The sequence below is a fragment of the Mesorhizobium sp. M1322 genome, assembly GCF_040318085.1.
Lineage (GTDB): Bacteria > Pseudomonadota > Alphaproteobacteria > Rhizobiales > Rhizobiaceae > Mesorhizobium.
The window spans coordinates 1-84,483 of record NZ_JAMYLP010000019.1 but is presented as its reverse complement, the minus strand read 5'-3'; the positions used below and the strand labels follow the sequence as shown (position 1 = coordinate 84,483).

The following is an 84,483-nucleotide window of genomic DNA, read 5'->3' as shown; positions in this document are numbered from 1 at the left end:
ACGCCGAACCGCGCCGCCGCTTGCCGCGCCGACATCCCCTCGTCCGAAGCCTTCAAAACCCGCGATCGAAGATCCCCGCTCAATGCTCTTCCCATCGTCCACCTCCATCGAGGTGGATGTTGAATCAGCACAAGACGCAGCTGTCACATCACAATCGATTCATCGATCACAGGACTTGCTCTAGGTCGCGGACGAGGCTTGACGCTTTGCGCCTCTGCTGCCATTTCAGCACGATGGAACCCATCCAATCGAAAGCTGCCCAGGGCCGCGTCGCCGATGCGCCGAGCGGCCACTGGGTCTACCGCATTCTGCCGCGCTGGCTGTGGCCCTATGCGCAGCTTGCCCGGTGGGACCGGCCGATCGGCTGGCAGTTGCTGTTGTGGCCGTGCTGGTGGTCGGCAGCCCTTGCCGCAAGCGCCTATCCGCGCCCGACTGATCCACTGCTCACGCTGCTGCCGACGCCTTTGTACCTGCTGCTGTTCCTGATCGGCGCAATCGCCATGCGCGGCGCCGGCTGCACCTATAACGATCTGGTCGACCAGGACATCGACAACCAGGTGGAACGTACGCGCTCGCGGCCGCTGCCGGCGGGAAAGGTCACGCGCCTTCAGGCCTGGGCGTTTCTCGTTATCCAGGCATTGATTGGACTCGCTGTGCTTCTGCAGTTCAACAGCTTTGCCATCCTGCTCGGCATCTGCTCGCTCGCTGTCGTCGCCATCTACCCATTCATGAAGCGGTACACCAACTGGCCGCAACTGGTTCTCGGCCTTGCGTTTTCCTGGGGTGCGTTGATGGGATGGGCGGTCGAATTCGGCGATCTCGATGGCCCGCCCGTCATGCTCTATATCGGCTCGATCCTGTGGGTGATCGGCTATGATACGATTTATGCGCATCAGGACAAGGAGGACGACGCCATCGTCGGCGTGCGCTCGACCGCACGCCTGTTCGGCGACAACACCAAGACCTGGCTCGTCGGGCTTTATGGCGGGGCGCTGGTTTGCTTCGCCATCGCCTTCGCGTCGGCGCAGGCGCCCGTGCCGGCGCTGGCCGGACTGATCGCGGCCGGCGCCCATATGGCGCGGCAAATCGCAGTGCTGGACATCGACGATCCCGACCAGTGCATGCTTTTGTTCAGGTCGAACAACCAGGTCGGCTGGCTGATCTTCCTTGGCCTGATCGGCGGTGCGCTGTGGGTGGCGTTGAAGCCGCTGGTGTAGCTATTCGCGCGAAATGATCTCCTGGCCGCCAATCACCAGCCTGAGGCCGAGATCGCCGGCCCTGCGACGGGCGAGGAAGCGCGGGCGGCGCGTCGTCGAAACCCTACCCTTGCGGCGGTTCTGCGCCGGCAATGTCTTGATGGCAGCGCCAAGCGATTCCTCCAGCGTGCGGGCGACGCCGTCCGATTCGATCAGAAGCATCGGCAGACGGTAGGCATCGGCCCAGGCGCGCCAGTCGGCGGCGACATCCTCGAGATCGTCGGCCACCAGCAGCGGCACCGACAGCATCGGATCATTGTGCAGAAGCTCCAGCGTCACCGTGACATTGCCATCCGGATCCTCCATCGCGCGGGCGGCCACGCCACGAAACGCGTTGGCGGGCAGAGCGATGAATGCCGGCACGCCGCTCATCTCCAGCATGCGGCGAATGACGGCGCCACGGTGGTCGATGGTGAAGGTAACGTCGCCATAATCGTCGCGCGTGGCGTAGCTCACCACCTGCGGCAGGCGGAATGGGTCGAGGCGCATGTTGCGCCCGGCCCAGACTGGCTTCAGTCCAGTGTTCATATTGTGCCTTTCCTGTCTCTCCTGAGAGCCGGTCTTCCGGTTCTCCGGGCCGGTTTTTCCAGCCTCGTTGTGGGGAAACGTTAGCGCGGGCTTCTTATCGCAGCGCTTAAGAAAGTCGGTTAAATTTTGCTGATCTCAAGGGGATGGTTATCGGAATGCGACCATTCACAAGTCATCGAAAGGATCAGATAACCTTACCGGGATTCATGATGCCGGCCGGGTCGAAGGCCGTCTTCACCCTGCGCATCAATTCGATCGCCATCGGCGGCGCCGTCGCGATCAATTCATCGCGCTTCAGCTGGCCAATGCCGTGCTCGGCCGAAATCGAGCCGTGGAAGCTGCGCACGACATCGTGCACGGCCTTGTTCATGGCGTGATAGAGCCCGAGAAACGCTTCATCATCGCCATCGACCGGCCGGGAGATATTGTAGTGGAGATTGCCGTCGCCCATGTGGCCGAAACAGACCTCGCGCGCACCGGGGCTGACCGATTGCACGGCGCCGGCTGCCTTTTCGATGAATTGCGGGATGGCCGCCATCGGCACCGAGATGTCGTGCTTGATCGAGGCGCCTTCGGGCTTCTGCGCCTCGGGCAGCACCTCGCGGAAATTCCAGAAGGCATCGCCCTGCGCGATGGTCGCCGCAATCACCGCATCGCCGACGATCTCCTGCTCGAGGCCGGCTGAGAGCACCTCTTCGATCAGGGCCCTCGCATCCTCCGCCGAGCGGGCCGAAGAGATTTGCATCAGCACATACCACGGCCAATCGCCGGACAGCGGCCGCACGACGCCTGGCGTGTGCAGAAGCGTAAAGTCGTAGGGCCTCTGGCCGATCAGTTCGAACGCAGTGAGCGCGGCACCGGCGCGATCCATCGCCAGGCTGAACAGGGACAGTGCCGCCTCAGGTGACGACAGGCCGGCAAAGGCCACTTCGCGCCCTTTGGGTTTGGGGAAAAGCTTGAGCACGGCGGCGGTGATGACGCCGAGCGTGCCTTCAGCGCCGACAAACAGGTTCTTCAGATCGTAGCCGGTGTTGTCCTTTTTCAACTTGCGCAGATCGTCGAACACCTCGCCGGTCGGCAGCACCACTTCGACGCCGAGACAGAGCTCGCGCGCATTGCCATAGGCAAGCACGCCGGTGCCGCCGGCATTGGAAGAGAGATTGCCGCCGATCTGGCAGGAGCCTTGCGCGGCAAGCGACAGCGGAAACAGCCGGTCGGCGGCGTCGGCCGCTTCCTGCAGCGTCTGCAGGATGACGCCGGCCTCGACGGTGACCGTGTTGGACAGGACATCGATCTCGCGGATGCGGTTCAGCCGCGACAGCGACAGCACGATCTCGCGGCCGGACATATCCGGCACCTGCGCGCCGACCAGCCCGGTGTTGCCGCTTTGCGGCACGACCGGGGTTCCCGTCTCGGTCGCCCCCCCCCGGGTGGGGGGGGCCCGGGGAAAGCGGGGCCCCCGCCCCCCCCCCCCCCCCCCGCCCCCGGGCCCCCCACCCCCGGCCCGCGGCCCCCCCCCCCGGGGGGGGGGCCGGCGCGCCCCCACGACCGGGGTTCCCGTCTCGGTCGCCAGCCGCATGATGCGGCTGACCTCGTCAACGCTGCCCGGCCTCAGCACCAGCGCCGTTCGGCCATGCCAAAGGCCGCGTCTTTCGGTAAGATAAGGCGCGATGTCCTGCTGGTCGCGAAGCGCATATTTGTCGCCGACAATGGCCGCAAAGCGGTCGATGAGGGCAGGGTCGATATCCCGGGATATGTCGTTCATGGATTGAAACTATGGTGCTCAATCAATCTTGTCACGCGGGGCGGCGGCGCGCGAAAGTCGGTCGTTGATCGCCTCGCCCAGCCCGTCGAAAGGGATCGGCTCGACCGCGATTGTCTTGGCGCCGCTGCGATCGAGATCCTGCATGTGGGCAAAGAGGTTGGCCGCGGCCTCGCGCAGGTCGCCGGTCTCGGACAGGTTGCGCAAGGCGGCAGCGCCTTGCCAGCCTTCGGCGCGGCGGGGGCCGAACGCCAGCAAGGCTTCGCCCTTTGCGACTTTTGCGGCGTTGACCCGCACCGCGGCACCCGGCGCGTAGTGCGAGGCGAGCATGCCCGGCGCCTCGATGCCCCCCGTACCACGCAGCAGCGTCGTGCCGGCGGCCGCTTCGATCTCCTCGGCGGCAATGCCTCCCGGTCGCAGCAGCCGCAGCTTTCCGCCCTCGATCTTGACGATCGTCGATTCGAGCCCGACCGACGTCGCGCCGCCATCGACCACCAGCTTGATTTTTGCACCGAGATCCGCCGCCACGGCCTCGGCCGTCGTTGCACTGATCCTGCCTGAGGAATTGGCGCTGGGGGCTGCAAGCGGGCGGCCGAGCCTGGCGATCAGTTCGCCGCCAAAGCCTTTCGGCATGCGCAGCGCGATCGTATCGAGCCCGGCGGTGACCAGCGGATGAATGCCGTTGCCAGGCCGCTGCGGCAGCACCAGCGTCAGCGGTCCCGGCCAGAATGTCTGCGCCAGTCTTTTCGACAGCGGATCGAACAGCGCGAGGCGCTCGGCCATCGCCAGATCGGCGACATGGGCGATCAGCGGGTTGAAGCGCGGCCGGCCCTTGACCTCGAAGATGCGCGCCACGCCAGCGTCATTGGTGGCGTCGGCGGCCAGCCCGTAGACGGTTTCCGTCGGAATGGCGACGACATCGCCGCCTTCGAGTAGCGTCAGCGCCCGCTCCATCGCCTCGCCGGCGGCAACTATCTCAGCCACTCTCATCACCTGACAGATGCGGGACCTCACAGATGTGGTGCGTAGTACGGTGACGTTCACGGGGCAAGTCCGGGCGCTGGCGAATTACCAAATCGCTAAAATGCCAGCTTTCCTCGCAAGCCCGCATCAATTCCCGCATGATATGGTGCCGGCTTGTTGGGCAAGGGGAACTATCATGGTCTGGGTGCGTATCCTGGGAGCGCTTGGTCTCACTCTGGCGACGGGCACAGCACAGGCTTCGTCCTTCGCTGTGCTCGGTGCACCATCCTCGACGCCGTCCATCGTCAGGCTCAGAGCGCCTGAACCGGTGAAGGAGGCTGGGAACTCCTCGACGCCATCGATCGTGGCGCTCGGCGAACCAGTGCCTGATGTTACCTATGAAAAAGTTTCTGCGATCCCGAGCCAGCCCAAGCCCAAGCATGATTTCATGCAAAGCCCGATGATCATTCGCGGCGGCATCGTCGGCGACGCCTTCGCAAAGCCGGCTCCCAGCGCCGCACCTGCCGCGACAACCGCTGCCGCAGCACCTGGGGCGGCCACTAGATCCGACAAAAAGATAACGGCAACGAGCAGCCCGCCTGAGCCCGCAACGCCACAGCCAACGCCCATTCCCGAGATCGAACAGGCCAGATAGCCGTTCAAGGTCAGGACGGCGCTCGCCTAATTTGCCAAGCCTCAGCCGGCGATTTTCGAGAAATCCGCAACCTGGTCGGTCGCTGCCCGGATGCGTGCCAACAGTGCGAGGCGGTTAGCACGCACGGCCTGGTCCTCATCATTCACGAGAACGCGTTCAAAGAATGAATCAACCGGTTCACGCAACGCGCTAAGCGCCAGCATGGCGGCGGAAAAGTCTTCGTTGTGAATCGCTTGGCTGGCTTCCTTCTCGGACTGATTCACCGCGGCAAACAGTGATTTCTCGGCCTCTTCCCGGAATAGAGCCGGCTCAACACGTTCGGCGATCGTCGTTTTCTTCTTCTCTTCGGCGGCCAGGATGTTGGCCGCACGCTTGGTGCCGGCCAGCAGGTTTTTACCATCCTCGGTGTCGAGGAAGGAGCCGAGTGCTCCGACACGGCGGACGATTTGCAGGAGATCGTCGTTCGGCGATTGGCCAATCTCCCCCCTTGAGGGGGAGATGCCCGGCAGGGCAGAGGGGGGCATCGTAGAGCGCCCTTCCCCGACAGAATTTTGAGACACCGGCGGGACAGCGCCCCCCTCTGTCGGCTTCGCCGACATCTCCCCCTCTAGGGGGGAGATTGGGCGCGAGCCCGCCGACAACACCGCATCTATCAAATCATGCCGCGCGCCTTGGTCGCGGAGATAGACCTTCAGGCGGTCGTGGAAGAAGACGAGGAGATCGACGCTAAAGGGCCGTCCGGACGCGAGATAATTCGCCATCTGGTAAGCGCGGTCGAAGAGAGATGTCAGCGCAAGCCGGACACGATTCTCAACCAAAATCCTAATCACTCCCAGCGCTGCCCGGCGCAGTGCATAGGGGTCCTTTGACCCAGTCGGCTTTTCGTCGATCGCCCAGAACCCGACCAGCGTATCCAGCTTGTCGGCGAGCGCGACGGCAATCGAAACCGGATCGGTCGGCACGCGGTCTGACGGGCCTTGCGGCTTGTAGTGTTCCTCGATGGCGGCGGCGACGGAAGGATGCTCGCCTTGCAGCAACGCATATTTGCGGCCCATGGCGCCCTGCAGTTCCGGGAACTCGCCGACCACCTCGGTGGTAAGATCGGCCTTGGCCAGAACGGCAGCGCGACGTGCGAGTGCGCTAATCTCCCCCCTTGAGGGGGAGACGTCGCCGACGGCCAAAGAGGGGGTCGGCACGTCCTGACGCGACGCCCTATTATGGACAAAGGATGCCGGCGCATCACGCGCAGCGACCCCCTCTGGCCTACCGGCCATCTCCCCCTCAAGGGGGGAGATTGCGCTCGCCACGATCGGCGCCAACTCCTCGGCAAGCCTCCTGATCCGCTCCACCCGCTCACCCTGCGTGCCAAGCTTGGCGTGGAAGGTGACGCCGAGATGGTCGAGGCGGGCCATGCGCTGGTCGAGCGGCTTTTTGAGATCGAGCCCGAACTTTTCGGCCGATGCCTGCAACTGGTCGAGATCAGGGAGGTCGCCCTGGTCGGTCTTCCAGAAATAGAGCGCGTCGGAGAGGCGGGCGCGCACCACCTTGCCGTTGCCGTGGGCGATCTCCTTGCCGCCATCCCTGGCCTCGATGTTGGCGGTCAGGATGAAGCGGTTGGAAAGCGCTTCACCGACGTCCTGCGGCCGCGTCACAAAGCACTTCTGGTTGGCGCGGATGGTCAGCCGGATCACCTCGGCCGGAATGGCGAGAAAGTCCTGCTCGAATTCGCCCATCAGCACGACAGGCCATTCGACAAGGCCAGACACTTCCTCGAGCAGGCCCTCGTCCTCGACCAGATCGAGCCCGTTGGCGAAAGCGAGATTCCTTGCGTCGGAAAGGATGATCTCCTTGCGCCGATCGGCGTCGAGCACGACCTTCGCCGCCTCCAGCTTGGCGGCATAGTCGTCGAAGCGGCGCACGGTGATCGCGCCCGGCGCATGAAAACGGTGTCCGTAGGTGACGTTGCCCGAGCGGATGCCGTCGATCTCGAAATCGACGACCACCGGCTCCTCGGTCTCCGGGCCGAAGGTACAGAGGATGGATTGCAGCGGCCGCACCCAGCGCAACGATCCGGGTTTCGCCGAGGCCGGCCCCCAGCGCATCGATTTCGGCCATGGAAAGCCGCGGATGATGCCCGGCACCAGCTCGGCGATGATTTCTTCAGCCGCCCTGCCCGGCTTCGCGATGTGGGCGACATAGAAATCGCCCTTCTTCGGATCGGCATGGACATGCGCCTCGGCGATCGAGGAGAGACCGGCCTTGCGCAGAAAACCCTGGACCGCCTGTTCGGGCGCCTTGGTCGAGGGTCCCTTGATCTCCTCGCTGATGTCCTTCGAGCGCGCGGTCACGCCGCGAATGTCGAGCGCCAACCGGCGCGGCGTCCAATATTCGCGCGCCGCCTCATACGTCAGCCCGGCGTCGACCAGACCGTCGGTCATCATCTTCTTCAGGTCGCCCGCCGCCTTGCGCTGCATACGCGCGGGAATCTCTTCCGAACGGAGTTCTAAAAGCAGGTCGGGCATTGATTGTGCTCACGCGGCAAAATGGTCCGGCGGGGCATAGCAACTCGGCTGGCCGCTGTCACCCTTCCCCATGCAATCGGCGCATCTACCGACGATTTCCAAAAACATTCCGCTGCCTGTCGGGTCGAAGCGGCGTCATCCGTCCTTGGGTCAAAGATTTCCATGAACCGAACGCAGCGCTGAAGCGACCGACGCTCAGGCAGAGAACTATTGGCTGAACGACCATGAAGAAGGCATCGACATTCCTGCAGATCCTCGCGCTCAGCGCCTGTTTCGCGGCGCAGGCTCATGGCACGTTCACGATGCCTGGCGTTAGACAAGCGCTGCGGACAATGGCTGGCTCCAGCGGCCAAGGCGTATTGCCAATCAGCGCTTCGGTCGAAATCGCAAATAGCCTCTAAGCCGCCAGCCCGCCAGCCTGCGTCAGCAAAAACGCCTCGCCGCAGGCTTTGGCCAGATTGCGTACCCGCAAGATGTAGCTCTGCCGCTCGGTGACGGAAATTACGCCACGCGCATCGAGCAGGTTGAAGACGTGGCTAGCCTTGATGCACTGGTCGTAGGCCGGGAATACCATCCGGTGGTATCCCTCCCCCTTGAGGGGAGGGTGGCCAGACAAAGTCTGGCCGGGAGGGGTCGCTCGGACAGTGCTCGACGTCCTACTTGCGGTGCCTTCTGAGGCAACCCCCTCTGCCCGCTTCGCGGGCATCTCCCCCTCGAGGGCGGAGAAGGGCGCGCCGGCGTTGAGCAGCGCCTTGCACTCGGCTTCGGCGTCCTCGAAATGCCGAAGCAGCATCGCGGTGTTGGCGAATTCGAAATTGTGGCGCGAATATTCCTGCTCGGCCTGCAGGAAGACGTCGCCATAGTTCACCTTGTCGGCGCCCTCGCGGCCGTTGAAGTTGAGGTCGTAGACATTGTCGACGCCCTGCACATACATGGCCAGCCGCTCCAGCCCGTAGGTGAGCTCGCCCGCCACCGGCGCGCATTCGATGCCGCAGACCTGCTGGAAATAAGTGAACTGCGACACTTCCATGCCGTCGCACCAGCACTCCCAGCCCAGCCCCCAGGCGCCGAGCGTCGGGCTTTCCCAGTCGTCCTCGACGAAGCGGATGTCATGCAGAAGTGGATCGACGCCAATGGCCGACAGCGAGCCGAGATAAAGCTCCTGCAGATTAGCCGGGTTCGGCTTCAGGATCACTTGGTACTGGTAATAGTGCTGAAGCCGGTTCGGGTTCTCGCCGTAGCGCCCGTCCTTGGGCCGGCGCGAAGGCTGCACATAGGCCGCGTTCCAGCGCTTTGGCCCGAGCGCGCGCAGCGTCGTCGCCGGATGGAACGTGCCGGCGCCAACTTCCATGTCGTAGGGCTGGAGAACGATGCAGCCATAGTCAGCCCAGTAGTTATGCAAGGTCAGGATCAGCCCCTGGAACGAGCGGCTGGGATGCATATGGGCTGGGATATCAACAGTCACGGCGGCCTCGACGGGAAAGGCGGGAATGCGGCACCTGTTGGATCAGGCCGCATGGTCTTGTCCCGAAAAGTCTGCAACTTTTTGCTGCGCTGACCTTCGGTTCGGGATCAGGCTCTAGAGCGCCGCCCGTCAAGCGTCAAGGCGAAGGGTCAGCCCTTTGGCGCGGGCGCCGCTTCGGGCTTGACCTTCGGGGTTTCCTGCGCCGTGTTGGATTCGATTGGCGGCAGACCCTTCAGCAGTTTCTGCTGCAAGGCGGCGAGCACGTCGGGGTCCGGCTTCAGGTCGCGGGCCTGGTTCCACTGGAAGGTCGCTTCCAGCCTGCGGCCGACGCGCCAATAGGCATCGCCGAGGTGATCGTTCAGCACCGGATCTTCCGGCTTCAGCGACACGGCACGCTCCATTTCGCGCACAGCGTCTTCAAACCTGCCCAGGCGGAAATAGGCCCAGCCCAGCGAATCGACGATGTAGCCGTCGCTCGGCCTGAGGTCGACGGCCTTCTGGATCATCTGAAGGCCTTCCTCGAGGTTGATGTTCATGTCCACCCAGGAATAGCCGAGATAGTTCAGAACCTGCGGCTGGTCGGGGAACAATTCCAGCGCCTTGCGGAAATTCGGCTCGGCCTTGGGCCACTCCTTCAGCCGCTCATAGGCGATGCCGCGCTGGTAGAAAATATTCCAGTCGGCGCGGGTCGGGGCCTTCAGCACGGCCACCGCCTTGTCATAGAGACCGGCCGCGGAGCGGAAATCCTCCTTCGAGGCATAGACGCCACCGAGCGCCTGATAGGCGCGCATATCGTCGGGATGCGCTTCGACGAGGGCCTTCAGATGGGCGATGGCCTCGTCATAGCGGTCGAGATCTGCAAGGTTGAGGCCGAGCTGCAGTTCCGAAAGCGGCTTCAGCGGCGAACTGGCCGGGATGCGGCGGTAGAAGGCGATGGCGCCCTCGCCGTCCTTCAACTGCTCGGAAACGGCGGCGAGCTGGACAAGGGCCGCGTCGCTGTCGGGCCGCAGTGCCAGGGCATATTGCAGATAGAGGCGGACGAACGGCTCGCCGCCACCGCGATTGAGCGCGGTGGCGAGATCGAGCAGAATTTCCGAGGCGCCGTCGGACGGGCCGGCAACGAAGGGTTCGACCTTATCGCCCTTGGTGATCCCGTCGCGAAGCGCTGATATCTCAACCTTGCCGGGTGCAAATGCCTCGGCCTGATCGAGCACGGACAGCGCCTTGTCCTTGTCGCCCTTGCGGGCAAGAAAGGAGGCATAGGCCTGGGCGTTGCGCATCCAGGTTTCGGGCGCGGCGCTACCGGTTGCGGTGTCCTGCAAGGTGGCGGCGTAGATCGCATCCGCCTTTTCGGGCAGGCCCGACGCATCGGCGATCAGCGCGCGATGGAAGGATTTGAAGAGGCCGAACCAGTCCGGGCCCTGCAGCCTGTCGATGGAGGCCATGGCCTCGCTGGCGTCGCCGGCGCCCTGCTTGGCCCAGCCGGTCATAACGCCGGAGATCAGCCGGTCGAGGTCGGATTCGAGCGAAAGCTTGAGCCAGTACTCGGCCTTGGAAAAGTCCTTCTTGTGAAAGGACCCGACGGCCAGCGCCAGGCGCGAGAACCGCTCGACGTCGGGAACCGTCTTGAGCTTGTCGGCATAGACCAGGGATTCTTCGAAGCGCCCTTGCGCGATCAGCGACAGCATCAGGCTTTGCTGCAACGAGGTATCCTCGGGAGCGAAGGCGAGCGCCTGCTTGTAGTAGGCGATGGCGCTGTCGAGATCATTGTCGCCTTCGGCGACCCGCGCGGCAAGATAGGCCCCCGAGAACGATGTGATATTGACTGGCTCGGTGGTCTCTTTGGCATAGGCAGGCAGACCGGAGATCGCCATACCTGTCACAATTGCCAGCCCTGTCAGCCAGCGCGCACATCCTTGCCGCATCGTATCCCTTTCAGTCAAAGCCATGCCCGCCTCAGGGGGATCGCCGTAGACTCGATCTTTTCCAGGCAAAGCATGGCCTTTTTGGGGTCATGCTTCAACCCGGTCCGAATTCACAATCGGGTCACGCGATTAAAAACCACGCTAGGAGCGCCCAACTGCGACCGTCGACCGCGCTTTGCCGGCCTGGCATGCTGCCGTTGTCCTGCTGCAGAACCGGCACCCCGATGCCGCGCAGATTTTCGCCGAGAGTGGCGCGGTGGGCTAGCAGACAGATTTTTGGCACCCTCGAAAGAGCTTCCTGGCCACGCTTTGGAGCACTCTTGCGCTTGAAGACCGAGTACCGTGGTTCGTCTTGGCATCATCCATAACGCTGCCAAAACTAAGAAGTTCGGTGTTTGAGGTCGTTTAAGGTAGCTTTAAATCACGAGTTGGAACTCCAATCGGAGCGCCGTGCCGGCCAAATGCCGGCGATGCCGTTCAGTTCACCCGGCTGATGCAGAAATCGATGACGTCGATCAGCGCCGACTTCTGCGGCGTCGCTTCGAGCGGCGCCAGCGCGTCGCGGGCGATCTCGCCGAAATGGCCGGCGCGCCCGATAGTGTCAGCGATCGCGCCGTGGCGGGTCATCAATCCGATCGCCTTTTCCAGCCCGGCGTCGTCGGTGACATTGTCCTCGATGGCGCGCTTCCAGAAGGTGCGCTCGGCCTTGGTGCCGCGCCGGTAGGCGAGGATCACCGGCAGCGTCACCTTGCCTTCGCGGAAGTCGTCGCCGACATTCTTGCCCAGATCCTTGCTGGTGCCGCCATAATCCAGCGCATCGTCGATCAGCTGGAAGGCAAGCCCGAGATTCATGCCATAGGAGCGCAGCGCCGCGCGATCATTTCGCGTCGCCTGGGCGATGACCGGACCGACCTCGGCGGCGGCCGAGAACAGGGCCGCGGTCTTGGCCTTGATCACCGCGAAATGCTCATCCTCGGTGGTTTCGAGGTTTTTGGCGGCGGCGAGCTGCATCACCTCGCCCTCGGCAATGATAGAGGCGGCGCTGGACAGGATGTCGAGCGCTTCCAGCGAACCGACATCGACCATCATGCGGAAAGCCTGGCCAAGCAGGAAATCGCCGACCAGCACGCTCGCCTGGTTGCCCCAGATCATGCGGGCGGTCTTCTTGCCGCGCCGCATGCCGCTCTCGTCGACGACATCGTCGTGGAGCAGCGTGGCCGTGTGCATGAACTCGACTGATGTGGCGAGCTTGACATGGCCCTCGCCGGAATAGCCGAACATCTGGGCTGAGGCGAGCGTCAGCATCGGCCTCAGCCGCTTGCCACCCGAAGAGATCAGGTGGTTGGCAATCTCCGGGATCATCTCGACGTCGGAACCGGCCTTCGACAGGATCAATTTGTTGACGCGCCCCATATCGGTCGCCGTCAGATCGATGAGATCCTTGATGGATGCGGCTTCCCGCTTCCCGTTTTCGATGTTGAGAACGACACCCATGACAAACTCCCGTCTTAAGTCACGCGCACGACGGCACCCCGATACCGCTGCAGACTCTAGGGCGGTACCCACAGGCACGGCAAGAGGCGATTTGGCGCGGTCGAGGTGGCGATGGGAGCCACCCACGTTTACATAGACGCTGCAACCTGCGAGTTTCGTCCGATGATAGAGCTTATCCGCACCAACGATGCCGTGATCATCTCCTTTGTCGAATCGCTGATGCGCGATGCCGGTATCGGCTGTTTCGTCGCCGACCAGAACATGAGCGTGCTCGACGGTTCGATCGGCATCCTGCCCAGGCGCATCATGGTCGACGCCGACCAAGCCGATGCGGCGCGACGCATCCTGACCGATGCCGGCATCGCCAACGAGATGCGCCAGAAATAATGGCCGCGGCGCGCGCCACCCTTGTCCAGGACACGCCGGCCCATACGGTCGATGCCTTTCATCGCGGGCGGTTTTGGCTGGTGCAGCCGAAACAGGCCGGCCATCGCGCCGGCATGGACGCCATGATGCTGGCCGCTTCCGTGCCGTCCTCCTTCACCGGGCGCCTTGCCGATTTCGGCGCGGGTGCTGGCGCCGCAGGCCTGGCCGTGCTGTCGCGCTGTCCTGATGCCGAGGCCGTGCTCATCGAACGGTCTCCGGAGATGGCTGCCTTCGCCGCGACGACGCTTGCCCATCCCGGCAATGCGCATCTCAACGACCGCGCTTCGGTGATCGCCGCCGACGTCGCGCTGTCGGGCCAGGCGCGAACAGCCACTGGGCTTGCCGACAACTCCTTCGATTTCGTGATCATGAACCCGCCCTTCAACGCCGCCGAGGATCGCGCCACGCCCGACCCGCTCAGGAAGGCGGCGCATGTTATGGAAGATGGGCTGTTCGACAGCTGGATCCGAAGTGCGGCTGCCGTGGTCAGGCCGCGCGGCGGTCTTGCCGTCATTGCCAGGCCCGATCAACTCGGCGCCATCCTCGATGCGATATCGGGCCGCTTCGGCGACGCCGAGATGCTGGCGGTCCATCCTCGCCCTGAGGCAGCGGCGATCCGCATTGTCGTCAGGGCAATACTCGGCGCACGCGGAAAGCTGTCGATTCGCCCGCCGCTGATGCTGCATGCACAATCGGGCGACGGCCCGACCGAGCGGACCGAGATGATCAACAACGGGCTGGCTTCGCTGTTCGGCGACTGAGCGTTTTTCTACCGGCCGGCGGCGCGGCATTGCCGTTGGCCGGCGAATCCCTACATGCCTTCAAGCCAATTTGACCGGAGACCCCGTGAAACGCTTCCTCAACCGCCTGCTGCCGAAATCCTGGCGCTCCGACATCGTCGTCATTCCCGTCATCCGGCTGCACGGCACGATCATGCCCGGCGGCGGCCAGTTCCGGCCGAGCCTGTCGCTCGCGTCCACTGCCGGCCCTATCGAGAAGGCGTTTTCCTTCGATGCGCCCGTGGTCGCCATTTCGATCAATTCGCCAGGCGGCTCGCCAGTGCAGTCGCGGCTGATCTTCAGACGCATCCGCGACCTGGCGACCGAGAAGAACAAAAAGGTTCTGGTCTTCGTCGAGGACGTGGCGGCTTCGGGCGGCTACATGATCGCGATCGCCGGCGACGAGATCTTTGCCGATCCGTCCTCCATCGTCGGTTCGATCGGCGTGGTGTCGGCCTCGTTCGGCTTTCCCGAGCTGTTGAAGAAGATCGGCGTCGAGCGCCGCGTCCATACTGCCGGCCAGAACAAGGCGGTGCTCGATCCGTTCAAGCCCGAGAAGAAGGAAGATATCGAGCGGCTGAAGGCGCTGCAGCTCGATGTCCACGAGACCTTCATCGATCTCGTCAAGGACCGGCGCGGCCCCAAGCTCAAGGACGACCCGGACCTGTTCACCGGCCTGTTCTGGACCGGTAAGAAGGGGCTGGAGCTCGGCCTTGTCGATGCGCTCGGCGACATGCGCAGCGTGCTGAAGACCCGTTTCGGGCCAAAAACCCAGCTCAAGCTGATCACGGCGCCGCGCGGCCTGTTCGGCCGGTTCGGCTGGTTCGGCTCGAGCAGCGGGGGTTTTTCGGCGCCCGAGATCGCCGCGGCTGCCGCAAGCGGCGTGATCGATGCGGCGGAAGAGCGCGCGCTATGGGCGCGCTTCGGACTTTGAAAAACCGGTAAAAGCGTTTAATTTAAAAGCTTGACCGACCCGACCGGCCGCCGTAGCCGACTTTGTGAGGGAGGAGTTTGACATGCCACAGATCATTTTCTTCATCGCAGTCGGCGTTCTCGCCTATTTCGGCTATCGCTCCTTCATCAGGGAAGCCGAGCGCGTGACGGCCAAGATACGGCGCACCGAAAAGCAGGCGACCAGCGGCACAATGGGCACGCTGGTCAAGGACCCGAAGACCGGCGAATACCGTCTGGCCAAGGACTGACATCATTCCGCTCGCGACTGACACAGCGGATTCCGGCATCACCGTCCGGGCATTGCATGCATATGCCAAGATAAATCTCGCGCTTCACGTCACCGGCAGGCGCGCCGATGGCTATCACCTGATCGAGAGCCTGGCGGTGTTCACGCGCTTCGGCGACAGGGTCGAGATCGAGATTGCCGACAGCGACGGGTTTTCCGTGTCGGGCCGATACGCCTCCGCGGTCCCGTTCGACGACAGCAATCTGGTCGTGAAAGCGCGCGACGCGTTGCGAGAGCAGGCCGGTCAGCGGCATATGCCGCCGGTCGCCATCAGGCTCGAAAAGAACCTGCCGGTCGCGTCGGGCGTCGGCGGCGGGTCGAGCGACGCCGCAACGGTGCTGCGCGGGCTGGCGGAGACATGGAGACTGGACCTCGACGACGCCGACCTGGCGCGGATCGGCCTCTCGCTGGGCGCCGACGTTCCCATGTGCCTCGCGGCAAAGCCATTGATCGCGCGCGGCGTTGGCGACGAACTGTCGGCCGTGCCGGGCTTTCCCGCACTCGGGCTGGTTCTCGTCAATCCCGGCACTGCCATCTCCACGGCCGACGTGTTCAATGCACTTTCCGATCGCAACAATGAGGGACTGCCGCCGCTGCCGCGCAGCCTCGACTTCCACAGTATCCGCAACTGGCTGGAGATCACCCGCAACGATCTCGAGCCCGCGGCGCGGGCGATCCAACCCGCCGTCGGCAAGGCGCTGTCGGTGCTCAACAAGGCCGGAGCCGGGTTCGCCCGAATGTCCGGTTCCGGCGCAACCTGCTTCGGGCTGTTCGAGACAGGCAATGTCGCCAAGCGCGCGGCCGTCGATATCCGCAGCCGCCATCCCGACTGGTTCGTCGCCGCGACGCGAAGCATGACATCGGAGCCTGATACGCATGGCCAGGATTGACGAGAGCCGCTCCTTCATTCCCGTGCGCATCGCGGTGCTGACCGTTTCCGATACGCGCAGCCTCGCCGACGACAAATCCGGCGAGACGCTGGCCAACCGCATCGTGGAGGCCGGCCATATCCTGGCCGCCCGCGACATCGTCACCGACGACCGCGAGAAAATTCGAGACAAGGTTCTGGGCTGGTCGAGGGACGAAGCGATCGATGTCGTCATCACCACCGGCGGCACCGGCTTTACCGGTCGCGATGTGACGCCGGAGGCGCTGGAGCCGATCTTCGAAAAGCGCATGGATGGCTTTTCCGAAGTGTTCCACCGCATTTCCTACGACAAGATCGGCACTTCGACGATCCAGAGCCGGGCGACCGGCGGCATCGTCAACGCGACTTTCGTTTTCGTGCTGCCGGGTTCGCCCGGCGCCTGCAAGGACGCCTGGGACGGCATTTTGAAGCCGCAGCTCGACTACCGGCACATGCCCTGCAACTTCGTCGAGATCATGCCGCGCCTGGACGAGCATCTGCGACGCGGCGGCGCCAAGACAAGTTAGGCCAAGCTCCCAAGGCTGTTTCGGGGCCAAAAAATCAGCGAATAACCGGCTCGCCGTGGAAGCGCCGGCGCGAGGGCAGCGAGACGCCGAAGCCGACTTCCATCATCAGCCGCGGTTTGCGCGTCGGCACGGTGCCCATGTGGAAGCCGAAGGGATCCTCGACAAAGCCCAAACCTGCCTCGCCGGTCAGCGTAATCGGGCTCTGCGCGCCGTAGACGTTCAGAACCTCTTCCGCGGGATGGCCGACGAGGAGTGTCAACTGGTGCTTGAGGGCGCGGCGGTTGTGGCTGCCGCGGACATAGACATGCGGACCAGTCTCGGCATCGACCGGATTGAGATAGAAGAAGAATTTCAGCATCCGCCAATCGTCGAGATCGAAGTGGTATTTGCCAAGCGACGCCAGGTCCTTCTCGGCGTCGGAGACGGAGCTCGTCGGAAAGCTCCACCAGACGCGCGTGGTGATCAGCTTCGCCTGGCTGCCGAGGTAATGGGCGGCGATGTCGAGAAGCAGCGGATCGCGCTGCACGGTAAGCGCAGCATTGCAGCCGAGAACCCGCTCGAAAAAGTGGCCGCTGAGCAAGGGACGACCGAAGTGCTTCTCGGCGTCGGCGTGCTCGGCCGGCAGGAACTCCAGCCGTCGGTCGAAATTGCCGAAGCAAGGCGTGCGCTGCGCAAAGCTGGCGATCTCCTCGTGGACGGACGACGGCAGGGCAAGCCCGGAAAAGAGACCGTCCGAGCGGAGCGCGCCGACCACGGCATCACGATCGACGCCGGTGAACATCGTCTCCTCAGCTTTTTGTGCCGGTCGAACCGGTTTTGCGCCACGCCAATGCAACCGCCGCCCCGGCATGGTGCGCGCCAGCATGAACATCGGCAGCCATGCCGGATTCTCGCGAAGATCCGACAGATAGGTTGGAATCCGCACGGCAATGCGGCGCAGCAGGCTGCCGTTTCGAGCGATCGACTCGAGGCTTGCAGCACCGGATTTGTCAGGGCTTGAAAGGGCCATCACGATCCTCAGCTATGAGGGCAGCGTCGACGAAGCGTCGGCCGCTCACCGCTCAGGCGTTACCCATAACCGATCCGCCCGCATCGAAGGAATGGTAACCCCCGGCTAGATTTTGTGCAATGCACAATGAAAGGAGCTGTCGCAAACTTTCCGGCAAGCTTGACGGAGCATTAAGGCTCTTTGATTTCGCGACAACGCGTGTTTTGAGCGAGGTGGAACGAAGAGGTTGCGCACCGTGGAGAAGACTCGCGACGAGGCGATCAAACCCCGTCGAGAATGATGATCGTCGGCCGGTCGGGCAAGGTCTTCAGCGAAACCGTCAGCGACCGGCCGGAGAGGAATTCCACCGCGAAATCTTCACCCATCCTGCCTGTGAATTCGCTGATCGGGGTGGCATGGCGATGCATCGGCAGGATCATCGAGGAATAGAGCCGCGCGGTGATTTCGGTCATCCGGTCGAGCGACAGCGTCATGCCGCCGTCGATAGGCACCATAAGGATGTCGAGCCTGCCGATGGCGCCGTAATGCGCGTCCTCCAGCCGGTGGTGCAGATGGCCGATGCAGAGCCCCGCCACTTCGAAGATGAAGATGGAATTGCCGTCCTTGCCGAGATCGCCGCCATTGCGGATGTCCGTGGGCACGTTGCGGATGTAGACATCGTCGACGACAAGCGCGTGGCGCGCCGGACCGCCGTCGGGATTCCAACCGCGCAGCACATATTCGATGCCGGGATCCGGATGGTCCGAATAATGAGTGCGGTGGGCCTTGTTCATGGTCACCACGCGCGGCAGCGGGTCAGCGCCGTAGACGCCGGAAAAGTCGGTGGCGATCCTGACGCCGGCGGGCGTCTCGATGATGTAGGTCGAATGGCCGGCATAGGTGATCGTAACGTCGCCGTCGACGAAAGCCTGGGCCAGCAGAGGCGTCTGCGCCTTTGGCGCTGTGAAGCTGGCATAGGTGGCCGACGGCAGCGCTTGGGCGATCGCAACGCATCTCGATGGCGGCGGCTCTTCCTGGGCCGATGCGGCGAATGGCCACAAAGCCAGAGTCAGCAGAACGGCGACAGATAGGCGGAGCATGACTGCCTCCCGCGGCAGGATCGGCGCGCTCATGCCACGATAGCGCTAGCAATTGTGATGGCTATCGTCGGGACAGTCACGTTTTCGCGAGCGCCGGAGGGGCTGGTCGTCTGGACCTTTTGTCCCGACTTGCGCGACAAATCGCGTGGAATGGGACGCGCCACGGCCCTGCCGCCCCCGATGATATCGTCAGCGATCAGGGCGTCGGACGGAAGACGCCGTTCTCGTCGCGCTTGAGCGGCGCCTTCTGCCGGGAAAGCGGCACACCAGGCGCCTCGGTGACCGAAACGCCCTCCGTCCAATCGGCGGGTGCAATAGCGATGTAACGCGCATATCCGCCTGACCCGCCAAGCGGCTTGGCAAAGCCGATTGTGACCAACGCACCGGCCTCTGGCACCTTGTCGAGGTTTGCAACGCCTTCTGCTTGCGTGAAATCGTTGTGAAGCAGCCAATGTTCGCCTTCGAGATTGGGCGTGGTGTCGGTGTCGAGCGGCTCATGACCATGAAACAGAATCTTCCGCTCCAGATGCAAAAACTTCAGCGCGTCCAAACTGACGCCTGGAAACGGCTTCTGGTTGAAGCGGGCGGCATCGGACCATTTCTTGTACCAATCCGAACGCACGAAGACGACCGAACCCTCCGGTATGCGGCCGTGCTCCTTTTCCCATTCTTCGATGTCGGCGACCTGGAGGTGATAGCCTTCGTCAGTCTGCACCTTGCCGCTGACGTCAATCACGACGAGCGGCCGCACGGCATAAGTGGCCGGCAGGTCGCTGATCGTTGCACCGAGTGGGTTCCAATGGGAGGGTGGATCGAGCTGCGTGCCATATTGGTCCGTCGACAACTCATAGGCGCTCGCAACGAAGCCATGCTTGTCGTAGGTGAACTCTTCGCCGGCCTTGACGTAGCCCTCAATGTCCTTCCCGGCGACCGTCGGTTTGAACTTGGCATTGGCGAAGCCCGGCCATACAGGCTGCACCGGCTCGAAGGCATGGGTCAGATCGATATACTTGGCCGATTTGAGCGTGTTCTCATAAACCGACCAAAGGGACGATTCCTGCGCCACCGCGATCGTCGGCACTGACCAAGCAGCTCCTAGCAAGGCGATACGAACGAATTGAGATACATTCATCTGCAATCTCCCCGAAATGTCGCCGAGTATCGCGAGTTTCCCGCAGGACGACAAGCATTGCATTCTCCCAGGAGTGTCGGGCCAATACGGCTTCCATCCTGCCGCTTTCCGCCCACGGCTTGCGCGCCGCCTCATCCCAGCGGAGGACGCGCTCTTCCCTCGCCCGCTTACCGTAGAGGGAAGCCCCTCACTTCACAGGCGCCACCCAAATCTCGGCGTCGAGCCTCTTGGTCGCGAGGCCGCGGGCGATGGCCTCGGCGCTGCGGGCGTTTTTCGCCAAGGCCGCGGCCTGACGCTTGCTGATCACCAGCCCTTCGGCCAGTGCCCGGTTTCCCGAAAACACCCGCGACAGGAACGGCACGCGATTGCCGCGCGCCCGCGAGAACCGCGCCGGCATGGTTTGCCGAGCCGTGTGGGCGACGACCTCGTCGATCCAGCCCTCCGCCAATCGCGCGCCCGGCTCCAGCAGCAGCAGCCAGTCGCCCTTGGCCTGCTTGATGCCGGCAGCAATGCCGCCGCTCGCCACATAAAGGCAGCCGGCATGTTCGGCAACGCGGTGCGTCTGGTCCGTCGAGCCGGTGTCGCAGACGATGACATCGCGCACCACGCCCTCGACCGCGCCGCCGATCAGCGAGGCGAGCGTGCGGGCAAGTCTCTCTTCGTCGTTCAGGGTCTGGATGAGAACGCTGAGCATCGTTAGCCGAATAGCTGAAAGCCGGGCGCAGCGCCAGTTTTTGCGACGCATCATAAAAATGTTCTTGATTTGTTCCAGTCAGTAAAATAGGATTATTTTCATGAACAGCGCGATTCGACAGCCAGCCGACAGTCCTTGGGAGAGGGCGAAAATGGAACAGATCGTGCGTGCCGACATTGCTGCCTTCGGGGCTGGAAGAGCCGAGATGGCCAATGCAATGATCGAGCAGAGTGGCGTCCGTATCCGTCCGGAGCGCAATCGCGGCCGGTCCGCCGGCATCAATCCGTCCGGTCGGTTTGAACCGGTCAGCCGGCATGTGTTCGACGATGGCTGGAATTCGCTGGAGGAGCTGCCGCCGTTCAAGACCGAGGTGCAGGTCGAGAAGCCGCGCACCATCATCACCCGCAACGAATCGCCCGACATTTCCTTCGACCGTTCGATCAATCCCTATCGCGGTTGCGAGCATGGCTGCGTCTATTGCTTCGCGCGGCCGACGCACAGCTTCATGGGCCTGTCGCCGGGGCTGGATTTCGAATCGAAGCTTTTCGCCAAGCCGGATGCGGCGCGGCTGCTCGACAAGGAACTGTCGAAGGACGGCTATCAGCCGCGCACCATTGCCATCGGCACCAACACCGATCCCTACCAGCCGATCGAGAAGCAGTACCGGATCATGCGCGAGATCCTCGAAGTGCTGGAGGCGCGCGGCCATCCGGTCGGCATCGTCACCAAATCCGCGCTGGTGACGCGCGACATCGACATTCTGTCGCGCATGGCCGAACGCGGGCTGGCCAAGGTGGCGCTGTCGGTGACGACGCTCGACCGCATGCTGGCCAGAACAATGGAGCCGCGCGCGTCGACGCCGACCAAGCGGCTGGAGGCGATCAGGCAGCTTTCGGATGCCGGCATTCCGGCCTCGGTCATGGTCGCACCGATCGTCCCCGGACTGACCGACCAGGAGATGGAGCGCATCCTTGATTCCGCCTACGCGGCGGGCGCGCGTGAGGCTGGCTACGTCCTGCTGCGCCTGCCGCTAGAGGTCGCGCCGATCTTCAAGGATTGGCTGCTGCGCCATTATCCGGACCGCTACCGTCACGTGATGTCGCTGATCCGCTCGATGCGCGACGGCAAGGATTACGATTCGGAATGGGGCAAGCGCATGAAAGGCTCCGGCCCCTATGCCTGGCAGATCGGCCGGCGCTTCGAGATAGCCGCCAAAAGGCTTGGCCTCAATGCCGAGCGGCGGTCGCTCAGGACCGACCAGTTCGTCGCCGCAGCCAAGGCAACCGAGCAACTGATGCTGCTTTGAAGACATCGTGTGCCGCCGCTGCCGGCGGCACGTGAAAAATCCCGTCCGGCCTGTCCTGTCCCCGGGCTTGCAGACGGTGCCCTCCGGGTCCGGTGCCCCACCGACCCGGAGGGGCTTGCGGAGAATCGGAGCCGATGCGAACCTCGCCGCAACATGGCTCGCGCGCGCTCTGATTCTCCGCTTCTCTTCGAAATCGTCGAGAGACCCGATTTCTCCTTCGAGACGAAGGCGATGACGGAGGGCCTGGGGCCGGTGGCGGGAATGGACGAGGCCGGCCGCGGCCCGCTCGCCGGGCCGGTCGTCGCGGCGGCGGTGGTGCTCGATCCCGCTAACATTCCCGACGGCCTCGACGATTCCAAGCGCCTCAGCCATCTGCAGCGCGAGGCGCTGTTCCTGAAAATCCTCGGCTCCGCTCTTGGCGTGTCGATGGCTTCGGTCAGCGCGGAAGGCATCGATGGCAGCAATATTCTCAAGGCCAGTCTGGAGGCGATGCGTCGCGCATTGGTCGGGCTCTCGGTGCAGCCAAAGCTGGCCTTGGCCGACGGGCGCGACGTGCCACCCGGACTGCCATGTGAAGGCAGAGCGCTGATCAAGGGCGACCAGCGCTCGCAGTCGATCGCCGCCGCCTCGATCGTCGCCAAGGTGATGCGTGACCGGATGATGTGCGGCTGCGGCAGCCATCACGCGCATTACGGGTTCGAACTCCATATGGGCTATGCGACGCTCCGTCACCGCACCGCGATCGAGATGCATGGACCGGTGGCGCGGCTGCACCGCGCGTCCTTCGCACCGTTCCGGCTTGGCGGAACCGAAGTGCTCGATGAAGAGAGCCTTTCGGGCCTGGATTGAGCGACGGTCCACCGCCGCGCTTTCGTGCCGAATGGTGGAGATTGGCGAAAGCGGCGATGAGGGTAATCTCCCCCCTTGAGGGGGAGATGGCCGGCAGGCCAGAGGGGGTAGCCGCGCGCAAAGCGCCCACCTTGTCTTTCGTCCTACATGGCGTCGCGCCAGCCGAGGCGACCCCCTCTATCGCCTTCGGCGACATCTCCCCCTCAAGGGGAGAGATTACCCGCAGCCGCTTTCGCCCAACAAAAAGCCGCCCGGTTTCCCAGGCGGCTTTCGATGAATCTCTCGATAAAATCGCTTAATTCAGCTTCGACTTCACGTCCTGAAGCGAGGCCTTGAACAGGTCGGCGCCGGCGTTTGCGTCGATCTTGCCGGCGAGCAGCGTGCGTGCGGCTTCGACGGCGATATCGACGGCGCTGGCGCGCACCTCGCTGATCGCCTCGCGCTCGGCCTGACCGATCTTCTGTTCGGCAAGTGCGGTGCGCCGGGCGACATAGTCCTCGGTCTTCTTGTGCGCCTCGGCAGCCAGCATGTCGGCCTCGCGCTTGGCGGCGGCGACGATGTCGGCGGCCTCCTGCTCGGCTTCCTTGCGCTTGCGCTGGTATTGGCCGAGCAATTGCTGGGCCTCCTCGCGCAGCCGGCGCGCTTCTTCAAGCTCATTGCTGATCTTGTCGGCGCGGGCGTCGAGCGCCTTGGCGATCAGCTTAGGCACCTTGATGTAGACGGCAATGGCCAGGAAAATGACGAGGGCGACGGTGGCCCAAAGTGTCGCGAGTGATGTGGCGTCCATGATGCGCTCCTCACCGGGCCACGGATTTGACGGCTGCCGCGATCTCGGCCTTGCTGGCCTTGCCGCCGACAAGCGCCTCGACGATGGCCGAAGCGGTGTCCTCGGCGATCGTGCCGACTTCCTTCATGGCATTGGCCTTGATGGATGAAATGCGAGCCTCGGCTTCGCCAAGCTTCTGGTCGAGAGCAGCCTCGACCTTCTTGCGGGCGGCCTCGGCTTCCGCCTTGGCGGCATCGTTGGCCTGCTGGCCGATCGCATTGGCCTTGGTCTTGGCCTCCGCCAGTTCCTGCTCATAGGCGGCAACGGCGGCATCGGCCTCGTCCTTCAGCCTGGCGGCGTGGTCGAGATCCTGCGTGATGCGGTCGTTGCGGACATCGATGATGCCGCCGACACGCGGCATCACCACCTTCTTCAGGAACAGGTAGAACAGCCCGAAGGTGATCGCCAGCCACAGAAGCTGCGACGGGAATGTCGCCGGATCGAATGGCGGGAACACGCCGTGCGCCTCGGCAGGCACGCCGGTGCCGGAATGCGTATCGCCTTCCGTGCCGGTATGGCCGCCTTCGACGGCGGGCGCGGACTCTTGCGCAAAGGCAGATGTCACGAACATGGACTATCCCCTGATATCAGGCCTGCCGCCGATTGCGGCCGGCCTGTCCAATTCCCAATGTTAGCCGACCAGGGGCTCAGCCGAACAGGGCCAGAAGCGCGATGAGAAGGGAGAAGATGCCCAGCGCTTCGGTCACGGCGAAGCCAAAGATCAGGCGGCCAAACTGGCCATCCGCGGCCGACGGGTTGCGCAACGCGCCCGCCAGATAGCTGCCGAAGATGTTGCCGAGGCCAATACCGGCGCCACCCATGCCGAGGCATGCGATGCCAGCGCCGATGAACTTTGCTGCTTCTGCTTCCATGTGTTCAACTCCTTTGGATCTAAAATTCCGTTGCAATTCCATCCGGCAGCAATGCCGAAACTCTTGGCCAGCCTGGGCGTCAGTGCCCGGGATGCAGGGCGTCGTTCAGATACATGCAGGTCAGCACGGCAAAGACGTACGCCTGCAGGAAGGCGACCAGCAATTCTAGCGCCGTCAGCGCCACGGCCATCGCCAGCGGCAGGACCGATCCCGCAATGCCGAGCGTGCCAAGCGCGCTCAAGCTCACAACGAAGCCCGAGAACACCTTCAGCGTGATGTGGCCGGCCAGCATATTGGCAAACAGACGAACCGAGAGGCTGACCGGGCGCGAGACGAAGGAAATCACCTCGATCAGCACCACCAGCGGCAGCAGGTAAATCGGCACGCCATGCGGGACGAACAGTTTCAGGAAACCGAGGCCGTGCTTCATGAAGCCATAGACGACGACGGTTCCGATCACCAGCGCGGCAAGGCCGAAAGTGACGATGATGTGGCTGGTGACGGTGAAAAAATACGGGAAAAGACCGAGCAGATTGGCAACGAGCACGAACATGAACAGCGAAAATACCAAGGGGAAGAACTTCATGCCTTGGGTTCCGGCTGCGTCCCTCAGCATGTTGCCGACGAATTCGTAGGCCATTTCCGAGACCGACTGAAGACGGGTGGGGACGAGACTGCGGCTCGAGGTGCTGAGATAGAGGAACGCCGACGCAACGGCGACGGTCGCGACCATGAAGAGCGCCGAATTGGTGAATGACAGGTCGTAGCCGCCGATCTCGATCGGAATCAGCTTGCTGATATGGAACTGGTGAATCGGATCGACCTTGTCAGCAGCCACTTTAAATCCCCATCAAAGCCGAACGCGGCTTTAGTGTCCTGTTCACTGCGCCGGCAAACGGCGCCTCAAGTTCATTCTTTCGGATCGTGGGTTTTGTCGCCCTGTCCGAATTGCGCCATAAGCCCCGCGGAGCGCATGACATTGAGCACACCGGCGCCAAAGCCCAGCAGCAGGAACACGATCAGACCCCATGGCGATGTCCCCGCCACACGGTCGATGATCCAGCCGAGACCAGCACCAACCACTATCCCGGCGATGAACTCGCTGGACAGCTTGAGCGCCTGGCCATATCCGGCCGCACTGCCCGCCTTCGCGTCGTCTTTCCCCTCGAGCCGGTCCGGCCGCCTTGTCGCAAGCGATGCTTCAAGGTCGCGCCGGCGGCGCTCAAGATCGTCGTCGCGGATGTCGGCTTGACGCTGTTTGCCGCGGCCGGTTTCTCCGGTTCCGTCTGGCCCATTCTTGTCGGCCATCGCAACCCCCCTTGCCCGATCAGATCGTCACCGTCCGTCCGCTCTTAAGTCGCCGGCAACATAGTTAGAGGGTCCGCGCCCGTCAAGCCACGGGCGGGACTTCAGCTTCAAGTATTTTCTCTAATTAAATCAATGCCTTGCCAGGGTGCGACATCGTGCCCGCTGCCGCCGCTGGCGTACCGTGACCGAATCCCTGCGGCGACGGGTCTTCTATCGACCGCGCCCGGGCCTTGCCGGAGCGCTCAGCTCCAGCCGCCGCCATAGGTGCGGTAGAAGATGTGCAGGCCGATCTTGGTCATTTTTTTCATCGTCCGCGCCCAACCCGGGTTGACGTAGTTGGCGTAATAATGGGTCGACGATCCGACTTCCGGGATAAAGATCTTGCCGGCAGTGACTGCCATGGCGATATCCTGCGCGGTCTTGTAGTGGGCTGGGCTCTGGATGCGTTTCTTTCTGCCGTCGCAAGCGAAGGAAAACTGACAACGGTTGAACCATTTGTCGTTCTGATAGACGACGCCGCAGATCGAGTTCGGATAGGCCGGATTGCGAACGCGATTGAGGATGACCTGGGCGACGGCGGCCTGGCCGCGCACGGATTCACCGCGCGCCTCGAAATAGATGCCGTTGGCGAGGCAAGTCTGTTCCGGCTTGGAGAAGACGCTCGCCGGCAGCGGAGTTTGCATCCACGAATGATCGCCCTTGGCCACCGGCGGAATGAAACGGCCATCGTTCGGCTTCTCGTCCTGAAGCAAGGCCTCGAAGGGCGAAGCCTGGGCATAGTCGGGCGCGGCCGCTGCGTAGGCGGTCGCTAGGACGTCGGCACGATCGTTGTTGACCAGGGCGGCCAGCATGGCCGGCACGCCAGGATCCGCCTTCTTGTCGACGCGCCTATGAAACGCGGCGGCAATCTGGATCTCCTTGCCTTTGATCTCGGGCCTGGCGAAAGCCATTTTCAGCCCGCTGTCCATGCTCGGGCGAAGCAGCGAGGAGGTGCGCTCGAAAACCGAGCCGGCGTTGAAGTTCTTCGGCGGCGCGACCGGCGAGACGATGATGATGCGGCCCTTCTTGTCGGCGCGCATGATGCGGTCCTCGTCGGGCGTGGTGCTGGCCACGCTGCCCTTGCCGCGAAATGACACGGCGCCGATGCCGGGCAACCGGACGCCGGAACCCGAGATCGAGCCGGTGGTGTCGGAATCGAGGAAAGGCATTTCGGCGGCATGGACCGAGCCGGCGACGGATTTCTCGACATAGGCGTTCCAGCGGGCGTTCGGCGCCTTGAGACCGGAAACCAGGCTCGTCATGTCCTGGTAGGCAATGACATTGGGAAAGCCGACCCAGATGCCAAGTCCAATGACCAGAGGAGACAGAAAGGAACGTCTTTTCTCACCGGCGAAAGCGACAAGCCGCTTCAAAACACGTCGATGCACGGAACTCTCCAGAAACGCAACGGACCCCACTGGAGAGGCACAATGATGCATTAACCTTGATGGGGCGTTAACGGAGCTCGACAGCGCCAATCATTTCAAAGGCGTTGTTGGAGACGGTTCCAACGGTCCCAATAACCGGTCTCTCGCTTCAATGAGGTCTTTCGGTGGCGTGCTGGTCCGGTCAGGGGATAATTCCCCGAGGGCCCCGGCGTAGCTGGATCTGGCGGGTACCGCAGCATTTCTTGAACTTCCTGCCTGAACCGCAAGGACATTGATCATTGCCGCCGCGTTGCAGCCGGCCGACCAGGGGCAGCAGCGCTGCGGAAGGCAGGAGCGATGCCGCAAGGGCAGTCAACTTGGCCGAGATTCCCGGCACGACGAGGCGACGTCCGGATTTGAACCCTCGCCACGCCCGTTCGGCCACATACTCCGGATCCACTTTGGGCAAGATGTTGAAGAGCACCGTCTGATTGGCGCCTGACCTTGCGAGAAACTCCGTCGACACCGGGCCTGGTGCCACGCATGTGACCGTCACACCGGTTCGGCGCAATTCCTGGTGAAGCGCCTCTGAGAAGACGCGCACGAAACCTTTGCTAGCGAAGTACAGAGCCATGTAAGGCCCGGGAAGGAACCCGGCCACGGAACTGAGGTTGAGCACCCCGCCCCGTCGGCGCGCCACCATTCCGGGCAGAAAATGGAGGGTCAGTTCGGTGAGGGAATGGATGTTGAGATCGATGATGCCGAGTTGACCATCGATAGGCAGCGCCGTCGTGGCGCCCCGCAGGCCATAGCCGGCGCTGTTGACCAGGACATCACAGACAAGGCCGTGTGCGGACAGAAAGCCCTCCAGGCGCATTGGCGCATCGCCTGCCACGAGATCCAACTCAAGCGTGAATGCCTCGCCACCCGCCTCCCGAACCTCAGACGCCGCGGCGGCCAAACCCTCGGGCGAGCGGGCAACCAGCACAACCGCGCCGTGCTCCCGTGCAGCGACGCTCGCAATTGCCCGGCCAATTCCACCCGAGCCGCCAATCACAACGACGGCTGGCCGGAATTCACGGTGCGAAATCACGTCGCGTTCCTCTGTCTTGCAGGAGCGGCAACACTTTGACCGAGCAGCACCACTTCATTGGCGACAGTGCCGTTCAGAATCTTTTCGAATCTCTCCAGTGCTCGTGCGACGTTCGCTCCATCCATGACCCGGTGATCATAGTGGATGCGGACATTCACCGATCCGTCTTTGCCGATCGGACCGTAGTTTAGAAGCGTGGTCAATGGTGTCAGCGGGTTGAGTGATTCCGCACCGAGACCAGAATAGACGGACAGTTGGAAGGTACCGAAGTAATTTGCCCTTTGCCGAGCGATGTTCAACCCTAGCCACATAAGCAGCCACCTGACGGGCGCGGGCGCACCTGCCATCCGCAAGGCACGCCGGAACTCCGGGACCTCCAGGATCGGCCGTGATCGAGCCGCGTGGATGGATTCCTCAAGTTCCGTGATAGAGTAACGCTCCGGACGTTTGATGCAGCTCAGCAGAACGGCCGGCTCGCCATCATATTCGCGCTCGTGGGCAATCGAGGCTACGCTTGCCGGATACTCGTAAAGCTGCGGCCAGGGCAACTTGACATAGGCGCGCCGCAGCTCCGGCATCTCTAGGGCGAGAAGCGCATATCCTTTCAGGAAGATCGCGGTCCACGAGGGCCTGATCTGCTGCGCCATTCTAGCCCTTACGAGTGGGCCGAGGTTCATCTGACGCTGCACCGCGACCCGTGGCACGCCGATCGAAAACCTCATCAGATCGCCAACAAGGCGCCGGGGCGCCGAAAGCTTGAGGGCTCGGCCTCGCATCAAAAGACCTCTAGTAAAGATAAGGGACTATTCGCTTGGTCTTTTCCATATAGGCACGGTATTGCGAGCCTAAATTCTCCAGCATCATACGCTCTTCCTTGTCCACTCTCAGCAGGAAAAGGACGGTGAAACCAATCAAACCGGATATGCCCGCGACCCAGTTCGGCAGCAGAAAGAGCTGGCCGAGCCCCATAAGCAGGAACGAGGTGTACATCGGGTGACGGACCAAGGCGTATGGCCCGGCGCTGACCAGTTCATGCCGTTCGCGAATCTCGAGCGTAATCGACCAGTTACGGCCAAGTTCCTTGTGGGACATGCGAAAAATCCACAGCGCAGAGCAGAAGATGAGGGTTCCGAGCGCCACCGACCACACGCTGGCCGGATAGTCAGCCGCTGCGGGGATGCCGGTGGCGACATAGAAGCCAGGCAGGATCGCCAGGCCAAGGAGAGCCGACGCAAGCCCGACGGTGTCGGAAATTGAGCGGCCGCCAGCTACAATTCGCACGCGCCTTGCCCGGCGCTCGAAGGGATACCGGATCACGTACCAAGCAACGATGCCGATCACCCATATGATCTCGCCAACTGTGGCTACAGCAATGGTCACTTCAGGTCACCGGAGCCTTTTCTCGATCTGGACCACGATAAGCCGTCGCAACGATGTCACCGTCCGAGTTGTCGACCGATCGACATTCAGAGCGAGTTTCTTTCGGACTTAACCGGGCGAATGAGGCGAAAGCGGGTTTTGCCGATCGCATTTCAACCCCCGTTCATCTCCCGAAGCTTGGTTATGAATTGTTGCGGCCGGAGCCAGGTACCGGGGGTCTTATACCCCATCGATCTGGCGATGTCCGCTACGAATGCGTTGCAGTTGTAAAGCGAGGCGTGCCAAAGTGGAGAACTGGCCTGCAGCTTTCGTATGCTCGCGACGACTTTCCTATATTCGGCTTCGGTGAGCAAAACTCGCCAGCTTGCCGACCGGTAGGCATCTTCCAGGTCGCCGTCCGTCCACCCGGTCGAGGCTGGCACGGGCGCCAAATGGCCGAGAACATAGACATTGGGATCATCGGACTTCGGAGCGAGCCCCGCGACTTCGGGGTTGACCATCCGTCCCGCCTGGTTCAATCGTCCAAAAATCACGTAGGAATGGCCGTAGGTAAGGGCGTATCGGGAGCGGAACTCGATGAAATGCCGTTGGGCCGCGCGCGCCGGCATTGCCGCGGTTTTCAATGCGCGATCATTGGACACAAAAGTCGGCTGGGGCTTGTTGTCCTGCGACTGACATGACGCCGCGACAAGCGCGAGCAGGGCCACAATTGTTGAACGGCCACTTACAAGCGTCATCTCATCCAGAACTCCGAGGACCGCAGACCTAGGATCAGCCAATGCCCGTTAACCGCAGGTAGGCTGCGAATCGGCCTTGGCCCCTGTATATCGATAGGGAAGGGCCTGGCGGCCCTTCCCCAAATCTCCGAAAGCCGGTGCTTATTTAATCACGGGCTCTTCTACGGCAGCGGGTTCCGGCGGAGGAGCCTTCCCCTTCCCTTTACCGATCCCGTTCGCGCAGCCGCTCAGGCTGGTAACGGCGAGGGTAGCAACCATTACAATCAACATCCTGCTCATCAAGCAATCCTTTCCCCAGGGGCGGAACAGCCTATAGAATCGCCACAAATAAAAAGATATGCAGCCCCGCCAAGTTAGCTGCGATCTACACCAAAGCCTAGTGCAGAAATGCCACAGTCGGCACCCGGTTGCAGGCGGCACCTTTGCAGTGACGTGCTGGCAGGGTTCACCATCCAACGGAAATCAGGCCTGCCCACCATCAAATAACCACCACCGTGGTGCCCAAAGGTGTACGGTCGTAGAGGTCGATGATGTCGTCATTGATCAAACGGATGCACCCGTTCGATACCGCTGTGCCTATCGTCCATGGCTCGTTTGTACCATGTATCCGGAAGTGGGTGTCGCGCCCGTTGCGATAGAGATAAAGGGCACGTGCACCAAGCGGGTTATTTGGTCCGCCGGGGACCCCCCCTGCATACTTCACCAGGCGCGGCTTGCGCCTCATCATGTTGGCGGTGGGTGTCCACGACGGCCAGTCCGCCTTGCGGGCGACGGTCGCTGTACCCTTGAACGAAAGTCCCTGCTCGCCGACGCCGACGCCGTAGCGCGTCGCCCACCCGTCGGTCTCGACGGCATAGAGAAAACGTTGCGAAGTATCGACGACGATCGTTCCAGGCGGCTCGTTGCCGTCGTACCGCACATGCCGCCGTCGGAAACGAGGATTGAGGCCATTCCTTGGTCCGAACGCGGATGAAATCGGCTCCGTCACCTGTCGTAACGTCGACGTACATCCGGAAAGCATCAGAGCCAGACTACCCAGCACGAGCCCCCGGCGCGCAATGTGGTGTTCATCCATTTCTACCTGCTAGGAAACTGGTCAATCTACCGCCCGCCCTCGTCTCTACCATTGCAAGGCCGGCGGGCCAAGTCTCGCTGTCTGGTAGCAAAATGAATTCACAGGATTGATAAGCGAATTGGAGCGAAACTTCTTGCGATAACCGTCTGCCTCTGTTCGGTTATGTCACGATGGCATAGGACAGAGACCATGAAGCCTGACTTCCAGGGTAAAGTCGCGATTGTGACCGGCGGAGGCTCCGGAATAGGAGCGGCTGTTTCACGGCAACTCGCGCAGGAAGGAGCCGAGGTTGTTGTCGCCGATCTTGATGCCGAGGCCGCGCGCTGCATGGCCGCCGAAATAAACGCGCAAGGAGGCAGGGCCTACGACGTTGCGGTCGATGTCACGGATGCGGCAGCCGTCGAAAAGCTGATCGAGTTCACTATCCAGAAATGCGGCGGACTGGATGTGGCGGTAAACAATGCAGGTATCGACGGCGTTCGAAAAGCAACGGCAGACTATCCGCTCGACAACTGGCACAGACTGATAGACGTCAATCTGAATGGCGTCTTCTACAGCATGAAGTACGAAATCGCCGCGATGCTGGATCGAGGCGGAGGCGCCATCGTGAACATGTCCTCGATTCTCGGTTCCGTCGGCTTGCCGACTGCGTCCGCATACACGGCAGCGAAACACGGGGTCGTTGGATTGACCAAGGTGGCGGCGATTGAATATGCGAGGATGGGCATCCGGATCAATGTCGTCGGCCCCGGCTGGATCGAAACGCCTCTTTTATCGGAGCAAATGGAGATATTAGCCACCCGGCGCATGGCAGCCCTTCAGCCGATGGGCAGACGCGGCAAACCGGAAGAGGTAGCGACTCTTGTATGCTTCCTGTTGTCCGATCAGGCCAGCTTTATCACTGGGAGCTACCATCTGGTGGACGGAGCTTACACCGCCCATTAGGTGCGGTGGCTGGCCCCACTCGGCTGGCTGCTGTCAAGGTGATGACGCCGCAGATCGCCGGGCTGCCCGCACTGCCTGAGATGGCGCTGTTCCCGCGTCGCAAGGGAGGCCGAGCCAGACCCGGTGGCGGCGTGACTTGCCGACATCCTGCTGCAGGTGGCGGTGGAATCCCTGCCCGAAAGTGTGCAGGCGCTGCCCGCGAGCGGCCAGCGGAGCGTAGCCTGATGCGGGCGCCCAGAAGACGCGGCGCTCAGCGGCGTTTTTTGGCCTTGCTGGCGAACGGATTTTCCGAGGTGCGCAAGGCGATGCGGATCGGCACCCCTGGCATGTCGAAGGCTTCGCGCAGACTGTTGGAGAGATAGCGGACATAGGATTGCGGCACCGCGTCCGGCCGTGAGCAGGACACGACGAAGCCCGGCGGGCGCGTCTTGGCCTGCGTGACATATTTGATCTTCAGCCGGCGCCCGGCGACGGCAGGCGGCGGATGATGCGCCAGGATGCCTTCCAGCCAGCGGTTGAGCTTGCCGGTCGAGACGCGGCTGTTCCACACTCTGTGCGTCCTGATGACGGCATCCATCAGCTTGTCGAGGCCGCGCCCGGTCTCGGCCGAGACCGGCACCGCCTGCATGCCGCGCGCCTGTGGCAACAGCCGCTCAGTCTTCTCGCGCAGTTCCGCCAGGAGTTCCTGGGGGTGGTCGATCATATCCCATTTGTTGAAGGCGATCACCGGCGCGCGGCCCTCGCGGATGATCAGGTCGGCGATTTGCAGATCCTGCTTCTCGAAGGGAATGGTGGCGTCGAGCACGATGATGACGATCTCGGCAAAGCGGATGGCGCGCAAGCCGTCCTGCACCGACATGACTTCCAGCTTCTCGTGAATCCTGGCCTTGCGGCGCATGCCGGCCGTGTCGAACAGTTTCAGCCGGCGCCCATGCCAGTCCCAGTCGACGGAGATGGAGTCACGGGTGATGCCGGCTTCCGGTCCGGTCAACAGCCGCTCCTCGCCGATCAGCGCGTTGATCAGCGTCGATTTGCCGGCATTCGGGCGACCGACAACGGCGATGCGCATCGGTTTGGTATCGTCATAGCTCGGCTCGGCATCAGGATCGGTGATGTCCTCCCCGATCAGCACCTCGCTGGCGGCGGTCTCCTCGTCCGCATCCTCTTCTTCTTCGCCGAAGGCGCGCGCCTCGCCCAGTGCTGATATCACCGCATCGCGCAAATCGGGCAGGCCCTGGCCGTGTTCGGCCGAGACCGGGATCGGCTCGCCAAGGCCGAGTTCCCAGGCCTCCAGCATGCCGCCCTGGGCGCCGCGCGCTTCGGCCTTGTTGGCGACGACGACAACCGGCTTGCCGGATTTGCGCACGATCTCGGCGAAGGTCTTGTCGTCAGGCATCAGCCCGGACTTGGCATCGATCGTGAAAAAGATCAGGTCGGCTTCGCGGATGGCGATCTCGGTCTGGGCGCGCATGCGGCCCGGCAGCGTCGAAGCTGCAGCATCCTCGAAGCCAGCGGTGTCGATGACGTCGAAATGCAGATCGTAGAGCTTGGCGGCATGGACGCGACGGTCGCGGGTGACGCCCGGCGTGTCGTCGACAAGCGCCAGCTTCCTTCCCACCAGACGATTGAAAAGGGTCGATTTGCCGACGTTAGGCCGGCCGATGATGGCGACTTTGAACGTCATGCGGCCCTACATCTGCCATGCATGTCGTTGTTCCAAAACCGCTACACACTTTTGGGCGACATGCATTACGACACGCCGCCCGACCCACGGATCAGCTCGGACATCAACGTCGCCCGCTCGCGCGCATTGCGCGGGGCGCTGTCATCCGAGGCGATCTGGTCGAACAGTTTCAGTGCGTCCGTCGCCTTGCCTTCTTTCCAGGCGGCAAGGCCGAGCGCTTCGCGCGCCGTGTGGCGCAGCGGGTTGGTGTCGGCGGTGAGAGCCTCGACGCGGCTGGAGACATCGGCGAAGGAACCGTGGTCGACGAGCAGCAGTGCTGCCCTGAGGCGCGCCATGTCGCGAAGGCCTGATGAAATGTCCGTGTCGGCGGCGACCTCGTCGAAGTCCTTGACGGCGGCGGCGAAATCGCCCTTATCCGCCTTGACGGTTGCCGCGCGCATGCGGGCGAGCAGCGGATAGGCGCCGTAGCCATCCTTTTCCAACGCAGCGAGGGCTGCCAGCGCTTCGTCGCTCTTGCCCTCATTGGCAAGCTTCAGCGCCTGCGAGAAGGCGTCGCCCGAGCGATTGGCGCGGGTCTCGTCCCAATAGCGATAGCCGACAAAGGCGGCGGTTCCGACCACCACCAACACCGCGAGCGCAAGCAAGGCCGGACCAAAACGGTCCCATAGCGCATGCGCCTGATCGCGACGCATCTCTTCGTTGACTTCGCGGATAAAACTGTCGTCCGACATCTCAAAACCATCCTGCCCGCCCCAGGGCGGTTCGTGAGCCCGCGTTTTAGCGAAATTTTGCCGGCATGGAAGGGGTTCGACAGGAAAATCGGCTAATCGCCGGACACGTGACCGCAAGAGGCGACCGCACCCACGCCACATTTCGCCGATAGCCGATGCTCGAACCCTCCTCAAATCCTGATCAGATGTCGATGCCTCGTTTCTCCCGCGTTGTTGCGTTTTCCATCGCGTCGCTTGCTGCAGCGGGCACTGCTGTTGCCGATCCGCCCGCGGCGCCAGCGCCGGCAAAGCCGAAGCAGGCCGTCATCATCTCGTTCGACAGCGCCCGCGATATTTCGCAATGGAAGCGCAGCCGGGCGCTGGCCCAGCACACCGGCGCCCATTTCACCTATTTCGTGTCCTGCGTCTTCCTGCTCTCGCCGGAGACGCGCAAGCAATATACGGCCCCCGGCAAGACATCAGGCAAATCCAATATCGGCTTCGCCGCCTCGAAACAGGAGGTCGCTGACCGGCTCGAGCAGATAAACCTTGCCGCCTCGGAAGGCCATGACATCGGCAGCCACGCTTGCGGCCATTTCGACGGCAAGGACTGGAGCAAGGCCGACTGGCTGAGCGAGTTCAGTTCGTTCAAGCGCGTTCTCGAAAACGCCTATTCGATCAACGCTATTACCGCTGAACCCGCGGGTTGGCGCGAAATCGCACGTAAGGCGGTCGGCTTTCGCGCACCGTATCTGTCGACGAACAAGGCGCTCTATGAAGCTCTGCCCGCGGCCGGCTTCCTGCTTGATGCAAGCGGCGTTTCGCGCGGGCCGATCGAGCCGCCGACCAGCAACGGCATCACGCGCTTCTCGCTGCCGCAGATTCCGGAAGGTCCCCACACAAGGCGGGTGATCGCGATGGACTACAATCTTTATGTCAGGCATTCCGGCGGTTTCGAGCGGCCGAGCAAGGCAGACGAATTCGCCAACCGGACCTATGACGCCTTTCGCGCCGCCTTCGACGCCCAATACCAGGGCAAACGCGTTCCGCTGGAGCTCGGCTTCCATTTCACGCTGATGAATGACGGCGCCTATTGGAACGCGCTGGAGCGCTTTGCCGGCGAGGTCTGCACCAAGCCCGATGTCGAGTGCATCAGCTATCGCGACTATGTTTCGCGCCAACGCGGCCACGAAAAGCAGGCGTCGGTGGGCGGCTGAGCCGAAAGCGCTCGCCGCCCGGCACTCTTAGCTTACCGGTTGATCCTCAGGGCGCAAGCCGGCTTGCTCACGCTCCAGATAATGCTGGTCGATGTCCGGAAGCGGTTCGCCGTGGATCGTTGCCTCGAAGGCGCGCAGACGCTTGTGCACCGACAGAAGCTCGACGATCGTCGACCATGAATTGACGAGATATTGGAACGAGCTAGTCACCTGGCCGAAGGCTGAACTGACCTGGTTGATGAGACCCAGCGTTACCGTTCCCGCGATGATCGAGGGCACCATTAGAAAGAGGGCGAAGATGTTGTTGGTTTGCAAATAGAGATAGCGAACAACATTGAAATAGACGTAGTGAAAATAGAGGCGAAAATAGTTTCTGCGCACATTTCCAAACAGCTCTACAACTGTCGGCGGCTGCGCCCGATCTGCATTGTCCTCACCGTAGACGAGTTCCTTACGGTAGGCCGCTTCGACGCGCTGGTTTCTGAATTGCAAGCCGGGAAGCTTTATGCCGGCGGTGGCAATGCAGACCGTGCCGAAAATTGCCCAGAAGATCGCAGCCACAACCAGCGGCTGCGGAACGTGACCAATGAACGGCAAAACAGTGATGTGCTTAGAGTAAGCCAGCAAAATCGGCATGAAAGCGATCAGGGTCATGATGGAATCGACAAAGCTGGTACCAAGGTCTTCCATGATTTGGGAAAACCGCATCGTGTCTTCTTGCACACGCTGGGAAGCCCCTTCGATATGGCGCAGTTTAGGCCAATACGACATGTAATAATTGTTCATCGCAGTACGCCAGCGGAACACCCAATGGCTGACGAAGAAGTTCGTAATGACAAAAACTGTAACCGCCACCAGAGCAATGCCGAGAAACGCTAATACTTGCGCGTAAAGATCAGCTTCTGTCGCCGTTACAGTTTTGCTGAGGATGGCTTGAATGAGATCCCAGAACGGGCCGTACCAGGCATTGATCGCGACGCTCACCTGCACCTGAAAATAAGTCGTGAACAAGATCAGCGAGGAACCCAGGATGGACCAGCGGTCCCACGGGTGCGGGGAATACCAATGCCAAAAGGCGTAAAAGAGCAGCACACCAAGGGTAAAGTAGATGTAGAACCAAAGGAATGGAGGCGACCAGAAGACCGAAACGCCAATGATGGGCGGCGCGTCCGCTGCGAGGGGAGGCAATCCGATCAAAGCGCCTAGCTGGTCGCCACCGAGAAACCATATGGCCACCATGACCGCACTCCACAGGGCCGCCGAGGTGAAGAAGAGCTTCGGCTGCGGGAAAAAGGATACAAACACTGTGGGGAAATCCTCGGTCGATGCGCAAATCAGCGGCGTTGCTGTTCAGCGGGCATAAGGTCACACATCGATCGGAATGAAAATGGCCGGTGCGCGATGCCCGGCCCCGAGCAAGACCACAATCATGGCGATTTTGGAGCAGCCGACCAGGTGATCGCGCCGGAGACAAGCAGGACGGCGGCGGCCACGATCGATGCGAGGAAGAAGTCGCCCGAGGCTTGCGCAAGCAGCCCGGCGACGATTGGACCGATGATCTGACCGAGGCCGAAAGAGGCCGTCATCAACGCCAAGATCCGGCGTGGCGCTTGCGGGACAAGCTGCCTTCCGGTCTGCAGGCCGAGCGCGGTGATGGCGATGAACGTGCCGCCGACAAGCAAACCGCCAAGCAGCGGCCCGATACGCCCGCCGATGGCCACACTCGCGGTGACGCCGACCACCTCGACGAGGCACCCGAAGGCACAAGCCGCATACAGGCCGATCCTTGCGGCGATCTTCTGCCAGAGCCAGATCGAAGGAATCCCGGCCAGGCCAGTGACCATCCAGACCACGGCTTCGAAGCCGCGTCCGCCGCCACCCTGCCGGACAATGGCGATCAGAAACGTCGCCGTCACGATATAACCGAAGCCGAACAGGCCATAGGCGACGATGATCTTCATCAGCGAGCGGTCCTTCGGCAGCGCCGGTTCGCGACCATCGGCGCCGTTGGCGGTCGCAGTGCTGCCGACCAGCAGCGCCACGACGGCAAAGGCGCAGGCTGAGATCGCGGCGGACCAGAACCAGCCCGCCGCCCAGCCGGCATGTTTCGTCACGAGGATCGCCATCAGCGCCGAGGATGCCGCTATGCCGAGGCCAACGCCGCCGAAATGCAGCGCCTGCAGGTCGTTTCGGCCGGTCGCGGCCAGATGGCCGAAAACGATGCTGGACATGCACACCAAGACGAAGGCGCGGGCCAGACCGGCAAGAAACCGGATGACGAGAAAGGCCGCCATAGTACCGGCCAGGCCCATCAGCCCGGTGAGGACCGCGGTGGCAGCAAGACCGGCCAGCATCAGCAGGCGCTCGCGACCGTGCGCCCAGCCGCCGACGGCTGCAAGCGCACCAAAGAGATAGCCGAGATAGTTGGCGGATGCGATCCAGCCTGCATCGGCCGGCGACAGGCCAAGCTCCTCCATCATGCCGGGCAGGATCGGTGTATAGACGAAGCGGCCGATGCCCATGGCAACGGCCAGGGCAATCATGCCGGCAAAGGCGAGACGCAAAGGGGATGGCGAAGCGGCTTTCATTGCGGTGCACAATAGGTGCACGAGCCTGTCAAACAATCCGCTTGTGTTGGGCCAGAACGGCTCGCAACGGCTGTTGGCAAGTGTTCGCCGCAGAGGGCCGACCCGCTAAATCTGGTTCAGCAGCCGCAGCCGATCTGCCCGGTGCCCGTCTCGTAGGCAGTGCGCCGGGCCGTCAGCCTGAACGGCACGTCGCCGAGTTCACGCTCCGACATGGTGTCGAGCACAGGATGCGACAGCGGATCGGTCATCCATCGGGTGGTCGCGCTTTCACCCGACCCGCTTTGCCGCATGCCGATAACGGAAAAGCCCCTGAGCAGTGATAAAATCTTCATCGAATTTTTCTCTACAGGTCTGCTTATGTCCTTAAAATCTGCCATGCCGCTCTAAGTTTCAATTGAGATTTCAACTGTGCCAGTTTAGAAAAACTGAATGGCTATACTGAACCGCGTCCACCTCAACGGCCTGCGCGCCGTGGAAACCGTCGCCCGTCTGGGATCGCTTGCTGCTGCGGCGAGCGAACTCAAGGTGTCCGCCAGCGCCGTTAGTCAGCAGATCAAGCGGACGGAGAAGCAGCTCGGCCAGACGCTGTTCGAACGGACGGCAAGCGGTCTCGTGCTGACCGAATTCGGCACCGTCTTCACCGCCCGGCTCGGGGCTGGGTTCCGCGAACTCGCGCAAGCCGTGGCGCTCGCCGACGAGGCCTCCGAATGCACGCTGGTGGTTTCGGTGGCGCCGGCTTTCGCATCGAAGTGGCTGCTGCCGAGACTGTCACGTCACTTCGCCCGGCATCCGAATGTGCTTCTGCGCATCGACGCCTCGGTGCGGCTTGCCGATCTCGACCGCTCGGACATCGACATCGCCATCCGACTTGGCGACGGCAAATGGCCTGGCGGGCGCGCGGAACTGCTGTTGGCGCAGGAGGTCTTCCCGGTCTGTGCCCCGGTGATCGCCGACAAACTGAAATCGATCGACGACCTCGCCTTGACCTGCGCGATCACCGACGAAAGGACGATGATCACGTGGGACAGCTGGTTCGAGGCGGCCGGGGTGAAGCCCGTCACCTTCCTCAAAGGCGCGCGCTTCACCGACCCGATGCTGTGCCTGGAATCGGCGATCGCCGGTCACGGCGTGATGCTCGCCTGGCAGTTGCTGACGGCTGACGCTCTCGCCGACGGCCGGCTGGTCGCGCCGTTCGGCGTGCGCGCTGAGAGCGGGCTGGGCTACTGGCTGGTGACATCGGCCAGCAAGAGGGAGAGCCGCAAGTTGCGCGATTTCAAGATTTGGATCCGCGAAGAGATCGAGGCTACGATGGCGCAGTTCGGCGCGCTCGACAGCGCTGCCTGAGCCTCCTATCGCGATGGCGGTGGAAAGACCGGCGGCACCGGTCTATGTAAGGATGAGACCCCCAGATCACGGCAGGCAGGACCATGACCACACATTCGCGCGGCGTTTCCGCAACGATCGACCCGGTGAAACTCGACAGGCTGGCGGAAGTCGCCATCAAGGTCGGGCTGCAATTGCAGCCGGGGCAGGATCTGGTGCTGACATCGTCGATCGCAGCGCTGCCTTTGACGCGACGGATCGTCGAGCATGCCTACAGAGCCGGCGCCGGCCTGGTGACGCCGATCTTCAATGACGACGAGATGACACTGGCGCGCTTCCGCTATGGCGCCGATGCCGGCTTCGACCACGCCGCCGGCTGGCTCTATGAGGGCATGGCGAACGCCTTCGCCAACAATGCGGCGCGGCTGGCCGTGCGCGGCGAGGATCCGTCACTGCTGTCGGCACAGGATCCGGCGAAAGTGGCGCGCGCCAACAAAGCGAATTCAGTCGCCTACCAGCCGGCACTGGAAAAGATCACCGGCTTCGACATCAATTGGAACATCGTCGCCTATCCCGACCTGGCCTGGGCCAGGCAGGTCTTTCCAGGCGATACCGACGACGTCGCCGTGGCAAAACTCGCCGACGCCATCTTTGCCGCCTCACGGGTTGACGTGGACGACCCGATCGGCAACTGGACAGCGCATAATGCGGCTCTTCGCAGCCGAACCGAATGGCTGAACGGCCATAATTTCCATGCGCTGCATTTCACCGGACCCGGCACCGACCTGACCGTCGGTCTGGCCGACGGCCATGAGTGGATGGGCGGCGCTTCGACCGCCAGGAACGGCATCACCTGCAACCCGAACATTCCGACCGAGGAGGTTTTCACCACGCCGCATGCAAGACGCGTCGAGGGGCATGTCTCCTCGACCAAGCCGTTGTCTTACCAGGGCACGCTGATCGACGAGATCTCGGTGCGCTTCGAGGAAGGCAGAATCGTCGAGGCAAAGGCTTCGAAGGGCGAGGACGTGCTGAAGAAGGTGCTCGACACCGACGAGGGTGCGCGCCGGCTCGGCGAGGTTGCGCTGGTGCCGCATTCCTCGCCGATCTCGGCGAGTGGGCTGCTGTTCTTCAATACGTTGTTCGACGAGAACGCCGCCTGTCACATCGCATTGGGACAGTGCTATTCGAAGTGCTTCGTCGACGGCGCCTCGCTCAGCCAGGACGAGACCGCGGCGCGCGGCGGCAACAAGAGCTTCATCCATATCGACTGGATGATCGGTTCGGACAAGATCGACATCGACGGGCTCGGCAAGGACGGAAGCCGCGTGCCGGTCATGCGCAAGGGCGAATGGGCGTAAGGAGCCGCCAACAAGCCGTCATGGCGGTCAACCCCGGAGTTGACGATGAACTCGACATCAAGGTCAAGCGCATCTACGAGCCGCCCTCGCCTAACGATGGGCAGCGGGTGCTCATAGCCCGCATATGGCCGCGCGGCGTCCGCAAGGCAGACGCCGCGCTGACGCTATGGCTGAAGACCATCACGCCAAGCGATGAATTGCGCAAATGGTTCGGCCACGAGCCGACGCGCTGGATGGAATTCCAGCAGCGCTATCGCGGCGAGCTCGACAGGAACAGCGACGCGGTCGGCCAGCTGCGCGCCCTGCTCGACAACGGCCGGGTGACGCTGCTCTATGGCGCCCAAGACGAGCTGCACAACAACGCAGTGGCCTTAGCTGACTATCTCAGCCTAAAGGGCTGAGGCAGCGCGCGCTGCCGAGTCGTATTCACGCCTTCGTCGCTAATCTCAGGCGACACGCAGTTCCGTGGCCGCATCGAAGAGGTGCACTTTGCCCGGCAGTACCGAAAGGTTGATCGCGGCGCCGGCGTTGCGGCGCTCGTCACGCGGCACCACGGCGACAGCGTCGTATCCCGCCACGCGCAAATGAATCTGGACGTCCGCGCCGGTCGTTTCGGACAGCACGACCTCGCCCTTGATCTCACCCGCATCCGAAATGCCGAGATCGTGCGGACGCACGCCCATGATGACCTTTTGGCCGGGCTTCGCCTTGATCTGCGGTGACAGGCCGATCGACACGCCTTCGGCGACGAAGCGAGGACTGCCGCCCGCGGTCTCGACAGCGCCGGCGATGAAGTTCATCGACGGCGAGCCGATGAAATCAGCGACGTATTTCGAGTTCGGGCGCTCGTAGACCTCGTCGGGCGTGCCGATCTGCATGATCCTGCCGGCGTGCATCAGCACGATCTTGTCAGCCATCGTCATCGCCTCGATCTGGTCATGGGTGACGTAGATCGTGGTCGTGCCGAGACGATTGTGGAGTTGGCGGATTTCCACGCGCATATGCGTGCGCAGCTTGGCGTCGAGGTTGGAGAGCGGCTCGTCGAAAAGGAAAACGGCGGCATTCCGCACCATGGCGCGGCCCATGGCAACGCGCTGGCGCTGGCCGCCCGACAGTTCCTTGGGATAGCGCCCGAGGTAGGGCGTGAGATTCAGGATTTCCGCCGCCCATTCGACCTTCTTCCTGATCTCGGCCTTTGGCACTTTCGCCACTTCGAGACTGAAGCCGATGTTGTCGAACACCTTCATTGTCGGATAGAGCGCGTAGTTCTGGAACACCATCGCAATGTCGCGATCGCGCGGGTGAACGTCATTGACCCGCCTGTCGCCAATCAACAGATCGCCGTTGGTCACGCGTTCGAGCCCTGCTGTCATGCGCAGGAGTGTGGTCTTTCCGCAGCCGGACGGCCCAAGAAGGACGACGAATTCGCGGTCGGCAATGCCGAAGGAGATGTCCTTCATCACCTCGACGTGCCCGAAATTCTTGGCGATGTTCTTATATTCTACGGTAGCCATTCTCTCTCTCCAGAAGCCCGATTCGGGTCGTCAGTATTTCTGCCTGGTCGGCGTGATGACGATTTCCTGCACGAGAGCGTTCTGCGGCATCTGGTAGGTGTGCAGCATGAGGTCAGCGACGTGCTCCGGCCCAATGCCGCCGCCGATTTTGAGCTTGTTGGCCTTGTAGTTGGCGAGCGTCTGCGGATCGAGGACGCCGCTCAGAACTTCGGTTTCGATCACCCCGGGCGAAAGCACGACCACGCGGACGTCATAGTCGGAAAGATAGTCGCGCAGCGATTCCGACACGGCGTGAACGAAGAATTTCGTCCCGCAGTAAACCGTATGATCCGGATAGACCTTCCGGCCAGCAATCGAACTCATCATGAACAGCGTTCCATGACGGCGCTCCATCATGCCCGACATCACGGCGTGGACCGAGTTCAGCACGCCTTTCGTGTTGATGTCGATCATCTCGTCCCATTCCTCGGGCGGCTGGCGGCCTATGTCGGCAAGACGCGCGATGCCGGCATTGGCAAAGAGCATGTCGACCGGCCCGTATTCGGCTTCCGCCTCCTTCACCGCGGCTGCGATTGCGGCGCGGTCGCGGACGTCGACCTGCCGGGCCATGCTGTCGGGCAGGTTCAGCGCCTCCATGCGCTCCAGACGGCGGGCCATCATAAGAACCGGATGGCCGGCGCGCGAAAACACCTTGGCGACCGCTTCGCCGATACCAGAACTGGCTCCTGTCACTGCTACGAGCTGTTTTCCAGCCATTGTTCTTCCTCATGGGAATTGTCGATACCCTGGGTGGCGACCCAAGGCCGCCACCCAGGAACACTCAGCCCTTGGCGACGAGATCGTCGACCTGGGTTTTCAGGGCGTCGAGCGACTCCTTTGCCGAGCCCGACTGGCCGGCGAAGTATTTGCCCAGTGCAACCGGGATCATATCGCTCGAGAGTTCTGCCCACGCCGGCAGGTCAGGCTCGGATCCCATGTAGTTGGCGATGGTGTCGCGCACGACCGGCAAATGGCGGGTCGTGCCGGCGCCGACACGCGCATTGGCCAGCACGCGCGGATCGTCATAGACGCTGGTGCGCGTTGGCCCCGTCCCGCCGCCCAGAACGGTGATCAGCGCCTGAGTATCGGCTGAGGTCGCCCACTGCATGAAAATCCAGGCAGCGTCCGGGCTCTTCGAGTATTTCGACACCGCGAGCGAAGAACCGCCCTGGTGACCAACGCCCGGAATTTCGCCGAATCCGGTCTGCTCGACCGTGCGCAGCGTGGCGGCAGGTTTCGGCGGAACCATTGCTTCCATCAGACCGGAGACTTTGGAGGCTTTGGGATCGTCGAAGAACGGGAAGAATTCGCCCCAGGACAGCATCGAGGCGGCGACGCCCTGGCCGACCGACTGGCCCTCGCCATCCCATGTCCAGCCGTCGACGCCGGGCGGCATCGTCGCCTTGAGCTTGTCCCAGTAGGCCATGGCGGCCAAGCCAGCTTCGTCATTGCCGGTGAATTTGCCGTCGGGGCCGAAAATCGAACCGCCATGGCCCCAAAGCCACGCCGTCCAATCGCATTCGAGGCTGTAATGGCCCGATTTCATCTGGCCGCTGGTGCCGTACATGTTCGGGCCCTTGGCGTCGGTGATCGCCGCGGACGCCTGCAGCAAATCGTCCAGGGTGGCCGGAGGCGGCAGCTTGAGCTCGTCCCAGACGTCCTTGCGGTATTGCGTGATGAAGATCGGGATGTCGTAGGGCACGCCGACCATGCGGTCCTCGTACATGGCGATACCGTCGACGAGCGGCTTCAGGAAGTCGTCGATGTTGTAGTTCGGCATTGCCAGATCAGCGTTCTTGAGCTGCTCGCGCGGATCGAAGACGTCCTGGCTGAAGCTCGCCGCCCAGCTCTGGTCGATATAGTAGAGGTCGTAAGTGCCAAGGCTCGACGCCACGTCGAGCGTCAGCTTCTGCAGCACCTGCTCGAGCGGCAGCACTTCGATCTCGACCTTGATCCCGGTAGCTTCCTCGAAATACTGCTTGAGCTGCGTGGCGATGGCATTCGACGGCGGCGTCGATTCGGTGGCGAGACGCAGCGTCGTTCCGGCAAAGGGCTTGCCGACATCCGAGAGCCATTTGGTGATTTCGGCGCTGGGCTTTAGCTCCTGTTCCTGAGCCGATGCCTGGCTGATGCCGTAGAACGGACGTCGTCCCAGGCCCATGCCGAGCGCGCCGGCGCCGAGGCCGAGAATGCTTGCTGCGCGAAGAAACGAGCGCCGGTCCATCTGTCCGCGAACGAAGCGATCGGTGACAGAGGCAAGATGCGCCTTTCTGATGCTGTCTTTCATTGTCTACTCCTCCGGTTTAATTCGCGATTTTCACAAGGCTGCGAATTCGAGCCTCCCATCTATTGTTTCAACGATCCCATCGTGAGACCGCGCACGAGGTGCTTTTGAACCAACAGAATGAAGATGAAAGCGGGAATGATGGATGCGGCGCCAAGCGCGGCCATGTTGCCCCAGGCGGTGCCGATCGAGGTGACGAAGGTCGACGAGACGACTGGCACGGTCTTGACCGACGTGGTGGTCAGGGTCAGCGCAAACAGGAATTCGGTCCAGCTGAAGATGAAGCAGAGGACCGCGGTGGCGGCGATGCCGCCCTTGGCCATCGGCAGCACAATCCGCCGGAAGATCATGAAGCGGCTGGCGCCATCGACGATGGCGCTCTCGTCGATCTCGAACGGGATGTCATCGAAGAAGCTCTTCATCAGGAGGACGGCGAGCGGCAGGTTCATCAGCGCATGGATCAGCACCATGCCGGTATAGGTGTCGATGAGCCCGAAATTCTTGTAGATGAAGAACATCGGAACCGCGACAGCGACGGGCGGCATCATGCGCGTCGACAACACCCATCCGACGAAACTGTGCCGGCCGCGGAAGTTCATGCGCGACAGGGCATAGGCGGCAAGCGTGGCGATGGCGACGGCGAGCACGGTCGACAGCGTCGCGATCACGATCGAATCCCAGACGCGGGGCGCCATGTAGAAGTTGCCGCCGCCCGGCGTCACGGTGATGCCGCCGCTGCCCAGCGAGATCCCGAACACCTTCTGGAAATTGTCGAAGGTCGGCGTGAAGGCGAACAGTTTCGGCGGCCGGTTGAAGATGTCATTGCCGTGTTTGAACGCCACCGACGTCCAGTAGTAGATCGGAAAGAAGAAGATTGCGACCACAACCCAGGCGGCGATGGTGCGAAGCATGCGCGTCGAGTAGGAGCCGTTCATTCTACCATCTCACCTTCGCGATACGGATGAAGAGGTTGGCAATGACAAGGATGATCACCAGGGTGACGAGGCTGAGCGTGGCTCCATAGCCCCATTTTACGAAGCTGAACGTCTGCTGCCATGCATAGAGGGACAGCGAGTAGGTCGACGCTCCCGGCCCGCCGGAAGTCATGACGAAGACGTAATCGAAGACGCGGAACAGATCGATGCCGCGGACCAGCACGGCGATCGCGATCACCTTCGACATCATCGGCAGGGTGATCCGCCGGAAAATCTGGAACGACGACGCGCCGTCGATCATCGCGGCCTCGTAAGGCTCCGGTGGCAGCGCCCTGAGACCGGCAAGGAAGATGAGGACCATGAACGGCGTCCACTGCCAGATTTCCGCGACGAGAACGCCGGCTAGGGCGGTCGACGCGGTGGCGAGGATGGGATTGTTCGGATTGAGCAGACCAATCGACTGCAGGAGATAGCTGATCACCCCGAACTGCGGGTCCTCCATCAGCAGATACATCATGCCGACAATGGCCGGCGGGATGACGAGCGTCATCGTCAGGACGCCACGCAGGAAGCCGAAACCGAAGCCGTCGCTGTCCAGGAGCAGCGCGATCGCCATGCCGAGCACCAGTTCAAAGACCAGCGCGATGGCGAAATAGGTGAAGGTGATGACGAGCGACTGCCAGAACCGCGTGTCGTTCCAGAGCTGCACCCAGTTTTCCGTGCCGACGAATTCGAGCGCCCGCCGGCGCGGGACGAACTCGTGGAAGCTCAGCCAGATGTTGTAGATCAGGGGATAAACGGTGAAGACAAGCAGGATCACCACCAGCGGCAGCAGCCAAGGCAGCGGGTGATCTGAAACGACGAAACGTCTGGCTTGGGCAACCCGCACGCGTTCCTCCCGAACCGCTTCGTTTTGCGATGCACAAATGTTCATATCTTGTGCATTTGTTCAAATGCTATATCGTCACCATGTCTGTGGCAAGCACTTGTTGGCCGGCGACAGCGGCATTCGGACGGGTGCGCCACCTGCAGCGGAGGACCCTCATGACGTCGATCGGTCTGCTGGCACGGGTTGCCCATCAGTATTTCGTGCTGGGCGAAACGCAGCAGGCCATCGCCGAGCGGCTGCAGATCAACCGCACCAAGATCCACAGGCTGCTGGCCGAGGCGAAGGAGCGCGGCATCGTCTCGATCCGCATCAACGCCGGGACGTCCCAGGCGCTCGAAATGGAAGAACAGCTCAGGCGGAAGTACCGGCTCGACATATGCAGCATCACGCCTGATGACACTGGATCGGAGCTCGGGCTCTCCGAAGTGATCGGCATCTATTCCGCGCAGACCGTCGAGACCCTGCTCAGGGACGACATGACGGTCGCCATGGCATGGGGCCGAACCATGAGATGGCTCGCTTCCAACATCGAACCGGTGGCGCTCAGGAACGTTACCGTCGTGCCGCTTCTCGGCTCTCTGTCGCGCCGGTCGTCGATCGACAAATACGACGCCGCCGCCGTCTTTGCCCAGCGCACTCAGGCCGAATCCTACTATCTCCCCGGACCCATCATCTGCGACAGCCGCGAAAGCCGCGAGACGATCCTGCAGCAACCGAGCGCGCGCGAGGTTATCCAGAAGGCGCTGAACGCCGACCTTGCGCTGATGAGCGTCGGCGGCACAACCAGCTCGACGCTTCGCAGCGTCGGTTACATGACGGACGCGGAATTCGACGATATCCTGAGAATGAAGCCGATCGGGAACTTTCTCGGCTATTTCTTCGACCGGAACGCCGAACTCATCGACCATCCCGTCAATGAACGCATTGTCGGGGTTTATCCTCGCGACACGCTGAACATTCCCAAACGCATCCTTGTTTCCGGCGGAAAGAACAAGGTCGGCATCATGGCCAAGCTCCTGGAAAGGGGATTCTTCACCGGCCTCATCACCGATCAGGAGACGGGCGGTTCGCTGTGACATCCAACGGCCGGCGTTGCGGTAGCACCCGAAGGTGCTTTGCGATGTTGCCCGGTGCATCGCGCCCGCTTTCATCTGAAAGCCAACTGGCATCTGAAAGCAGACTGGCATCGAATCTTCCCTAAGCCGTCCCTGGTTCGGTTCCATCGCTGCAGAACATCCTTTGCGTCTTTTGCAGCCGGCACATTTCGCGCCGGCCGATCAGACCACTCCCGACCTCCGGTTCGCCAGGATCATATCGGCAATCTCGACGAAGCCGCGGCCACCCCGCGACCTGGCGACGAATGCGGGTTCGGCGTCGATCTGTCCCTGGAAGTCCATCACATTCGCGACCCCGAACGAGTTCGGAAAAAACCCGAACATCGGCGCGTCGTTCGGACTGTCTCCGACGAACGCGTAGGCCTGCCTTTCAGCATCGAGATCGGTTGCCAGCCTCTCGCTCGCAAAGCGGCGCGTCATCGACAGCTTGTCGTATCGGCCAAACCAGCCGTTCACATGTATCGACGAAATCTTGGCGACAGCGCCGGCCTGCTCGAAAATCTGCTTGATGCGCCTGGCATCGGCTATCGGCAGCGGCGGAACATCTTCGCAAAAGTCGATGGCCAGATCGGCTTCGCGATATTGCTGATCGGCGGATACCGCCGAACCCGGCACTTCCTCGACAATGCGCTTTTCCAGGTCGGTGAGCCTGCGCCTGTTTTCCCGGCGTTCCTCAGCGCTCGCCGCGAAAACCCGGATCATCTTTCGCGTTGCCTGATCGTAAGCGAAGTAAAAAGCGCCATTTTCGCCGACCACGCCGGTCACCGGCCAGAACCGGGCAATCATGTCGCACCAGCCGGCCGGTCTCCCGGTAATAGGAGCAACGACAAGGCCAGCCTCGTGCAGGCGTTCGAGTGCACGGTAGGCATCGGCCGGAAGACGACCCTCGGTCGTCAAGGTGTCGTCGATATCGCAGAAGACGCCGCGAATGCGCGATGCAGATTCGGGTCCGAATTCGGCGAGATCGCGCATCCGGTCAGGCTTCCCCGCGAGCAAAATCCTCCAGCATTCCTGCATCCGCAGCAATGTCGAGGAACGAGAAGCGATTGCGCATCTCCCGGCAATGAACGACGGCCTCGCGATAGAAATCGGCCGGCGCGCCCAATTCGGCCGCTGAAATCGGCCCGCCGGTAGATTTCAGCAGGCGCTGCATCTCGTCGACAGGCACCATGAATTGCTTGAGCTCCTGCCTGAGAGTCGGCCAGAGCTCCTGCAGCCGCTCGTTGAATGCGGCGGCTCCAGTCTCGTCGAAGGCCTTCTTCTTCAGTTCGTCGAGACATTGTGCGGCGACAGCCGGCCCCATGCGGCGGACCATGTCGTCAGGATCGATCCTCGTCGCCTTCACCACCGGTGGCTGGTCGCTTGCAAGCATTGCCTGCTGCAATCGCGCCATGGTGAGTGAAGCGACACCGACCTGGGTGCCGTGGAGCGTCCCGGGGTGACGCTCGCCGGCGAAGCAGTCGATGTAGTGCGATATCTGATGCTCGCCCATCGAACCGTGATTGGAGACGCCGGTGAAGGAAATGCCAAGGCCGCAGAGCGTCAGCACGCGATAGAGATAGCCATTGGCCTCGATGTCGTGTTCGGCAAGCTTTGCCGCACGCTGGTTGAGCGCCGCTTCATCCTGTTCCTGGATGAGAAACGGAACCTGATGGTAGGCCGTGCCAAGCAGACGGTGCGACATCCACCAATCGATCTGGGCAACCGAGCGGCAAAGGCAGTCACCGAACCCCGCCGCCGACAGATAGGTCGGGGCAGCAGCGGAGACGCCAAGGTCGACGAAAAAGCCTGATGGCGCGTGGGAAGGCAGCGATACCTTCAGGCCGCTTTCCAGTGTGATGGACGCGGTCGTCGATGTGTAGCCGTTCATCGAACCGGCCGTCCCGAACACGCAGTAGCGCCGTTCATTCCGTCCGGTGACGAACTTGCTGAGATCGTTGATCGTGCCGGAACCGACCGCGACCACGGCATCCGCATCGGCGAGTTTGACGGCCAGGCTTTCGACATTGGCCATGTCGGCATGCGGGTGGTCCAATATCACGACATCGACGGGGCCGAGCGTCTTCAGTTCGCGCGCAACGCGTTCGCCAAGTGCACCATAGGTCGCGGCATCGGCAACGACCGTGAACCGCTCACCCAGATCGAGCTCCGAAACGAGATCGGCCGCTCGCCCTTCGAGGCTTTCTTCGATGACAATCCGCTCATACGGGACCACGGCCTTTTTCCCGGTTTCCGGATTGGTCCAGCGCCCGTCCAAAATGTCATCGATTAATGTCGTCCAGGATCCGGCTGCCGGATTCGTCATGGCGTCCTCATTCTGGGGCAACCCTCTAATCGAGGCGGAGGAGCGTTGCGCTATCGAACAATAGTCACCTATCACTGTCTTTTGTCAAGCATTTGCCAGCAACGCTTGACTTCGTTCTGCAAACCTGCGGAAAAAGGGACATGAATGCCAACGCCGACATCGAAATGGTCCGACCATCCGGGCTCTCGGCACTGCCGCCCGAATTCGACAGCGCGGTGGCGTGGGCTGCCTGGCTCTACTATGTCGACCAGCTTAACCAGAGCGATGTGGCCAAGGTTATGAACGTCTCCAGGGCGAGCGTGGTACACTATCTGCAGGAGGCGCGCGAAAGCGGACTTGTCGCCGTGCAAGTCGATCACGACGCTTTTGCCCGCACCTTGACCTCGCGGCGTCTGATGGAAAAATACGGACTTCGCGGCGCGGCGGTTATCCCCGACCTTGATCCAAATGATGCCGACCGCCGCATCGGCGAAGCGGCAGGACGGTTGCTCGCATCCATGGTCGATCCGGGTGACACGATCGGCGTTGCCTGGGGAAAAACGGTGCTCGCTGCCGCACGCTCGATTCCACGACTACGGCATGATCGGAACCTCACCGTCGTCCAACTCTCGGGAAGCTCGATCGGCACCAGCGATTTCTCGCCGGAATTCTGCACCTCGCTGATGGCCAATCGGCTCGGCGCCCGCTGCATCAACCTGCTTGCCCCGGCGATCGTCTCCACCGACGAACTGCACGACGAACTCATGCAGGAGCCGATGCTCGTCAACCAGTTCCGGATGATCCGTGCCGCCGGCAAAGTCATCTTCGGGATCGGCGATATCGGGCCGGAGAGCACCTATGCCCGAGCCGGGATATCGGATGCCGCCGCACTTGCCGGCATGATCGAGCAGGGAGCGCTCGGGGTCATCATCGGGCGGTTCATCGACGCTCAGGGAGCCCCCTTCGCAACTCCGCTCGACGGACGCACCGTCGGCATCACGCTCGACGAACTGAAAGCGGTGCCCATCCGCATCTGCGCCGCCGGCGGCGCCCGCAAGATGGGAGCGATCAGGGCTGGGCTCGTCGGCGGATATGCGACACATTTTGTCACCGACATGACCACCGCGAACATTCTCTTGGAATAACCGGCACTTGGACTAACCAGCACTCGGTGGAACGCATCGTCTCGGGAGGACAATCATGGGCAGCAGCGACGGACCTCTTGTCGTCGGCCTCGACAGTTCTACGCAATCCTGCAAGGCGATTGCCTGGAGCCGGGACGGACGGGCCGTGGCCGAAGGCCGCGCGCCGCTCGATCTGATGAAGCCGAAGCCGGACTATGTCGAGCAGGAGGTCACCGACTGGTGGCGGGCCGCGACGACGGCGCTGCAACAGCTTGTCGGCGCAGTCGACGCGAAACGCATTGCGGGTATCGCGATCTCCAACCAGCGCGAGACCGTAGCCCTCATCGACGGCGCCGGCGAGCCGATCGGACCCGCGAGCCTCTGGCTCGACGAACGTGCCGCCGGGCTGGTCGACCGTTTCGCCGCGGAGATTGGCCGAGAGCGGCTGCACGCGATCACCGGCAAACCGATCGATGTGACGCCGGTGGTCTACCGCCTGAAATGGCTGCGCGAGAACGAGCCGAAACGTTTGGATCATGCGAATAAAATCCTCGACGTGCACGGCTATCTGACGCTGAAACTGACGGGAACGCCGAGTGCGAGCTGGACGAGCGCCGATCCGTTCGGTCTCTTCGACATCTCGCGCAAGGTATGGTCGCAGCCGATCCTCGATCATCTCGGCATCAAGCCGTCGCAACTTCCCAATGCGGTGCGGTCCGGCACGCGGGTCGGGACCGTTCATGCTGCAGCCGCCGCCGCTACGGGCCTCGCCGAAGGAACGCCGGTGATTGCCGCCGGCGGCGATGGGCAATGCGCCGGTCTCGGCGTCAATGCCATGCGCGACGGCGTCGTCTATCTCAATCTCGGAACTGCGACCATCGCAGGAATCTGGTCGCGGGAACCGGTGGTCGGCGCCTTCTGGCGTACCATGACCTCGCCGACAGGCGATGGCTATTTCCTCGAGGCAGTGCAGCGGGCGGGTGTCTATTTCATCAACTGGTTCGTCGACATGTTTGCCGGCGGACGCTCCGATCCGGCGATCTTCGACCGCCTGGAAAGGGAAGCGGCGGCCGTCCCGATCGGCTCGGACGGACTTCTCGCCGGCACCACCCTGGTCGGTTGCATGGACCCGCATTGGGATCCGAGCGCACGCGCGAGCTTCATCGGCATGCACCCCTCGCATACGCTCGGCCATTTTTATCGTGCGGGACTAGAGGCGATGACGCTGCAAACCGCCCGGGCTCTCGAAGAGATGCGCAGCCATGGTCTTTCGCCGGCGCAAATGGTGGCGATCGGCGGCGGCGCCAACAGCAGCCTTTGGACAAAGATGATCGCGGACGCAACCGGGATAGCGATCCATAAGGGTCACAATGCCGAGGCCTCGTCCCTCGGCGCAGCCATTAGCGCCGCGGTCGGCATCGGATGGTTCGAGAGTTTTGCTGAGGCCGCGGACGCCATGACGAGCATCGCCGAGACAATCGAACCGGACCCACGCTGCCGCGAAGCATGGGACGCGCTGTCGGCCAAGCAGGCCAAGGTCTTTTCCGCGACCCAATTCGCCTGGCGGAATTGAGACCGGCGCGGCAACCAGGCTCTCGAACTCGAGCGTGAAAAGCATCCCATCCCGCTACTTCAACCCACCCACCGCCTGCTGATAGACATCAGGCTTGAAGCCGACGAGGATACGATCACCGAGATCGAGGACCGGCCGCTTGATCATCGTCGGCTTGGCCAGCATCAGCGCCTTGGCCTTCTTCTCGTCGAGGCTCAGCTTGTCCTTGTCCGAAAGTTCGCGAAACGTCGTGCTCGCCTTGTTGAGCAGGATTTCCCAGCCGACCTTGCCGGACCAGCCGTTCAGCCGGTCCGCGTCCAGCCCTTCGACCCGATAATCGTGAAAACGATAGGCAACATCGTGGCTTTCCAGCCAGGTGCGCGCCTTCTTGATGGTGTCGCAATTGGTGATGCCGTACATCGTGATGGTCAAAATTAGGGTCCCTCGGACTGATCGTTCGTCGAATCTGGTGGCACCCTAAAACCGCACTTCTCACTTTGCCAGCGGCCTGCCAGCATCTTCAAGATTTGGGCTTGCCAACACTAAGGAAATTTCCTAGGTATTTTTTCCGAACCATCTTTGCGATACGCAGTGGCGCGAGGAAGACATGACCGCCGCAACAATCCCGCACACGGCAAGTCCGAACACTCCACCGATCGACGGCATCTTTCGGGCGCTATCCGATCCGACGCGCCGCCGTGTCGTCGAGCGGCTGAACAGAAGCCCCGCCTCGGTCAGTGAGCTTGCGCAGCCGTTCGATATGGCCCTGCCCTCCTTCATTGAACATCTCAGGGTGCTGGAAGGCTGCGGGCTGGTGCGTTCCGAAAAAGCCGGCCGCGTCAGGACCTACCAACTCGCGCCTGAGCCGCTGAAACTTGCGGAAAATTGGCTGGCCGAGCAACGCGCGTTGTGGGAACGCCGCCTCGATCAGTTCGACGAGTATGTCCTGAAACTCAAGGAGAAAGACAAATGAGTTCGACCCCGCTGTTCAAACCAAATCCAAAACTCGACCTCGTTCTCGAACGCGTCATCGACGCGCCGCGCGCGCTTTTGTGGACAGCCTGGACGACGCCCGAACATGTTCGGCAATGGTTCACACCGAAGCCGTGGATCGTCACCGATTGCGAGATCGACCTCAGGCCCGGCGGCCTGTTCAGGACCCGCATGCAGTCGCCTGACGGCAACGAGGTCAATGACCGCCATTGCTGCTACCTCGACATCGTCCCGAACGAGCGGCTGGTGTGGACCGATGCGTTGCTGCCCGGCTATCGGCCGTCAGGGGACCCATTCATCACAGCGGTCATATCGTTGCAGCCGGAAGGCAAGGGGACACGCTACACCGCGACCGCCATCCACCGCGATGAAGCGACACGAAAGAACCACGAGGAGATGGGCTTTTTCGATGGCTGGGGCACCGTAGCGGATCAGCTGGCGGCTTACGTCAAGACGATCTGAGCGGATTGGTTATGAGGTGGCGATCAATGGCCAGCGATCCAGATTTCTGTACACCGTTAGACCGCGCAGGCTGTGAATAAGAATGAACTCCCTTGCGACGAAACTGATCGGATCGATAAGCTGCCTAACGATGAATTTTTCGTCGTAAGCAAGTGTCATATGTGGAACGAAATGATCTGACGATTTCAGCCCGTTCGCCTTCATTCCCGCCCCAAGCAACCGACTAAGTTCGCAAACCGGCCCGTTGTCGGCCAGAAGTACAAATGGCCGCGAAGGCAGCTTGCCCCTTGTGACTGGAGGACCTGGGAAGCTTCCCGCATAGCGAAACGTGACCTCAAACGCTGGGACAGTGACCAGTCGGCCGGACCGCCTTGCCGCGAATACGATTTTCGATCGAAGCCTCTTGTAGTCGCCGGCATGCTGCAAGCTGACGTGAAACCGCCCTTCCAGCAACAGCGATCCGGTTATCTCGTTGAGGCCGCATATCTGTCTTTGTAGAGCGGAAAATCGGGAATAGTCATTCGGCTCCAGACGCAACGCGAAGAACACGCGATCCCGCAGCTTCGGCTGCCACGGAGGAAGAGGTATGCCGAAATCGAACTCTTGCTGCCGATACATCTGTACTCGTTCGGCCGAGGAACGCTCCTGTTAAACTTTGTTTGACCTGAAACAAAACAGGAACAAACTGGAGAGTCAAGTGGGGATCGAGTCGGCAACTTCACGATCGGTACATCAATAGCAGCCGCGTTCGGTGGCGAGGCGGCGCACCAGTGCCAGCACGCTGTCGATGGTGGGCGTCGGCTGGCTAGTCAGCCGGCCGAGTTCCTGAACCGCAGTCACCAGCGCGTCGATCTCCATCGGACGGCCGCGCTCCAGATCCTGCAGCATCGACGTCTTGTGCTCGCCGACGTCGCCGGCACCCTTGATGCGGCGATCGACGGATATCGGGAAACGCACCCCGAGACTTTCGCCGATCGCCTGCGCCTCCAGCATCATGGCGCGGGCAAGCGTGCGGGTTGCCTCGTCGGCAGTGATTGCTGCAAGCGTGCTGCCGGTCAGCGCGGAAATCGGGTTGAAGGAGAGATTGCCCCAGAGCTTCACCCATGTCTCACTCCGGATGTCGTCGCGGACCGGCGCCTGCAGCCCCGCCGCAACCATCTCCTCGGCAAGCCGCGTGACACGTTCGCTCTTCTCGCCTGAAGGCTCGCCAAGCGAGAACCGCTTTCCCTCGATATGGCGGACCAGGCCGGGCGCATCCACCTCGGCCGCGGGATAGACGACCGAGCCGATGACGCGATCCGGGCCAAGCCGATCCCAGATCACCCCACCGGGATCCACCGCTTGCAACCGCGTGCCTTCGAGCGACCCACCGATCTTATGGAAATACCACCACGGCACGCCATTCTGCATTGTGACGACGGCCGTCGCCTCGCCCAGCAGCGGCGCGATCTGGTCGAGCGCCGGTGCGACCGAATGGGCCTTGAGCGCCAGCACGACATAGTCCTGGGCACCTAATTCCTGCGCCTGCGCGGCGGCCCTGACAGAGACGACGGATTCATTGCCGTCTTCAATCAGGCGAAGCCCGGCCGTCTTGATCGCGTCGAGATGCGCACCGCGCGCCACGATAGACAGATCGCCCCGGCCGGCCATGGCAAGTTTGGCCGCGAGATAGCCGCCGATCGCGCCGGCGCCGAAAATGGTGATCCGCATCATTTCAAAGCCCGGGTTTGGCAAGACCGAGTTTGGTCGCGAGACCGATGCGCTGCAGCTTGCCCGTCGCGCCCTTCGGGATTTCATCCATGATCAGGACAATGCGCGGCACCTTGAAGTCGGCAAGCCGCATCGCGGCGAAGCTGCGGATGTCGCCTTCGGTGGCGGCCATGCCCTCGCGCAGCACGATCGCAGCCGCGACCTCCTCGCCGAGCTTGTCGTGTGGCGTGGCGAAGGTGACGACCTGCGCCACCGCTGGATGATCCATCAGCACGTCGTCGACCTCGAGCGGCGAGATCTTCTCACCGCCACGGTTGATGATCTCCTTGAGCCGGCCGGTGACGCGCAGATAGCCGTCGCCGTCGAGCACGCCCTGGTCGCCGGTATGAAACCAGCCATGCGCGAAGGCAGTGGCATTGGCGTCCGGATTTTTCTCGTAGCCGGCGGTGACATTGGGCCCGCGAATGACGATCTCGCCGGTCTCACCCGGCTTCAGCAATTGCCCGTCCAACGCCATCACCGCCACTTCCGGTCCGGCGGCGGCGCCGACGCTGCCCGGTTTGCGAAGACCCGGCGGCAACCGGTTCGACGCCATCTGGTGCGCGGCCTCGGTCATGCCGTAGGATTCGATCACCGGGCAGCCGAAAGTCGCCTCAACCTCGGCCATCACTTGCGGCGGGAGCGATGCCGAGGACGAGCGGATGAAGCGAAGAGGCGCTGCGGCCAGCGCATCGGCATTGCGCGCCGCGCGCGGCAGGATCGCCTGATGCATGGTCGGCACGGCCGTGTACCAGCTCGGCCGCGCCGCGCTAAGCCAATGGAAGAAACGCAGCGCGTTGAAGCCCGGCGTGCAGAAGACGCTGCCGCCGGCGGCGAGCGAGGACAGCACCGCGGCGATCAGCCCATGAATGTGGAACAGCGGCATGATGTTGAGGCAGCGATCGCCGGCCGTCAGACCGAGCGTCGCGCCGATATGGGCGGCCGAGGCGGCGAGATTGGCATGGCTGAGCGGCACCAGCTTGGGGCGTGACGTGGTGCCTGAAGTGTGCAGCAACAGCGCGATATCGCTGTCCTCAGCCAGTTCGGGCGCGGCCGGCGGACCGATCGATTCTCCCTCAATCTTGAAGCTTCCGGCAGGCGCGTCACGCAGTGCTGTGAGCCTTAGCACCGCTATGCCCAGGCGCTCGGCGACGGTCACCGCCGGGCCGCCTTCGTCTTCGGCAACCAGGATCGCCTTGGCGCCGATGTCGGTCAGATAGAAGTCGAGTTCGTCGGCCCGGTAGGCCGGGTTGAGTGGCGCCGTGGACGCCGCCGCCGCCACCGCGACAAAGGCTGTCGCCATCTCCGGCCCGTTCGGCAGCACGATGGCCACCCGGTCGCCACGGCCGAGGCCCAGTGCATTGAGCTGCGCTGCCGTTTCTGAGATCAGGCGGCGCAGTCCGCCATGGGTGAGCGTGATCCTATCGGGGGCCGAAATCGCCGGTGCATTGTCCGCTCCGGCGGCAAGCCGCTCAATGATCGACGCTTCAGACAACGCGAACCTCTAGGTCGCCGACGCCATCGATATGACCGCGAAGAACATCACCGCGAATGACCGCGCCGACGCCCGCCGGCGTGCCGGAAAGAATGATGTCCCCCGGCATCAACGTGAAAAGACCTGAGAGATAGCTGATCATTTCCGGAACTTTCCAAATCATCTGGTTGAGGTCGCCGGTCTGTTTGCGCTCGCCATTGACGTCCAGCCAAATCGCTCCCTGGGTTGGATGACCGATGGAGCTTGCCGGAACCAACGGCGTGCATGGCGCCGACGCCTCGAAGGCCTTGCCGACCTCCCAAGGACGGCCCATGTCCTTCGCCTTACCTTGCAGGTCGCGCCGCGTCATGTCGAGACCTACGCCATAACCGAACACGCAGTCCAGAGCCTTTTCGACCAGGATATCCGTACCGCCGCTTTTCAGCGCCACGACCATTTCGATCTCGTGGTGGACATCGTTGGAGGCCGGAGGATACGGAAATTCTCCTGTCGTATAGAGGTTGTCGGGATTCTTCTGGAAGAAGAATGGCGGCTCCTTGTTGGGGTCGTGTCCCATCTCGACTGCATGCGCGGCATAGTTCCGTCCGACGCAATAGACCCGGTGCACCGGAAACATTTTGTCGGTTCCCGCCACCGGGATGCTCGGGATTGCGGTCGGTTCGATGACGTAGCTTGAGGCCGTGCCGTGCATGTTCACTGTCTTGCTCCTGCATAGTATTCGACTTTGGCTTCGGCCCGTTCGATCAGTTCAGCGATCAGCAGGGCGAAGGCAAAAAGGATGATGGTCAGGGCCCAGAATTCGGCCATACGGAAATTTCGCGAGAAGGTCTCGAACAGCGCACCGTAGCCGACGATGGCGACGAGCAACTGACCGATGACGACGCCCTTGACGCCGCGGATGAGGCCGAGGCGGATGCCGGCAAGGATTTCCGGCAGTGCCGCCCACAGGATGATCTTGGTATAGAGCGCCGGGCGAGAGGCGCCATAGGAACGCGCCATCTCGACCAGCGACGGCGAGATGTGGCGGACCCCGGCGCGGGTGTCGAGAACGATGATCCAGATCGCAAACAGGAACACCGCCGCAACGATCGTCTTTTCGCCGAAGCCGAACAGGATCATCAGAACCGGGACGATTGCCGAGAGCGGTGCGCTTGAAAAGATGTTGACCCACATGCCAAGCAGGTCGTCGGCGATCTTGACGCGCCCCATCAGGATGCCCAGTGGCACGCCGATTACGATCGACAGGGCCATGCCCATGGCGAAGGCGCGAAGGGTGGTGACCGTCGCGCTCTGCCAGGACGGGGTCTGCACGAGACTGACCGCTGCAACCAGCACGTCGCTAAACGGCGGCAGCAGAAAGACAAGGTCCAGCCGGCCGACGACTTCCCACACGACGCACCAGACGAGCAGGGACGCCATCATTGGTACTCGGTAGCCAAACAGGGTCATGGCCGGTCACTCCACATACTGCTTCAGCCCCTGCCAGATCTCCTCGACGGTATCGAGATAGTGCCTGTCGCGATGGATGCGCTCCGGGTCGCCGGAGCGATCGATTTCCGGTTCAATGATCTGCGAAACCCGGCCGGGTCTGGGTGACAGCAACACGATACGATCGGAGATGTAGACCGCCTCCTCGATCGAGTGCGTGACGAAGATGAAGGTCTTGTTCTGGTTGGTGCGCAGTCGGATCAGGTCTTCCTGGAACTTCCGCCGGTTTTGCTCGTCGACCGCCGAAAACGGTTCGTCGAGCAGCAGGACGTCTGCATCGACCGACAGGGCCCGCGCCAGGCCGACGCGCTGGCGCATGCCGCCCGACAGCTGGTGCGGATATTTATCCTCGAAGCCGGCGAGGCCTACCTCGGCGATATAGCGGCGGGCGATCTCCTCGCGCTCGGCCTTATTGGTGCCGCGCAATTCAAGCCCGAAGGCGACGTTGCGTATCACGGTGGCCCAAGGCATCAGCGCAAAATCCTGGAACACGAAAGCGCGTTCGGGGCCTGGTGCGCTGACGCGCTTGCCATTGATCGCGACGGTGCCGCCATCGGCCCGTATCAGCCCCGCTATGATCTTCAGCAGCGTCGTCTTTCCGCAACCGCTGGGTCCGAGAAGGCTGGTCAGCTTGCCCCTCGGAAAGTCGAGATCGATGCCGCGCAGCGCCTCGACATTGCCGTATGTCTTGGAAATTCCTCTCACTTCCACGATTGAATCGATCGGTGCGGGAACTGGCGACGGTCCATTTCGCAATGCGGTCACGCCCATCTTAAGCACCTCTACTTTCAGGCCTGAAAACACGGACTTCCACCCACTGCAGAAAGACGAGCGTCAGGGTTGAAAGCGCAATGATCGAGGCAATTGTTGCGTACATCTCGGCGTAGTCTGCGCGCGAGCGGTGGAAGGTGATGAGGTCGCCGATGCCGGTCGGGGTAATCAGCAGCTCGGCGAGCACCACGCCGACAAACCCGGCAGCCACGCCGAGGCGCAAACCGGCAAAAATCACCGGGCTGGCGTCCGGAAGAATGATCTTGGCGACGGTCTGCCAATTTGTGCCCAGGAATGATCGGCACATAACCAGCAGCGACTCGTTGACGTTGCGCACAGCCTTGTAGGTATTGAGCACGATGACCGGCAGCGCCAGGATCATGACGGCGAGCGTCTTGGCGGTCATGCCAATTCCGTAGACAAAGGTGACCATCGGAATGAAGGCGGCGACGGGTGCTGCCTGAAGCACGATGAACACAGGGATCACCAGCCATTCGCCGGTGCGCCACAGGCCACAGATCGTGCCGAGGCCGACACCGAGGAACGCCGACAGGACAACGCCGAGCACCAGCGGCTGCAGTGTCGAAAGATAGGCAGTTGCCAAGCTGCCGTCGGCGAGCAGTCCGAAAAACGCGACGATGGTGTCGGAAAAAGTCGGGAAGGCAAAGCTGACCGGAATACGCCCGGCCACCTCCCAAATCCCCGCGAACAGAGCGATCGACACCAGCCTGAGCAGGATCGGCTGGTCCCACGATGCGACCCTCGCGCTGCGACTGGATGGGGAAGCGAGGCCGGCAGCCTCGCCGTCGGTTCTGATGCTTACGGCCATCCGGCAGGCCGCCTATTTCTTGCCGAGCTTGGCGACGGCGCGGTCGATTGCGGAGACATCCCAGAAGTCCTCGACCTTGAGGCTCGCGGGATCGCCCTCGATCTGGCCGGCAAGGCTGAAGAAGGCAAAGTCGTCTTTGGCCGCATCCGCTCCGCCGCCATTCAGCGCAAGGCTGCCGGCTTCCGCGGTTTCCTTGTAGTATTCGGTGATTTCGCTATCCGCCTCCGCGCCGAGATCCGGCAGCAGTTTGTATTTGTTGCGGAGCTCGACCGCGACAGTCGGGTTCGCGGTTATTTCCCGCGCGGTCTTCATCAGTTCCTCGACCAGGATGTCGACGTCAGCGGCGTTGTTCTTCAGATAGTCCGCGGTCGCGAAAAGCGCTTCGTCCGAGGCGCCGAGATCCTCGACCGGCAGAACGATGAACTTGCCGGGGGCTTCGGCCTCAAGCGCGCGCCTGTTTGCGGCATCGACGATCGACGCCTTGATTGTCCCCTGGAGCAGCGCATTGCGGCGAACCTCGGAACCCGGGACATAGCTGATGTTACCGAGCTTGATGCCGTGGTTTTTCGCCATCAGGAGCATGACAGCCTCGGTGCCGGAGCCGCGCGCCTGAACGGCGACTTCCTGCCCGTCCAGATCCTTCCATTCCTTGTAGAATTCGCTGTTGACGACGGGAAAGAAGCGCAGCGTCGATATCTGCGCAAAGATGCGGATCGGCACGCCGACCTTCTGGATCAGAGTGTAGGGGGCGCCGATGCCGACATCGGCCTGGCCGCCGACAATCGCCTGGGCTGCCAGATCCTCGTCATTGAGAACAATGAGCTCGACATTCACGCCGCGCTCCTTGGCGCGCTCTATCGCGGCGAGTGTCTGGATGGATTCTATACCGGGAAGGTCGCCGAATGCGATGCGCATGTCGCCCGCATTTGCGGCCGACAGGGGCAGTGCCCATGCCAGAGCCGCGGCGAAAGCGGTGGCAAGGATGGTACGTCTGGTCAAGCTGGCCATTGTCATTCCTCCCGTTTTTGTAACCATTACCTTAATTGGTTAAGGCTGCGGAGAGGATTGGTCAAGGAGAAACTACGCCATGTCGAACGTGCGGGCTAGAAAACTCGCCAGTTGACGGTTTAAGCTAATCGTTTTAACACCGACAAAGGGAAATCTTATGCGAATTGGTTAAATCGATGGACGATCCCGGTAATGGCGGCCACGCCGCCCTAGTTCAGCTTCAGGCCTATCTTGCCCAGATGGACCATGCCGGCGAGACACGGCTGCCTGCCGAGCGGGAACTGTCCGAGAGCCTCGGCGTATCGCGCGGCGATCTGCGCAAGGCGCTGGCAGTGCTCGAGAAGGACGGCCGCATCTGGCGTCACGTCGGCAGGGGCACCTTCGTCGGCAGTGGACCGGTCGAGGAGACGATCGGCATTTCGGAAATCGCCGGACGCACCAATCCGGCCGACGTGATGCGCGCTCGCCTCATCATCGAACCCGAGATTGCGCGCGAAGCGGCGCTGCACGCCACGCTTTCCGATATCGCAGGCATGCGTCAATCGCTGGTGCAGACGCGGGAAGCCGTCACATGGCGGCAATACGAGAATATCGACAATCTGCTCCACCGGCAGATTGCGCAGGCGAGCCGCAACAACGTGCTGCTCGGCCTATTCGATGTCCTGAACGCCGTGCGCCGAACCGTAGTGTGGGGACGTCTTCGTTCAGAAGGCGCCCGCCCTCCGGCAGACCATCACAGCTTCGCCGACCATGAACGGATCGTCGAAGCGATCGCCGAGCGCGACTTGGGTGGCGCGGCGGCAGCGATGCGCCTGCATCTCCAACAGGTCGAGCGGCGCCTGATCCCTGTCCGCGAAGCCGCCGAATAGCTTGGATTGGCCACGCTACAGCGCCGCGCGTCCTTCTTGGGCGCGCGGCGCTGTTCGGGGTTAGGCGCCGTAGCCGATGATGCCCTTGATCTCGAGGAAATCGTGGATCGCCCAGTCGGCATATTCGCGGCCATTGCCCGACTGCTTGTAGCCGCCGAAGGGTGCGAATGTGTCCCACTCCGGATAGTTGATCGAGACCTGCCCGGCGCGCAGGCGCCCTGCCACGGTACGAGCGTGCTCGATATCTCCGGACTGGACATAGGCGGCGAGGCCGTAGACCGTGTCGTTGGCGATCTTCACCGCGTCGTCGTCGTCATCATAGGAGATGACCGAAAGCACCGGCCCAAAAATCTCCTCCTTCTCGATGGTCATGCCCGGCTTGACGTGGCCGAAGACGGTCGGCCGCACGTAATAACCGCGATTAAGATGCTCCGGCCGGCCGAGACCGCCGGTGACCAGCGTAGCACCCTCGGCGATGCCGGCCTCGATCAGCCGCTGGATCTTGTCGAACTGGATGTTGCTGACCACCGGCCCGAGCTTGGTTTCTTCCGAGCGCGGATCGCCGACCTTGTGCGCCTCGGCCGCCTTCTTGGCGATCGTGAGCGCCTCGTCGTGGCGGCCGGCCGGCACCAGCATGCGCGTCGGCGCGTCGCAGGATTGGCCGCTATTGCCGAAACAGGCGTTGACGCCCTTGCGCACGGCCTTCCTGAAGTCGGCATCGGGCAGCACGATGTTGGCCGACTTGCCGCCGAGCTCCTGCGCGACGCGCTTGACCGTCTCGGCCGCTGTTTTGGCGACGATGACGCCGGCCCGGGTCGAACCGGTGAACGAGACCATGTCGACGTCGGGATGGCCGGCCATGACCTGTCCGACATCCGGACCGGTGCCGTTGACCATGTTGTAGACGCCCTTCGGCGTGCCGGCCGCTTCCATCACTTCCGAAAAGATGACGCCGCTGATCGGCGCGATCTCGGAAGGCTTCAGCACGACCGTGCAGCCGGCGGCGATCGCCGGCGCCACCTTGCAGACGATCTGGTTGAGCGGCCAGTTCCACGGCGTGATCAGCGCACAGACGCCGATCGGCTCCTTGACCACCATGGTGGTGCCGCGCTTCTCGCTGAATTCGTAATCCTCCAGCGCATGAATAGTGGCTTCCATATGCGCCCTGCCCGCCCAGGCCTGCGCCTCGCGCGCCCAGGTGATCGGCGCGCCCATCTCCTGGCTGACAGCCTGCGCGATGTCCTCGTAGCGCTCGTTGTAGACTTCGAGGATGCGCTTCAGCAGTTGCAGGCGCTCGGCCTTGCTGGTTTGCGAAAAGACCGGGAAGGCTGCCTTGGCCGCTGCCACGGCGCGATCGACATCGGCCTTCGAGCCGACGGAGATTTTCGTATAGGCCTCCTCGGTGGACGGATCGATCACATCCAGCGTTGCCGGCACCACGGGCGCGACCCATTTGCCGTCGATGAAGAAGTTCAGGTGATTGCTCATGGGTGGTGCTCCGGTTTTCTGGAAAGGATGGGGATCAGATTAGCCGGGCAGCATAGGGCAGTTCGCGCCGCGGCGCAGGCTGATATGCGCCACATCGCCGACGCTGAACTGAAAACCTTCCGCCCGGCGCGGCGCATCGATCACCACTGGTATCCCCTGCCCCAATTCGGCGTGCAGGCGCAAGGTGCGGCCGTGAAAGACGATACTGCTCACCCGTACCGGCGCGGTGCCGGGCGCAGCATCGGTCGTCGCCAGAAGATCCTCCGGACGCACACCGATGGTTCGCATCGCGCCTTCGCCGGGGGCTTCGCCGGTTTCCGAGGTGGCTTCGAGCGGCAGGGCGCCGGCGCTGAAACGCAATCGATCGCCGTCACGGCCGACAAAGCGCGACTGCAGCAGGTTCATCGTGCCGATGAAACTGGCGACGAATTTGGTGGCGGGCCGGTCGTAGAGCGTGGCCGGCGGCGCAATCTGCTCGATGCGGCCCTTGTTCATGACGACGATACGATCGGAGATCGACAGCGCCTCGGTCTGGTCGTGGGTGACCAGGACGAAGGTGGTGCCGAGCCGCGACTGCAGCCGCTTCAATTCGACCTGCATCTGTTCGCGCAGATGCGCGTCGAGCGCCGACAGCGGCTCGTCCAGCAACAGCACACGCGGTTCGCAGACGATGGCACGGGCGAGCGCGACGCGCTGGCGCTGGCCGCCCGACAATTCGGACACGCGGGCGCCGAGCTTCTCGGCAAGGCCGACCATGTCGAGCGCTTCGCCGACACGCTTTGCCTGCTGGGCGCCCGAAAGCTTGCGCAGCGACAGACCGAAGCCGACATTTTCGGCAACGTTCATGTGCGGAAACAGCGCATAGTCCTGGAACACGGTGTTGACGGGCCGGTCGAAGGGCCGCAGCGAAGTGATGTCTCGGCCGTCGAGCAGCACCCGCCCGCTCGACGGGCTTTCGAAACCGGCGATCACCCGCAGGCTGGTGGTCTTGCCGCAACCCGAGGGCCCGAGCAAGGTCAGAAACTCACCGCGGGCGATGTCGAGATCGACGGCGTCGAGCCCAACGATGCCACCCGGAAAAACCTTCGACACCGCATCCAGCCGAACGAGCGGATCAGGCGCCATCGCGAACCTCGGACGGCTTGGTCGTATTGACCCAGAGGATCTGGCAGCGCTCGGCGCCCGGATTGCGGAAGGCGTGCAGCAAGGTGCTCTTGAAGGCGAAGCTGTCGCCGGTCTTCAGCCCATAGGCGGTTGAACCGATCACAAGTTCGACTTCGCCCGACAGGACGAAACCGAATTCGTGGCCGGGATGGGCGTAGGCTTCGACGGTGCCGCCGCCGGCTTCCACCGTCACCAGCATGCCGGTGAGCGTAGCGGCCGGCGGCGACAGCAGCGCCTTGGCGATGCCTTCCGACTTCACCGGGATCTGCCGCCGGCTGTTGGCGCGCACGCAATAGAGATCGCTGCCGGCATCGTTGCCGTCAGCAATCAGCGCCGACGGCTCGATGTCGAGAGCGGCGGCGAGCGGCCAGATCACCTTGACGCGAAGCGAGGACAGGCCGCGCTCGATCTGGCTGAGCGCCCCGATCGAAACGCCGGCCTTGGCGGCAAGCTCGGCCAGCGAAAGACTGCGTTCCAGCCTGAGCGCCCGCACGCGCCGGCCGACCCGCACGTCAGCGTCGTCCTTCGGCTTTTCAGCCGCTTGGTCCAGTATATCCATCTGTTTCCCGACCTCGTTTTCGGTATCCTGGAGCGGCGCTTCGCGGTTCTCCCTTCTCCCCTTGTTGTGGGAGAAGGGAAGGCCAGGTTCAGCCGCCCGCCTTGACCTTCTCGAACATCTTGGCGAGTTCGTCATTCTGTTTCATCGGCCCGGTGAAGACGGTGGTCTTCAGCATCACTTCCGGATCGGACGGCAGCTGCAGCTTCTCCAGTTCCTCCTTCGGCACCGCGGCGAAGGCAGAGCTGTTCGAGCTGCCGTAACCATAGGCTTGGATCAGGTATTTTCCCGAATCCGTCTCCAGCCGGCTGTTGATGAAGTCATAGGCGAGGTCGACATTCTTGGCGTCCTTGAGCATGACGAAGCCGCACGCCCAGGTCAGCATGCCTTCCCTAGGCTTCATGAACTCGACGGGTACACCCTGCTTCTTCAGCGAGGTGGCCGACGCGTTCCAGGTCATGGCGGCGACCAACTGGCCGCTCGCCAGCGCCTGTTCGACCGAGGTCATGTCGGTGGTGTAGTTGGAGAGCAGCGGGCGCTGCTCGCGCAGTTTTTCCGCGACCTTGTCCATCTGTTCCGGCGTCATGTCGAACGGATTGACGCCGGCGAGAAGCGCCGCCACCACCGGCGTATCGTGGACGGCGTCGATCGTCGCCATGCGCCCGGCATATTGCTTGTCCCACAAAAGGTTCCAGCTCGGTTCCGGGTTCTTCACCAGATCGGTGCGGTAGAGGATCGAGGTGTTGCCCCAGTCCCACGGCACCATCCAGACCTTGCCGTCGCCGGCCTGCAGGTCGGGCAGGTTCTTGAAGACCGGAAAGATCGAATCCCAGTTTTTGATGCGCTTGGTGTCGATCGGCTGCAGCAGGCCTTCCTTGTTCCAGCGCGCCACCTTGTCGTAGCAGGGATGCGCGACGTCAGGGCGGAAGCCGGCCTTGACCTTGGTGAAGGCGTCATCGTCGTCGCCGAACATCGAGGCCTCGACGCCATCGGGGTGTGCGGCGAGGAAGCTCTTGTTGAACTCGGGCAGTTCGTAGCCCGACCAGGTGAAATATTGCAGCTTGTCGGCCGCAAGCGCGACGGTCGACGAAAGCGCCAGCGCGAAAGCTGCCAATCCAGCTTGGACTGTCTCGCGATTTATCGATTTCAGGTCGAATGCCATTGCAGTTCTCCTCTTTCGGTTTCTTCTGGTTTGGACAGATCGGCGGGCACCGGCCGCTGAGCGGCGGCGAGCCCGCGATGGCGCAGGATTTCGGCAATTGCCGCGATGACGAAGGACACGGCGAGGATGGCCGTGCCTAGCGCCATGACGGTCGGCAGCGATTTCGGGAAACGCAGCTGGCTCCAGATGTAGAGCGGCAACGTCGGCTCGGTGCCGGCGAGGAAGAAGGCGACGATGAACTCGTCGAAGGACGTCAGGAAGGCCAGCATGAACGCTGACACAATGGCGGGCAGGCTGAGCGGCAGCATGACCCGCCTGAACGTCGTCCAGTCAGACGCGCCGAGATCGAGCGCCGCCTCGCGGATGGTCTTGGGGATAGCGGCGAAGCGGCTTTTCATGATCACCACCGTCGTCGGCAGCGCCACCAATATGTGGCCGAACACGATGGCCGTGCGTGACGGCCCGAAGCCAATGAGGTTGACCAGGATCAACAGCGAGATGCCGACGATGACGCCGGGGATCAGGATCGGCAGCCGCGCGATGGCGCTGATCGTGGCGGCAAGCGGCGAGCGACTGAAGAGGTCCATGTAGGACACTGTGATGCCGCAGAGCGTCGCACCGGTGGCGGCAATTGCACCGATGACGAGGCTGTTCGCAAGGGCGCCGGACAGCGCCGAATTTCCGAACAGCGTCGCGTACCATTCGAACGTGAAGCCTTGCAGCGGAAACGCCGCCTGGATCGAATTATTGAAGGAAAACAGCGGGATCAGCAGTATCGGCAAGTACAGGAACACCAGATAGGCAAGGACATAGGCGCCGAGCCAACCGCCGCCCCGCTTTGCATCGATACGGGCCGTGTTCATAAGCGGCTGCCAAATCTGCGGTCGGCGGAACGCACCACCAGCACCACGGCAAGGATGACCAGCATGACGGCAACGGCGAGTGCGGCGCCGAACGGCCAGTCATTGGCCTTGCCGAACTGGGCCTGGATCAGCGTGCCGATCATGGTGCTGGCAGGACCACCGACCAGCGCGGGAGTGACATAGTCGCCGACCGTCGGCACGAAGACGACGAGGGCCGCCGCCAGCACCCCCGGCATCGAGTTCGGCAGCACGACGCGGCGGAAGCTGGTGAACGGCTTGGCGCCGAGATCGGAAGCAGCTTCGAGCAGCGATTTCGGTATTGTGTCCAGCGCCACATAGATGGGCAGGATGGCGAATGGCGCATAGGCGTGAGCCAGCGTGACGATGACGGCGGCCGGCGTGTTGAGAAACGCCAGTGTCGGCTCGGACCAGATGCCGCTTTCGATGAGCGCCGAGTTCAGCACGCCATTATAGGCAAGCACGATCTTCCAGGCGAAGACGCGCAAGAGATAGCTGGTCCAGAACGGCAGCGTCACCAGAAACAGCAGCAGGCCGCGCCGCCGTCCGGCGTGGAAGGCAAGATAGTAGGCGACGGGATAGGCGGTGACGACCGTCGCCAGCGTCACCAGGCCGGCAATGGCCAGCGAGCGCAGCGTTACCGTCCAGTACAGCGGGTCGGATGCCACGGTGATGAAATTCGCAAAAGTGAAACCGGCACCCAGCAGCGAACCGTCATTGTCGCGAAGGGCGAGGAAGAGCACGAGGCCGAGGGCAAACAGGATCAGGAAGAAGGTGACCAGCCCGCCCGGCAGCAGCATGGCCAACCGGAAACCCGTCGAGGACCGGGACTCCGGCAGCGGCTGTCTTGCAACGATGGTCGACATCGGGGTTGCCATCGAAATTTGAAATTACTCAAGATTTTTTCATAATCATGAAACTGTCAAGCTGATTTTCGGGCGACGCTTGAATTGTCTGCGAAGCAACAGTAGCGGCGGACTTCATCCCGATCGGGAAAGGATAGACCTTTGGCGGGAATTTGTTGAAAGTGCCGCCGCCGCTGGCCAAGCTGTTTGTGAACCATTGGTCCGGCAGCGACCGTCGCAGCAGAACAAGACAGCAGAGGACCGCAAGCCATGACGAACCCCACCCACCTGCCAGCTGAGGGCCTCTTCATCGGCCGCGCCCGGACAAGCGATACGCCCCATCCGCTGGTGGTCACGGTCCGCGACGGAGTGGTGTTCGACATCACGTCGAGCATGGCACCAACCGTGCGCGACGTCTGCGAGATGCCAGACCCAGCAGGGTACGTCCAGGTGGCCAGGGGCGAACCGATCGGATCGCTTGATGCGATCGCCGCCAACAGTTTCCAGGCCGCACGCGATCCGCAAAAACCAATCCTGCTTTCTCCGGTCGACCTGCAGGCGGTCAAGGCGTCGGGCGTCACCTTCGTCGTCAGCCTGCTCGAACGGGTCATCGAGGAGCAGGCGCGCGGCTCGGCCGAGAAGGCGGACGCCATTCGCGCCGACATTGCCGGGCTGATCGGCCACGATTTGTCGAAGCTCAAGCCCGGCTCGCCGGAGGCGATGGAGATCAAGGCAAAGCTGATCGAGCGTGGCGCCTGGTCGCAATATCTGGAAGTAGGCATCGGCCCTGATGCCGAAATCTTCACCAAATGCCAGCCGATGGCGTCGGTCGGCTTCGGCGCCGATGTCGGCCTGCATCCGGTTTCCACCTGGAACAATCCGGAGCCGGAGATCGCCATGATCGCCGCCAGCAGCGGCAAGATCGTCGGCGCGACGCTCGGCAACGACGTCAATCTGCGCGACGTCGAAGGGCGCTCGGCGCTCTTGCTCGGCAAGGCCAAGGACAACAACGCCTCGGCCGCGCTCGGCCCGTTCATCCGCTTGTTCGACGCGACATTTTCCATCGATGACGTGAAGCAGGCCATCGTGCGCCTGAAGGTCGAGGGCGAAGGCGGTTTCTCGCTGGAAGGCGCCAGTTCGATGGCCGAGATCAGCCGCTCGCCGGAAGAGCTGGTCGCCGCCGCGATGGGGCCGCATCACCAGTACCCGGACGGGCTGGCGCTCTATCTCGGCACCATGTTCGTGCCGTCGAAGGATCGCGGCGAAAAGGGCAAGGGCTTCACGCACAAGGTCGGCGACATCGTCACCATCTCGTCGGAGAAATTCGGTGCCCTGGTCAACCGGGTGCGGCTGTCGCCCGACTGTCCGCACTGGACCTACGGCGCCAGCCATCTGATGCGCGACCTCGCCAGGGCCGATCTTATCTAGGTCCCGCCCCGACTGCGACGGAGAGATGTCTCGGCCTGACCCGCCTGCCTGGAAAATACCAGCCAAACTGATGCAATCTGATGGGACTGCTGATGGCGCCTTGTCGCGCGCCAACTACCACTGGCAAATGGAGGCTTGCCATATGTCGAAAAAGCGGATGCTCTGATGCATCCAGATCGGCGCTGGCAAGAAATACGATCAGGGTCTGCCGTGATCGTCGTCGGAGGTGGAGGAAGTTTTCAAAATGGGAGGAAATCAAATGCTGACAAGGCTACGACTATTTGTATTCGGCTTGATCGTGGCGCTGGCCATCCCGGCGGCGGCACAGGCCAAGACCTTCTACTGGATTTCTCATGGCGGCCCGGCCGATCCGGTCTGGACCTACTTCCTCGCCGGCGCCAAGCAATGGGCGACGGACACCGGCAACACCGTCAACACCTCGTTCCACAATGGCGACGTGTCGTCCCAGCAGGAGGCTGTTCGCGCGGCCATCGCCGCCAAGGCGGACGGCATCACCACCACCAGCCCCGACCCGGGCAGCCTTATCGAGCTCGCTAAGGAAGCACGGGCGGCAAACATCCCGATCATCAATTTCAACACGCCCGATCCGAAGGCGGACTTCAACGCCTATGTTGGCGGTGACAACGTCACCTTCGGCAAGAACTGGGCGCAGTATCTGGTCGACAAGGGCCTGGTGAAGAAGGGCGATTTCGTCTGGATGCCGGTCGAAATCCCGGGCGCCACCTATGGCGTCCAGGAAGAAGAAGGCATCAAGAGCGTCTTCGAGCCACTCGGCATCACTTATGAAATCACCGAAGCCACGCTCGACCAGGCCGAAGCGATCAACCGCATGGTCGATTACCTCACCGCCAACAGGGCCAAGGTCAAGGCGATCATCGGTCTCGGCGACCTGGTGACCGGCTCGATCAAGCGGGTGTTCGACCAAGCCGGCATCAAGCCGGGCGAAATCCCGGTCGTCGGCTGGGGCAACTCGCTCGACACCACCCAGGAGGTGCTGACCGGCTACGTCAATGCCGCACAATGGCAGGATCCGCAGGCGACCAGCTATGTGGCGCTTTCGATCGCCAATATGGCTGCCAGCGGCATTCCGCCCGGCTTCGACGTGATCACCGGCGCACTCTACGAAAAGGACACCGCACAGGTCTACGACGACATCCTGTCCGGAAAATAAAACCGCGATCGGGATGATCGCGGCACGCCTGCCGCGATCATCCCAATCACCCCGCCGAGCCTCGAACCGCTTATGCGGTGCCCGGGCCTGGCCAATTCCAACCATGTCGCGGGTCCAACGTGGAAAACAGTTCCATTATCCAACGCTCGATCGCCAGGCCGGAATTCGGGCCCTTCGTGCTGCTTGTCGTCGAGCTCGCGGTGTTCTGGGGGTTCAACCACGACTTCCTGTCGCCGCAGAACATCAGCAACATACTGGCCTTCACGGTCGAGCTTGGCCTGATTGCGCTGGCGATGACGCTGTTGATGACATCAGGCGAGTTCGACCTCTCGGTCGGATCGCTGTTCGGTTTCTCGCCCGTCTTGATGTGGACGCTCTTCAACAGCGGCCTCACCTCGCTGGAAGCCGGCTTCGTCGTGGCCTTGCTGGTTGCCGCCTTCATCGGGCTGGTCAATGGCTGGTTCGTGACGCAACTCAAGATTCCATCCTTCCTGGTGACGCTCGGCATGCTGCTGGTCGTGCGCGGCACCGCTCTGTTCGTCACCAGCGGATTTCCGCAACGCACCTGGAGCGCCGAAGGCAGCTGGCTCGCCGAGGCGCTGGTCGGTGATTTCTTCATCGGGCCGTTCCGCATCTACATGTCGCTGTTCTGGTTCATCGCAGCCGCGATCGCACTCGGCTACGTGCTGACGCAAAGCCGGACCGGCAACTGGATCCAGGCGGCCGGCGGCAACCCCAATGCGGCAAGGGCGCGTGGCGTCAATGTCAGCGGCGTCAAGATCGGCCTGTTCATCCTGTCGTCGATAATGGCTTCGCTTGCCGGCGTCATCAGTTCGCTGCGCACCTCCGCCGCCAATCCCAACAGCGGCACCGGCTACGAGCTCGAAGTCATCGCCATGGTAGTGATCGGCGGCACGGCCCTGACTGGCGGGCGCGGCACCATCATCGGTACCGTGCTCGGCATCCTGATCCTGCGCGTGATGCGCAATGGCATCGTGCTGATCGGCGTGCCAGGGCTTGCCTACAACATCTTCATCGGCGCGATCATCCTCGGCATGATGGCGCTCCACTCATGGCTGGAACGCCGGCATCAGGCGGGGACTTGAACCATGGCTGAACCGCTTGTCCGCATGGAAAACATCCGCAAGTCCTACGGGCGTGTGCAGGCGCTGGTAGACGCCAATTTCCATGTCAACGAAAGGGAGATCGTCGGCCTGCTCGGCGACAATGGCGCCGGCAAGTCGACGCTGATCAAGGTGCTGTCGGGTGCGGTTCCGCTGACCAGCGGCGACATCTTCATCCGCGGCAAGAAGGTGGACTTCCGCAGCACCAGCGACGCCATCGCCCACGGCATCGAGACGATCTACCAGGACTCGGCACTGGTCACGCAATTGTCGATCGCGCGCAACCTGTTCCTCGGGCGCGAGCCGATCAAGCCGCCGCGTTTCCTTAACCGTATGGACCAGGAGGCGATGAACGTGGTCGCCCGCGACCTGCTCAAGCAGGTCGGCATCTCGAAGAACATCCCGCCGACCACGCCGATCGGCTCGCTCTCCGGCGGCGAGCGGCAGGCCGTGGCGATCGCGCGCGCCATGCATTTCGACAGCGACCTCATCATTCTCGACGAGCCGACCAACAATCTCGGCGTCGCCGAGACGCAAGGCGTGCTGAGCTTCGTGCGCAGCGCCCGCGATTCCGGCCATTCCTGCATCTTCATCGCCCATAACATCCACCATGTCTTCCAGGTGGTCGATCGCATCGTCGTCATGCGCCGCGGCAAGGTGGTTGCCGACGATATCGATCCGAAGAACACCAGCGTCACCGAGGTCGAACGGATTATCACCGGCATGTCCGACGAGGAGATCCGCGACGCCATCGTCCAGGGGAAACAATCGCAGGGCTGAGTGGGCCACGCGGAAACCGGTTGGCCGTAAGTCTGGCACAGGATCGCATCGGCTCCCATGACTGCGACAATGAAAGCCACCGTTGCGGACATCGCCAGAAGCTGCGGGCTGTCGACCGCGACGGTCGACCGGGTGCTGAACAACCGGCCAGGCGCCAGCGCGGCCAACCGGCAGCGCGTGATGGAGGCGGCCAAGCAGCTTGGCTATTTGCCGGTCGTGGATCAGGTCACGCTGCCCTCGCGGCCGGCGCATCTCGAGTTCTTCCTGCCGATCGGCACCAATGCCTTCATGATGGATCTGGCAAATCATATCGAGGATTATGCGGCACGCCTGCCGCTTGTCGCCTCCTGCCGGATCCACAAGCTCGCAGGCATCTCGCCGAACGCGTTGCAGACGGCGGTCGAAAACCTCTCGCTCAAGGCAAACGGCGTCGGCGTCATTGCGATCGATCACCCAAGAACGCGCAACATCCTGCGCGAGATCGTCGAGGCCGGCATCCGCCTGGTCACGCTGGTGTCGGACGTTCCGGGCGCACCGCGATCGGCCTATGTCGGCATCGACAACCGTGTCGCCGGGCGCACGGCAGCCCTTTTGATGGGGCGTTTCCTGGGCGGGCGTCCGGGCCATCTGGCAATGATCGTCGGCTCACGCTCCTATCGCGGGCATGAGGAACGTGAAATGGGCTTTCGCTCCGTGCTCAGCGAGGAGTTCCCCAATTTGACCGTGACCAGCGCCGTCGAGATCAACGACGAGCCTGATATCAGCTACACCGCGACGATGAAGGCGCTGCACAACGAGCCGGAACTGCTCGGCATCTATTGCGTCGGCGCCGGGCGTTCTGGCGTGGCGAAAGCGCTGCTGGAAGCCAAGCCGCAGAGGAAGCCGGTGTTCATTTGCCACGACCTGACGAGGGCGACACGCGGCTATCTCGTCGACGATCTGCTCGATGTGGTCATCGACCAGAATGCGCGGCTGATCGCCGAGCAATCGGTCATTCGCCTGCTCGGCTCGATTGCTTCCTCGGCGCCCTATCTGACGCGAAAATTCATCGAACCGCGCCTTATCTTCAAGGAAAACGTTCCGGTCCAATGATGCCGCGCAACGGCCACGGTCAGTTGCCCCCTATGGTTAAAATTCGGTTGATACCGCAAATCTGCACTTCTGCTATGCATCTTTCGTTCTTGCCGAATCATTGGGCAACCGCTAGTTTCGAAGGTGTCGGCCATCTACTCCTCCCAGATGCGATGCCGTCGCTGAGTGCGGTACACCTCCTCCCGTGCCGTATTCGAAATCGAGCCCGCTGCCACCTCCTCCCGGCAGCGGGCTTTTTTTGTTCCGGCTCCGGATTGGGCAAAGGCTGAGGTCACGACGATCACCGGACACGATGATCGGCGTCGAATGATCCATACGGGCGATGGTCACCGGCTTGTTTGGGAGCTGTCACCAGGGTTGATGCCGCCGTCATATTCGCCCGCAAAGGTGTTGCAGCCGCGATCAGCGGGTAATCCCGTCACACTTGTCACTCTCACCAATTCGTTATCGGTTCTATCGTGCCACACCAAGCAACAGGTAGCGCCGGGAATGGTTCGGCGACAGACTGGCAAAGGAGAAGCGCGATGACGGCACGTCCGAACGGACAAAAAACCATTCGGCGGCGCGGCTCGCAATGAACACGCTACCGATCGTTTCGCCGCTTGCGAGACTATCTGGCCGCAGCGCCCCGGAAAGACGTGATCAGGCCTTCCGCCATGCGGACAAATTGCGCGCTGGGGCCTTCGGCTCCGACGCTTTGAAGACTGACACGGGCGCCTTCAAGCAGCAGCGACAATGTATCGGCGAGAAGCTCTGCCTGGCCGATGCCGGCATCCCGGCACAGGCCGACCAGACGGTCGCGCTGGGCCTGCTTGAGCTCCTTGATCACACGTCTCGCCGGATGGTCGGTCTCGCTCAACTCGATGGCGGCGTTCGCCATATCGCAGCCGCGACCGTCCATCATCAGGCAATCGGCCGCCATCCGGACCCAGGCGTGCAGTTGCGCAAGCTTGTCGCCCGGATGCTCGGCCTCGAACTTTTGCCACATCGCGTTGGCGCTGCATGCGGTCGCCCGCAGGCACTCGATGACCAGATCGTCTTTGGACTCGAAATGACGGTAGAGCGTCATCTTGTTGGTACCGGCGGCCTCAGTGATCGCGTCGACGCCGACGCCCTTGATGCCATGCTTGTGGAACATATCCCGTGCCGTTTCCAGGATGCGATCCCGGGGGCGGATGCGTTCCGCAGTGCCGTCTTCCATCAAAACCTCCTTGGTTTCGGGTTCTCCGAAAAATCCCTGGGTACACCTCTTGACTAGGGTGTTACCGGTCTGTAACTTCTAGATGTTACTTACTGGTAACACCCCCATTGCCTCGTGTCAATCTCGCAGGCGCCTGTGAATAGCCTCCGCCGCATCGGCCAGGCAATGAAACTGCGCCCCGGGCGACTTTGGCCACGAATAGGAAGACCACCCAACTGCGGCGTACGCCGCAGATTGCCAGCCAGGAGCCGCTACGATGTCGCAGCGCAAAGATTTGACGATCGATGAAGTTGTGAAGGATCCGATCATCCGGATGCTGATGAAGGCCGACCGTGTCGACCCGCGCTCTTTCGAGACGATGCTGCGTACCGTTGCGGATGCGCAGGGCTACGACCGTAGGACGCCGTCTCGTTTCTTGGAAGACTCGGGGCAAAGCCGCAGCCGGCGACTGTCCAGAGTGGCCAAGGCTTTTGGCGAGGCGAGAGCATCGGGCGAGGCACACGTGTCATGGTAAACTTCTTCATCCACCGACCAATCTTCGCATCCTCGATCGCCATCATCATGGTGCTCGCCGGGGCGATCTGTTATTTCCTGCTGCCTGTCTCGCAGTTTCCCGACATCACGCCGCCTCAGGTCGTGGTCAGCGCCAACTATCCGGGCGCCAGTGCGCAAGTCGTGGCCGACACCGTCACGACGCCGCTCGAACAGCAGATCAACGGCGTTCAAGGCATGACCTACATGTCGTCGTCGAGCTCCAATGACGGCTCGTCGACGATCACCATCACCTTCGAGGTTGGCTACTCCCTGAGCACCGCCGCCGTCGACGTCCAGAACCGCGTGTCGCAGGCGGCGTCCTCGCTGCCGGCCATCGTCAATCAGGGCGGCGTGACGATCAAGAAGCAGAACCCGAACTTCGTCCTGATCGTCAACCTCACCTCACCCGACGGCTCCGTCGATCCGGTCGCGCTCAGCAACCTCGCCTACCTGCAAGTGGTCGACCCGCTGAAGCGCCTGCCTGGCGTCGGCGACGTGCAGATCTTCGGCGAGCGGCGCTATTCGATGCGCGTATGGCTCGATCCCGATAAGCTCGCCAATCTCGGCATCACCGCCGTCGATGTCCAAAACGCCATCGCCGAGCAGAATGTCCAGGTCGCGGCCGGCAAGATCGGACAGTCGCCGGCGCCGGCCGGCACCGCTTTCGAAATGCAGGTCAACGCAGTCGGCCGACTGAGCGATCCCAAGGAATTCGGCGACATCGTCGTGCGCGCCGATGCCGCGAACGGTTCGCTGGTTCGGTTGCGTGATGTTGCGCGCATCGAACTCGGTGCCCTGCAATATTCGTCGTCGGCGTTCTTCGGCGAGGATCCGACCGTGGTGCTCGCGGTCTACCAGATGCCCGGCTCGAACGCGCTCGATCTGCAGCAGCGCGTCAAGGACAAGATGCAGGAACTGTCGGCCCGTTTCCCCAAGGGTGTCAGCTACGCCATGCACTACGATACGACACGTTTCGTTTCGGCGTCGATGCAGGACGTGCTGGTTACGCTCGGCGAGGCGCTGGTCCTGGTTGTCGCGGTGGTGTTCATCTTCCTGCAGAGCTGGCGCACCACGATCATCCCGACGATTGCGATTCCCGTGTCGCTGGTGGCCACGCTCGTCGTCATGTATATGTTCGGCTTCTCGCTGAACATGCTCAGCCTGCTCGGCATGGTGCTGGCGATCGGCCTCGTCGTCGATGATGCGATCGTCGTCGTCGAGAATGTCGAGCGCCAGTTGGAGGCCGGCCTCAAACCGCTGGCTGCCACGCGCGCGGCGATGGCCGAGGTTACCGGCCCTATCATCGCCACGACCGCCGTGCTGATGGCCGTGTTCGTGCCGGTCGCCTTCATACCCGGCGTTTCCGGCCGGCTCTACAACCAGTTTGCCCTGACGGTGGCGATCTCCTTCGGCATCTCAGCCTTCGTCTCGCTGACGCTCACCCCGGCGCTCAGCGCCGCCTTCCTGCGCCACCGCCCGCCAACGCAGTTCGTGCTGTTCCGCTGGTTCAACACGGGCTTCGAATGGCTGTCGCATGCCTATGCCAATGGTGTGCGCTTCCTCATCCGCCTGCGCTGGATCATGCTTGGGCTGTTCGCGGCCGGGCTTGTCGCGACCTACTTCGTCTGGCAGCGCCTGCCCTCAACCTTCCTCCCGGTCGAAGACCAGGGATATTTCTTCGTGGTCATCCAATTGCCGGATGGCGCGTCGCTGGAGCGCACCGACGCGGTGGCCCGGAAGGTACGCGATGTCCTGCAGAACACGCCCGGCGTCGATATCGTCGGCTCGATCAGCGGCTTGAACTTCCTCACCAGTGCCGCCCAGTCGAACTCGGCGGTGGAATTCGCCATCCTGAAACCATGGGATCAACGCGGCCCCGACCAGAGCGCCTCGAAGCTCGTCGCCGACGTGCGATCGAAGCTCATGGAAATCCCAGAGGCCTTCGCGCTGAGCTTCGATCCGCCTTCGATCCCGGGCATCGGCACGACCGGCGGCTTTGAATTCCAGGTGGAGGACCTGACCGGTCGCGGCAGCGCTGCGCTCAACGACGCGACACAAGCCGTGCTGGCCGAAGCGCGTAAACAGCCCGAGCTCAACCCGCAGCAATTGTTCTCGTCGTTCTCGACCTCGACGCCGCAGTTCAACTACGACCTCGACCGCAACAAGGCGAAGCTACTCGGCCTCAGCCTGCCTGACGTGTTCAACACGCTGCAGATCTATCTCGGCTCGCTCTATGTGAACGACTTCAACCTGTTCGGCCGCACCTTCCGGGTAACGATCCAGGCCGACAAGGATGCGCGTGCGGGTGCTGCCGACATTTCGCGGCTCTATGTGCGCAATGCCTCCGGCGGCATGGTGCCGTTGAGCACGCTCGGCAAGCTGGTGCCTATCGTCGGCCCGGAAACCGTCCCGCATTACAACAACAATGCCTCGGCCCTGATCAATGGCGGTGCCGCACCCGGCTACTCTTCGGGCCAGGCGGTCGCCGCGATGGAACGGGCCGCTGCCACGGCACTGCCGAAGGATTTCGGCTACGAATGGACGGGGATTACCTATCAGGAGCTCAAGGCCGGATCGATCGCCTCGATTGTCTTCGGTCTCGCCATGGTCTTCGTCTTCCTGATCCTCGCCGCCCAATATGAGAGCTGGGCCATGCCCTTCATGGTTCTGCTCGCGGTGCCGCTTGCCCTGTTCGGTGCCTTTGTCGCCCTGTTGATGCGCGGCATGCAGATCGACGTCTATTCGCAGATCGGCTTCGTCATGCTGATCGGGCTGGCGGCGAAGAACGCCATTCTGATCGTGGAGTTTGCCCGGCGCCGGCGCGAGGAAGGTCTCAGCATCGTCGACGCCGCAATGGAAGCGGCGCGCCTGCGGCTACGGCCCATCCTGATGACCGCTTTCGCTTTCATCCTCGGCGTGCTGCCGCTGATGTTCTCCACAGGTGCTGGTGCAGCGAGCCGCCAGTCGATCGGCACCACCGTCTTTGGCGGCATGGTCGCGGCGACGATCCTGTCGCTGGTGTTCGTGCCGGTCTTCTATGCGGTGATCGAGCAGTTGCGCGAGCGCGGCAGCAAGAGCGAACCCGTTGCCGAACCGACTGAACCAACTGCGGAACCCGCTTTCGAGCGATTGGCCGAAGCGGCCGAATAGGATTGGAGAATTGATCATGCTTAAATGGAAAATTGCATTGGGAGCGGCCGTTGCCGTGGGGGCGATCTCGGTGGCCAGCGTTCACTTGCTCGACATGGGCAATTTCGGCCTCAACGCCGGTACGGCAGGGGCGGCCACGCCCGAACCCGCGGCGCCCGAACCCGCGGCGTTTGTCATGCCGGTGCCGGTGGTGAGCGTCGTCAAGAAGACGATTCCGATCTATCTCGACTATGCCGCCCGCACAGAGCCGATCCGCAGCATCACGCTGCAGGCGCGCGTACCGGGTTATCTGCAGGAGCAGGTCGCGCCCGACGGCAGCGATGTCAAGAAGGGCGACCTTCTCTACAAGATCGCTCCGGAGGATTTCCAGGCTGCCCTCGACCAGGCGAAGGCTCAGGTCCAGCGCGACGAAGCAACGCTCGACTATGCGCGTTCTAACCTTGGTCGCGGCACCGAGCTCGCCAAGAGCGGATACATCGCCAAGGATGCGTTCGACCAGCGCACCAGCAGCTTGCGCGAGGCCCAGGCCTCGCTCGCCGTGAACCAGGCGGCTGTGCGGACCGCCGAGCTCAATCTGAGTTATTCGGAAATCAAGGCGCCGTTCGCCGGGCGCGTCGGCCGCAACCAGGCCTCGGTCGGAACGCTGGTCAGCGTCGCCGGCACAGTGCTCAACACGCTGGTGCAACTCGACCCGATCTATGTCACCTTCAATCCGAGTGAAACGGATCTGGTGCAGATCGAGGAAGCCCGCGCGGCGGGGCCCGTCGATGTCGACGTCCTGCTTCCCGGCGATACGGAGCCGCGCCAGAGAGGTCAGCTCACCTTCATCGACAACACGGTCGATCGTTCGACCGGCACCATCACCGCACGGGCGACGATCGGCAACGCCAAGTTCACGCTGCTGCCGGGCCAATATGTTCGTGTGAGACTGCACATCAAGCAGCAGCCCGATGCACTGATGGTGCCGCAGACGGCGCTGGGATCGAGCCAGCTCGGCAAATACCTCTACGTCGTCGGCAAGGACAACACCGTCGACCAGCGCATCGTTTCGCTCGGGCCGACCAATGGCGATCTGGTGGCGATCTCGAGCGGCGTATCGGAAGGCGACCAGGTGATAACCGGCAATCTGCAGAAGATCGGCCCGGGAATGCCTGTCTCGCCGCTGCCACAGAAACCGGCCACCTGATACCCCATCAGACCCGGTCCAGCGGCGCCCCCGGCTATGCCGAGGGCGCCGTTTTGCTGAGCAGTTCGACCAAACCGGCGACATCGGCGCGATCGGCCTTGGCCGCAGGCATGAAAGCGCAATAGGGATGGCCGAGCCGAACCGAGACCGACGACAACGCGACCAGCCGGCCCGCTTCCAGATCGGCGCGAGCCATGATCCTTTGGCCAAGGGCTATTCCAAGGCCCAGCCGGGCCGAGGTGATCGCCAGGCTGGACAGTCCGACACGCCGTCCGTGCGAGGGGTCAGGCGAGCGGCTGCCGCCTGACATCGAAAACCAGTCCGCCCATGTCGGATGCGAGGCATAGTTCGGACCCCAGCTGGTATGGATGAACAGGCTCTCGTGCACATCCGCCAGGCTGGATGCACCATTGCCGTATCTCTGCCAGAAGTCCGGCGCGCAGACCGGCAGGACGTCGTCATGGACGAGACGAACGAGACGCAGGCCGGGATAGTGATAGTCGCCATAGCTGATGCGAAGATCGATGTTCTGGCGAACCAGGTCGACGGGATCGTCTTCGACCCGGACGTCGATCGCGATTTGCGGGAAGGCATCGAGAAGAACGGCCAGCTTGGGCGCCAGCCACAATTCGGCCAGCGAAAACGGCACACTGACGACGAGTCGCGTCCTCAGCCCGCCCTCCAGCATGCGCCGCCCGATCGCCGCAATGTCGCCCAAGGCGCGCGCCGTCTGCGGGTAGATCGCATGGCCGGCGTCGGTCAGCGCGATGCGATTGCCGCTGCGCACGAACAGCTGCTTGCCGAACCAGGTCTCGAGATTGCGGATCTGCTGGCTGACCGCCGCCGAGGACACGCCGAGTTCGGTGGCGGCCAAAGTAAAGCTGCCGGCGCGTGCCGCGACCTCGAAGGCCTTGATCGCGTTCAGCGGGGGGAGCCGTTCCATTCAAGCCTTCCGTAAGTTTTTCCTGCGGAAGCCTAATAATTTTTCGCGTTGAGAGAAAGATTTTTTTGCCGTCTTCTCTATCCAAACCTTGGAGCATGAAACGATGAAAGGCATTCTCGATCTGGACCGGTACCCGCTCGACCGTGACGGCAGCGCCGAATGGAAGCGCCTCGTGGAGACCTCGGTTGCGGCGCTGGAAGCCGACGGCATGTTCAATCTCGAAGGTTTTCTGCGGCCCGGCGTGGCCGAACGGGCGGTGCAGGAAATCCAGCCCGTCATGGCGACGCGCTCGCACGTGCACAAGCGGATGCACAACATCTACTTCAAGCCTGATATCCCGGAACTCGCTCCCGACCATCCCGCGCTGCGCAAGGTCGAGACCATCAGCCATACGGTCTGCGCCGACCAAATTCCTGACAGCCTCGTCCTCGCCATCTATGAATACGAGCCGCTGCTGCGCTTCCTGGCGGCGGCGATGGGGAAGCCGCGGCTGCATGTCATGCAGGACCCGCTGGCGCGCACCAATGTGATGGCCTATCGCGCCGGCGAGGCGCTGAACTGGCATTTCGACCGCTCGGAATTCACCACGACCCTGTTGTTGCAGGCAGCGCAGCGCGGCGGCGATCTCGAATACCGCACAGATCTCCGCTCGGACGACAATCCGAATTACGACGGCGTCGCCAGGCTGCTCGAAGGGCGCGATCCCGAGGCAAGGATACTGCGCATGAAGCCGGGCACGCTGAATGTCTTCCGCGGCAAGAACACCGCGCATCGCGTCACCACTGTCGAAGGCGAACGCGAGCGCATGATCGCGGTGTTTTCCTACTATGAGAAATCAGGCGTGATGTTCAGCGACGAGGAGCGCGTCGGCTTCTACGGCCGGGCTGCGTGAGAACGAAGTCGCCGACATTCCGCCCGGAGCGGGAATCCAGAAATGGCCTCTTGTTAGATTGTCGACAACCTGCTTTTCTGCTTCCGCACCTTGCGGAGTTGCCAAATGGGGAAGCTGGATTTTGCTCCGATCGCGGATACGACAAGACGTGCCGAGATCGTGGCGTTGCTTCGGCGTGCAATCCTGACCGGCCAGCTGAAACCCGGGCAGAAACTCAACGAACTCAGGATTGCCGAGCAGATGCGGGTGAGCCGCGCGCCGCTGCGCGAAGCCATGCGCGAGCTGGTGCAGGAAGGCCTCCTGACCAGCATCCCTTACGCCGGGACCTTCGTCGTTGATGTGACTGCCAAGGACATCGACGACGCCTATTCGCTCAACAAGGTGCTCGACGAGTTCGCCATCGAACTGACCTGGCCGTTGCGCGACCAGCGGTTCTTCGAAGAGCTTGACCGGCGCCATGAAGCGGTCAAGCAGGCAACGCGCGATCTCGACACCACAAGGCAGATCGAAACGGCGCTGCAATTGCATGGCCTTATCCATGAATGGGCCGACAATTCGGTAATGCTCGAGACCTGGCAGCGCCTGGCCAGCCGGCTGCAGATGTATTTTGCCCTCCACCAGCGGGCGCGGAAAGAGCCGGTGCCTGCCGAAGACATCCACGAGATATATGTGCGGCTGCTGAAGGGCACCGACATGCGCGCCGCCCAGCGCCACGCCCGCGAGCATATCGACCTCGATTTCGAAGAACTGCTCGCCTATGCGCGCAGCCTCGAACAGCGCGACTCCAAGGGCGCCGATCCCGATCGCCCCGGCCTGACGCGAAACCGACCAGAAAGCAGCTGAGCCGACAGAAGCCGCCAATTGGCGCCCTCGTCGGGGCATCACAGACAACGGATAGAGAAATTGCAGATCAAAACCATCAAGGCCTACCATGTCGTGCAGCCCTTCGTGGACGGGCCCTATCGCATGTCCAAGGGGCGTGTCGCCGACGCGTTCGACGCGGTGATCGTCGCCATCACCGCCGACAGCGGGCTGACCGGCTGGGGCGAGATGGCGCCGCTCGGCAATTTCTACTCGCCGGCATTCGCAGCCGGCACTCGCGCCGGCGTTATAGAGATCGCGCCGCACCTGCTCGGCCACGATCCTCGCGCTTTGGCCAGTATCGGCCGGCTGATGGATACTGTGTTCAAAGGCCATCCCTACATCAAGTCGGCGCTCGACATGGCATGCTCGGATCTCGCGGCGCGTGCTGCGGACGTCCCGCTGGTCACGCTGCTCGGCGGGCGCGAGAGTGAGACGGCGGAACTCTACAAGGTCGTTACCCATGGCACGGTCGGCGCGATGGCCGCGCTGGCCAAGCGCATCGTCAAGGACGGGTTCCACCGGCTGCAGGTCAAGGTCGGCGGCAACGTCCATGACGACATTGAGCGCGTCACCGCGGTCGCCGCTTCGGTGCCGAAGGGCACCGTCATCTTCTGCGACGCCAATGCCGGCTGGACGCCCTATCAGGCGCGCCAGTTCACCGACGCGACGCGTGCCATCGACTACACGTTCGAGCAGCCCTGCACCACGATCGACGAATGCATGTCGGTGCGCCGCTCGCTCGGCAAGCCGATGGTGCTGGACGAATCCGTCGCCTCGCTGGACGACATGCTCGATATCCACCGCAAGGGCGCGGCCGACGGCCTGACGCTGAAGATCTCGCGGCTCGGCGGCGTGACCAAGACGCGCCAGATCCGCGACCTTGCCGTCGACCTTGGCTTCATGATTACCGTCGAGGACACCGGCGGCGCCGAGATCGATACATCAGCCATGGCGCATCTGTCGCTGTCGACGCCGGAGGAGCGCCGGCTTCACGCCATCGCCTTCCACGAATGGGTGACGGTGCGCACCGCATCGAACATGCCGCCGGTGTCGGGCAGCCGCATGGGCATTCCCGACGGGCCGGGTCTCGGCATCGATGTCGTTCCCGACCTGCTCGGCGCGCCCTTCTTCGAGGTCGGCAGCTGAGATACCGCGTGCGCCGAGCATGCCGGCCGGCGCTGTCTGTTGTGCGGCTTCGTCATTAGCGATTCGCGCAGCGGCAGCTGAGCGGCCATGAAACAGTTTTCGCAGCACTCGCTCGCATGCGAGAAGCGATGTCACGGCGTCGCCGCCTGCATCCCTAGAGATCACCGCCTTCTTCTGCGCTCCCTAGTGGTCGAAATCTGACGCTTGGTTCCGGGGCCGTAAGCCCGCTCAGGGTGGAAACTTGCCGTATGCGCGCCTGTCGGAACGACGTGATTGCGGCAAGGAGCGGACGTCGCCCCGCCTATGCGGCTTGCTCACTCTAGGTGGTGTGGACTCTTAGGATTCCCTTTTTGACCGTAGCATGATTCAAGACTGCTTTTGGAGGCAGCCTTGGGTGTAATGGATCGGTTGA

The 84,483-nt window shown here is 62.5% G+C and carries 85 protein-coding genes and 1 pseudogene; 33 read left to right on the top strand and 53 right to left on the bottom strand.

Going from position 1 to position 84,483, the window contains the following annotated elements; translation table 11 throughout:
- Window positions 1-95, bottom strand: a pseudogene (locus NKH12_RS10290) (IS630 family transposase); the annotation flags it as partial.
- 138 nt (window positions 96-233) lie between these two features.
- On the opposite strand from NKH12_RS10290, the gene ubiA reads away from it, so the two are divergent.
- On the top strand, window positions 234-1,217 hold the full coding sequence (ubiA, locus tag NKH12_RS10285) for a 4-hydroxybenzoate octaprenyltransferase (RefSeq protein ID WP_352953004.1): 984 nt from the start codon (window positions 234-236) through the stop codon (window positions 1,215-1,217).
- Here ubiA and NKH12_RS10280 read toward each other — a convergent pair whose 3' ends face one another.
- From NKH12_RS10280 to NKH12_RS10270, 3 genes are all read right to left on the bottom strand, one after another.
- Window positions 1,218-1,784 (bottom strand): DUF6101 family protein, encoded by a 567-nt coding sequence (locus NKH12_RS10280; RefSeq protein WP_352953003.1) that lies wholly within the window; start codon window positions 1,782-1,784, stop codon window positions 1,218-1,220.
- Window positions 1,785-1,968: 184 nt separating this feature from the next.
- On the bottom strand, window positions 1,969-3,549 hold the full coding sequence (locus tag NKH12_RS10275) for an FAD-binding oxidoreductase (protein ID WP_352953002.1): 1,581 nt from the start codon (window positions 3,547-3,549) through the stop codon (window positions 1,969-1,971).
- A gap of 18 nt (window positions 3,550-3,567) precedes the next feature.
- Window positions 3,568-4,530, bottom strand: a complete 963-nt coding sequence (locus NKH12_RS10270; RefSeq protein ID WP_352953001.1) for an L-threonylcarbamoyladenylate synthase — start codon at window positions 4,528-4,530, stop codon at window positions 3,568-3,570.
- Window positions 4,531-4,705: 175 nt separating this feature from the next.
- Between NKH12_RS10270 and NKH12_RS10265 the strand changes: the two genes are divergently transcribed.
- Window positions 4,706-5,164 (top strand): hypothetical protein, encoded by a 459-nt coding sequence (locus NKH12_RS10265; RefSeq protein ID WP_352953000.1) that lies wholly within the window; start codon window positions 4,706-4,708, stop codon window positions 5,162-5,164.
- A gap of 41 nt (window positions 5,165-5,205) precedes the next feature.
- Here the strand turns inward: NKH12_RS10265 and glyS are convergent, their stop codons facing one another.
- Complete coding sequence (gene glyS, locus NKH12_RS10260; RefSeq protein WP_352952999.1) at window positions 5,206-7,686, bottom strand: glycine--tRNA ligase subunit beta; 2,481 nt, start codon at window positions 7,684-7,686, stop codon at window positions 5,206-5,208.
- A gap of 224 nt (window positions 7,687-7,910) precedes the next feature.
- On the opposite strand from glyS, the gene NKH12_RS10255 reads away from it, so the two are divergent.
- Entirely contained in the window at window positions 7,911-8,087 is a 177-nt protein-coding gene (locus NKH12_RS10255) for a hypothetical protein (RefSeq protein WP_352952998.1), read from the top strand.
- Here NKH12_RS10255 and NKH12_RS10250 read toward each other — a convergent pair.
- The 3 genes from NKH12_RS10250 to NKH12_RS10240 form a co-directional block, all read right to left on the bottom strand.
- Window positions 8,084-9,151, bottom strand: coding sequence for a glycine--tRNA ligase subunit alpha (locus NKH12_RS10250; protein WP_352952997.1), 1,068 nt, complete (start codon window positions 9,149-9,151; stop codon window positions 8,084-8,086). The two genes, NKH12_RS10255 and NKH12_RS10250, sit on opposite strands and share 4 nt — an antisense overlap.
- Before the next feature lie 149 nt (window positions 9,152-9,300).
- Window positions 9,301-11,076: a tetratricopeptide repeat protein gene (locus tag NKH12_RS10245; protein ID WP_352953009.1), complete on the bottom strand. Its 1,776-nt coding sequence runs from the start codon at window positions 11,074-11,076 to the stop codon at window positions 9,301-9,303.
- Between the two features lie 477 nt (window positions 11,077-11,553).
- Window positions 11,554-12,570: a polyprenyl synthetase family protein gene (locus tag NKH12_RS10240; RefSeq protein WP_352952996.1), complete on the bottom strand. Its 1,017-nt coding sequence runs from the start codon at window positions 12,568-12,570 to the stop codon at window positions 11,554-11,556.
- 162 nt (window positions 12,571-12,732) lie between these two features.
- On the opposite strand from NKH12_RS10240, the gene NKH12_RS10235 reads away from it, so the two are divergent.
- The 6 genes from NKH12_RS10235 (at window position 12,733) to moaB (ending at window position 16,449) form a co-directional block, all read left to right on the top strand.
- Window positions 12,733-12,957: a putative signal transducing protein gene (locus NKH12_RS10235; RefSeq protein WP_027152315.1), complete on the top strand. Its 225-nt coding sequence runs from the start codon at window positions 12,733-12,735 to the stop codon at window positions 12,955-12,957.
- Window positions 12,957-13,757 (top strand): tRNA1(Val) (adenine(37)-N6)-methyltransferase, encoded by an 801-nt coding sequence (locus NKH12_RS10230; protein WP_352952995.1) that lies wholly within the window; start codon window positions 12,957-12,959, stop codon window positions 13,755-13,757. The genes NKH12_RS10235 and NKH12_RS10230 overlap by 1 nt, the downstream gene beginning before the upstream one ends.
- Window positions 13,758-13,842: 85 nt before the next feature.
- Complete coding sequence (locus NKH12_RS10225) at window positions 13,843-14,709, top strand: S49 family peptidase (protein ID WP_352952994.1); 867 nt, start codon at window positions 13,843-13,845, stop codon at window positions 14,707-14,709.
- Between the two features lie 82 nt (window positions 14,710-14,791).
- Entirely contained in the window at window positions 14,792-14,977 is a 186-nt protein-coding gene (locus NKH12_RS10220; RefSeq protein ID WP_352952993.1) for a hypothetical protein, read from the top strand.
- Window positions 14,978-15,014: 37 nt separating this feature from the next.
- Window positions 15,015-15,905 (top strand): 4-(cytidine 5'-diphospho)-2-C-methyl-D-erythritol kinase, encoded by an 891-nt coding sequence (locus NKH12_RS10215; RefSeq protein WP_502910773.1) that lies wholly within the window; start codon window positions 15,015-15,017, stop codon window positions 15,903-15,905.
- Window positions 15,892-16,449: a molybdenum cofactor biosynthesis protein B gene (gene moaB / locus NKH12_RS10210; protein WP_352952991.1), complete on the top strand. Its 558-nt coding sequence runs from the start codon at window positions 15,892-15,894 to the stop codon at window positions 16,447-16,449. The genes NKH12_RS10215 and moaB overlap by 14 nt, the downstream gene beginning before the upstream one ends.
- A 34-nt stretch (window positions 16,450-16,483) precedes the next feature.
- Here moaB and NKH12_RS10205 read toward each other — a convergent pair whose 3' ends face one another.
- The 4 genes from NKH12_RS10205 to NKH12_RS10190 form a co-directional block, all read right to left on the bottom strand.
- Window positions 16,484-17,458: a phytanoyl-CoA dioxygenase family protein gene (locus NKH12_RS10205; RefSeq protein WP_352952990.1), complete on the bottom strand. Its 975-nt coding sequence runs from the start codon at window positions 17,456-17,458 to the stop codon at window positions 16,484-16,486.
- 260 nt (window positions 17,459-17,718) lie between these two features.
- On the bottom strand, window positions 17,719-18,537 hold the full coding sequence (locus tag NKH12_RS10200; protein ID WP_352952989.1) for an MBL fold metallo-hydrolase: 819 nt from the start codon (window positions 18,535-18,537) through the stop codon (window positions 17,719-17,721).
- Between the two features lie 196 nt (window positions 18,538-18,733).
- Window positions 18,734-19,618, bottom strand: a complete 885-nt coding sequence (locus NKH12_RS10195) for a cyclase family protein (RefSeq protein WP_352952988.1) — start codon at window positions 19,616-19,618, stop codon at window positions 18,734-18,736.
- Between the two features lie 238 nt (window positions 19,619-19,856).
- Window positions 19,857-20,363, bottom strand: coding sequence for a glycosyltransferase (locus tag NKH12_RS10190; RefSeq protein ID WP_352953008.1), 507 nt, complete (start codon window positions 20,361-20,363; stop codon window positions 19,857-19,859).
- A 151-nt stretch (window positions 20,364-20,514) separates the two neighbouring features.
- Between NKH12_RS10190 and NKH12_RS10185 the strand changes: the two genes are divergently transcribed.
- Both NKH12_RS10185 and rnhB read left to right on the top strand, forming a co-directional pair.
- Window positions 20,515-21,669: a PA0069 family radical SAM protein gene (locus NKH12_RS10185; protein WP_352952987.1), complete on the top strand. Its 1,155-nt coding sequence runs from the start codon at window positions 20,515-20,517 to the stop codon at window positions 21,667-21,669.
- A 153-nt stretch (window positions 21,670-21,822) separates the two neighbouring features.
- Window positions 21,823-22,518, top strand: a complete 696-nt coding sequence (rnhB, locus tag NKH12_RS10180; protein ID WP_352952986.1) for a ribonuclease HII — start codon at window positions 21,823-21,825, stop codon at window positions 22,516-22,518.
- A 295-nt stretch (window positions 22,519-22,813) separates the two neighbouring features.
- Here the strand turns inward: rnhB and NKH12_RS10175 are convergent, their stop codons facing one another.
- The 12 genes from NKH12_RS10175 to NKH12_RS10120 all read right to left on the bottom strand — a co-directional run bounded on the left by NKH12_RS10175 (window position 22,814) and on the right by NKH12_RS10120 (window position 31,215).
- A complete protein-coding gene (locus NKH12_RS10175) occupies window positions 22,814-23,305 on the bottom strand; it encodes a F0F1 ATP synthase subunit B (RefSeq protein WP_352952985.1) in 492 nt (163 codons plus the stop codon).
- A 10-nt stretch (window positions 23,306-23,315) separates the two neighbouring features.
- On the bottom strand, window positions 23,316-23,915 hold the full coding sequence (locus NKH12_RS10170) for a F0F1 ATP synthase subunit B (RefSeq protein ID WP_352952984.1): 600 nt from the start codon (window positions 23,913-23,915) through the stop codon (window positions 23,316-23,318).
- Between the two features lie 76 nt (window positions 23,916-23,991).
- A complete protein-coding gene (locus tag NKH12_RS10165; RefSeq protein ID WP_023799397.1) occupies window positions 23,992-24,216 on the bottom strand; it encodes a F0F1 ATP synthase subunit C in 225 nt (74 codons plus the stop codon).
- A 79-nt stretch (window positions 24,217-24,295) separates the two neighbouring features.
- Entirely contained in the window at window positions 24,296-25,054 is a 759-nt protein-coding gene (locus tag NKH12_RS10160) for a F0F1 ATP synthase subunit A (RefSeq protein WP_352952983.1), read from the bottom strand.
- Between the two features lie 71 nt (window positions 25,055-25,125).
- A complete protein-coding gene (locus NKH12_RS10155) occupies window positions 25,126-25,524 on the bottom strand; it encodes an AtpZ/AtpI family protein (protein WP_352952982.1) in 399 nt (132 codons plus the stop codon).
- A 242-nt stretch (window positions 25,525-25,766) separates the two neighbouring features.
- Window positions 25,767-26,951, bottom strand: coding sequence for a cell wall hydrolase (locus tag NKH12_RS10150; RefSeq protein ID WP_352952981.1), 1,185 nt, complete (start codon window positions 26,949-26,951; stop codon window positions 25,767-25,769).
- Between the two features lie 181 nt (window positions 26,952-27,132).
- Window positions 27,133-28,023: an SDR family NAD(P)-dependent oxidoreductase gene (locus tag NKH12_RS10145; RefSeq protein WP_352952980.1), complete on the bottom strand. Its 891-nt coding sequence runs from the start codon at window positions 28,021-28,023 to the stop codon at window positions 27,133-27,135.
- Complete coding sequence (locus NKH12_RS10140; protein ID WP_352952979.1) at window positions 28,020-28,799, bottom strand: hypothetical protein; 780 nt, start codon at window positions 28,797-28,799, stop codon at window positions 28,020-28,022. Before NKH12_RS10140 ends, NKH12_RS10145 begins: the two co-directional genes overlap by 4 nt.
- 10 nt (window positions 28,800-28,809) lie before the next feature.
- A complete protein-coding gene (locus tag NKH12_RS10135; protein WP_352953007.1) occupies window positions 28,810-29,397 on the bottom strand; it encodes a protein-S-isoprenylcysteine O-methyltransferase in 588 nt (195 codons plus the stop codon).
- Window positions 29,398-29,555: 158 nt separating this feature from the next.
- The gene (locus NKH12_RS10130; RefSeq protein WP_029355499.1) at window positions 29,556-30,140 is read right to left on the bottom strand and encodes a hypothetical protein; all 585 of its coding nucleotides are present in this window, start codon (window positions 30,138-30,140) and stop codon (window positions 29,556-29,558) included.
- 141 nt (window positions 30,141-30,281) lie between these two features.
- The gene (locus NKH12_RS10125; RefSeq protein ID WP_244749584.1) at window positions 30,282-30,419 is read right to left on the bottom strand and encodes an ABC transporter; all 138 of its coding nucleotides are present in this window, start codon (window positions 30,417-30,419) and stop codon (window positions 30,282-30,284) included.
- Window positions 30,420-30,618: 199 nt separating this feature from the next.
- Window positions 30,619-31,215 (bottom strand): L,D-transpeptidase, encoded by a 597-nt coding sequence (locus tag NKH12_RS10120; protein ID WP_352952978.1) that lies wholly within the window; start codon window positions 31,213-31,215, stop codon window positions 30,619-30,621.
- A gap of 189 nt (window positions 31,216-31,404) precedes the next feature.
- Between NKH12_RS10120 and NKH12_RS10115 the strand changes: the two genes are divergently transcribed.
- Window positions 31,405-32,160, top strand: coding sequence for an SDR family NAD(P)-dependent oxidoreductase (locus NKH12_RS10115; protein WP_352952977.1), 756 nt, complete (start codon window positions 31,405-31,407; stop codon window positions 32,158-32,160).
- Window positions 32,161-32,410: 250 nt separating this feature from the next.
- Here the strand turns inward: NKH12_RS10115 and der are convergent, their stop codons facing one another.
- Window positions 32,411-33,844 (bottom strand): ribosome biogenesis GTPase Der, encoded by a 1,434-nt coding sequence (gene der, locus NKH12_RS10110; RefSeq protein ID WP_352952976.1) that lies wholly within the window; start codon window positions 33,842-33,844, stop codon window positions 32,411-32,413.
- 65 nt (window positions 33,845-33,909) lie between these two features.
- Window positions 33,910-34,575 (bottom strand): tetratricopeptide repeat protein, encoded by a 666-nt coding sequence (locus NKH12_RS10105; protein ID WP_352952975.1) that lies wholly within the window; start codon window positions 34,573-34,575, stop codon window positions 33,910-33,912.
- Between the two features lie 191 nt (window positions 34,576-34,766).
- Here NKH12_RS10105 and NKH12_RS10100 point away from each other — a divergent pair, with 191 nt between their 5' ends.
- Entirely contained in the window at window positions 34,767-35,771 is a 1,005-nt protein-coding gene (locus NKH12_RS10100; RefSeq protein ID WP_352952974.1) for a polysaccharide deacetylase family protein, read from the top strand.
- Window positions 35,772-35,798: 27 nt separating this feature from the next.
- Here NKH12_RS10100 and sbmA read toward each other — a convergent pair whose 3' ends face one another.
- From sbmA to NKH12_RS10085, 3 genes are all read right to left on the bottom strand, one after another.
- Window positions 35,799-37,076 (bottom strand): peptide antibiotic transporter SbmA, encoded by a 1,278-nt coding sequence (sbmA, locus tag NKH12_RS10095; protein WP_352952973.1) that lies wholly within the window; start codon window positions 37,074-37,076, stop codon window positions 35,799-35,801.
- Window positions 37,077-37,198: 122 nt separating this feature from the next.
- Window positions 37,199-38,359, bottom strand: coding sequence for a YbfB/YjiJ family MFS transporter (locus NKH12_RS10090; RefSeq protein ID WP_352952972.1), 1,161 nt, complete (start codon window positions 38,357-38,359; stop codon window positions 37,199-37,201).
- Between the two features lie 116 nt (window positions 38,360-38,475).
- Window positions 38,476-38,691, bottom strand: a complete 216-nt coding sequence (locus tag NKH12_RS10085) for a hypothetical protein (RefSeq protein ID WP_352952971.1) — start codon at window positions 38,689-38,691, stop codon at window positions 38,476-38,478.
- A gap of 97 nt (window positions 38,692-38,788) precedes the next feature.
- Between NKH12_RS10085 and NKH12_RS10080 the strand changes: the two genes are divergently transcribed.
- The 3 genes from NKH12_RS10080 (at window position 38,789) to NKH12_RS10070 (ending at window position 41,444) form a co-directional block, all read left to right on the top strand.
- Complete coding sequence (locus NKH12_RS10080; RefSeq protein ID WP_352952970.1) at window positions 38,789-39,703, top strand: LysR substrate-binding domain-containing protein; 915 nt, start codon at window positions 38,789-38,791, stop codon at window positions 39,701-39,703.
- A gap of 83 nt (window positions 39,704-39,786) precedes the next feature.
- On the top strand, window positions 39,787-41,043 hold the full coding sequence (locus tag NKH12_RS10075; RefSeq protein WP_352952969.1) for an aminopeptidase: 1,257 nt from the start codon (window positions 39,787-39,789) through the stop codon (window positions 41,041-41,043).
- A gap of 20 nt (window positions 41,044-41,063) precedes the next feature.
- On the top strand, window positions 41,064-41,444 hold the full coding sequence (locus NKH12_RS10070) for a DUF488 domain-containing protein (protein ID WP_352952968.1): 381 nt from the start codon (window positions 41,064-41,066) through the stop codon (window positions 41,442-41,444).
- A 45-nt stretch (window positions 41,445-41,489) separates the two neighbouring features.
- Here the strand turns inward: NKH12_RS10070 and NKH12_RS10065 are convergent, their stop codons facing one another.
- The 5 genes from NKH12_RS10065 to NKH12_RS10045 form a co-directional block, all read right to left on the bottom strand.
- The gene (locus NKH12_RS10065) at window positions 41,490-42,557 is read right to left on the bottom strand and encodes an ABC transporter ATP-binding protein (RefSeq protein WP_352952967.1); all 1,068 of its coding nucleotides are present in this window, start codon (window positions 42,555-42,557) and stop codon (window positions 41,490-41,492) included.
- Between the two features lie 30 nt (window positions 42,558-42,587).
- Window positions 42,588-43,313 (bottom strand): SDR family oxidoreductase, encoded by a 726-nt coding sequence (locus tag NKH12_RS10060; protein ID WP_127314342.1) that lies wholly within the window; start codon window positions 43,311-43,313, stop codon window positions 42,588-42,590.
- A gap of 64 nt (window positions 43,314-43,377) precedes the next feature.
- On the bottom strand, window positions 43,378-44,883 hold the full coding sequence (locus tag NKH12_RS10055; RefSeq protein ID WP_352952966.1) for an ABC transporter substrate-binding protein: 1,506 nt from the start codon (window positions 44,881-44,883) through the stop codon (window positions 43,378-43,380).
- 59 nt (window positions 44,884-44,942) lie between these two features.
- The gene (locus NKH12_RS10050; protein WP_352952965.1) at window positions 44,943-45,815 is read right to left on the bottom strand and encodes a carbohydrate ABC transporter permease; all 873 of its coding nucleotides are present in this window, start codon (window positions 45,813-45,815) and stop codon (window positions 44,943-44,945) included.
- A gap of 1 nt (window position 45,816) precedes the next feature.
- On the bottom strand, window positions 45,817-46,704 hold the full coding sequence (locus NKH12_RS10045) for a carbohydrate ABC transporter permease (protein WP_352952964.1): 888 nt from the start codon (window positions 46,702-46,704) through the stop codon (window positions 45,817-45,819).
- Window positions 46,705-46,859: 155 nt separating this feature from the next.
- Here NKH12_RS10045 and NKH12_RS10040 point away from each other — a divergent pair, with 155 nt between their 5' ends.
- On the top strand, window positions 46,860-47,780 hold the full coding sequence (locus NKH12_RS10040) for a sugar-binding transcriptional regulator (RefSeq protein ID WP_352952963.1): 921 nt from the start codon (window positions 46,860-46,862) through the stop codon (window positions 47,778-47,780).
- Between the two features lie 201 nt (window positions 47,781-47,981).
- Here NKH12_RS10040 and NKH12_RS10035 read toward each other — a convergent pair whose 3' ends face one another.
- Window positions 47,982-48,791 carry an HAD family hydrolase gene (locus NKH12_RS10035; protein WP_352952962.1) on the bottom strand — a complete coding sequence of 270 codons (810 nt, stop codon included), beginning with the start codon at window positions 48,789-48,791 and terminating at the stop codon, window positions 47,982-47,984.
- 4 nt (window positions 48,792-48,795) lie between these two features.
- The gene (locus NKH12_RS10030) at window positions 48,796-50,124 is read right to left on the bottom strand and encodes a sn-glycerol-1-phosphate dehydrogenase (protein WP_352952961.1); all 1,329 of its coding nucleotides are present in this window, start codon (window positions 50,122-50,124) and stop codon (window positions 48,796-48,798) included.
- Between the two features lie 140 nt (window positions 50,125-50,264).
- Here NKH12_RS10030 and NKH12_RS10025 point away from each other — a divergent pair, with 140 nt between their 5' ends.
- The gene (locus tag NKH12_RS10025) at window positions 50,265-51,248 is read left to right on the top strand and encodes a sugar-binding transcriptional regulator (protein ID WP_352952960.1); all 984 of its coding nucleotides are present in this window, start codon (window positions 50,265-50,267) and stop codon (window positions 51,246-51,248) included.
- 55 nt (window positions 51,249-51,303) lie between these two features.
- A complete protein-coding gene (locus NKH12_RS10020; protein WP_352952959.1) occupies window positions 51,304-52,800 on the top strand; it encodes a xylulokinase in 1,497 nt (498 codons plus the stop codon).
- A gap of 54 nt (window positions 52,801-52,854) precedes the next feature.
- On the opposite strand, the gene NKH12_RS10015 is transcribed toward NKH12_RS10020, so the two are convergent.
- On the bottom strand, window positions 52,855-53,211 hold the full coding sequence (locus tag NKH12_RS10015) for an ArsC family reductase (RefSeq protein WP_352952958.1): 357 nt from the start codon (window positions 53,209-53,211) through the stop codon (window positions 52,855-52,857).
- A gap of 175 nt (window positions 53,212-53,386) precedes the next feature.
- Here NKH12_RS10015 and NKH12_RS10010 point away from each other — a divergent pair, with 175 nt between their 5' ends.
- Entirely contained in the window at window positions 53,387-53,752 is a 366-nt protein-coding gene (locus NKH12_RS10010; protein WP_352952957.1) for an ArsR/SmtB family transcription factor, read from the top strand.
- Window positions 53,749-54,234, top strand: a complete 486-nt coding sequence (locus NKH12_RS10005) for an SRPBCC family protein (RefSeq protein ID WP_352952956.1) — start codon at window positions 53,749-53,751, stop codon at window positions 54,232-54,234. Before NKH12_RS10010 ends, NKH12_RS10005 begins: the two co-directional genes overlap by 4 nt.
- 9 nt (window positions 54,235-54,243) lie before the next feature.
- On the opposite strand, the gene NKH12_RS10000 is transcribed toward NKH12_RS10005, so the two are convergent.
- From NKH12_RS10000 to NKH12_RS09965, 8 genes are all read right to left on the bottom strand, one after another.
- Entirely contained in the window at window positions 54,244-54,852 is a 609-nt protein-coding gene (locus NKH12_RS10000) for a 2'-5' RNA ligase family protein (RefSeq protein ID WP_352952955.1), read from the bottom strand.
- 114 nt (window positions 54,853-54,966) lie between these two features.
- Window positions 54,967-55,944: a 2-dehydropantoate 2-reductase gene (locus tag NKH12_RS09995; protein ID WP_352953006.1), complete on the bottom strand. Its 978-nt coding sequence runs from the start codon at window positions 55,942-55,944 to the stop codon at window positions 54,967-54,969.
- 4 nt (window positions 55,945-55,948) lie between these two features.
- Complete coding sequence (locus NKH12_RS09990; RefSeq protein WP_352952954.1) at window positions 55,949-57,478, bottom strand: acyl--CoA ligase; 1,530 nt, start codon at window positions 57,476-57,478, stop codon at window positions 55,949-55,951.
- Window positions 57,471-58,169 (bottom strand): fumarylacetoacetate hydrolase family protein, encoded by a 699-nt coding sequence (locus tag NKH12_RS09985; protein ID WP_352953005.1) that lies wholly within the window; start codon window positions 58,167-58,169, stop codon window positions 57,471-57,473. The genes NKH12_RS09990 and NKH12_RS09985 overlap by 8 nt, the downstream gene beginning before the upstream one ends.
- Before the next feature lie 2 nt (window positions 58,170-58,171).
- Window positions 58,172-58,927 carry an ABC transporter permease gene (locus NKH12_RS09980; RefSeq protein WP_352952953.1) on the bottom strand — a complete coding sequence of 252 codons (756 nt, stop codon included), beginning with the start codon at window positions 58,925-58,927 and terminating at the stop codon, window positions 58,172-58,174.
- A gap of 6 nt (window positions 58,928-58,933) precedes the next feature.
- On the bottom strand, window positions 58,934-59,737 hold the full coding sequence (locus tag NKH12_RS09975; RefSeq protein ID WP_352952952.1) for an ABC transporter ATP-binding protein: 804 nt from the start codon (window positions 59,735-59,737) through the stop codon (window positions 58,934-58,936).
- Between the two features lies 1 nt (window position 59,738).
- Window positions 59,739-60,566 (bottom strand): ABC transporter permease, encoded by an 828-nt coding sequence (locus NKH12_RS09970; protein WP_352952951.1) that lies wholly within the window; start codon window positions 60,564-60,566, stop codon window positions 59,739-59,741.
- Window positions 60,567-60,578: 12 nt separating this feature from the next.
- On the bottom strand, window positions 60,579-61,574 hold the full coding sequence (locus NKH12_RS09965; RefSeq protein ID WP_352952950.1) for an ABC transporter substrate-binding protein: 996 nt from the start codon (window positions 61,572-61,574) through the stop codon (window positions 60,579-60,581).
- 176 nt (window positions 61,575-61,750) lie between these two features.
- Here NKH12_RS09965 and NKH12_RS09960 point away from each other — a divergent pair, with 176 nt between their 5' ends.
- Window positions 61,751-62,443: a FadR/GntR family transcriptional regulator gene (locus NKH12_RS09960; protein ID WP_352952949.1), complete on the top strand. Its 693-nt coding sequence runs from the start codon at window positions 61,751-61,753 to the stop codon at window positions 62,441-62,443.
- A gap of 60 nt (window positions 62,444-62,503) precedes the next feature.
- Here the strand turns inward: NKH12_RS09960 and NKH12_RS09955 are convergent, their stop codons facing one another.
- The 6 genes from NKH12_RS09955 to NKH12_RS09930 form a co-directional block, all read right to left on the bottom strand.
- Window positions 62,504-63,931 carry an aldehyde dehydrogenase family protein gene (locus tag NKH12_RS09955; protein ID WP_352952948.1) on the bottom strand — a complete coding sequence of 476 codons (1,428 nt, stop codon included), beginning with the start codon at window positions 63,929-63,931 and terminating at the stop codon, window positions 62,504-62,506.
- Between the two features lie 39 nt (window positions 63,932-63,970).
- Window positions 63,971-65,056 carry an ABC transporter ATP-binding protein gene (locus NKH12_RS09950; RefSeq protein WP_352952947.1) on the bottom strand — a complete coding sequence of 362 codons (1,086 nt, stop codon included), beginning with the start codon at window positions 65,054-65,056 and terminating at the stop codon, window positions 63,971-63,973.
- On the bottom strand, window positions 65,046-65,654 hold the full coding sequence (locus NKH12_RS09945; RefSeq protein ID WP_352952946.1) for a cupin domain-containing protein: 609 nt from the start codon (window positions 65,652-65,654) through the stop codon (window positions 65,046-65,048). Before NKH12_RS09945 ends, NKH12_RS09950 begins: the two co-directional genes overlap by 11 nt.
- 88 nt (window positions 65,655-65,742) lie before the next feature.
- Window positions 65,743-66,813 (bottom strand): ABC transporter substrate-binding protein, encoded by a 1,071-nt coding sequence (locus tag NKH12_RS09940; RefSeq protein ID WP_352952945.1) that lies wholly within the window; start codon window positions 66,811-66,813, stop codon window positions 65,743-65,745.
- Window positions 66,798-67,676 (bottom strand): ABC transporter permease, encoded by an 879-nt coding sequence (locus NKH12_RS09935; protein ID WP_352952944.1) that lies wholly within the window; start codon window positions 67,674-67,676, stop codon window positions 66,798-66,800. The genes NKH12_RS09940 and NKH12_RS09935 overlap by 16 nt, the downstream gene beginning before the upstream one ends.
- Complete coding sequence (locus NKH12_RS09930) at window positions 67,673-68,560, bottom strand: ABC transporter permease (protein ID WP_352952943.1); 888 nt, start codon at window positions 68,558-68,560, stop codon at window positions 67,673-67,675. Before NKH12_RS09930 ends, NKH12_RS09935 begins: the two co-directional genes overlap by 4 nt.
- 249 nt (window positions 68,561-68,809) lie before the next feature.
- Between NKH12_RS09930 and NKH12_RS09925 the strand changes: the two genes are divergently transcribed.
- The 5 genes from NKH12_RS09925 (at window position 68,810) to NKH12_RS09905 (ending at window position 74,155) form a co-directional block, all read left to right on the top strand.
- A complete protein-coding gene (locus NKH12_RS09925; RefSeq protein ID WP_352952942.1) occupies window positions 68,810-69,967 on the top strand; it encodes a fumarylacetoacetate hydrolase family protein in 1,158 nt (385 codons plus the stop codon).
- Window positions 69,968-70,226: 259 nt separating this feature from the next.
- A complete protein-coding gene (locus tag NKH12_RS09920) occupies window positions 70,227-71,159 on the top strand; it encodes a substrate-binding domain-containing protein (RefSeq protein WP_095491966.1) in 933 nt (310 codons plus the stop codon).
- A gap of 119 nt (window positions 71,160-71,278) precedes the next feature.
- Window positions 71,279-72,265 carry an ABC transporter permease gene (locus NKH12_RS09915; protein ID WP_027152255.1) on the top strand — a complete coding sequence of 329 codons (987 nt, stop codon included), beginning with the start codon at window positions 71,279-71,281 and terminating at the stop codon, window positions 72,263-72,265.
- 3 nt (window positions 72,266-72,268) lie between these two features.
- Complete coding sequence (locus NKH12_RS09910) at window positions 72,269-73,063, top strand: ATP-binding cassette domain-containing protein (RefSeq protein ID WP_123146973.1); 795 nt, start codon at window positions 72,269-72,271, stop codon at window positions 73,061-73,063.
- A gap of 69 nt (window positions 73,064-73,132) precedes the next feature.
- A complete protein-coding gene (locus NKH12_RS09905) occupies window positions 73,133-74,155 on the top strand; it encodes a LacI family DNA-binding transcriptional regulator (RefSeq protein WP_352952941.1) in 1,023 nt (340 codons plus the stop codon).
- A 610-nt stretch (window positions 74,156-74,765) separates the two neighbouring features.
- On the opposite strand, the gene NKH12_RS09900 is transcribed toward NKH12_RS09905, so the two are convergent.
- The gene (locus tag NKH12_RS09900; RefSeq protein ID WP_095494999.1) at window positions 74,766-75,356 is read right to left on the bottom strand and encodes a TetR/AcrR family transcriptional regulator; all 591 of its coding nucleotides are present in this window, start codon (window positions 75,354-75,356) and stop codon (window positions 74,766-74,768) included.
- A gap of 256 nt (window positions 75,357-75,612) precedes the next feature.
- Between NKH12_RS09900 and NKH12_RS09895 the strand changes: the two genes are divergently transcribed.
- Genes NKH12_RS09895 through NKH12_RS09885 form a run of 3 tightly spaced genes read left to right on the top strand, consistent with a single transcriptional unit; the run spans window position 75,613 to window position 80,226 of the window.
- Entirely contained in the window at window positions 75,613-75,870 is a 258-nt protein-coding gene (locus NKH12_RS09895; protein ID WP_352952940.1) for a hypothetical protein, read from the top strand.
- Window positions 75,864-79,040 carry an efflux RND transporter permease subunit gene (locus NKH12_RS09890; protein ID WP_352952939.1) on the top strand — a complete coding sequence of 1,059 codons (3,177 nt, stop codon included), beginning with the start codon at window positions 75,864-75,866 and terminating at the stop codon, window positions 79,038-79,040. The genes NKH12_RS09895 and NKH12_RS09890 overlap by 7 nt, the downstream gene beginning before the upstream one ends.
- Window positions 79,041-79,056: 16 nt before the next feature.
- Window positions 79,057-80,226: an efflux RND transporter periplasmic adaptor subunit gene (locus tag NKH12_RS09885; RefSeq protein ID WP_352952938.1), complete on the top strand. Its 1,170-nt coding sequence runs from the start codon at window positions 79,057-79,059 to the stop codon at window positions 80,224-80,226.
- Window positions 80,227-80,260: 34 nt separating this feature from the next.
- Here the strand turns inward: NKH12_RS09885 and NKH12_RS09880 are convergent, their stop codons facing one another.
- Entirely contained in the window at window positions 80,261-81,169 is a 909-nt protein-coding gene (locus NKH12_RS09880) for a LysR substrate-binding domain-containing protein (protein ID WP_352952937.1), read from the bottom strand.
- A 103-nt stretch (window positions 81,170-81,272) separates the two neighbouring features.
- Between NKH12_RS09880 and NKH12_RS09875 the strand changes: the two genes are divergently transcribed.
- The 3 genes from NKH12_RS09875 to NKH12_RS09865 all read left to right on the top strand — a co-directional run bounded on the left by NKH12_RS09875 (window position 81,273) and on the right by NKH12_RS09865 (window position 84,071).
- A complete protein-coding gene (locus NKH12_RS09875; RefSeq protein ID WP_352952936.1) occupies window positions 81,273-82,061 on the top strand; it encodes a HalD/BesD family halogenase in 789 nt (262 codons plus the stop codon).
- Window positions 82,062-82,166: 105 nt separating this feature from the next.
- Window positions 82,167-82,904: a GntR family transcriptional regulator gene (locus NKH12_RS09870; RefSeq protein ID WP_352952935.1), complete on the top strand. Its 738-nt coding sequence runs from the start codon at window positions 82,167-82,169 to the stop codon at window positions 82,902-82,904.
- 60 nt (window positions 82,905-82,964) lie between these two features.
- Entirely contained in the window at window positions 82,965-84,071 is a 1,107-nt protein-coding gene (locus NKH12_RS09865) for a mandelate racemase/muconate lactonizing enzyme family protein (protein WP_352952934.1), read from the top strand.
- Window positions 84,072-84,483: the final 412 nt, after the last annotated feature.

Bases quoted from the DNA above. Each gene is read 5' to 3' on its own strand.
- rnhB (WP_352952986.1), top strand. From the start codon at position 21,823: ATGGCTCGCGCGCGCTCTGATTCTCCGCTTCTCTTCGAAATCGTCGAG.
- NKH12_RS10035 (WP_352952962.1), bottom strand. From the start codon at position 48,791: ATGCGCGATCTCGCCGAATTCGGACCCGAATCTGCATCGCGCATTCGC.
- NKH12_RS10100 (WP_352952974.1), top strand. From the start codon at position 34,767: ATGCCTCGTTTCTCCCGCGTTGTTGCGTTTTCCATCGCGTCGCTTGCT.
- NKH12_RS09905 (WP_352952941.1), top strand. From the start codon at position 73,133: ATGAAAGCCACCGTTGCGGACATCGCCAGAAGCTGCGGGCTGTCGACC.
- NKH12_RS10005 (WP_352952956.1), top strand. From the start codon at position 53,749: ATGAGTTCGACCCCGCTGTTCAAACCAAATCCAAAACTCGACCTCGTT.
- NKH12_RS09895 (WP_352952940.1), top strand. From the start codon at position 75,613: ATGTCGCAGCGCAAAGATTTGACGATCGATGAAGTTGTGAAGGATCCG.
- NKH12_RS10050 (WP_352952965.1), bottom strand. From the start codon at position 45,815: ATGAACGGCTCCTACTCGACGCGCATGCTTCGCACCATCGCCGCCTGG.
- NKH12_RS09885 (WP_352952938.1), top strand. From the start codon at position 79,057: ATGCTTAAATGGAAAATTGCATTGGGAGCGGCCGTTGCCGTGGGGGCG.
- NKH12_RS09950 (WP_352952947.1), bottom strand. From the start codon at position 65,056: ATGGCGCCTGATCCGCTCGTTCGGCTGGATGCGGTGTCGAAGGTTTTT.
- NKH12_RS10170 (WP_352952984.1), bottom strand. From the start codon at position 23,915: ATGTTCGTGACATCTGCCTTTGCGCAAGAGTCCGCGCCCGCCGTCGAA.
- NKH12_RS10040 (WP_352952963.1), top strand. From the start codon at position 46,860: ATGACGTCGATCGGTCTGCTGGCACGGGTTGCCCATCAGTATTTCGTG.
- moaB (WP_352952991.1), top strand. From the start codon at position 15,892: ATGGCCAGGATTGACGAGAGCCGCTCCTTCATTCCCGTGCGCATCGCG.
- NKH12_RS10240 (WP_352952996.1), bottom strand. From the start codon at position 12,570: ATGGGTGTCGTTCTCAACATCGAAAACGGGAAGCGGGAAGCCGCATCC.
- NKH12_RS10235 (WP_027152315.1), top strand. From the start codon at position 12,733: ATGATAGAGCTTATCCGCACCAACGATGCCGTGATCATCTCCTTTGTC.
- NKH12_RS09945 (WP_352952946.1), bottom strand. From the start codon at position 65,654: ATGGATATACTGGACCAAGCGGCTGAAAAGCCGAAGGACGACGCTGAC.
- NKH12_RS10090 (WP_352952972.1), bottom strand. From the start codon at position 38,359: ATGAAAGCCGCTTCGCCATCCCCTTTGCGTCTCGCCTTTGCCGGCATG.
- NKH12_RS09965 (WP_352952950.1), bottom strand. From the start codon at position 61,574: ATGGCCAGCTTGACCAGACGTACCATCCTTGCCACCGCTTTCGCCGCG.
- NKH12_RS09955 (WP_352952948.1), bottom strand. From the start codon at position 63,931: ATGAGCAATCACCTGAACTTCTTCATCGACGGCAAATGGGTCGCGCCC.
- NKH12_RS10275 (WP_352953002.1), bottom strand. From the start codon at position 3,549: ATGAACGACATATCCCGGGATATCGACCCTGCCCTCATCGACCGCTTT.
- NKH12_RS09975 (WP_352952952.1), bottom strand. From the start codon at position 59,737: ATGGGCGTGACCGCATTGCGAAATGGACCGTCGCCAGTTCCCGCACCG.
- glyS (WP_352952999.1), bottom strand. From the start codon at position 7,686: ATGCCCGACCTGCTTTTAGAACTCCGTTCGGAAGAGATTCCCGCGCGT.
- NKH12_RS10155 (WP_352952982.1), bottom strand. From the start codon at position 25,524: ATGGCCGACAAGAATGGGCCAGACGGAACCGGAGAAACCGGCCGCGGC.
- NKH12_RS10105 (WP_352952975.1), bottom strand. From the start codon at position 34,575: ATGTCGGACGACAGTTTTATCCGCGAAGTCAACGAAGAGATGCGTCGC.
- NKH12_RS10200 (WP_352952989.1), bottom strand. From the start codon at position 18,537: ATGCTCCGCCTATCTGTCGCCGTTCTGCTGACTCTGGCTTTGTGGCCA.
- NKH12_RS09870 (WP_352952935.1), top strand. From the start codon at position 82,167: ATGGGGAAGCTGGATTTTGCTCCGATCGCGGATACGACAAGACGTGCC.
- NKH12_RS10130 (WP_029355499.1), bottom strand. From the start codon at position 30,140: ATGACGCTTGTAAGTGGCCGTTCAACAATTGTGGCCCTGCTCGCGCTT.
- NKH12_RS09980 (WP_352952953.1), bottom strand. From the start codon at position 58,927: ATGACCCTGTTTGGCTACCGAGTACCAATGATGGCGTCCCTGCTCGTC.
- NKH12_RS10080 (WP_352952970.1), top strand. From the start codon at position 38,789: ATGGCTATACTGAACCGCGTCCACCTCAACGGCCTGCGCGCCGTGGAA.
- NKH12_RS10165 (WP_023799397.1), bottom strand. From the start codon at position 24,216: ATGGAAGCAGAAGCAGCAAAGTTCATCGGCGCTGGCATCGCATGCCTC.
- NKH12_RS09930 (WP_352952943.1), bottom strand. From the start codon at position 68,560: ATGTCGACCATCGTTGCAAGACAGCCGCTGCCGGAGTCCCGGTCCTCG.
- NKH12_RS10030 (WP_352952961.1), bottom strand. From the start codon at position 50,124: ATGACGAATCCGGCAGCCGGATCCTGGACGACATTAATCGATGACATT.
- NKH12_RS10255 (WP_352952998.1), top strand. From the start codon at position 7,911: ATGAAGAAGGCATCGACATTCCTGCAGATCCTCGCGCTCAGCGCCTGT.
- NKH12_RS10190 (WP_352953008.1), bottom strand. From the start codon at position 20,363: ATGCTCAGCGTTCTCATCCAGACCCTGAACGACGAAGAGAGACTTGCC.
- NKH12_RS10245 (WP_352953009.1), bottom strand. From the start codon at position 11,076: ATGCGGCAAGGATGTGCGCGCTGGCTGACAGGGCTGGCAATTGTGACA.
- NKH12_RS10120 (WP_352952978.1), bottom strand. From the start codon at position 31,215: ATGGATGAACACCACATTGCGCGCCGGGGGCTCGTGCTGGGTAGTCTG.
- NKH12_RS09900 (WP_095494999.1), bottom strand. From the start codon at position 75,356: ATGGAAGACGGCACTGCGGAACGCATCCGCCCCCGGGATCGCATCCTG.
- NKH12_RS10085 (WP_352952971.1), bottom strand. From the start codon at position 38,691: ATGAAGATTTTATCACTGCTCAGGGGCTTTTCCGTTATCGGCATGCGG.
- NKH12_RS09920 (WP_095491966.1), top strand. From the start codon at position 70,227: ATGCTGACAAGGCTACGACTATTTGTATTCGGCTTGATCGTGGCGCTG.
- NKH12_RS10060 (WP_127314342.1), bottom strand. From the start codon at position 43,313: ATGGCTGGAAAACAGCTCGTAGCAGTGACAGGAGCCAGTTCTGGTATC.
- NKH12_RS10115 (WP_352952977.1), top strand. From the start codon at position 31,405: ATGAAGCCTGACTTCCAGGGTAAAGTCGCGATTGTGACCGGCGGAGGC.
- NKH12_RS10185 (WP_352952987.1), top strand. From the start codon at position 20,515: ATGGAACAGATCGTGCGTGCCGACATTGCTGCCTTCGGGGCTGGAAGA.
- NKH12_RS10010 (WP_352952957.1), top strand. From the start codon at position 53,387: ATGACCGCCGCAACAATCCCGCACACGGCAAGTCCGAACACTCCACCG.
- NKH12_RS09875 (WP_352952936.1), top strand. From the start codon at position 81,273: ATGAAAGGCATTCTCGATCTGGACCGGTACCCGCTCGACCGTGACGGC.
- NKH12_RS10065 (WP_352952967.1), bottom strand. From the start codon at position 42,557: ATGGCTACCGTAGAATATAAGAACATCGCCAAGAATTTCGGGCACGTC.
- NKH12_RS10280 (WP_352953003.1), bottom strand. From the start codon at position 1,784: ATGAACACTGGACTGAAGCCAGTCTGGGCCGGGCGCAACATGCGCCTC.
- NKH12_RS09960 (WP_352952949.1), top strand. From the start codon at position 61,751: ATGGACGATCCCGGTAATGGCGGCCACGCCGCCCTAGTTCAGCTTCAG.
- NKH12_RS10220 (WP_352952993.1), top strand. From the start codon at position 14,792: ATGCCACAGATCATTTTCTTCATCGCAGTCGGCGTTCTCGCCTATTTC.
- NKH12_RS10205 (WP_352952990.1), bottom strand. From the start codon at position 17,458: ATGGCCCTTTCAAGCCCTGACAAATCCGGTGCTGCAAGCCTCGAGTCG.
- NKH12_RS10055 (WP_352952966.1), bottom strand. From the start codon at position 44,883: ATGAAAGACAGCATCAGAAAGGCGCATCTTGCCTCTGTCACCGATCGC.
- NKH12_RS10140 (WP_352952979.1), bottom strand. From the start codon at position 28,799: ATGCGAGGCCGAGCCCTCAAGCTTTCGGCGCCCCGGCGCCTTGTTGGC.
- NKH12_RS10025 (WP_352952960.1), top strand. From the start codon at position 50,265: ATGAATGCCAACGCCGACATCGAAATGGTCCGACCATCCGGGCTCTCG.
- ubiA (WP_352953004.1), top strand. From the start codon at position 234: ATGGAACCCATCCAATCGAAAGCTGCCCAGGGCCGCGTCGCCGATGCG.
- NKH12_RS09995 (WP_352953006.1), bottom strand. From the start codon at position 55,944: ATGCGGATCACCATTTTCGGCGCCGGCGCGATCGGCGGCTATCTCGCG.
- NKH12_RS10175 (WP_352952985.1), bottom strand. From the start codon at position 23,305: ATGGACGCCACATCACTCGCGACACTTTGGGCCACCGTCGCCCTCGTC.
- NKH12_RS10230 (WP_352952995.1), top strand. From the start codon at position 12,957: ATGGCCGCGGCGCGCGCCACCCTTGTCCAGGACACGCCGGCCCATACG.
- NKH12_RS10020 (WP_352952959.1), top strand. From the start codon at position 51,304: ATGGGCAGCAGCGACGGACCTCTTGTCGTCGGCCTCGACAGTTCTACG.
- NKH12_RS10125 (WP_244749584.1), bottom strand. From the start codon at position 30,419: ATGAGCAGGATGTTGATTGTAATGGTTGCTACCCTCGCCGTTACCAGC.
- NKH12_RS10265 (WP_352953000.1), top strand. From the start codon at position 4,706: ATGGTCTGGGTGCGTATCCTGGGAGCGCTTGGTCTCACTCTGGCGACG.
- NKH12_RS09910 (WP_123146973.1), top strand. From the start codon at position 72,269: ATGGCTGAACCGCTTGTCCGCATGGAAAACATCCGCAAGTCCTACGGG.
- NKH12_RS09890 (WP_352952939.1), top strand. From the start codon at position 75,864: ATGGTAAACTTCTTCATCCACCGACCAATCTTCGCATCCTCGATCGCC.
- NKH12_RS10075 (WP_352952969.1), top strand. From the start codon at position 39,787: ATGACCACACATTCGCGCGGCGTTTCCGCAACGATCGACCCGGTGAAA.
- NKH12_RS09940 (WP_352952945.1), bottom strand. From the start codon at position 66,813: ATGGCATTCGACCTGAAATCGATAAATCGCGAGACAGTCCAAGCTGGA.
- NKH12_RS09970 (WP_352952951.1), bottom strand. From the start codon at position 60,566: ATGGCCGTAAGCATCAGAACCGACGGCGAGGCTGCCGGCCTCGCTTCC.
- NKH12_RS09880 (WP_352952937.1), bottom strand. From the start codon at position 81,169: ATGGAACGGCTCCCCCCGCTGAACGCGATCAAGGCCTTCGAGGTCGCG.
- der (WP_352952976.1), bottom strand. From the start codon at position 33,844: ATGACGTTCAAAGTCGCCATCATCGGCCGGCCTAACGTCGGCAAATCG.
- NKH12_RS09925 (WP_352952942.1), top strand. From the start codon at position 68,810: ATGACGAACCCCACCCACCTGCCAGCTGAGGGCCTCTTCATCGGCCGC.
- NKH12_RS09935 (WP_352952944.1), bottom strand. From the start codon at position 67,676: ATGAACACGGCCCGTATCGATGCAAAGCGGGGCGGCGGTTGGCTCGGC.
- NKH12_RS10070 (WP_352952968.1), top strand. From the start codon at position 41,064: ATGGCGGTCAACCCCGGAGTTGACGATGAACTCGACATCAAGGTCAAG.
- NKH12_RS09985 (WP_352953005.1), bottom strand. From the start codon at position 58,169: ATGCACGGCACGGCCTCAAGCTACGTCATCGAACCGACCGCAATCCCG.
- NKH12_RS10000 (WP_352952955.1), bottom strand. From the start codon at position 54,852: ATGTATCGGCAGCAAGAGTTCGATTTCGGCATACCTCTTCCTCCGTGG.